Annotated in this window: 97 protein-coding genes and 1 pseudogene (2 of these 98 running past the window's edge); 27 read left to right on the top strand and 71 right to left on the bottom strand. The window is 43.3% G+C overall.

The annotated features are described in order from the left end of the window. A protein-coding gene (locus NST85_RS05790; RefSeq protein ID WP_170220240.1) for an alpha-amylase family glycosyl hydrolase crosses the window boundary here: on the bottom strand, nucleotides 1–5,140 show its 5' portion. 164 nt of this gene lie to the left of the window's left edge; 5,140 of the gene's 5,304 nt are visible here — the first part of the coding sequence; its start codon is at nucleotides 5,138–5,140; its stop codon lies beyond the left edge, outside the window. A gap of 513 nt (nucleotides 5,141–5,653) precedes the next feature. Here NST85_RS05790 and glgP point away from each other — a divergent pair. Further along, nucleotides 5,654–7,270 (top strand): alpha-glucan family phosphorylase, encoded by a 1,617-nt coding sequence (gene glgP, locus NST85_RS05785; protein WP_127193777.1) that lies wholly within the window; start codon nucleotides 5,654–5,656, stop codon nucleotides 7,268–7,270. A 101-nt stretch (nucleotides 7,271–7,371) separates the two neighbouring features. Here the strand turns inward: glgP and NST85_RS05780 are convergent, their stop codons facing one another. The 7 genes from NST85_RS05780 to NST85_RS05750 all read right to left on the bottom strand — a co-directional run bounded on the left by NST85_RS05780 (nucleotide 7,372) and on the right by NST85_RS05750 (nucleotide 14,281). Next, nucleotides 7,372–8,622: a DUF445 domain-containing protein gene (locus NST85_RS05780; RefSeq protein ID WP_170220241.1), complete on the bottom strand. Its 1,251-nt coding sequence runs from the start codon at nucleotides 8,620–8,622 to the stop codon at nucleotides 7,372–7,374. 166 nt (nucleotides 8,623–8,788) lie between these two features. Further along, nucleotides 8,789–9,232: a hypothetical protein gene (locus NST85_RS05775; protein WP_127193779.1), complete on the bottom strand. Its 444-nt coding sequence runs from the start codon at nucleotides 9,230–9,232 to the stop codon at nucleotides 8,789–8,791. 98 nt (nucleotides 9,233–9,330) lie between these two features. Then, on the bottom strand, nucleotides 9,331–10,695 hold the full coding sequence (locus NST85_RS05770) for an ABC transporter substrate-binding protein (RefSeq protein ID WP_127193780.1): 1,365 nt from the start codon (nucleotides 10,693–10,695) through the stop codon (nucleotides 9,331–9,333). Next, nucleotides 10,685–12,196, bottom strand: a complete 1,512-nt coding sequence (locus tag NST85_RS05765; RefSeq protein WP_127193781.1) for a M56 family metallopeptidase — start codon at nucleotides 12,194–12,196, stop codon at nucleotides 10,685–10,687. The genes NST85_RS05770 and NST85_RS05765 overlap by 11 nt, the downstream gene beginning before the upstream one ends. A 1-nt stretch (nucleotide 12,197) precedes the next feature. Further along, entirely contained in the window at nucleotides 12,198–12,575 is a 378-nt protein-coding gene (locus NST85_RS05760; protein ID WP_127193782.1) for a BlaI/MecI/CopY family transcriptional regulator, read from the bottom strand. Between the two features lie 124 nt (nucleotides 12,576–12,699). Then, a complete protein-coding gene (locus NST85_RS05755; protein WP_307402723.1) occupies nucleotides 12,700–13,146 on the bottom strand; it encodes a DinB family protein in 447 nt (148 codons plus the stop codon). Between the two features lie 148 nt (nucleotides 13,147–13,294). Beyond that, complete coding sequence (locus NST85_RS05750; protein ID WP_127193784.1) at nucleotides 13,295–14,281, bottom strand: Gfo/Idh/MocA family protein; 987 nt, start codon at nucleotides 14,279–14,281, stop codon at nucleotides 13,295–13,297. A 119-nt stretch (nucleotides 14,282–14,400) separates the two neighbouring features. Between NST85_RS05750 and NST85_RS05745 the strand changes: the two genes are divergently transcribed. The 4 genes from NST85_RS05745 to NST85_RS05730 all read left to right on the top strand — a co-directional run bounded on the left by NST85_RS05745 (nucleotide 14,401) and on the right by NST85_RS05730 (nucleotide 17,596). Further along, nucleotides 14,401–15,183, top strand: coding sequence for an SGNH/GDSL hydrolase family protein (locus NST85_RS05745; RefSeq protein ID WP_127193785.1), 783 nt, complete (start codon nucleotides 14,401–14,403; stop codon nucleotides 15,181–15,183). 397 nt (nucleotides 15,184–15,580) lie between these two features. Next, the gene (locus NST85_RS05740) at nucleotides 15,581–15,898 is read left to right on the top strand and encodes a transposase (protein ID WP_341188796.1); all 318 of its coding nucleotides are present in this window, start codon (nucleotides 15,581–15,583) and stop codon (nucleotides 15,896–15,898) included. After that, nucleotides 15,895–16,767, top strand: coding sequence for an IS3 family transposase (locus NST85_RS05735; protein ID WP_341191078.1), 873 nt, complete (start codon nucleotides 15,895–15,897; stop codon nucleotides 16,765–16,767). Before NST85_RS05740 ends, NST85_RS05735 begins: the two co-directional genes overlap by 4 nt. Before the next feature lie 265 nt (nucleotides 16,768–17,032). Beyond that, nucleotides 17,033–17,596 carry a shikimate kinase gene (locus NST85_RS05730; RefSeq protein WP_341188795.1) on the top strand — a complete coding sequence of 188 codons (564 nt, stop codon included), beginning with the start codon at nucleotides 17,033–17,035 and terminating at the stop codon, nucleotides 17,594–17,596. Between the two features lie 242 nt (nucleotides 17,597–17,838). On the opposite strand, the gene aroD is transcribed toward NST85_RS05730, so the two are convergent. The 3 genes from aroD to NST85_RS05715 form a co-directional block, all read right to left on the bottom strand. Then, the gene (gene aroD, locus NST85_RS05725) at nucleotides 17,839–18,603 is read right to left on the bottom strand and encodes a type I 3-dehydroquinate dehydratase (RefSeq protein WP_341188794.1); all 765 of its coding nucleotides are present in this window, start codon (nucleotides 18,601–18,603) and stop codon (nucleotides 17,839–17,841) included. Between the two features lie 139 nt (nucleotides 18,604–18,742). Beyond that, nucleotides 18,743–20,485 (bottom strand): ABC transporter ATP-binding protein, encoded by a 1,743-nt coding sequence (locus NST85_RS05720; protein ID WP_341188793.1) that lies wholly within the window; start codon nucleotides 20,483–20,485, stop codon nucleotides 18,743–18,745. Continuing rightward, entirely contained in the window at nucleotides 20,485–22,233 is a 1,749-nt protein-coding gene (locus tag NST85_RS05715) for an ABC transporter ATP-binding protein (RefSeq protein WP_425464371.1), read from the bottom strand. The genes NST85_RS05720 and NST85_RS05715 overlap by 1 nt, the downstream gene beginning before the upstream one ends. Before the next feature lie 137 nt (nucleotides 22,234–22,370). On the opposite strand from NST85_RS05715, the gene NST85_RS05710 reads away from it, so the two are divergent. Further along, nucleotides 22,371–23,240 carry a LysR family transcriptional regulator gene (locus tag NST85_RS05710; RefSeq protein ID WP_127195062.1) on the top strand — a complete coding sequence of 290 codons (870 nt, stop codon included), beginning with the start codon at nucleotides 22,371–22,373 and terminating at the stop codon, nucleotides 23,238–23,240. A gap of 10 nt (nucleotides 23,241–23,250) precedes the next feature. Here the strand turns inward: NST85_RS05710 and NST85_RS05705 are convergent, their stop codons facing one another. The 6 genes from NST85_RS05705 to NST85_RS05680 all read right to left on the bottom strand — a co-directional run bounded on the left by NST85_RS05705 (nucleotide 23,251) and on the right by NST85_RS05680 (nucleotide 29,559). After that, a complete protein-coding gene (locus tag NST85_RS05705) occupies nucleotides 23,251–23,850 on the bottom strand; it encodes a response regulator transcription factor (protein ID WP_127195063.1) in 600 nt (199 codons plus the stop codon). Further along, the gene (locus tag NST85_RS05700) at nucleotides 23,847–25,025 is read right to left on the bottom strand and encodes a sensor histidine kinase (RefSeq protein ID WP_127195064.1); all 1,179 of its coding nucleotides are present in this window, start codon (nucleotides 25,023–25,025) and stop codon (nucleotides 23,847–23,849) included. The genes NST85_RS05705 and NST85_RS05700 overlap by 4 nt, the downstream gene beginning before the upstream one ends. 82 nt (nucleotides 25,026–25,107) lie before the next feature. Further along, nucleotides 25,108–26,172, bottom strand: a complete 1,065-nt coding sequence (locus tag NST85_RS05695) for a fatty acid desaturase (protein ID WP_127195065.1) — start codon at nucleotides 26,170–26,172, stop codon at nucleotides 25,108–25,110. Nucleotides 26,173–26,825: 653 nt separating this feature from the next. After that, nucleotides 26,826–28,439: a hypothetical protein gene (locus NST85_RS05690; protein ID WP_127195066.1), complete on the bottom strand. Its 1,614-nt coding sequence runs from the start codon at nucleotides 28,437–28,439 to the stop codon at nucleotides 26,826–26,828. Continuing rightward, entirely contained in the window at nucleotides 28,436–29,173 is a 738-nt protein-coding gene (locus NST85_RS05685) for an ABC transporter ATP-binding protein (protein ID WP_211350321.1), read from the bottom strand. The genes NST85_RS05690 and NST85_RS05685 overlap by 4 nt, the downstream gene beginning before the upstream one ends. A 2-nt stretch (nucleotides 29,174–29,175) precedes the next feature. Then, entirely contained in the window at nucleotides 29,176–29,559 is a 384-nt protein-coding gene (locus NST85_RS05680) for a GntR family transcriptional regulator (protein WP_127195067.1), read from the bottom strand. 200 nt (nucleotides 29,560–29,759) lie between these two features. Between NST85_RS05680 and NST85_RS05675 the strand changes: the two genes are divergently transcribed. Together NST85_RS05675 and NST85_RS05670 are read left to right on the top strand one after the other, a co-directional pair. After that, nucleotides 29,760–30,206 carry a hypothetical protein gene (locus NST85_RS05675; RefSeq protein ID WP_127195068.1) on the top strand — a complete coding sequence of 149 codons (447 nt, stop codon included), beginning with the start codon at nucleotides 29,760–29,762 and terminating at the stop codon, nucleotides 30,204–30,206. A 36-nt stretch (nucleotides 30,207–30,242) separates the two neighbouring features. Then, nucleotides 30,243–30,827: a DUF6709 family protein gene (locus NST85_RS05670; RefSeq protein ID WP_341188792.1), complete on the top strand. Its 585-nt coding sequence runs from the start codon at nucleotides 30,243–30,245 to the stop codon at nucleotides 30,825–30,827. Between the two features lie 53 nt (nucleotides 30,828–30,880). Here NST85_RS05670 and NST85_RS05665 read toward each other — a convergent pair whose 3' ends face one another. The 9 genes from NST85_RS05665 to arfA form a co-directional block, all read right to left on the bottom strand. After that, a complete protein-coding gene (locus NST85_RS05665; RefSeq protein WP_246054446.1) occupies nucleotides 30,881–31,744 on the bottom strand; it encodes an SEC-C metal-binding domain-containing protein in 864 nt (287 codons plus the stop codon). 177 nt (nucleotides 31,745–31,921) lie between these two features. After that, complete coding sequence (locus tag NST85_RS05660; RefSeq protein WP_127195070.1) at nucleotides 31,922–32,191, bottom strand: NifU N-terminal domain-containing protein; 270 nt, start codon at nucleotides 32,189–32,191, stop codon at nucleotides 31,922–31,924. A 14-nt stretch (nucleotides 32,192–32,205) separates the two neighbouring features. Next, entirely contained in the window at nucleotides 32,206–32,655 is a 450-nt protein-coding gene (locus NST85_RS05655; RefSeq protein ID WP_246054447.1) for a HEAT repeat domain-containing protein, read from the bottom strand. A gap of 16 nt (nucleotides 32,656–32,671) precedes the next feature. Beyond that, nucleotides 32,672–32,845, bottom strand: a complete 174-nt coding sequence (locus tag NST85_RS05650) for a DUF3934 family protein (RefSeq protein WP_127195072.1) — start codon at nucleotides 32,843–32,845, stop codon at nucleotides 32,672–32,674. Between the two features lie 216 nt (nucleotides 32,846–33,061). Beyond that, nucleotides 33,062–34,066, bottom strand: a complete 1,005-nt coding sequence (locus NST85_RS05645; RefSeq protein ID WP_127195073.1) for an anti-sigma factor — start codon at nucleotides 34,064–34,066, stop codon at nucleotides 33,062–33,064. Further along, nucleotides 34,063–34,554, bottom strand: coding sequence for an RNA polymerase sigma factor (locus NST85_RS05640; protein WP_127195074.1), 492 nt, complete (start codon nucleotides 34,552–34,554; stop codon nucleotides 34,063–34,065). Before NST85_RS05640 ends, NST85_RS05645 begins: the two co-directional genes overlap by 4 nt. Before the next feature lie 199 nt (nucleotides 34,555–34,753). Continuing rightward, nucleotides 34,754–36,697: a collagen-like protein gene (locus NST85_RS05635; protein WP_341188791.1), complete on the bottom strand. Its 1,944-nt coding sequence runs from the start codon at nucleotides 36,695–36,697 to the stop codon at nucleotides 34,754–34,756. Nucleotides 36,698–37,023: 326 nt separating this feature from the next. After that, a complete protein-coding gene (locus tag NST85_RS05630) occupies nucleotides 37,024–38,991 on the bottom strand; it encodes a glycoside hydrolase family 127 protein (protein WP_341191077.1) in 1,968 nt (655 codons plus the stop codon). A 21-nt stretch (nucleotides 38,992–39,012) separates the two neighbouring features. Then, nucleotides 39,013–40,569 carry an arabinosylfuranosidase ArfA gene (gene arfA, locus NST85_RS05625; RefSeq protein ID WP_341188790.1) on the bottom strand — a complete coding sequence of 519 codons (1,557 nt, stop codon included), beginning with the start codon at nucleotides 40,567–40,569 and terminating at the stop codon, nucleotides 39,013–39,015. 135 nt (nucleotides 40,570–40,704) lie between these two features. Here arfA and NST85_RS05620 point away from each other — a divergent pair, with 135 nt between their 5' ends. The 4 genes from NST85_RS05620 (at nucleotide 40,705) to NST85_RS05605 (ending at nucleotide 44,193) form a co-directional block, all read left to right on the top strand. Beyond that, nucleotides 40,705–41,595 carry an AraC family transcriptional regulator gene (locus tag NST85_RS05620; RefSeq protein WP_341188789.1) on the top strand — a complete coding sequence of 297 codons (891 nt, stop codon included), beginning with the start codon at nucleotides 40,705–40,707 and terminating at the stop codon, nucleotides 41,593–41,595. 225 nt (nucleotides 41,596–41,820) lie between these two features. Continuing rightward, entirely contained in the window at nucleotides 41,821–42,072 is a 252-nt protein-coding gene (locus tag NST85_RS05615; protein ID WP_127192882.1) for a FeoA family protein, read from the top strand. After that, nucleotides 42,072–42,803, top strand: coding sequence for a FeoB small GTPase domain-containing protein (locus NST85_RS05610; RefSeq protein WP_127193008.1), 732 nt, complete (start codon nucleotides 42,072–42,074; stop codon nucleotides 42,801–42,803). Before NST85_RS05615 ends, NST85_RS05610 begins: the two co-directional genes overlap by 1 nt. After that, complete coding sequence (locus NST85_RS05605; protein WP_307402634.1) at nucleotides 42,781–44,193, top strand: nucleoside recognition domain-containing protein; 1,413 nt, start codon at nucleotides 42,781–42,783, stop codon at nucleotides 44,191–44,193. Before NST85_RS05610 ends, NST85_RS05605 begins: the two co-directional genes overlap by 23 nt. A 125-nt stretch (nucleotides 44,194–44,318) precedes the next feature. On the opposite strand, the gene NST85_RS05600 is transcribed toward NST85_RS05605, so the two are convergent. Next, a complete protein-coding gene (locus NST85_RS05600; RefSeq protein WP_341188788.1) occupies nucleotides 44,319–45,308 on the bottom strand; it encodes a TcaA NTF2-like domain-containing protein in 990 nt (329 codons plus the stop codon). 128 nt (nucleotides 45,309–45,436) lie between these two features. Further along, nucleotides 45,437–46,336 carry a copper amine oxidase N-terminal domain-containing protein gene (locus NST85_RS05595; protein WP_127192885.1) on the bottom strand — a complete coding sequence of 300 codons (900 nt, stop codon included), beginning with the start codon at nucleotides 46,334–46,336 and terminating at the stop codon, nucleotides 45,437–45,439. 277 nt (nucleotides 46,337–46,613) lie between these two features. Between NST85_RS05595 and NST85_RS05590 the strand changes: the two genes are divergently transcribed. Both NST85_RS05590 and udk read left to right on the top strand, forming a co-directional pair. Continuing rightward, nucleotides 46,614–46,787, top strand: a complete 174-nt coding sequence (locus NST85_RS05590; RefSeq protein WP_341188787.1) for a hypothetical protein — start codon at nucleotides 46,614–46,616, stop codon at nucleotides 46,785–46,787. A 195-nt stretch (nucleotides 46,788–46,982) separates the two neighbouring features. Continuing rightward, complete coding sequence (gene udk / locus NST85_RS05585; RefSeq protein WP_127192886.1) at nucleotides 46,983–47,618, top strand: uridine kinase; 636 nt, start codon at nucleotides 46,983–46,985, stop codon at nucleotides 47,616–47,618. A 112-nt stretch (nucleotides 47,619–47,730) separates the two neighbouring features. Here the strand turns inward: udk and NST85_RS05580 are convergent, their stop codons facing one another. Further along, nucleotides 47,731–48,531, bottom strand: coding sequence for a GGDEF domain-containing protein (locus NST85_RS05580; protein WP_341188786.1), 801 nt, complete (start codon nucleotides 48,529–48,531; stop codon nucleotides 47,731–47,733). Between the two features lie 121 nt (nucleotides 48,532–48,652). On the opposite strand from NST85_RS05580, the gene NST85_RS05575 reads away from it, so the two are divergent. After that, nucleotides 48,653–48,790, top strand: coding sequence for a hypothetical protein (locus tag NST85_RS05575; RefSeq protein WP_341188785.1), 138 nt, complete (start codon nucleotides 48,653–48,655; stop codon nucleotides 48,788–48,790). A gap of 235 nt (nucleotides 48,791–49,025) precedes the next feature. Further along, a complete protein-coding gene (locus NST85_RS05570) occupies nucleotides 49,026–49,439 on the top strand; it encodes a GNAT family N-acetyltransferase (protein WP_341188784.1) in 414 nt (137 codons plus the stop codon). A 68-nt stretch (nucleotides 49,440–49,507) separates the two neighbouring features. Here the strand turns inward: NST85_RS05570 and NST85_RS05565 are convergent, their stop codons facing one another. Together NST85_RS05565 and NST85_RS05560 are read right to left on the bottom strand one after the other, a co-directional pair. After that, nucleotides 49,508–49,837, bottom strand: coding sequence for an ArsR/SmtB family transcription factor (locus tag NST85_RS05565; protein WP_341188783.1), 330 nt, complete (start codon nucleotides 49,835–49,837; stop codon nucleotides 49,508–49,510). Further along, nucleotides 49,838–50,272 (bottom strand): SRPBCC family protein, encoded by a 435-nt coding sequence (locus NST85_RS05560; protein ID WP_307402623.1) that lies wholly within the window; start codon nucleotides 50,270–50,272, stop codon nucleotides 49,838–49,840. Nucleotides 50,273–50,495: 223 nt separating this feature from the next. Between NST85_RS05560 and NST85_RS05555 the strand changes: the two genes are divergently transcribed. Then, on the top strand, nucleotides 50,496–51,626 hold the full coding sequence (locus NST85_RS05555; RefSeq protein WP_127192896.1) for a phosphodiester glycosidase family protein: 1,131 nt from the start codon (nucleotides 50,496–50,498) through the stop codon (nucleotides 51,624–51,626). Nucleotides 51,627–51,837: 211 nt separating this feature from the next. Here NST85_RS05555 and NST85_RS05550 read toward each other — a convergent pair whose 3' ends face one another. Next, entirely contained in the window at nucleotides 51,838–52,179 is a 342-nt protein-coding gene (locus NST85_RS05550) for a DUF1492 domain-containing protein (RefSeq protein ID WP_307402606.1), read from the bottom strand. Between the two features lie 181 nt (nucleotides 52,180–52,360). On the opposite strand from NST85_RS05550, the gene NST85_RS05545 reads away from it, so the two are divergent. From NST85_RS05545 to NST85_RS05535, 3 genes are all read left to right on the top strand, one after another. Next, a complete protein-coding gene (locus tag NST85_RS05545) occupies nucleotides 52,361–52,573 on the top strand; it encodes a hypothetical protein (protein WP_127192899.1) in 213 nt (70 codons plus the stop codon). Nucleotides 52,574–52,930: 357 nt separating this feature from the next. Further along, nucleotides 52,931–53,764 carry a methyl-accepting chemotaxis protein gene (locus NST85_RS05540; RefSeq protein ID WP_127192900.1) on the top strand — a complete coding sequence of 278 codons (834 nt, stop codon included), beginning with the start codon at nucleotides 52,931–52,933 and terminating at the stop codon, nucleotides 53,762–53,764. A gap of 153 nt (nucleotides 53,765–53,917) precedes the next feature. Then, nucleotides 53,918–55,513, top strand: coding sequence for an acyl-CoA synthetase (locus NST85_RS05535; RefSeq protein WP_127193010.1), 1,596 nt, complete (start codon nucleotides 53,918–53,920; stop codon nucleotides 55,511–55,513). Between the two features lie 69 nt (nucleotides 55,514–55,582). Here the strand turns inward: NST85_RS05535 and NST85_RS05530 are convergent, their stop codons facing one another. Further along, nucleotides 55,583–56,512: a DMT family transporter gene (locus NST85_RS05530; protein ID WP_341188782.1), complete on the bottom strand. Its 930-nt coding sequence runs from the start codon at nucleotides 56,510–56,512 to the stop codon at nucleotides 55,583–55,585. 186 nt (nucleotides 56,513–56,698) lie between these two features. Further along, the gene (locus tag NST85_RS05525; RefSeq protein ID WP_246054157.1) at nucleotides 56,699–58,150 is read right to left on the bottom strand and encodes an MDR family MFS transporter; all 1,452 of its coding nucleotides are present in this window, start codon (nucleotides 58,148–58,150) and stop codon (nucleotides 56,699–56,701) included. A gap of 152 nt (nucleotides 58,151–58,302) precedes the next feature. Between NST85_RS05525 and NST85_RS05520 the strand changes: the two genes are divergently transcribed. Beyond that, the gene (locus NST85_RS05520; RefSeq protein ID WP_341188781.1) at nucleotides 58,303–58,845 is read left to right on the top strand and encodes a PadR family transcriptional regulator; all 543 of its coding nucleotides are present in this window, start codon (nucleotides 58,303–58,305) and stop codon (nucleotides 58,843–58,845) included. Nucleotides 58,846–59,027: 182 nt separating this feature from the next. On the opposite strand, the gene NST85_RS05515 is transcribed toward NST85_RS05520, so the two are convergent. After that, nucleotides 59,028–60,779 (bottom strand): glycoside hydrolase family 2 protein, encoded by a 1,752-nt coding sequence (locus NST85_RS05515; RefSeq protein WP_341188780.1) that lies wholly within the window; start codon nucleotides 60,777–60,779, stop codon nucleotides 59,028–59,030. Nucleotides 60,780–60,939: 160 nt separating this feature from the next. Here NST85_RS05515 and NST85_RS05510 point away from each other — a divergent pair, with 160 nt between their 5' ends. Then, nucleotides 60,940–61,875 carry an ArsR/SmtB family transcription factor gene (locus NST85_RS05510; protein WP_341188779.1) on the top strand — a complete coding sequence of 312 codons (936 nt, stop codon included), beginning with the start codon at nucleotides 60,940–60,942 and terminating at the stop codon, nucleotides 61,873–61,875. Nucleotides 61,876–62,021: 146 nt separating this feature from the next. On the opposite strand, the gene NST85_RS05505 is transcribed toward NST85_RS05510, so the two are convergent. The 10 genes from NST85_RS05505 to NST85_RS05460 all read right to left on the bottom strand — a co-directional run bounded on the left by NST85_RS05505 (nucleotide 62,022) and on the right by NST85_RS05460 (nucleotide 76,820). After that, nucleotides 62,022–64,667, bottom strand: a complete 2,646-nt coding sequence (locus NST85_RS05505; protein WP_341188778.1) for a cation-translocating P-type ATPase — start codon at nucleotides 64,665–64,667, stop codon at nucleotides 62,022–62,024. A 214-nt stretch (nucleotides 64,668–64,881) separates the two neighbouring features. Continuing rightward, complete coding sequence (locus NST85_RS05500) at nucleotides 64,882–65,901, bottom strand: DUF2804 domain-containing protein (protein ID WP_341188777.1); 1,020 nt, start codon at nucleotides 65,899–65,901, stop codon at nucleotides 64,882–64,884. A 75-nt stretch (nucleotides 65,902–65,976) separates the two neighbouring features. Beyond that, on the bottom strand, nucleotides 65,977–66,453 hold the full coding sequence (locus tag NST85_RS05495) for a GNAT family N-acetyltransferase (protein ID WP_341188776.1): 477 nt from the start codon (nucleotides 66,451–66,453) through the stop codon (nucleotides 65,977–65,979). A gap of 176 nt (nucleotides 66,454–66,629) precedes the next feature. Continuing rightward, entirely contained in the window at nucleotides 66,630–68,393 is a 1,764-nt protein-coding gene (locus NST85_RS05490; RefSeq protein WP_341188775.1) for a glycoside hydrolase family 35 protein, read from the bottom strand. A gap of 44 nt (nucleotides 68,394–68,437) precedes the next feature. Then, a complete protein-coding gene (locus NST85_RS05485; protein WP_341188774.1) occupies nucleotides 68,438–69,685 on the bottom strand; it encodes an alpha-L-fucosidase in 1,248 nt (415 codons plus the stop codon). Between the two features lie 77 nt (nucleotides 69,686–69,762). Continuing rightward, nucleotides 69,763–71,367, bottom strand: coding sequence for a response regulator transcription factor (locus NST85_RS05480; protein ID WP_341188773.1), 1,605 nt, complete (start codon nucleotides 71,365–71,367; stop codon nucleotides 69,763–69,765). A 158-nt stretch (nucleotides 71,368–71,525) separates the two neighbouring features. Continuing rightward, nucleotides 71,526–73,250 (bottom strand): sensor histidine kinase, encoded by a 1,725-nt coding sequence (locus NST85_RS05475; RefSeq protein WP_341188772.1) that lies wholly within the window; start codon nucleotides 73,248–73,250, stop codon nucleotides 71,526–71,528. A gap of 117 nt (nucleotides 73,251–73,367) precedes the next feature. Next, nucleotides 73,368–74,879, bottom strand: coding sequence for an ABC transporter substrate-binding protein (locus NST85_RS05470; protein ID WP_246054164.1), 1,512 nt, complete (start codon nucleotides 74,877–74,879; stop codon nucleotides 73,368–73,370). 53 nt (nucleotides 74,880–74,932) lie between these two features. Beyond that, nucleotides 74,933–75,823, bottom strand: coding sequence for a carbohydrate ABC transporter permease (locus tag NST85_RS05465; RefSeq protein ID WP_341188771.1), 891 nt, complete (start codon nucleotides 75,821–75,823; stop codon nucleotides 74,933–74,935). A 19-nt stretch (nucleotides 75,824–75,842) separates the two neighbouring features. After that, complete coding sequence (locus NST85_RS05460; RefSeq protein ID WP_341188770.1) at nucleotides 75,843–76,820, bottom strand: ABC transporter permease; 978 nt, start codon at nucleotides 76,818–76,820, stop codon at nucleotides 75,843–75,845. Between the two features lie 239 nt (nucleotides 76,821–77,059). On the opposite strand from NST85_RS05460, the gene NST85_RS05455 reads away from it, so the two are divergent. Together NST85_RS05455 and NST85_RS05450 are read left to right on the top strand one after the other, a co-directional pair. Further along, nucleotides 77,060–77,932, top strand: a complete 873-nt coding sequence (locus NST85_RS05455; protein WP_341188769.1) for an alkaline phosphatase family protein — start codon at nucleotides 77,060–77,062, stop codon at nucleotides 77,930–77,932. Beyond that, nucleotides 77,925–78,893: a metallophosphoesterase family protein gene (locus NST85_RS05450; RefSeq protein WP_341188768.1), complete on the top strand. Its 969-nt coding sequence runs from the start codon at nucleotides 77,925–77,927 to the stop codon at nucleotides 78,891–78,893. Before NST85_RS05455 ends, NST85_RS05450 begins: the two co-directional genes overlap by 8 nt. Nucleotides 78,894–79,062: 169 nt before the next feature. On the opposite strand, the gene NST85_RS05445 is transcribed toward NST85_RS05450, so the two are convergent. The 19 genes and pseudogenes from NST85_RS05445 to NST85_RS05355 all read right to left on the bottom strand — a co-directional run bounded on the left by NST85_RS05445 (nucleotide 79,063) and on the right by NST85_RS05355 (nucleotide 105,127). Further along, nucleotides 79,063–82,974 carry a glycosyl hydrolase family 18 protein gene (locus NST85_RS05445; RefSeq protein WP_341188767.1) on the bottom strand — a complete coding sequence of 1,304 codons (3,912 nt, stop codon included), beginning with the start codon at nucleotides 82,972–82,974 and terminating at the stop codon, nucleotides 79,063–79,065. Between the two features lie 937 nt (nucleotides 82,975–83,911). Continuing rightward, complete coding sequence (gene moaA, locus NST85_RS05440; RefSeq protein ID WP_341188766.1) at nucleotides 83,912–84,919, bottom strand: GTP 3',8-cyclase MoaA; 1,008 nt, start codon at nucleotides 84,917–84,919, stop codon at nucleotides 83,912–83,914. Between the two features lie 56 nt (nucleotides 84,920–84,975). Continuing rightward, nucleotides 84,976–85,137: pseudogene (locus tag NST85_RS05435) on the bottom strand (molybdenum cofactor biosynthesis protein MoaE); the annotation flags it as partial. Between the two features lie 19 nt (nucleotides 85,138–85,156). Next, entirely contained in the window at nucleotides 85,157–85,651 is a 495-nt protein-coding gene (gene moaC, locus NST85_RS05430; protein WP_341188765.1) for a cyclic pyranopterin monophosphate synthase MoaC, read from the bottom strand. A gap of 459 nt (nucleotides 85,652–86,110) precedes the next feature. Then, entirely contained in the window at nucleotides 86,111–86,710 is a 600-nt protein-coding gene (mobA, locus tag NST85_RS05425) for a molybdenum cofactor guanylyltransferase (protein WP_341188764.1), read from the bottom strand. Between the two features lie 15 nt (nucleotides 86,711–86,725). Continuing rightward, nucleotides 86,726–87,406, bottom strand: a complete 681-nt coding sequence (narI, locus tag NST85_RS05420; protein ID WP_445671146.1) for a respiratory nitrate reductase subunit gamma — start codon at nucleotides 87,404–87,406, stop codon at nucleotides 86,726–86,728. Continuing rightward, a complete protein-coding gene (gene narJ / locus NST85_RS05415) occupies nucleotides 87,403–88,110 on the bottom strand; it encodes a nitrate reductase molybdenum cofactor assembly chaperone (protein ID WP_341188763.1) in 708 nt (235 codons plus the stop codon). The genes narI and narJ overlap by 4 nt, the downstream gene beginning before the upstream one ends. 44 nt (nucleotides 88,111–88,154) lie before the next feature. After that, on the bottom strand, nucleotides 88,155–89,624 hold the full coding sequence (narH, locus tag NST85_RS05410) for a nitrate reductase subunit beta (RefSeq protein ID WP_127192918.1): 1,470 nt from the start codon (nucleotides 89,622–89,624) through the stop codon (nucleotides 88,155–88,157). Beyond that, entirely contained in the window at nucleotides 89,614–93,294 is a 3,681-nt protein-coding gene (locus tag NST85_RS05405; protein WP_127192919.1) for a nitrate reductase subunit alpha, read from the bottom strand. The genes narH and NST85_RS05405 overlap by 11 nt, the downstream gene beginning before the upstream one ends. Before the next feature lie 121 nt (nucleotides 93,295–93,415). Further along, nucleotides 93,416–93,997, bottom strand: a complete 582-nt coding sequence (mobB, locus tag NST85_RS05400; RefSeq protein ID WP_341188762.1) for a molybdopterin-guanine dinucleotide biosynthesis protein B — start codon at nucleotides 93,995–93,997, stop codon at nucleotides 93,416–93,418. Nucleotides 93,998–94,009: 12 nt separating this feature from the next. Beyond that, on the bottom strand, nucleotides 94,010–95,272 hold the full coding sequence (locus NST85_RS05395) for a molybdopterin molybdotransferase MoeA (protein ID WP_341188761.1): 1,263 nt from the start codon (nucleotides 95,270–95,272) through the stop codon (nucleotides 94,010–94,012). Further along, nucleotides 95,269–96,831 (bottom strand): nitrate/nitrite transporter, encoded by a 1,563-nt coding sequence (locus NST85_RS05390; RefSeq protein ID WP_341188760.1) that lies wholly within the window; start codon nucleotides 96,829–96,831, stop codon nucleotides 95,269–95,271. Before NST85_RS05390 ends, NST85_RS05395 begins: the two co-directional genes overlap by 4 nt. 115 nt (nucleotides 96,832–96,946) lie before the next feature. Continuing rightward, nucleotides 96,947–97,873 carry a hypothetical protein gene (locus NST85_RS05385; RefSeq protein WP_307401497.1) on the bottom strand — a complete coding sequence of 309 codons (927 nt, stop codon included), beginning with the start codon at nucleotides 97,871–97,873 and terminating at the stop codon, nucleotides 96,947–96,949. Next, nucleotides 97,866–98,519 carry a response regulator gene (locus tag NST85_RS05380; RefSeq protein WP_127192924.1) on the bottom strand — a complete coding sequence of 218 codons (654 nt, stop codon included), beginning with the start codon at nucleotides 98,517–98,519 and terminating at the stop codon, nucleotides 97,866–97,868. The genes NST85_RS05385 and NST85_RS05380 overlap by 8 nt, the downstream gene beginning before the upstream one ends. Then, a complete protein-coding gene (locus tag NST85_RS05375) occupies nucleotides 98,519–99,808 on the bottom strand; it encodes a sensor histidine kinase (protein WP_341188759.1) in 1,290 nt (429 codons plus the stop codon). Before NST85_RS05375 ends, NST85_RS05380 begins: the two co-directional genes overlap by 1 nt. Before the next feature lie 299 nt (nucleotides 99,809–100,107). Beyond that, nucleotides 100,108–101,382: an MBL fold metallo-hydrolase gene (locus NST85_RS05370; RefSeq protein WP_341188758.1), complete on the bottom strand. Its 1,275-nt coding sequence runs from the start codon at nucleotides 101,380–101,382 to the stop codon at nucleotides 100,108–100,110. Beyond that, complete coding sequence (locus NST85_RS05365) at nucleotides 101,382–103,058, bottom strand: ABC transporter permease (RefSeq protein ID WP_341188757.1); 1,677 nt, start codon at nucleotides 103,056–103,058, stop codon at nucleotides 101,382–101,384. The genes NST85_RS05370 and NST85_RS05365 overlap by 1 nt, the downstream gene beginning before the upstream one ends. A gap of 2 nt (nucleotides 103,059–103,060) precedes the next feature. Further along, on the bottom strand, nucleotides 103,061–104,134 hold the full coding sequence (locus NST85_RS05360) for an ABC transporter substrate-binding protein (protein ID WP_341191075.1): 1,074 nt from the start codon (nucleotides 104,132–104,134) through the stop codon (nucleotides 103,061–103,063). A gap of 15 nt (nucleotides 104,135–104,149) precedes the next feature. Continuing rightward, complete coding sequence (locus NST85_RS05355) at nucleotides 104,150–105,127, bottom strand: ABC transporter ATP-binding protein (protein WP_127192928.1); 978 nt, start codon at nucleotides 105,125–105,127, stop codon at nucleotides 104,150–104,152. A gap of 182 nt (nucleotides 105,128–105,309) precedes the next feature. Here NST85_RS05355 and NST85_RS05350 point away from each other — a divergent pair, with 182 nt between their 5' ends. After that, entirely contained in the window at nucleotides 105,310–106,194 is an 885-nt protein-coding gene (locus tag NST85_RS05350; protein WP_341188756.1) for a LysR family transcriptional regulator, read from the top strand. Nucleotides 106,195–106,251: 57 nt separating this feature from the next. On the opposite strand, the gene NST85_RS05345 is transcribed toward NST85_RS05350, so the two are convergent. The 3 genes from NST85_RS05345 to NST85_RS05335 all read right to left on the bottom strand — a co-directional run bounded on the left by NST85_RS05345 (nucleotide 106,252) and on the right by NST85_RS05335 (nucleotide 109,981). Next, nucleotides 106,252–107,634, bottom strand: a complete 1,383-nt coding sequence (locus NST85_RS05345; RefSeq protein WP_341191074.1) for an MATE family efflux transporter — start codon at nucleotides 107,632–107,634, stop codon at nucleotides 106,252–106,254. Between the two features lie 203 nt (nucleotides 107,635–107,837). Continuing rightward, nucleotides 107,838–108,185, bottom strand: a complete 348-nt coding sequence (locus NST85_RS05340) for a hypothetical protein (RefSeq protein ID WP_127192930.1) — start codon at nucleotides 108,183–108,185, stop codon at nucleotides 107,838–107,840. A 305-nt stretch (nucleotides 108,186–108,490) separates the two neighbouring features. Further along, nucleotides 108,491–109,981, bottom strand: a complete 1,491-nt coding sequence (locus NST85_RS05335) for an alpha/beta hydrolase (RefSeq protein WP_341188755.1) — start codon at nucleotides 109,979–109,981, stop codon at nucleotides 108,491–108,493. Nucleotides 109,982–110,188: 207 nt separating this feature from the next. Between NST85_RS05335 and NST85_RS05330 the strand changes: the two genes are divergently transcribed. After that, complete coding sequence (locus tag NST85_RS05330; RefSeq protein ID WP_341188754.1) at nucleotides 110,189–111,097, top strand: EamA family transporter; 909 nt, start codon at nucleotides 110,189–110,191, stop codon at nucleotides 111,095–111,097. A gap of 143 nt (nucleotides 111,098–111,240) precedes the next feature. Here the strand turns inward: NST85_RS05330 and NST85_RS05325 are convergent, their stop codons facing one another. Beyond that, entirely contained in the window at nucleotides 111,241–112,104 is an 864-nt protein-coding gene (locus NST85_RS05325) for a hypothetical protein (RefSeq protein ID WP_246054166.1), read from the bottom strand. A 221-nt stretch (nucleotides 112,105–112,325) separates the two neighbouring features. Here NST85_RS05325 and NST85_RS05320 point away from each other — a divergent pair, with 221 nt between their 5' ends. Beyond that, on the top strand, nucleotides 112,326–112,940 hold the full coding sequence (locus NST85_RS05320; protein ID WP_307401472.1) for a TetR/AcrR family transcriptional regulator: 615 nt from the start codon (nucleotides 112,326–112,328) through the stop codon (nucleotides 112,938–112,940). 101 nt (nucleotides 112,941–113,041) lie between these two features. On the opposite strand, the gene NST85_RS05315 is transcribed toward NST85_RS05320, so the two are convergent. From NST85_RS05315 to NST85_RS05305, 3 genes are all read right to left on the bottom strand, one after another. Then, the gene (locus NST85_RS05315; protein WP_341188753.1) at nucleotides 113,042–114,244 is read right to left on the bottom strand and encodes an SDR family NAD(P)-dependent oxidoreductase; all 1,203 of its coding nucleotides are present in this window, start codon (nucleotides 114,242–114,244) and stop codon (nucleotides 113,042–113,044) included. Nucleotides 114,245–114,310: 66 nt separating this feature from the next. Beyond that, nucleotides 114,311–114,877: a hypothetical protein gene (locus tag NST85_RS05310; protein WP_341188752.1), complete on the bottom strand. Its 567-nt coding sequence runs from the start codon at nucleotides 114,875–114,877 to the stop codon at nucleotides 114,311–114,313. Nucleotides 114,878–114,958: 81 nt separating this feature from the next. Next, nucleotides 114,959–115,343 carry the 3' end of an NAD-dependent epimerase/dehydratase family protein gene (locus tag NST85_RS05305; RefSeq protein ID WP_127192937.1) on the bottom strand. Its footprint extends 467 nt past the window's final position, so the window shows 385 of its 852 coding nt (coding positions 468–852); its start codon lies off the right edge, out of view — the gene reads right to left on this strand; it ends in the stop codon at nucleotides 114,959–114,961.

Below are 115,343 nucleotides of genomic sequence, written 5' to 3'. Positions count from 1 at the left end.
CCGAGAAGGATGCTTCATTTATCCCCGAAATATCCTGCAATGAATGAGCAGTTACATAAGTGTAAGCCTTCATCAGCATTGTTGTGATTTGCTCCCTTGTTACCAACTCATCCGGCCGGAAACTACCATCTGGATAACCAGTGATGATCCCAAGCTTATTCAGAGTCGTTACATAATCCCCGTAATAACTACCCGCTTGCACATCTGTTAAGGTGCTAGAACCTTCACCCGTATCCAGTCCAAGTGCACGACCTAGGAAGGTAGCAAATTGTGCTCTCGTTACATTACCTTTTGGATCAAAACGTTCATTATCAATCCCCGTAGCAATATGCTTTGAAGCAAGCAGTTCTATAAACTCCTTCGACCAACCCGCCTTCACATCACTAAATACCTTGTTATACTCCATTACGATGAAACGGCCCATTTGATCACTTTGGAATGTGATCGTGTCATTCTTCAGCTTGCCGCCCAGATATTGCAGCGAACCATCATCCCCGATGAGGTATACTCCCACTTTGTTCTTATTTGAAATACTGTTCAATGTCGCCTGATCCAAAATAAGTTCAATGGTGGCTTTACCTTTGAGATTAAGCTTAGCTGGAGTATTGGCTGAATCCTCGGTCACACTCACAGAAAAATCATAAATTGTGCCAAGCGGACGATACGCTGCATCTTGTGCAACGATATTACGTTTAATCTCTTCCGCTTTATCTTTAGCAATTGGAGCTATTGTAACAATAACTCGTGTATCTTTCTTCAACGAAGCACTGTCAATGGTTCCGGCAGGTAATTTCACCACTACATCAGGGAACTGAAGCTGTATACTCACTTTTTGTTCCTCTGCCTTCTTCAGTACTTCAGCTGGAAGGATGACATCGACTGCCTCACCCGCAGTAACGCCAGTCACATGGATTGATACTGGCTCATTTTTCTTCGCCGCGGCTGCAATGGCTTGCTCTAAGCTAGCAGCAGGCACTTGAACCACTTTGTTTCCATTCGCATCCGTTGTAGCCACAACTTCCAATGTTGAGGAAACCACCGGTGAAGGTGCTGGTGTACTTGAAGTCGTCCCAGACCCTTCACTTCCAGATCCTCCTGATCCATCAGGATTACCAGAACTTAACACTGCCGCAAAGGCAACTGTTCCGCCATCCAAGCTACTAGGTATCGTAATCGTCACTTTACCCTGACTATCACTTTGGAATGTTTGCTTGCTATATTCGTCCACCAATTGACTGTCCTTCGAACCAGCAATCGTTAATGTAACTTGTTGCGCTTCCGTCTTTGTATTTATCCCTACAATAACGCTCTTTCCTTGATACGTCCGGGCAAATACATCGTAACCTTGTGCGTCTGATCCAGCCAATGAAACCCGAGTTCCTTTGGAGAAAATCTGCGAGTACTGATCACGAATATTAAGCATCTTCTTATAATGATCGTAGATATGATTGTAAGTTGGGTCAGATAGACCATCCCAATTAAAATCATAACGATTCTCGCTAAACCTATCTACTGTCCCATTATTATTCCCAAAACTTCCATTCAATCCTGATTGTCCAAGCTCTTCCCCATAATAAATTACCGGTTGTCCTTTGGAAGTAATCTGTAGTGAAGCAGCCACTTTCTGTTTGGCTTGTGCTGCACGTAGAACTTCAGCGTCTAGCGTTCCATTTCTATATTTGTCTCGGTCAGCCGCACTCAACGTAGTAATGAGGAATCCGTCTTCATCATGGCTACTGAGGAACTGCCCTAGCGTCGCCGTGTTGTCGAGTTTGCTATTTCTCGCCTGTAGCATCTTTTCTGTTTCTTGAATATTTCCCCTTACAAAACTTTGAGCAATCTCATTGAACGCAAAATCCAGCTCGGAGTCCATTGTTCCACTCCGCAGATAGCCACCATCATTATCAACACTTGCTCCGAAATTTTCTCCGATCATTTTGAAATCCGGATTGATTGAAGTCATTGTGTTCTTGAAATCCATCAATGTTGCATCTTCCACATGCTTGATCGTATCGACCCGGAAAAAGTCGATGGTGTTCCCTTTAGACGTTTTGGATTTCTCAATCCAATCCGATTGCCAAGCTACAATTTGCTCACGTACAGCCGGATCTTCAGTTATCAAATCCGGTAACCCAGCTACATTATTACGAATAACTGGATCCTCGTTCTCACCCCGTAACATGCCGCTGAACACCCCACGTTCCGCTTCCGTAGGAAGGTTCGTTACTTGCTTGGATATCCATGTCGCGGACAAATTATCCATTCCGTAACCGGTATGGTTCAGTACAACGTCTACCATTACCTTAATTCCGCTGTCATGCGCTGTGTCTAGCAGTTGCTTGAAGTCGTCCAAATCACCCAAGTGTTCGTCAATCGTCGTAAAATCTTTGGCCCAATAGCCGTGATAGGCGTATTGCGTACCACTAAAATCTACCCCTTTATTGAAATCGATATTATCGACAATCGGAGTAATCCAAATTGTGTTGATACCAAGATCCTTGAGGTAATCGATTTTATCGGTTATACCTCGGAAGTCCCCACCATGGTACGACTCCAAATGGCTCTTATCATAACCTTCACCGTTCGGATCATCGTTAGATGTATCACCGTTAAAGAAGCGGTCCGTTAGCATGAAATAAATCCGTGCTTCGTCCCAATCAAAATCGTCCTTCCCTACGGTTTGCCGCGTTTTCACTGTAACCTGAGCATTTTCTGTATGTTTATTTCCGTAAACATCCACTACCGTAACAGGAATTGACTTGATGCCGGCTGAAACAGAATCCTTCACTGCAATCGTTAGCGCCTTAAGCTCTGTATCGATCTTAACCTTAGAGTTACCACCAAGTGAGCTTAAATTTGCATAAGCTGAAGCACTTTCGCTCTCTGAGATCCCAGACCAGGATAAACTTAATACGGCATTCTCGTTGTATGATATGGCCTGAGGATTCACTTCGGATTGAATGTCCACATTCGTAACTTTGTAGATAACAACGGACTTACCATCCTTGGTGTTAGTAGGATCGCTCAATTCTGTTGTTATACCATCTTTGGTTACTAAAAAGGTATATTCATGCGTACCCTCTGTCAGCGGTCTATAGGTATAGACATACATTTCGTCCCTAGCATTATATTGCATAGGATATTCAACACCGTCGATCTTCACTTGCACGGATTCCAACTTATCCATATCACTTGTCGCAAACAATGCTTGATCGCGATAGGTAAATGTTACATTCTTATCCTCCAATAGTGGTGGACCAACTAGCGGCAAGGTTCGAACTTCACCCTTCCCCGCTTGAACTACTACTTTGATCAACTGATCCTTCCCCGTTGTAACAAACCGATCATAATCCTGATCAATAATAGCGGTAAGCCAGTCTTGCCCCTTACGTATTTTAAAACCGAATTGCTGAGTGGAAGTACCTATTGGAATCGTAGCTGTAGCTGTATTTCCGTTGAACTTAGTGAATTTAACTTCACCATCCAATTTCCCAGTATTCCACGTCCAGATATTCCATCCGTCAAAATCCTTATCCTCCCTAACATAACTAAAGAGAACCTTTCGTTCAACAGGTTTATAATCATCCAAATTCGGTTTCGAGTAGAAGACCTTGGATACGCCTTGCACCAACCAAACTTCTACTGCATTACCGCTTTGTATGGACGCTTTTACCTTAGACTCCTCAGCAGCCCATTCCTTATCAGTTGTGTTTAAATGAGGGATGATGTTAAGAGAAGATTCCATATATTTAAATGTACCTTGGGCATATCCATCCGATGTCTCATGAGAAAAATCCCATCTTGTTCCATCTAAACCATCAGGATAAAGCCATAATTTCCAGTCCATTGCAGTGTTATCATATCGATAATAATTAATTGTATACGTATTCATATTTGAAACAGCAGTAATTTCCTGTTCAGCTGTATTGCCTTGATACGTAGCTATAACAGTTATCTTCTGTTTATCTGGTGTTTCAGAGGCAACTTTCAGAATACCATTGGTAATTTCAACACCTTGCACGGGAGACTTTAAGGACCATGTAGGCAGAATAGATGTAACTGTATTATCCGCCTTTTGGAGTGATGCTTTCAATTCTAAATCCGATCCAGCCCCGACAACATTGCCTGATGTAATCATGATTCCAGGTACGATCGCTAAAGAATTGTCACCTTTCTTGACGGGGTTTAAATCATCAATTATACTTCCATCCCATTCATCGTACTTTGTGAGATATTTATATTCATAAGTCCCAGGGGACAGTGGGATTGTAAGACTAAATACGCCACTTTCCTTAGTTAGCTCCTTAGCTGTAGTTTTGTTCCATCCGTTCATTGAGCCAACCAGATAAAGATGATCGCCACTATGCTTAGAATTAAAAGTTACTGTACCATCACCGTTGATGACAGGGCTTGTTAGTTTAACCGAGGATAACTTAATCTCCTTCGTGGTACTCCAGTCCCCATTGGTAGCGGTAAGTTTAATCTTCGTTCCATCTGAAACATTACTATCCACAATCAGATTTTGCTTCTTTCCATCCCCCGCATCCGTAAATGAAATCGCGGAAAAGGCATTACCAGACAAGTCAGTTGCTTCAAGTACTACTTTTTCTGTAACATCTCTCGCACCCGTATAATATACTGCATCAATTACGGTTGACGAACCAATCTGTAATTCTTCATCTACATCGAGGCTGATCCCAGGAACTGATATTCCTGAATTATTACCTATGACAATCGTGTTTAGCGGGTCCTTCTGAAAATTTTCTTTGGTTCCAGGATCCAAGGAAGCATATGTTGACAGACCATAATCATACCAACCAGCTTCGATTTGTCGACTCACGGACCATATATTGTCCGCACCCTTATTTAGATCTATTGCTGCCCAATTATTATAGAATCCTCCCTTTACTATCACTCTTGCATCCGCTTCAGTACCTTGATAATTAAAAGTAACCTCAGCTCCCGATCCCGTGCGAGTCCCGATAACCGGGCTCTGCAGCACTTGGGCGTCAGCACTTCCGCTCAAGCCAGTTGCAATATCCGCTTCCGCCTTAGCTACAGGCTGCAGGTTCGTGAAGAAGCTTAGAATCAAACAAATAACGAGTAACCAGGAAAGCGTTTTTTTCATTCCACGATTCATTCCTTGAATGGCCTCCTTTAAATTTTTGATGTATGGTTTCGCATAGGATGTCATATCTTATACTCTCTTCCGTATTTCCCAAGAATGATGCAAACGTTTGTACGAAAGAGTGAAATCAACAGATATAATTGCTGCCACCCAAAGGTAAGCGCTTTATATCCTGCGATAAGCATACAATATTGGGATCATCCGTCAACTGTGCAGAACAGATCAAAGTGTTGATAAATCTGTATTTATCCAATATTTTCATCCATTTTCTTTGATTATCTTCATTTTGTAATATTTTTTTCAATTATCTGGTTCTAGTGAAACCGTTTGCTCATATTAATTCATTGAAAATGTGCTAAACATGATCTTTTTGTGAATTGTCTCTATTTTTGAAAAATAACTTGTCCATTTTGGATATTTTTGTGCTACTATGTCAATATAAATCGCTTTCACATGGGCAGGTTATTGTCCCGTGGACAAACGTTTGCATTAATCACAAAATATTAATTTTAGGAGGTCATTTAAATGAACGAGAAAAAATTGCCTACTGTAGCTTACTTCAGCATGGAATTCGGACTTCATTCCGATTTTAAAATGTACGCAGGTGGGTTAGGAATCCTTGCTGGCGACTACATCAAGGGTGCCAAAGACATTAATGCACCCATCGTACCCATCGGTTTGAAATGGAAACAAGGTTATACCGACCAAAGAATTGACGCTGAGGGGAAACCTTACGATACGTATCACAATTATGTTTACGATTTTCTTGAGGACACTGGGGTCAAAGTTAGCGTAAAAGTCAGAAACGTCGATGTGATCTGTAAAGTATGGAAGACCGATAAATTCGGTAATAACCCCCTATATTTACTTGATACAGATATTCCTGAGAACAGTGATGCCTGGATTACAGGTCAATTATATGGCTGGTTTGGCGAAGAACGGATTGCTCAGGAAATCGTGCTGGGTATCGGTGGGGTCAAGGCTATGCGGGCGCTACAAATTCCAATTGACGTCTACCATTTCAACGAAGGCCATGCCGCACTTGCAGCAACCGAATTAATTCGCGAGAAAATGTGCGCAGGTCTTACCTTCGAGAAAGCTTGGCTGGCGACTAGAGAAGAAGTCGTATTCACAACACATACTCCAATCAAAGAAGGTAATGAAACTCATCCACTTGACCGTCTTGAATATATGACTGCTTTCAATGGATTGACTCGTGACCAAATGGAACGCATCGGTGGCAATCCGTTTAATATGACAATCGCTGGCTTACGCCTATCTCGCATCTCCAATGGTGTAGCCGATCTCCATGCTGACACTTCCAACAAGATGTGGAAAGAAGTATCCGGCAGATCCGAAATTATCGGCATTACCAATGCCATTCATACTCCAACTTGGGTTGATGAGCGCATGACTCAAGCTTTTGAGAACGGTGGGGATTTGTGGGCCACTCATACAGAGATCAAGGGTGAGTTAATCCAATTCATCGCTGATCGTTCAGGCATCCAGCTTAATCCGGATAACCTACTGATTGGCTTCTCCCGCAGAGCTGCTCCTTACAAGAGAAGTGATCTGATCTTCTCCCAACCGGAAATCATTGAACCTTACTTGGAATCAGGTAAAATTCAAATCGTCTTCTCCGGTAAGGCTCATCCACTCGATGATACCGGTAAGAAGATCGTAAGTAACCTGGTAGCGATGATGAAGAAATATCCGAAGGCTGTCGTGTTCCTAGAAAACTACGATATGACCATTGGAGCACAATTAACTCGTGGTTCCGATATTTGGCTTAACAACCCACGTAGACCACTTGAAGCAAGTGGTACTTCCGGTATGAAAGCCTCAATGAACGGTGTGCTGAACTGCTCGATCCTCGACGGTTGGTGGCCAGAAGCTTGTATCGATGGCGAAAATGGTTGGGCTATCGGTGATGGCTTCGAAACAACTGATTTCGCTGTACTTGATCGCCATGACAGCGATGCATTGTATGACACCCTACTTAACCGCGTGGTCCCAACTTACTATGAGAACCGTGCGAAATGGGTAGAAATGATGCATAAGAGTATCGAAACTACGCGCGTAGAATTCGCAACTAAGCGGATGCTCGAAGATTACTACAACAAAATGTACATCAAAGCTTAAAGATATCATTTAATCTTTCTATACATGCAAAAAGCTGGTGACCGCCCTCGATTATACGAGGAGTCACCAGCTTTTTGCTCATTTCCATTTAAAGAATAGACCTATCCTAACAACAGCTTCGTTCCTGTTAAAATCAAACCTACCACAAACCCACATACGGCGCCATTGACTCGAATCCATTGCAGGTCATGCCCTACCTTATCTTCTATGAAGGCAATCAAGGAATCGTTGTCGAGTTTATTCAAATTCTCTTGTACCAACTCACCGATCTTGGAATAATGCTTCTCCATCAAGTTCACAATCTGCTCTTGAATCCAGTCTTCGGCACGATTAGCTAACTCCGGTCTCCGATCGATCTCAGCCATCATCTTCTCTAAGAAGGGAACTAGAAGTTCGGTACGGAATTCATCACTTCCGATATAGCTCGCCAGATACTCCAAGCCACGTTCCGTCATTGTGTTGATTCTACCGCTCTCGGTCCCCTTCTCGATCACTACATTCTTGAGCCGTGATAATTCACTTAACAAGGATGGCGATTTGGCTAGAGATAATAACTCCTTTTGGAAAAAGAAGAGCAATTTGTATCTGTCTTGATGATCTGAAACTTGCAACTCGGTAATTTTATCAAGGATAAACGTCTGAAGAACCGCCCCTAACTTCTCCTCATTGAAGTAGCCCATGAATGCACCCATTGCAAACTTCATCAAGCCGTTCACTTCTATCTCAGAAACACGCTGCATCGCCATACTGCCAAGGAATTCCCTAGTTGAATCCAGCTCTGCCCATTGTTTCGCTCGCTCCAATCCGAAATCGAGTGCCTTCTCATCGTAGTCATTACTAATAATTCCCTTGATTAGTTTATTAAGCAACTCTTCCTCATCAAGATGATCTAAGAACCTCGCTAACAATCGCTTAGCATATTCCGCTACGGTATCCGCAGGCAAACTTCTTACAGCTGTCTCAAGTACACCCGCAATTCCCTTTTGAAAAGGTTCCGTACTTACGGATTCCCTTAATTTCTGGAGCACAATATCCGTAATCCGAATTTGTTTGATTTTACTACGAATACTTTCTTGATTCAGCAGTTCTGTCTCCACCATGGTGGTGATCGCCTTGGTCATTTTATCCCGATTCTTAGGCAATAACGCTGTATGTGGGATTGGAATGCGTAGGGGATGACGGAATAAGGCTGTTACGGCGAACCAGTCCGCCAAGCCGCCTACTAGACCCGCCTCGAAGCCACCCTGTAGCAGAGCAAGCCCCGTTCCCGAGAAGGGTAGGGTCGCTACAAAGCCAGCCCCCATAACTCCCAATGAAATTTCAGCCATACGATTAGATTTCTTCTTCGTCATAACATTCTCACCCATCCGTGTAATTGTTTCGATAGTTCAATTTAACCATAAAGTGGGTGCAATAGCCAAACTGGTCAATCAAATGACACAAGAAAAGGATAGGCTAGCAGAGATATACTCTGCTGTCCTATCCTTCTCAAATTCCTATGTATGTAACTATTTCTGCTTATTGTGGAGACATAGGTTGCTGTGGTGCTGCGGCCTTATTAGCAAGCTTATTTGGTAACTGCCATGCGGTTACAACAGCAAATGCTACAAAGACAAGATCCATAATTTCGAACAATTCAACGAAGGTTTCTTTAAAAAAGCTAAATACCTCACTAGAAAACATACCATTAAAGCTTTCATAATTATAGAAGTAAGCAACGATGAAGTATTTACCGAGTAGAATACCGAGTACACTCGCGATGACTGCAATAATTTGAATCGTAACGCTAGTTCTTTTACCAGCAAAGTAGGATACAGCATATCCAGCTAATCCTCCAATGGCCCAAGCAATGATCCCTAGCTCATACTCAGTCGTGATGGCAATAAGTGCCCACACGGCGCCCCCAACGATGGCTGCAAGCAGCGCCCCTATCACAGACATTCCAATTTTATTCTGTTCCAAATATAAGTCCTCCCCATTCCAATAGTTAAGACAGTGTTATGTCTTATGTCTATGTTACCAGATTTTTCCCCATATAAGAACAGTTTTTTCCTTCTACGTTAAGGGCTAGTGGCTTGTGCCTGGTCCAATAATGTCTGGCCTTCTGCCTCCACATTGCCCAGCGCCTCATCCACAGTAATCTCCTTATTCTTCACTCGCTCCAACTCTCGCTTCATCAATTCTTCGAACGTAGAATAAAATCCAGTTGGAACTTTTCCTCTACTTCCGTAGTTTACAGGTTTAGGCTTAAGTTTATAGAAGGCTTCGATACCGCTTGCCACATAATCCTTGTAATATCCCATTCGTGAGAGCATATTTCCGTTCAATGTTTTGGATTTGACGCGGGCATAGTCATCCCCGTTAACGTACTTAATGAAATCCCAAGCAGCTTCCGCATTGGGAGAGCCTGCACGAATTGAGAAGATTTCATATAGCTCAACATCGCGAGAAGTACTCGGATCCGAAGGATCCACGGGCCCTGTAACGATCCCAAGCTCGAATGGCTTAAACTCCTTCACACGATCCCGTACCTCTTTGAAATGTTGCAGCAAATCTGCGCTATCTACTACCATCGCTACTCGTCCCATGATAAAGGGTTGGTTCTTATAGAACTCCTCAGTGGACCCACCCCAGAATGGCTCTTCGGGAGTGTAAATTGCCTTGGATTCTGTAGCCTCAAATGCAGTCTTCCAGATGTCTTTCCAAGAATCCGTATTCACTGTCACTTTCATGGTGGAATAATTAACAGTCGACATCCCCTGCGTTCTTGCCATAAGTCCTGCCAAAGTATCCGTCTGAATATCAGAAGTAATATAACTCTGCATCCCCAAACCATACACCCGGTCCTCATCCCCACCATCAACAGGGAATCGCTTCGCCAAATTGAGAATTTCCTTCCAGGTCATTTGATTATGAGGAGGATCGATTCCATATTCAGCAAATAAATCCGCATTATAGAACAACGCATTTCCATAAAAACGCGGACTCAATCCATACAACTTGCCAGCACTCTTTTCTTTTATCAAATCAACAATCGTTGGGTAAATGCCCTCTATATCATAGTGCTCTTTCTGAATCAGGGTCTGAAGCTCCATAAGCAGGCCATCAGCCGCATATTGCTCATATTGTTCTGGATCAAGCCACAGCACATCCGGTTGTTCCTTTTCTATTAATTTAGCTAGCGCCGTAGCTTTATCTATTTCCGGATCATTGTCAATATTCTGCGTACTTACCACCTGAACTTCGATATTGGGATATTTCGTTATGAATAAATCGCCATATTCCTGATAAAAGATGCTTTCATCATAGTACATTACTTTTAAAATGGTAGGTGTAGTCGTTTTCTCTGGTAGAGCAGCCGAACATCCTCCGAGTACTATACAAATAACTAGAATCAACATTCTACATATATGTCTATTTTTCATTGAAACCTCCGAGAGCTGGATTCATTAGCTTGGACACATGCACCACCAGGTATTCCTTAACATTAGGAAACTCCTTTGCTAGAGCATTCTCTACATCACTAGTTAGCACCTCTGGGTTGTTATAGACCTTGGACTTTAATATGTCTAAAATAATCTTGCTAGCTTTCTGTTCCGACGCATAAATTTGATCCTCGCTCAATTCGCCCAATACGGCATTTTTCAGTAACGCCTTCACAAAATAATCGTTATTGTCTGACGCACAACCCGCACTAAATGGGATCGTATCCTTAGGAAAGGGAACTCCAATGTCCTTTGTTACTAGATTCCCAGGTTCACTAGAAATATAACTTTGAGTGAATGTTATTGTATTTCCATCCGTATCCTCTATCACTTCTACTTCTGGATCGTCACTACTACCAGAGATTGTAGAATATCCGCTGATTTGCGTCAGGTCAGTTATCTGAACTTCTTCGTGAGCAAATACGGAACCTGTCGCGAAGGTGCCTAGAAGCACACAACAGAAAACGGCCATACCTGCTCTCTTCCTGCCAGTATCCATGATCGTAACAATTCTGTTCTTCAACCCTTTTTTGTCACTATAAAAATGAGTAACTAGTTGGGTCTGAGTCTGCATTTGTTGTTTGGCTAGACCGATGATGGTCTCACCGTATACTTGCCGATCCTTCAAATCTATTTTCCGAACTACAGCTTCATCACAGGATTCCTCACATGCTGCGGAGACCGCCCTATTCATGAAGTAGACTATCGGATTAAACCAATGCATACTCGTTGCTATCAGCACAAGGACCTTGTACCAGAGATCTTTTCTCAAGTAATGAATACATTCATGTTTCAGGATAAACTTTAATTCATCGGACGAGAAATCAGTCGTCGGTAGCAAAATAACGGGCTTTATAAAACCAATCATCATCGGACTCTTGATACATGAGCATAACTTTATAGTGACTCTCTTGGTTCCCCTTAGCTCATCCTTTATCTCCTGAAAAATGCATAGTATTCGTGGTTCTTCGATCTCCTCGCTCCAGCGATGTACGATGCTCATGAAACGCTTTTGTCTGAATATATGTATCAGTAAAAATACAACCATACCTATGATCCATAGATAACTTACAATCTGTCCCCACTGGATGTTGGGTATAGTTGTTGTATCCGCATTAGGGGCGAATTTAGGAGGAACATCAACTGCTATTGTATTAATTGTCATCCCCGTGCCCGTATCATCATTCTGTATGTAATTCGTGTAAGGTTGCTGTGTAGTTACTACGGAAGAAATCGAATTTAGCAGTTGCACTTGGATAAATCCAGTGTCCATTTGAGGTCTAAATGGGATTATTAAGCCCACTACAACAATGAGCCAAGTATAATAACGCCATTTGGCCTCATATCTTCTGACTAACAGTGGAGTGATTGCCATGAATACAAGTGAAATGACAGACATCGTGATGCTGCATTCTACTAAAGTGGCCAAGAACTTCTCCACACTATTCCCTCCGTTCCTTCATCCACTTCATTAACTCATCCAGATCCTTATCCTTTAACTTTTTACCGTTATACAGCATATTTACTAGACTGACGAAGGAGTTCTCATGAACTTTCTCCATAAAACTTCCTGTTTCAAACTGTAGATACTCATCTCTCATCACGAGCGGAAAATAAGTGCGCTCTTTGCCGTTCTTCTCTGTACGCAGAAAACCACGCTCTACTAATCTTAATAACAGGGAAATAAGGGTTTGTGCCCTCCACTCCTTCTGTCTACCTAATTGCTCCATGATCATATTCGTAGTAATGGGTGGTTCATTCGCCCAGACTACCTTCATAATCTCAAACTCTGCATCTGGCAGCTTCTTCAACGTATCCAATTTACATCACTCTTTTCATTTTCTACATTTGTCTATATTGATATTCTACATCTGTCTAATATGATTGTAAAGCTATATATTGAAAAAAAAGGCTACCCCGTGGTAGCCCTTCAAACTGATATATTTAATTTGCAAATATATGATAATCCGTGACAACGGGTTCAATACCATCTGCACGAAGTCTCGAGTTAATCTGTCCTCGATGATATTGACCATGAAGTGCTACATGAATGAGAATATCACGTATATAAAGCGTAATTTCTTCACCTTTACTATTGGTGTAGGTTATTAAGTTATCTAAGTCGGATGGTGTTAATTCAGCGAAAACTGCTGCGAAGCTTTCTTCATTTTGCTTACTAAGTTGTGCACAGTATGCCATATCACTATCTGACCAGATTGGCAGTTGTGAACTATCCATTCCCCTTAATCTAGTGGCCCATACTTGTTCTGCATTTAGAATATGAGAAAATAAACGAACCTGTTGGTACTGAGTCTCAACATTCTGCAAAGTTTCTAACATGCGTTGATTAGCCCAATGTAAATGTTCAAACATCTTTTGGATTGTTTGCAATGATACCACCCCTTGATTTCCTATTAATGGTATTGTATCATCTCGTTTTGATAAAAAACATTAAAGAAAAAACTTCCCAGACCGTATTGGTCTGAGAAGTTCGTAAGTAAATTGGGGGATCGCCCCAATATATTATATGTTTAGCATCCTATTTCAAATCTGCCGGAAAAACTAGTCCCATCTGTCGTCTAGCTTCGTCCATGATCTCCACAGCTTTAAGCGAGTTACTCAATGAGTTGATACTACTTTCGCGACATCCCGTCTTAATTAATTCGATAAACTCTTCGGCTTCATAATACATCGACTCTTGATATTGCGGTTGAGTTAGGTCTTCAATCGTCCCATCACGGTAATGAATCTTCACGCTATAGGGTTGATTGATCTTATCAATGACCAAAGTACCGTTCTCACCCTGAATTTCTGCAGGTAAATAAGAATCGGCGATTTTGGAATGCATAATAACAGCATCCATATCCTTATATTTGAGCACCATACTTCCTTCCCCATCTACACCTGAAGAGAGTTGCACGCCGACCGCTTGGATGGAATCAGGCTTACCGAACAATGTAACCATTGGATAGATACAGTAAGTACCCAGATCCATCAAGGAACCGTTGGAATATGTCGGATTAAACGCGTTGAGCACCGTGCCTTGCTTAAAGGCATCATATCTGGAGGAATATTGGCAGTAACTTGCAAAATAACGCCGCACGCGGCCGATTTTATAAAGGTTGTCCTTAATTACTCTTAAGTTAGGCATAAGTGTAGATTTCATGGCTTCCATCAACACAACATCATTTTTCCTAGCTGTATCTATCATTTTTTGCATTTCAGACACATTTGAAGCCATCGGCTTCTCGCAAAGTACATGCTTCCCGTGGTTCATGCATATGATTGCTTGCTCCGCATGGAACGAGTTGGGACTCGCAATATACACGGCATCCAACAGATCACTTGCAGCCATTTCTTCTACATCAGTATATACCTTAGGATCATTAAATTTAGCAGCAAATGCCTTACCCTTCTCTTCCGAGCGGGAGTATAATGCAGTCAGAGTAAATTGCTCCGTCTCCAACGCAGATTGGATGAAGCGCTCAGTTATCCAGTTTGTTCCAATAATACCGAATCGTATCATAGTTATCTCATCCCCTTAGATCTTGATACTTTATATAGGCTATAAACATATTCTCTCACTCTAGAATGCTCCTGTCCATACTTGCGTTCGTTGCAGCAACTGATTACAATTGTGATAACATGAGCAGTTGGAAACGAGGTGTTACTGTGAGCGAGGACAACAAGGATTACTCTCCTAATAATTTCAATTATATAATCTCCGGTGATTCCATCTCTAAAGGTGTCATTTATGATGAAGTGAGAAGCAAATATGTTATTCTAGAAGACAATTATGTATCTCTCCTTCAGGATAAACTCAAAGGTGTCGTTCGTAATACCGCAAGGTTTGGGAACACGCTGATCAAAGGAATCGGGAATCTGAAGAAGGATGTTCTGAAGGATAAACCTAACATTGTGCTGATTGAGTATGGCGGCAATGATTGTGATTTCCATTGGAATGAAATTGCGGATAATCCGGATGCACTTCACAGCCCCAAGACCGATTTCACTGTATTCGAGACGATGCTAACTGAAACGATTCATTACCTGAAAAATCAGCAGATTACACCAATCCTGATGAGCCTTCCCCCACTAAATGCGGATAAGTACTTCAAATGGGTAAGCCAGAGCAACCCTGAGGCCGAGATCAACATTATGAAATGGCTGGGAAGTGTCACCAAAATTTATTGGTGGCAGGAAAGATACAATTCTACAATTATCAAAGTGTCAGAAATGACCAAGACTAAATATATCGATGTTAGAGGAGCCTTCCTTGAGCATCCTGATTTCACCAAATTTATATGCGTGGATGGCATCCATCCTAATAAAGCCGGACACCAGATTATCTGTGATAAAGTTCTAGAGTTTATCAGAACTAACTACCAGCACTTACTGCAGGACCATAATGATTTAGCGTATGAATGAATATATTCTCAAGCGAGGAGAGGGACCTGAGAGGGTCTCTCTTTTCTGTATGTTTTCGGCTTTATGGCTCAATGGAATAATGCTACTATCTGTGGAAAATGTACTGGACTGGACTGAAATGGACTGAACTCGAATTGGACTCGGCTGGACTCGATTGGACGGTCTCGACTGGATTGGGCTGGATTGGACTAAAATGAGCGAATAACAGGAATTTCTCCATCTATTATGGAGTGCATACCAACTAGAGAGTAGCTTAACTGGAATTACTCCATCTAATTTAGCGTTTAATACCAATTGGCGTTGAGATCGATTGAATTAACAGGAGACATAGAACTAGAATAAAAAGTGGACACCTCGATAAGAGAATTCGATAATGAATCTATCAGGAGGTGCTCACATGGGTGAACAACGGAAACGGTATAACGAAGAATTTAAGAAAGAAACGGTCAAGTACCTTCAGGAGCAGACGAAGTCGATGGAGGATATGGCTCTTGAATTAGATATTTCAGCGAAGACCTTACACGCCTGGAAGGCTAAGTACCGCGAATTCAAAAATGAACCTATCGCAAACATGGAGCGAGTTCGGGAGCTTGAACAGTTACTGAAAGAAAAGGAACAAGTGTTACAGGAACGAGAACGTCGGATTGCGGATGTAGAAGAAGAGCTAGCGATTGTAAAAAAAGCAGTGCACATCTTCAGCAAACCAAAGAACTGAGATTTCAGTTCATCGAGAATAGTCGCTCCGAGTTTCGATTGGAGAAGATGTGCGATGTACTTAGCGTTTCCCGGAGCGGTTATTACAAATTGAGAAACCATGAGACTAGCCAACAAGAGCTGCGGAAAAACCAAGTGTTAGAGCGGATCCGTTACCACTTCAGTGACTCAGAAGAGCGCTATGGTGCACCAAAGATCACATTTTTACTGAACAAAGAAGGGTGTAACGTGACGGAACGAACGGTAGGCCTATATATGAAAGAACTCGGTTTACGTTCTTGTGTTTCAAGAAAGTACAAAGTACAAACTACCGATTCTAATCATGATATGGCCATTGCACCCAACATCCTGAACCAACAGTTTCAAAGTACGGAGCCTAGCAAGGTATGGGTCACAGATATTACCTACATTCCGTGCAGAGAGGGCCGATTATACCTTGCAAGCGTTCTGGACTTATGCACACGTGAGATTGTGGGGTGGCGACTGGCTGACCATATGACAACTGAATTAGTCCTTGAGGCGTTAAAGGATGCTTACGATGCCAAGAAGCCTAAGGAAGGTCTCATTCACCATTCTGATCGTGGAGCACAGTACGCATCCACAGAATACCGTGAACTGCTTAAGAGCTACAACATGATCTCTAGCATGAGTCGTAAGGGAAATTGCTACGACAATGCTTGTATTGAATCGTTTCATAGCATCTTAAAGAAAGAACTCGTTTATTGCAGAAGGTTTAGGACCAAACAACAAGCCAAAGACGAGTTGTTTCGATATATCGAGTTTTTTTACAATCGCAAGCGAATTCATGGTGCGCTTGGATACTTGTCACCGATTCGTTTTGCTGCACAGTTTCAGAAGAAATCTGCTTAATTCGCTAAAGGTAGTGTCCACTTTTTTGACAGAGGTCCAACATTCCAGTTAAAAGGGGATTTAGATGTCCTCTCAACAATTTAACAGGAGTATTTCCCTTAATTGTGTGTCAGAACCCCGGACTCAAGTACAAGCGATCCATGGTCAAGTAACTATTATGGTATGGGGTGCCATGTTTTCTCACACCCGTTATTGATGTAATTTCTCGTTGACCTTATAATGAGTGTCAAACACAATAAGTACTGAATGGGTAGGAGTGGTCGGAATGATCTCCAATGAGGAATTAGCTCAAAAGGATAAAAATATTGTCTTAATCGGCTTTATGGGCGTAGGAAAAACTACGATTGGTCAACATCTCGCCAAGAAATTAGATCGTGAATTTATCGACATTGATGCTCAAATAGAGCAAAAATACGGAATGCCTGTGACACAAATTTTCAAGTCCGTTGGTGAGAAAGAGTTTCGCCAAATGGAAAAGGACTACATTCTTAATGTTTGCAGTGATTCTAAGTTTAAGATCATTTCTCTTGGCGGTGGTGCGTTCCTACAGGAGGAAATTAAGAACATATGTCTGTCGACATCTAACGTCATCTATCTGAATATTTCCTGGGAAACATGGAGGAGACGACTTCATTTGATCATAGACAGCAGACCTATCCTCCAAAACAAGAGCATGGACGAAATAGAAGCACTATTCTATACCCGTCAGAACTCATACTCTCCGAATCATGCTTCGGTGAATATAGATGGACTCGGATTTGAAGAAGCAGCAGACCATATCATCCACTCGTTAAATCTCATCGCAGATCGTCCGGACGAATTAAACTAGTAGGTGTTAGCGGTAGGACGGTCCGCGAACTTGCTTCCACTGCGGCCAACCGAACTAATCGACACGGACCGTTCCTTCCATCGCCGTGGTCTCCACATTCCTCGACTGAACCGCTTGGCGGTTGAACTCAACACAGACCCGCAAAAGAATCTCACTAATTCCCACGATAGAGTAGACCTCGGAGATCCAGGCGACCTCTATCGTATTTTCAAAATCGATCCGTCCTCTACACTATTTCAATGTTATAGATTACGATGTAATAACGATAACACATTTCGTAGTTCTCCTACTGCTACCTGCCCTGGAGCAGAAGCCTTGTTTGCCGCTCCAAAGGTTAGCGCTGATCCAAACACCTCTCCCGCTATACGGCTTATGACGCCCTCACCCGCCATCGACATCGTAATAATCGGTCGATCTGCATATTGCTCCTTCATCCGATATGTCGCTTCAAGTAAAGTCAGGACATCTAACGGACTTGTTGGCATCACAGCAATTTTAGGGATATCTCCGCCTAAATCCTGTGCTCTTTTCAGCCTAGCCATAATTTCATCTCGTGGTGGAGTTTTGTCGAAATCATGATTAGAAATAATGACAAACACATCATGTTTATGGGCTACTTCAATCAATTCCTTAATCGCTTGCTCCTCATTAAACAACTCCATATCTATAAGTTCAACCTGTCCCGTTGTTGCGATTTCCCTATTTAACTGAAAATAAAAGTCTGTACTAACTTCCTTCTCTCCGCCTTCTTTAGCGCTACGGAATGTGAATAATAGTGGAATGTCCTTGAGAATGGACCGAATCTGCATCAAAACCTCTTTCACCGCTATTATATCCTCCACTTGCTCAAAGAAATCAACCCGCCATTCGACAACATCCAGATCTAGTGTCGTCATTAAAGCTGCTTCATCCTTTAATTGTTGCCGTGTCTTCCCTACCATCGGAACGCAAATTTTCGGTGCGCCAGCTCCAAGGGTCACACCTTTGACGGTTATTGTTCTACTCATAGGTTCATGTTCCTTTCATCGTTTACCATTATGTATCCTAAAGAAAAACGGTTTGCCTAGGATGAAGGGCAAACCATTTTGTGTTCCGAGGGAACCATTTATATGATTATATCACAGAATTCGATATCTATAATGAATCCTACGCCGTGGCGAATTGGCTATTATATAGCTGAGCATAATGCCCGCCTCGCTCTAATAATTCCTCGTGACTGCCACTTTCGACGACATCCCCATTCTTCATGTACAGGATCAGATCCGCCTCGCGGATCGTGGATAACCTGTGAGCAATCACAAAGCTGGTTCGTCCTTCGATCATCTTCAGGAATGCCTTTTGAATGCGGATTTCCGTCATCGTATCAATGCTGCTTGTAGCTTCATCTAAAATCAGCATCGGTGGGTCCACTAGCATGACACGTGCGATCGTGAGCAGTTGCTTCTGTCCTTGGGACAAGCTATCCCCTGTCCCACTAATTACTGTATCGTACCCCTGAGGCAAGCGTTTGATAAAGCTATGGGCATTGGCCGCTTTCGCAGCTGCAATGATCTCTTCCTCGGTTGCCCCCGGCTTACCGTATGCGATATTATCCCGTATGCTACCCGCAAATAACCAGGTATCCTGCAGCACCATCCCGAATTTCCGCCGCAAGCTATCACGAGTCATGTCGTTAATATTGATGCCATCAATTTCAATTGAGCCACCATCCACATCATAGAAACGCATCAACAGATTCACCAGTGTCGTCTTACCAGCACCTGTTTGTCCCACGATTGCGATCCGGGTGCCTGGCTTCACTACTAGACTGAAATCTGTAATCAAGGGGCGCTCCGGCACATAAGCAAACTTCACATGATTAAATGTGATCGTACCTGGAATGTTCTGCTCCACATCAACCGCATTCGCAGCATCCTGTACTTCCGGTGTTAGATCAAGTATGGCGAAAATACGTTGAGCCGAAGCTGTCGCCGATTGAAACTGGGTTAATACACCCGTAATTTCATTAAATGGTTTTGCAAAAAGGTTAGAATAGATAAGGAAACTGGACAAATCCCCCACCGACATTTTGGACAAAATAACCGCCAAGCTACCGATCATTGCTGTGACTGAGAAGGTTATGTTATTTACCAACCGAGTTGTCGGATTGGAAAGGGATCCATAGAACTGCGACTTTACACCCGCTTGATACAATTCCTCGTTCTTAGACTTAAATTGTTCAAAGGAACGATCTTCGTAATGAAATGCTTGCACGACTTTCCCGCCGCCTACCATCTCTTCTACATAGCCATTGAGACCGCCCAATATTTGGGCTTGTTCCCGAAATAGCGCCTGAGATCGCGTTGTTATAAACCTTGCTACAAAATACGTAACCGGTGCTGAGAGCAACACAACAAATGTCATCATTGGATTGATGAACAACATGAATCCTATCGCACCCGCAATGGTGATAATCCCCGTGAGTAGAGTAGAAATACCCTGCAGGAGTGCATCCGAGACAGCATCCATATCATTGACAAAGCGGCTGATGCTATCTCCATGAGGGTGATTATCGTGAAATTTCAGCGGTAGTACGTCCATGTGATGAAACAAATCGCCCCGCATATCATTCACGGTCTGGTAAGCAATACGGTTCGTTAAATAAGCTAACAGCCAACCAAACAAACTTCCTGTGAAATATACAATCCCCAAACCAATTAGTATTTTCGTGATACCGGGGAAATTGACGGTTCCGACTCCAAACATCTCGTCGATCGCACGACCGATCATAAACGGTCCAATTAGACTGGCAGCAACACTAAGAACAGCGCATACTATCGCCCAAAAAGCAGATTTTTTGTGTCGCCCTACATAAGTTAATAGCCTTTGCCAAGTTTCTTTGGTTCCCATTAGCCCACCTCCTGACTAGAGAGCTGAGAGAGACATATTTCCTTATATACGTCACAGCTCTGGAGCAGATCATCATGACGCCCTACACCAACAATATGTCCTTCATCAAAAACAATAATTTTGTCTGCATGCTGAACTGTACTTACACGTTGCGACACCAAAAGTAAGGTCATCCCGCCGCTGTACTCCCGGATTGCCCGTCTTAGAGCCGCATCTGTGGCATAATCAAGCGCACTAGAGGAGTCGTCCAGAATAAGAATCTCAGGTCTTGTAGCGACTGCACGTGCAATCGTTAAACGCTGTTTCTGACCACCTGATAAGTTCAGTCCGCCCCGGGATATCATCGTTTGATAGCCATCCGGCAGCTTAGTAATGAATTCATCTGCTTGCGCAATCTTTGCGGCAAGAATGACCTCTTCATCTGTAGCGTGTTCATTCCCCCAACGAATGTTATCCGCAATCGTCCCCGTAAAAAGCACAGCCTTTTGTGGGACGATACCGATTTTCTGGCGCAATTGGTGTAATGGATAATCTTTCACATTGATGCCGGCTACCCTCACTTTACCCACAGTTGCATCATAGAATCTCGGGATTAGATTAATAAACGTTGATTTGCCCATCCCCGTCCCGCCTATAATCCCTACGGTTTCGCCGTGGTTAATGACAACAGAAATGTCCGACAGGGCCTTCTCCCCTGTTGTACTATAACCAAAGGATACCCCCTCAAACTGGATCGCTGGAGGATTGGAATTGGCATCAGCAACGCCATCAGTAACACTCCCTGGATCTTGAACCGATGCCTGAACCGCCAATACTTCATTAATTCGTGCTGCGGAGGAAGATGCTTTGGTGAAAATTATGATCAAATTCGACACCACGATCAGAGCCAATAAAATTTGCGTAACATAATTTATAAACGCAATAATTTCACCTTGGGACAGTAAACCCTGATTAATATGTATACCTCCGACCCAGAGGATCGCAATTATGGCTCCATTCACTACGAGTGTGGTCATTGGACTCAGAAGTGCGGAGACACGGCCGACACGAATAGCGGTTTGTGTGATATCATCTGAAGCTTCATTGAAGCGTTGGCGCTCTGCTCTACTCTTAGCAAAAGCGCGAATGACTCTGACCCCGGTCAAGTTCTCACTCAAGACGAGCGCTATCTTATCCAACTTCTTCTGGTAGCTACGATAGAGTGGTGCTGACCGAGTAATGATGAGGTACAAAATAATGGCAAACACTGGCGTGGCAGCCAGTAGAACAAGCGATAATTTGAAATCAAGAATCATCGCCATAATAATGGCCCCGATACAAATAAACGGCGCACGGATCACAAGCCGAATTAACATCGCAACTGCGAGTTGAAGTTGGTTAACGTCATTCGTAACTCTGTTCACTAAGGACTGTGTTCCAAGCTGGTCCAGCTCAGCATAAGAAAGCTTCGAAATATGTTTGAACAACGTATTACGAAGCGTAGTACCAAAGCCTTGTGAGGCACGTGCGGCATAGTATTGGCAGACCATGGAACAGCCAAATCCCAGGATGGACATTAGCAGCATTAACCCACCCATCCTTAATACATAAGCTCTATCGCCTGCACCTATACCGTTATTAATAATCAGAGCTACAATCGTCGGCAGTAACAGTTCTAGTATCGCTTCAAACAACTTAAAAATGGGACCGATAATACTTTCTTTCCTGTACGGTTTCAAAAATGTCAAAAGCTTCAGCAAAGTTACCATCACCCAATCTAAATAATTATTGAATCTTTGATTATTCCCCTCGTTCCGTTATGATTATGACATACAATCTGACATATTAAAAATATCTGATTCATATCACTCATATACGAATTTCATATATATTGGAGGGACAGACCATGGACATCAGACAATTAAAATATTTTCTAGCCATAGCCGAGGAAGGCCAAATCACTTCAGCAGCTAAGAAACTGCAAATGGCTCAACCCCCGCTGAGCCAGCAGCTTAAGTTATTGGAAGAAGAGCTTGGGGTCAAGCTGGTAGAACGAGGTCCGAGAAGAATCCAACTTACCGAAGCCGGGGTCATTTTGCAGAATAGAGCCAAACAAATTCTTGAGCTGAGCGATTCTACTACCAGAGAGATTAAAGACCTGGTCAAAGGCCTGAAGGGAACCTTGTCCATAGGGACGGTGTCCTCGTCAGGTGCAACTCTTTTAAAAGACAGACTTTCTGAATTTCACCGAAACTATACGGGCGTTAAATTTGAGATTCATGAGGGTAACACCTTTATGATCATCGATCTTTTGAGTAAAGGAATTGTAGAGGTTGGTATTGTTAGGACTCCGTTTAATTTGTCTAATCTAGGCTGTAAATATGCGGAACCCGAACCCATGATCGCCGCTATGACCCGAGAGCATGATTGGAACCCCAGCAAGTCTACAATTGATGTCTCAGAATTAAAAGATAGACCACTCATTATCTACCGTAGGTTTGAGCCACTTATTCGTGAGACTTGTCTCAACCATGGCTTTGAACCTAATATTTTCTGCAAAAATGATGATGCACGTACAACACTCCTATGGGCCAATGCAGGACTCGGAGTTGGGATTGCGCCTAAGTCTGCCTTCGATCTAGCCAATACCGACAATCTTGTGTATAAAGAAATCCAAAGCGAAAATCTGCGCACGCAAATAGCAGCCATTTGGATGAAAGACAAATATCTCTCCTCCATGGCTGCTAAGTTTATAGAAAGCTTTAACCGGGGGTAACTTTTCTCCCCTATTTGAACCAGCCTTTCTCTTTGAAACGAGTGATGGCTTCAATCCGGTTGCCAACACCCAGTTTCTCGAGGATGACGGAAATATAATTTCGGACCGTACCCGTTGTGATATATAACTCCGTTGCGATCTCCTTCGTATTTTTCCCGTCGGCGATCAGTTCGAGCACTGCCTTCTCCCGCTCTGTTAACGGATTCTCTTCACTGTAGGCCTCATCCACCAAATCCGGTGCATAGATGCGACGACCTGCCATGATGCTGCGAATAGAGGTAGCTAGCTCCTCACTTGGACTATCTTTTAACAAGTAACCGCTAGCTCCAGCCTTGAGTGCACGCTCAAAATATCCTGGACGGGCAAAGGTAGTAAGGATCATGACTTTACATCCTAAACCCTTTAATTCCTCGGCTGCGTCTAATCCATTCTTAAGTGGCATCTCAATATCCATTATGCAAATGTCCGGTTTATGAAGATGTACTAATTTCACGGCATCCTCACCATTACTGGCCTTACCTACAACCGTCATATCCTCTTCCAAATCCAGCAGGGAAGCCAGAGCGCCCAGCAACATTCGCTGGTCCTCAGCAATTACGATCCTAATCATACCCCCGCCTCCTTTTCAGACTGTTCTAACTTTTCTGACTCTGACTTTTCCGATTTATCCGGTTTATTAGTAACGTTCGGTATTTTAATGATAATGCTTGTGCCATGATCCGCAACGAGTTCCAAACTTCCGTTCACAAACTCTAGTCGTTCTTTCATTCCGCGCAACCCACTCCCCCTGGAGAATGCGGACTCTCCCGCAATGCCGGTCCCATCGTCCTTTACCTTAATGACCAAATCCGTACGTGTCGATTCTATAGATATAGCACAGGACTTCGCACCACTATGTCTTACAACATTTGTGACCGCTTCTTTAAGACACATGCTGAGTACGTTCTCGTTTAAGAGGGAGGTATTGTCCAGTTTAGGGTCACCCTCCAAGGTGAAATTTATTTCCGCCGCTTTCAATATCTGACTCACCCGAAACACTTCGTCTTCTAATCTTGTGCCCCGCATTTGGGTAACCATTTCCCTTACTTCCTTCAGAGCCGTTCTAGCTGTCTGACTCACATCAATCAATTCATTGCGAGCCTTACCCGGGTCTATATCAATTAGTTTCCCTGCTAAATCACTCTTCAAACCAATTAATGAGAGCTTCTGACCCAAAGTATCGTGCAGATCACGAGCGATTCTCTGACGTTCTTCCAATTTAACCAACTCGGATATTCGCTTATTTGCATCCTCCAACTGTACTTGCAACCTGTCGCTCTTATTTCGATTGTAAGTAGTCACTGGAATGAGAATTACACCTATCATACTGACAAGAACAAAAGGTAACTGCGATATTACAACCGGATTCTGTGACACCAATCCATAATTGATGGTCACGAATGTGGTCACTAAATGAATAATGTACAGTGTAAGGAATCCAGCTTTATTTTTGATATTACCGATAAAAAAGGCTAAAAAGAATGAGAAATAAACATACCCAAACACCAAGGTCATCGTGATGGAGATCAATATCTGTACACTCGTCCAAAAGTAGACGAGCCATCCCTTAGAAATAAAGGAAAGCACATAGCAGAGGAAAAATCCCACAATCATGGCGCTACCTAAGATGACCGAATACGTAGAGGAAAGACGGAATATGAAATAAAAAGGGAGGATGTAGAAAACCACCCACACATACGGGCTAAGACCAGTACTCCTGTGTAAAATCTGATACCAACTCTGCATGGAGTGCCCTCCCCCCTTGTCTTTCGTTATTTAATTGTATAGTAACACACTGGGTCATCGGCATGGAATGCTTCTATACTTGCTACTTGCCCTCTGATCTAAGGTCGGGACGTGGAGTTAACACTTCTGCGACTACTGCACTTGGCTTCCTAACGAGTTTCCTCACATCTTTAAAACTAACAAAAGTTTTCGTACGTTCATCCCACAACCGGAATCGTAACGATTGTAAGCTAGTGCTGATTGTAATCGTCGTTGCTTTCTGCAGCGGCGGTGTAGCATTATGGGCCTTCTCTAAATTATAGTTAGGGACTTTCGGACTCAAATGATGAACATGATGGAAGCCGATATTTCCAGTAATCCATTGCAATAGTGTAGGCAACTTATAATAAGAGCTGCCCTCTACAGCTGCATTAATGTAACTCCATTCCTCGTCATGTTCGAAATATGATTCTTCAAATTGGTGCTGTACATAGAATAACCAGATGCCAAGCATCCCAGATACGAAGAAGATCGGAGCTTGAATCATGACAAAGGCTTGCCAACCAATAGCCCAGCACAGCAATGCGTATAGAGCAACAATTGCAATATTGGTAACATGCGTATTGATTCGCTCCTTACGTTTCGCCCCTTTATGGTTAAAGCGGTAAGAAAATAAAAATATAGCTATAGGGCCTACTCCAAACATAATAATTGGATTCCGATAAATCCGGTAAGCTAGACGACGCCAAAAGGAAGCTTCGGCGTATTCTTCTACGGTAAGCACCCACATATCCCCTGTGCCCCGTTTATCTAGATTGCTACTTGTCGCATGATGAATCGAATGACTATGTTTCCATTGCTGATACGGGCAAAGTGTAATTACCCCCGTAATCGTACCCAGGATCTCATTAGCCAGCCGGCTCTTGAAGAACGATTGGTGACAGCAATCATGAAATATGATAAAAGTCCGGACTACAAACCCGGAAGCGATAATTGTAATAGGAAGGGTCAACCAATAAGATACAGAAAGACTTAAATAAGCAGCATACCAGAGCAGCACTAAAGGCACCAAGGTATTGATTAGCTGACGCACACTCGACTTCGTATCAATTTTTTCATAGGGAGCCATGTTCTTTTTTAAAGTGGACAGGTTAGGTGATTGAGCCATTGTATGTTTTCCTCCTCTAAGTGACGAGCTTTGAACGTGATCGAACTACAATTTCATTGTTATATCTCCATTGTAGAGAAGTTCCGTCATGCGCAGTAGTCATAAACGTCAAGTGGGAAGTATGACAAATGTCACATAGGGAAATGCATTGGAAGGAGCGAAGGAACCATCGAATTGATTCTTCATACAAAAGGACCTGGTTGATAACCAGGTTCTTGATGATGATAAGGTCTTTGATGATGGCTGGGGCGTTGCTGATGACCAGGTCCTTGCTGATGGCCGGGGCGTTGCTGATGACCAGATTCTTGTTGATAGCGAGGTCGCTGTTGTTGACCTGAGTCTTGTTGATAGCTGGAATTTCTCCCGCTAATGTGATTTGTCCCCCACCCAAAGATGGATTAACTGGAATTTCTCCGTTTAATAGGTGCTTGGAAGCTATAATGACCCAGAATCAGTTGTATTAACAGGACAATTTCCATTTAATTAGCGAAACAGTAGCTTTCCCAAACAAATACATGGAGAAATTCCCGCTAAATTACTATCAGCATCGACATCCTACAGCTATACTATCCACCGGTTATTTAACTGCCTATTTCGACGCCTACCTATTTGGACACTTCTCTATTTCGATGCCTACCTATTTCGACACATTCCTATTTCGACGCTTTCCCAAATAAGGACAGGTTCTTGTTCGAACCGTTATCTAGTATACGATGGAAATTCCGTCCTCCGAGCCAGATGCAAAATATCGAAATTGGGATGGTAATCAGCACTAGAAATCCAAGCCTTCCCCATAATAGAGGTTGATCCATACCCATGACTGGCTCTGAATAGAAATACGATTTCACTCTTAAATTTGGCGTGAGAATTAACCAATACAACGGAATTAACAGTATGGATAATAGTGGTGACCGAATCGAAAAGTACACAAGCTGTAACAATGATAATGAGAGGATGATGAGGACTATATTCAGCGTTAAGGAGTAAACATTCCAAGGTAAGGCTTCCAATAAGAACTCTCCGTTTGTTTTGCCGACCAAGAAAGCAACGAATACACCAACCCAGAAGGAAATCGTTAAAGATAGCATATATCGAACGGTTACCATGAATACTGCTGTGATATGAGATAATAGTAAGCGGCTACGATGCATGGGGAATCCTAACCACCACACAAAGTTTTTACGTTCGATTAAGGCTCGATTCATACTCAACAGTACGGCGAATAGTACTGGGAACATGTATATATTAGTTAAAATCCCGTACGCTATTAATGGTTCTTGAGCCGCAAAAAAGGCAACCACCACACATAATATCATGGATACTCCTACTAGAATGCGAGCCCATAATTTCGATTCATAATATCGAAACCTCGAACGATCCAACTGGTACAATGCCGCAAATCCACGACTCTTGCAGTACACTCCATTATGTTCAGCACTATGTTCAGCACTACGTTCAGTTCTCAGTTCGATTCTCTGCTCTGTCTTCTGTCTGTCCTTTGATGCTACCGCTTGATTTCCTTTGCCCTCATTGGCACTCAATATACGTATATCACCAAAGGATCTAATCCCTCTTCTTGCAATAAGACGTATCAAACCATATGCCAGCGGCCAGCCAATCACGACAATCCATACACAATAAGGCAACACATACGGCGGTGATATCATCCATAAGTCAGATTGCTCCAAAGAAATGATTATGCCGAAAAGCATAAATGGTAGAAGAAAGCCTATACAGTAAGGAATCAATACCCACCTAGCCCAGCCACTGTACATGAGACAGAGCGATATACCATAGACTACCGCAATCGGAGCTGATACAACAATGAATAGTATGTAAACTAAGATCATAGACAGTAGCGTCCTCACTGATAATTCGTCTATCGTCCCCATCCATACTTTCAGGCCATAAATACCCGTGCTTATAAGTAGCACCCCAGCCCCAATCCAATAACTTACCCGAGTCAGCCCCATCACCTTGGATATCGTAAGTAACATACGAGAGTGCGGAAGTGTAAGCCACCATTCCCGATACTTCGAGGTCCATAACTTCCCAACATGAACGATAGAAACAATCATGCTGATAGCCAGTGCGCATACAGTTCCTGCTGCAAAGATGGCCTGCGGATTAGAAATCTCTAGATCTAGAAAAGCTCCTCCTATGACCAAAAATGCTATAACCAATAGTGCTGACAATATGTTTCGTCTACTTATTCTAGGCATCAAAGCACGAAATTCATATTGTGCTAATAGTTTAAAGGTGCTCATGCAAACACTTCCCTGTAACAGGATTCCACAGATTTCCCGTGCTGTCGAAGCTGCTCTACATCTTCGACACTTTTGATTTGTCCGTCCCCGATTAACACTAACCGGTCAAACAGCATCTCCATCTCTCTGATATCATGGGTGGCAATCAAAAAAGTTCGTTCCCCATCTCCCATTTCAGCAACAACAGTCGAGGCGATCTGTTCCCTTGAAATCAAATCGACGCCCGTAAATGGTTCATCGAGTATGATTAAGGGTGCTGTTCGAGATAAGCAGGTCAGAAGCTGTAGTCTGGCTTCCTCCCCACGAGACATTGCTGAAATGCTTGTATCCAAATTGATCTTCAAGCGTTCTATGAGTTGTTTCGCGCTCTGCTCATTCCAATCGGGGTAAATCCCTGCGGCAAAAGATAACCACTGCTCAGCCGTTAACCATCCCGGTAAGCTCCCTCGGTCAGGTAACAGTGACAACTTCCCCAGCATTTTTTCTCCGGCTGGTTGTCCGAATACTTGAACTGTTCCCGAATCCTGTGAAGAAAGTCCAGCAATCATGCGCAACAGAGAGGACTTCCCAGCTCCATTGGGACCTAGCAATCCCGTGATCGATCCCTTAGGAATCTCAAAGCTTACCTGATCCAAAATCATCTTCTTCTTCATCTTAAAACTTACTTCATGGCACCGAACGGCGGCCTCTTCACCAAGTTCTATGAGAGGAGATATCACAGCATGTGTACCCATCTTTATTCCTCCTGTTCTGCTAATTCAATCATTTCTTGCACAGATAATCCGAGGGATATGGCCATTTCCTTGAATTGTTGAACGGCTTCCTTCGCCATGACTTTACGTGCTTCCAGTATCATTGCCTCTTCATTTGTAACGAACGTCCCTTGACCACGATAGGTCACGATAAGCCCCATCCTCTCTAACTCCTGATAGGTTCTGGCTGCCGTTGTCGGATTCACTCTTCTGCCCGCAGCAAAATCTCGAACCGAAGGCAAACGTAACCCAGTTGGAAGAAGGCCACGGACAATCCGTGCCGTAATCTGCTCCACAAACTGTTCGTAGATCGGACGAGAAGGATTAACAACAAAATCCTCCGGCAGCAGCATAGGCTCATCTTTCATTCCTTCAACTCCACTCTGGCAGTTCCTTGCCTATTATTGTAGTGCGTGTATGGATACATACCATACACTTTGTGAATGTAGTGTACCACTAAGAGCCATACACTTTCAAGGGTTATTTTCCCAGAAAAAGATACAGAATTTAACAAATTATACCGATATAGATACTAATAAACTGATTTTCTAGTGGAGGATTATTACACATGAAGCGTATTAGGGTTACGGAGATGATTATCAAGGAGAATATGTTAAAGTTTTTTATGTGGTTTTTAATTCTGTGTATTTTTACGATCGTAGCCATACAACCTATTCGAAATACCCTTGGACTCGGTATCGGATTGTTAGGGTTCAAAGACTCCATACATAGTAGTGAAGATCTGCAACAACAATTTGAGAAGAAGTATAAAGGTCTGATTACATTTACGACGGATACGATATATGATACCGGCTACAGATTGTACGAAGATGGGAGTATGTCTACCGAGGTGGAAGAGTACAGTGATGATCTCAAATCTGCTTATGTCTTAGCTAAAATCGATGATCAGGAGGATCAATACGTAACTATCGAAGTACCTCCCGATTTCATCAACAAATATATCACCACAGAACCCCATACATTCACTGGTTATGTGATGAATCTTGAACCTTAGTCTCCTGCGCTGACCGAAAATATAGATAATCCTCCTATGGACAGAGAGGAAATGTCTGAGCTGATTCTTCCTTATGCCATCCAAGCAAACACTTCATTTATAATCATTCAAGGATTATTTCTACAATTGGCATGGATCATAATTTTCTTTTTTACCCTGCGTAGATTGGTCTATCTTCTCCTCCCTCGGTTAAGTAATGTGGGACGCGCAGTAGCACTATATGGCAAATATGATCGTGTTAAGGCTGAAATTGAGAGCGAGCTCTGTCATGAAGTTCGGTTTACAACGGGGAATATTATTATCACAAAATCATGGCTGGTTAATATCCATAAGCTCTATCCTGTCATCATCTCGTTGGACAAGATTGTCTGGATCTATGCTGATGCCAAGCATATAGATTTAAAAGGTATACCTGTACGTAAATTACACTATCTATCTGTAAAAACCTCACTCAAAAAATCATACCGTGTGATGATGGGGGATAAAGTCGAGCTTGAAGATGTCGCATCCAATCTGGTTGAGCAATACCCCTATATCGTAAGTGGCTTCCATCGTCAGATAAGATCCATGTGGAAAAAGAACCCCGATGCACTTATCGCGAATATTTTCTCACGAAAGTAACATACAGGGCTCTAATATTAGGCTGTTATAGTCTTAGTATAGTTGTCTCATGCTTATTGCACGGTATCGTTACTACCGCAACATTTTTTGTATTTCTTGTTACTTCCACAGGAGCAAGGATCATTACGTCCAACTTTAACACGTGTTACTGGTACAGGGGTTTTCCCATTGGTCGATGTTGTATTGGGCGATATGGAAATTGGCGGTGTAGTAATGTTTGGAATTGTAGCATGAGGCTCATGGACCTGGTCCTCTACAAGAAGACTGAGCATTTCCTGCTTAACAGCACTAGCCTTCTGATGCAACCCTAGTTCTGCATAAAGATCCTCAAGTCGTTCCAAGACGTAATACCGATCTTTGAGTCCCTCAACTTCCAGGGCTTGCTCTAATATCTGTACCGCCTTTTCACTATTCTTCTGTTGTCCCAGGGCCAATACCCCATAATGATCGGACCATCTAATCCAACCCCAGCCGGAATAAGGATACGCCGTAAGCTGCTCACGGAAAGACTTCTCCCCTTGTTCCGGCTGCCCCAAATCAAAATAAGACTCCGAAATCGCCCACTTCAGCAATTCTATATCGGGATTACTCTGATCCCTGAACCTAGTAATATATTCACTACAAAAGTTAATTCTCTTCTGGGCAAAACTGCGCTCATCTCTCGATGCATTGCCTAACTCCATTTCAAAATCAGAACTCCAGGTAGAAATCCGTTTCTCTTGTTCAAAAAAGGCCTCGTCCAACTCTTCGATGCTAAGATTAGTTTCGTTATCGATCAACGTGCGCATTTTATCCCAAAGTTGCCCCCAGATCGTGATTGCCGCCAAAGAAATTCCTTCCAGCGAGTAATCGTAGCCTTCTTTCATCAATCCAGCCCATTCATTCTTAATCTCATTATTTAAAGTAAAGGTTTCCATACGTCATTCACACTCCTATCTGTATTACAAAATTCAAGAAAATAATTCCAATGGAAGCTAACAATGCTAAGGATACTAAAAAAACTGACGCCGCTAGTACCGACGTCAGTTAGTTGCCTATAACTTACTTGTACAACAAAGCCACTAAATGAGAGTCTCTCATCAAGGTTGTATCACTTAGCCGTAAACTTTGTCGAAGATCTCTTCTACTTGGGGTAGAATAGCATCCCAGTTAGCGTCAGCTTTCTTGCTAATCGTAACGAAGTCTTTGATCCCGAAGATATTATCGACACCTTCTACGCTAAGTAGTGCTTTAGCCAACGGATGTTCTGTTTCATCGCCAACTTTCAGAGATGTACTTCTAGGACCTTCAAATATAGTTTCACTCGTGCTGATCTTGATAGCATTAGGGTTCGGTGTATTCTGAACATTAATTTGAATTGCCATGATATCACTCCTTCCTATTTTTTCGATAAGGACGTCCATGTCGCTTCTAACCACTTATCAAACTCATCGCCCTTGTTACCTTCATACGTATCATAAATATCAATTCTCATCTTCTTCAACTTCTCTTTGAACTCTTCATAAGTATGGCCTTCAGGCAAACTTTTCTTAATTCTTACTAAGATTTTAGTTAAACCTTTGATCAATTCTCCTTTATTCTTCGCAGGCAATTGAACAGGTTGACCAAATCTCTTGAGATTATGATAAGCAGCCTCTTGAACTCGATAGACAGAATCGTTAGCCATGATTCGAGTTAACAGATCGATAGTTTGTTGGTTATTCCATTGACTCTGACCTAGCTCTTCAACTGCCTCTAAACGTTCTCTCCAATTCGCATTACGATTGGCGGATTTTTTGAGATCCTCATACGTTACAGGTACTTCAATAATTTCTTCTTCTTGATTCAAAATATTCAATCTCCTTCTAATTTTCATTTAAACTTTCGTTAGCCGCCTTAGCTGCATTTTCCTTTTCCTTCTTTACACCTTTGCTAACATAAGGTTTCGGAGCATTCTTGGCTCTGTTAGCAGCAGCCTGCCAACGATTCCAGCCTTTCTTGCCTGTCCCTCTACCGGTTCCACCTTTAGCTTTACTCAAATAATCACTCCGTTATTGGTTGTTATATGTGAGAGTTATCTACTCTTTGTTAGTTGTATCCACTTTGTCTGGATATTTACCCAAGTATGATGAAATATACAACATCGGCTCCAATATGTACAGGAAAAGGCAATTTTACTGTCATATCAGCAGTGTTAATTCAGTGAATTATCGCATATTTTTCGCCCATTAACAAGAAGTAGTAAGTCACCCGACTTAATATTTATCAGTAACGGCTCCCAGAACAGCTCCCCTAACATAAGGTTGCCCACTCAGGATTTGTAACTCCTTCGCATTTCCCGTAAGAACAACACCGAGAATCCGAATGTCACTCTTGTCTGGTTTCGCTTTATCTCCTTTTAAATAATTATTTATCCGATTGAACTCATACTGATATCTACCCTCTAACCCTTGCCCTAATGCATCAATAAAATTCTGTTCATTCACTTCGGGTCCATCTAGGTTGATACCGAATCCGAATAGATAATTATCACCTTCCGGGACAGCATAGCTCATATTCCCATTTCCATCCTCGAAAGGTTCGTAATATTTTTTATTATCATAGGTATCTACCCAATACCACACTTGTGTTAGTTCTGCAGGGATCATCGCCCTTACCTCGGCAAGTGAATATTCCTTATCAAAGGAAATGGCCATCTCAACTAACTTGTCTTGATCCATCTGCTCGAGAGTAGGTAAATCATTTAATATCTTGTCATTATAGTTCACCCCTGGGATGTAATAAGCCATATTCCGCTGTCCATTATACCCGTTATAATTACGGTAATATTCGAATTTTTCTTGGACCATCTTAGGATCAGGCAACGGTATATTTAACCCCTGGGTATTACCACCGACATTGGTAAAGGATAAGAATGGAACAACATTATAGACAGTCTTCTTTGTTTGCCAAGGAATAGGTACGCCTTCCACGACTTTGTACATGTTAATTTCCACTCTACCAGACAAGAAGCCACTTTCACCTGTAATTCCTGAAATATATTGATTGGGTCCACTGATACGCTTGAGAGTATACTCATCGTTCATTAGTTGTGAAGAGCTCCTACTTATAAGCTGAACATTAACAATTGCCCCAACGAATAAAACCACGATCGCTACAATTAAAGAAATGATGATGTTACGGATAGTCGTTCTTCGTTTTGCTCTTTTGATTACTTTCGAAAGACTTTTATCATCTTGATCTTCCCATGGTGCGCTCATTCCACATCACCTCTATACCTTCTCTGAAATTGTTTGCGTGCTTGAAATAACCCTGATTTAACATTCTCGACCTTTACCCCAAGCAAATCGGATATTTCCTGATAAGATAACTCCAATTCATACTTCATAATTAATAGTTGTTTATGATGAGGTAAGAGGTCGGCGAGAACGGAATCAATATCTTCCCGTTTCTCTTGTTGTAACAGCTTGTCTTCTGGTAGATCCATATCCGCGATCTGAACCGATTCAATAGGGACTTGAATCCATTTGTTACGGCGGCATAGATCATAGTAGCGGTTGATTGCAACCTTGTATAACCACGCACTGAATTTATTTGCTTCAATAGATCCAATGTATAAGAAGGCTTTATAGACGGTATCTTGGACAATATCTTCCGCGTCAGCCGGATTAGCACCCAAACGTATTAGGTATTTTCTTATTTCGGTTAACTTAGGTTGGAGTATTTGATGCAGCTGCCCGGGCTCCATTCTTCACCTCCCTTCACTGGTATAACGAACATGTGTCCCAAATGTTATAAGGCAATAAAAAAAGGCTCATACTATTGAGCCTTCATGAATGAAATGCTTGAAGATATTTAGGTTTTCTTTTCTCAAGAGACTCATTTTACCATGCTATTCCACCTGATAGTTTAATAAAACGAGAAGGCTGCTATAGCGACCGTCTCAACTAACCTAGTTTTTTTATAATAATAGAGGCGTTTACGTTCGCTTGTGTTCCACCGGCCAAAGTCTGAAGGGTAACCGCGGCAGCTGAACTATGGTTTCGTAGCGTAAGAACATCACCGGCCGCCAGAGTGATGATAACCTGACCATTGTTTTGCTGAGTACCTGCACCTGAACCGTATACGCTTCCCGCAACCAGATTGCTGCTATTTAAAAATAGTGCGAATTGGTTTGGTTCTACACCCGACACCGAAAAACTTACCTCATAGTTACCCGAATCGACCACTAGAACCGGAGCTGTTCCAGGGGCATGCGTAAATCCAGGTGTTAGAAATCCATTTGTATCAAATGAAACATCAGCCTCTATCGCGACCACCTGAGCTCCTAAGTTGTAAATATACCCATACTGAGATAACCCTTCTCCCGTTGCTCCTGTCGATCCTGTTGCTCCGGCTGGGCCGGCGATTCCCGCTGGGCCTGCATCTCCCGTCGCTCCTGTCGATCCTGTTGCTCCGGCTGGGCCGGCGATTCCCGCTGGGCCTGCATCTCCCGTCGCTCCTGTCGATCCTGTTGCTCCGGCTGGACCGGCGATTCCCGCTGGGCCTGCATCCCCCGTCGCTCCTGTCGATCCTGTTGCTCCGGCTGGGCCGGCGATTCCCGCTGGGCCTGCATCTCCCGTCGCTCCTGTCGATCCTGTTGCTCCGGCTGGGCCGGCGATTCCCGCTGGGCCTGCATCTCCCGTCGCTCCTGTCGATCCTGTTGCTCCGGCTGGGCCGGCGATTCCAGCTGGGCCTGCATCTCCCGTCGCTCCTGTCGATCCTGTTGCTCCGGCTGGGCCGGCGATTCCCGCTGGGCCTGCATCTCCCGTCGCTCCTGTCGATCCTGTTGCTCCGGCTGGACCGGCGATTCCCGCTGGGCCTGCATCCCCCGTCGCTCCTGTCGATCCTGTTGCTCCGGCTGGGCCGGCGATTCCCGCTGGGCCTGCATCTCCCGTCGCTCCTGTCGATCCTGTTGCTCCGGCTGGACCGGCGATTCCCGCTGGGCCTGCATCCCCCGTCGCTCCTGTCGATCCTGTTGCTCCGGCTGGGCCGGCGATTCCCGCTGGGCCTGCATCTCCCGTCGCTCCTGTCGATCCTGTTGCTCCGGCTGGGCCGGCGATTCCCGCTGGGCCTGCATCTCCCGTCGCTCCTGTCGATCCTGTTGCTCCGGCTGGGCCGGCGATTCCCGCTGGACCTGCATCTCCCGTCGCTCCTGTCGATCCTGTTGCTCCGGCTGGGCCGGCGATTCCCGCTGGGCCTGCATCTCCCGTTGCTCCTGTCGATCCTGTTGCTCCTGTGGATCCTGTAGCTCCAGCTGGGCCGGTAATTCCCGCTGGACCTGTGTTTCCTGTCGGTCCTCCGGGTGGACCTGTGATTCCTGCTGGTCCCGTGAGTCCTGCTGGTCCCGTGAGTCCTGCTGGTCCTGTGATTCCTGCTGGACCTGTGATTCCTGCTGGTCCTGTGATTCCTGCTGGTCCTGCGAGTCCCACTGCACCTGTCGTTCCGGCTGGTCCTGTGATTCCCGCTGGTCCTGCGCTTCCTCTGACTCCTGCTGGACCTGCGGGTCCTGCGAGCCCTACTGGGCCTGCACTTCCTCTCGTTCCTTCCGGACCTGCCGGGCCTGCTGGGCCTGCGGGTCCTGCTGGGCCTGCGGGTCCTGCTGGGCCTGCGGGTCCTGTTACACCTCCTATACCTATATAACCTTCACCTACATAACCCGCTGGACCGGCTGGTCCTGCGGCACCTCCTACACCTACATAACCTTGAGGAATATTTACATGTACAATTTGCTCTCTGACGACAATTTTTCTAGAACATTTCCTATTCAAATGTCTTTTTCTCTTCGTAGGGCAGACAGTAACGATTTTTTTCTTGCAGCCCTTTTTTCGATTTTCTTGTGGACAACTCAATTTAAACACCTCCATTTAGATTTGTTGTATATTACTCCAACTATCTATAGGGGGCATGGACATTTGTCTTGTATATACTAGATAACTATCTATTTTCACTTATAAATAGGTCTTTGCACATGGTAGGTTCATCTAATTTTGATTAAAAATGTTTATATATCCAATCACAACTTTTTCAGAGAGGTCATATATTAAGAATGGACAACCCAATAAAGCACTGCACTAAGACCCTCAAACGATTACTATCGGTGAGGGTCCTTTTTCATCCAAAGTGGAGATTCTAAACTTAGACAAACCAAAGGTAATAAAGTTTATTCTACAATACTCTAGATAGGTAGTGCCTCTTCAACCCAAACTGACATTTCACCCAAACCACGGTTGGCCCAGGTAAAGTAAGGAATGAACTTTAACTGAGTACTTTCCATGATCCAGTTGGAATCACTCCGATATAAATGTTCCTGCCAGTTCTCAGCAGCCATCCACCGCTCACCATTGACATGAATAACGTTCAATCCCTCATGAATACGATCATCACGCTTCACTTCAAAAGTAGAGTTACGAGGTAACTTAAGCTGGTATAACTCCGCGCCGTTATCCGCCTCTTCCAAGCAATATACGAATGGCCCACGTTGCAGCGCGACTTTGCCGAAAGTCTGACGAACAAGGGGATGTGCTTTCATCCGTAATACAGGCATAGAGAATACCACATTTATCTCCTCGCCTGGCTCCCATACTCGATTCAAGCGAATATAACCATCCTGATCTCCCTGCTTGAATTCATGCCATTCACCGCCGACTGTAACTTCGACTCGGTCGCACCAATCCGGCATACGTAGAGCTAAAGTGAATCGTAACGCTTCCTCTGTACGAATACGGAAGTTAACTTCTCCATCTGAAGTATACTTCGAGTGTTGCTCCAATTTGATTAGTTTGCCGTTAACTTCTGTATTGAGTTCACTTCCAATATATAATTGAACGTACACTGTTCCATCCTGCATGGTGTACACATAGTCACCGAGCGACGCGAGCAAACGTGCGATGTTAGGTGGACAACAAGCACAGCCGAACCAACCCTGTCGCTCTGGCTTCACATGATCGTAAATCCGGTTCTTACCGTGAGCTGCAGGATATACCTCCAGTGGATTAACATAGAAAAATTTCTTCCCGTCTTGGGACATTCCACTGACCACGGTATTATATAAAGCCCGTTCCATGACATCGGCAACTTTACTATCTGGGGAAATCTGCAACATCCGTTGTGCAAAGAAAATCAGCCCAATAGACGCGCAAGTCTCAGCATATGCTGTATCTCCAGGTAGATCATAATCCATCGTGAACGATTCACCATGTTCCATTGAACCAATACCACCTGTGATGTACATCCGTTTATTCACGATATTACTCCACAGCTTCCTACAAGCTTCGAGCAGACCCGGATCTCCCGTCTCCGCGGCCAAATCTGCCATGGCTGTACACATATAGACCAACCGTACCGCATGACCTTCCGCTGTGTCTTGTTCACGAACAGGGAGGTGTGCCTGACTATAAGCATGATCAAACGTCATCGTAAGCTGTGGAAAGTGAGTTGTTTTACCGCGTTTCTCCCATTGATCTTCATAGAAGTCTGGCTTAGCTCCGCGTTGCTCCAGAAAATAAGAGCTCAGTCGCAAATATTTATCCTCTCCTGTGGCATGATACAATTTCATCAATGCCAATTCGATCTCCTGATGACCATCATACCCTTGCAGTTGGCCGGGTTCGTTACCGAATACAGTATCAATATAATCAGCAAATCGACAGACAACATCGAGTAGTACTCTTTTACCCGTTGCTTGGTAATAAGCCACACCCGCTTCAATCATATGGCCCGCGCAGTAAAGTTCATGGCATTCGGCAAGATTGGTCCAGCGATTTCCCGGCTCTTTCAATGTGAAATAAGTATTTAAATATCCATCAGGCTGTTGTGCCTTGGCGATGATCTCAATCACTTCGTCTGCAATTTGCTCCAGATCGGGATCACTTTGCGTCTCTAGCAGATAAGCGACTGCCTCCAACCATTTGGCAACATCGCTATCCTGAAACACCATCCCATAAAATTCACCCTGTGCTTCCCCAGCGGCAATCTTGAAATTGGTAATGGCATGACTAGGCTCAGCCTCCGGAACCCGATCATTCAATGCTTCCCATTGATAAGGGACAACAACCTTGCGTACCAACCTAATATATTCAGACCAGAATGGATCATGTATCAGACTCTTAGGAATAGCAAGCACTCTTTGGTTCAATTGTGTCATCATCTAGCTCTCCTCTCTATCTTAAGCAAATGTCTTCTGAAGCCGTATCATATTCCACGATAAGTTGGGTAACGAAGCATGAATCCAACCCTCTACGACCTTAGCGTCTCCTCCGTCATGCGGAATCACTGCATCCTGCTGATACACATTGTTGACTGCCTTCACGTTGCCGTTCTCTAATATGGAATGCTGAATCACACGGTAATCTTCAAAACCTCGAATATCACATTCCAGTAGAAGAGAGTCTTCCAGACTTTTATTCACCGCAAAAATAACGAGCTCTTCCGTCTCTTCGTTGTAGACAACAACAGAGTCCAACATAGGCACATCTGTGTATTCTTTACTGTCATATAGAGGTGAGACAACAATAGGACGAAGTACAGTTCCCCGCCCATATACGGACGCATGCATATAAGGATAGAAGATACTTTGGCGCCAAGCAGGGCCCCCAGTAACCGTCATAATTGGAGCAATAGCATTAACTAGCTGTGCCAGACAAGCGATCTTCACTCGATCGGCGTTCCTGAGCAATGTGATCAACATGCTTCCAACCATTAGCGCATCCTCGAAAGTATAGGTATCCTCGAGTTGAGATGATGCCACCTGCCAAGGCTCAATCTTCATATCCGACTCTATCGTGTGGAACCAGACATTCCATTCATCAAAGGAAAGATTCATCGTCTTCTTACTACGTTTCTTCGCTTTGATATAGTCACATACGGCAATGACTTCTTTGATAAAATAGTCCATATCGAGCGACTTAGCTAAATAATTGGCGATATCGTTATCTGCGTTGCCATAATATGTGTGTAGGGATAAATAATCCACCTGTTCATAGGTATGATCCAATACCGTTGCTTCCCACTCGGCATAAGTAGGCATGGATCGGAAAGAACTTCCGCAGGCAACTAACTCAATTGAAGGATCGATTAATCTCATCGCTTTTGCTGTTTCACTTGCTAATCTTCCATATTCCACGGCCGTCTTTTGGCCGACTTGCCACGGACCATCCATTTCATTGCCCAGGCACCAGGTCTTTATGCCATGAGGCTTCGTGAATCCATGAGAAATCCGTAAATCACTGTAATAAGACCCCGAGGGATGATTGCAATATTCCAGTAGATTCCGCGCCGCATCAACGCCTCTCGTCCCTAGATTTACAGCCATCATCACATCGGCATTCAGCGTTTTGGCCCAGCGCATGAATTCATTTGTGCCTACTTCATTCGGCTCCGTCGCCCGCCAAGCCAAATCCAATCGTTTGGGACGGTCTTTAACTGGTCCGACGCCATCCACCCAATTATATCCGGATACGAAGTTCCCTCCGGGATAACGAATGATCGGAACTCCGATTTCCTGAATCATCGCCGTTACATCTTGTCGAAAACCATATTCATCCGCACTGGGATGACCTGGATCAAAGATTCCACCATATACAGCACGTCCCAAATGTTCAATAAATGAACCAAAAATTCTCGAATCAACTTCAGCGAGCTTATATTCTTTATCTATAATCATCTTTGCTATCTCTGTATTTACATTTGCTGTAGCTATAGTTCTCGCCCCCTCTTTCATCATGGAGTACCTTATGAGCATTAATTATTTCAACATTGTAGTAAGCGCTTTATTTATTATGATACATGCTATATCATAAGATTAACATCACGATATCCAACCACATTTTTAAAAATTTCAACCTTTTGGAGGTACCTGATGAACTCTTCTATCCTGCATTTTATCTCCCCACCCATCCCGTATTTTCTGGACTGTGGGCGTGCAACTTTTGATATAGGTGAACGTCATATTACGCGAAATGGAATTGGTGTGTTTGATCTCATTGTCATCACCAAAGGGGCGTTAACGATTGGAGAAAATGATCGGGAATGGGAGTTGCAACAGGGTGAAGGATTAATCCTTAAGCCGGATGCGATCCATTATGGAGCGGCTCCATGTACTAGTGAGACTGAGATGATCTGGATCCACTTTCAGACTTTTGGAAGCTGGAAGGAATACGGGGATATGAAAGAATGCCTAGATAACCAAGCTGACTTGATTGAATCTCATAAACAAATCGCTTACTTAAATCACTGCGATGTCTGCTCTATCTTCCTCCCCAAGCACATCCGGGTTACTCAGAAGGAAATGGAGGTCTTGAATAATTTCACACACTTGGATCAAGAGCCCCAATCCATGCGAAATTGGAAAAGACAAGCCGCCTTTCAATTATTCATGCAACATCTAGATCGTGATCTAGCATCCATGTCCGATGCATCCGCCTTCCTTTTAGCTGAGAAGATTGAGCTATTTATACGTCAGAACTACGCCCGCAACATAACCAACTCGCTCCTACAGCAGGAGTTAAATTACCATCCTAATTATTTAGCTAAATGTATGCTCAAAATATATGGCATGACCCCTATCGAATATCTAACTTACTACCGAATCGAACAGGCTAAGAAATTACTCATTCAAACCTCATGGTCCGTGGCACGAATCGCCGAAGAAGTTGGCTTTAAGCATGTCTCCTATTTTTCATCCTGCTTCTCTAAGAAAGAAGGCATCTCACCTTCCAATTTTCGCATGAAATTTATTGGACCTCGCTGATCTATTCACCTAAATAAGCATAAAAAGAAGCCCCACTCCAAAGAAGAAACCTGCTTTCTTCCTCTCTGGATGGGGCTTTCCAAAATTTATTTTGCCTTTGTGCAACATTTTTGTTCCAAAGACAAAGTTATTGTCGTATACTAATCTTGTGGCATCACACAACAATGACACCCATAACCCATATGATAACGTAACTCGAACATAGATGAAGGAAGGTGGATCTTGATGAGCAGAACAACTATCTCATTATCCGAAGCTAAACAAGGTGACATTTTGCGAATTGTCAGCATAGATGTACAGGGCGTTCTAAGACGGAGATTGCTTGATCTCGGATTTGTTGTTGGTAATGAAGTAGAAATGCTGCGGCACAGTCCGCTTGGTGACCCAACAGCTTTCCGCGTAAGTAACACAACGATTGCACTACGTAGAGAAGAAAGCTCGCTGATTTATGGAGAATTAATTGGAGGTGAAGAATGATGAAACATTATACTGTCGCCTTTGCAGGCAACCCTAATACAGGTAAAAGCACACTGTTCAACCTGCTGACTGGATTACGACAACATACAGGTAACTGGGCTGGCAAGACCGTCATTTCTGCTGAGGGTGAATTTACTCATAACAACCGCGTTTACAAGGCGATTGATCTCCCAGGAACCTACTCGCTGTATTCTAACTCAGCCGATGAAGAAGCAGCTCGCGATTATATTATTTTCGAACAACCGGATGTAACGCTTGTGGTACTAGATGCAACTTCCTTGGAACGTAATCTCAATCTTGCTTTGCAAGTGCTGGAGATTACCGGTCGGGCCGTCGTCTGCATCAATCTAATTGATGAAGCGCGTAAGTTCGGCATCGATATTAACCTGAAGGCGATCTCGAAACGGCTCGGTGTTCCAGTTGTAGCGATATCGGCCCGGAACAAAATTGGAATTGATGCGTTACTCGATCAGGTGGAGCGTGTGGCTACTGGAGCCTTTACTTCAAAGCCTCTACAAATCACCTACAATGATGAGATTGAACAGGGAATTGCCCAACTCGTCCCCATGATTGAAGGAGTTATTGGGTCCAAGTACCCCGCACGCTGGATTGCACTACGATTGATGGATGGTGACGATAGCCTGTTGACCTCACTAAAAGCCAATATGGATCCAAAATCTACATCGAACGCAAAGGAGGTTGTCGGCCATGGAGTCACCGCTTGTCACTAAGAAAGGAGCCGACACTCTAGATTCTTTGCTCGCAGCAGCGAAGAATTTAGCGGATGGGAGTTCCATCCGCGATGAGATTGTCAGTGGAATTTATGGCGTATCCTCTAGCATTTGCCGGGATACAGTAACCTATCGCGATAAGAAAAAACTGAACAGCACGAATAAGTTGGATGCGATTGTTACTTCTAAAATATGGGGTTTCCCCATTATGCTCGGCATTCTCGGGATTGTGTTCTGGATTACGATTGCCGGAGCTAACTATCCTTCAAGTTGGCTCGCCTCTCTATTCGGTTTCATTGAGGGTTATCTAACTGCCGGATTTCAAGCAGTTCATGCCCCTGATTGGCTGCATGGTGTACTGGTTCTGGGACTCTACCGAGGAACCTCTTGGGTTATCAGTGTCATGCTGCCACCGATGATGATATTCTTCCCTGTGTTTGCACTACTGGAGAATTTCGGCTATCTCCCCCGTGTCGCCTTTAATATGGACCGTCTATTCAAGAAATCGGGCGGACACGGCAAGCAAGCATTGACTATGTCGATGGGATTCGGTTGTAACGCCGCTGCCATCCTCTCCACACGAATTATCGAATCACCTCGTGAACGGATGTTGGCTATTCTGACTAACAATTTCGTGCCTTGTAACGGACGCTGGCCTACACTCATTCTGCTCTCCTCGTTGTTCATGGCTGGAGCCGCTACAACAGGCGCATTACGTACACTAACAACAGCCTCCGTGCTGATGGGAATCGTACTGCTTGGGATCGTTGTCACTTTGACCGTGTCATGGGTCATGTCCAAGACGGCACTACGTGGAGTGCCAACACACTATACCTTGGAACTTCCGCCGTTTCGTCGTCCGCATATTTGGAAGACGATTCTAGTCTCATCCAAAGAAAAATCACTGAACGTCTTGACTCGAGCGATTGTTGTCGCTGCTCCTGCTGGAGTAATCACCTGGATGCTCGGAAATATCTTTGTCGGCGGAGACAGCATCTTGAATCATATGGCCGCTTTCTTCGATCCATTTGGGCAATTACTCGGTATGGACGGTTTTATCATTATGGCCTTTATCCTCGGGCTACCTGCAAATGAAATCGTACTCCCGATTCTACTTATGGGCTATATGTCTTCCGGGGCCATGGTTGAAATGGATAGCTTGGGTAGCATCAAGGATATCTTCCTAGATCACGGTTGGACGTGGCTGACCGCACTCAGTATGATGTTGTTCTCCCTGCTCCACTATCCTTGTGGTACAACGCTTATCAACATTTACAAGGAAACAAAAAGCATGAAATGGGCCGTTCTCTCAGCCGTCATTCCACTTGGGATTGCCATTGGTGTGACATTTACCGTAGCTCAACTAGTTAGGTTGTTTGGGTGGGTGTAATCGGCTGCTAAAGTGATTCGGTGCTGAACGTAGCACAACAATGCAAAAAGGGGTTCTACCAACATTTCAGAATGTCGGAGGAACCCCTTTTTATATTGTTTACATATCGTTTTTCTCACTTACTATTAATTCGCACTTTCCCAAATTTCTTTATTCATTATTCCCAGTTCTGTTTCATTGGAAATGATAGTATAGACCCAATAATCTGTTTTTTCCGTATTTTCGTTTTGATTAGAATCATGAAGACCTATAGTCTCTTTAACATAAAATTTATACTCATCAAAATTAGAAGCACTCTGTTCCCAATTTTCTATATTAAATGAGTTAAGAGAATAAGTTACTCCTTGTGCATGTAGATCAGATATAAATTGCTTCTGTTCTTGATAGATTTCACTATCCTTGATCAAATACTTTTCTACTATGGAGAAATCATCATTATTAATGGCATCAGCAATAGCTTCTTCATAAGCTCGAATCAGCATCTCTGGCTCATAACTATCAGCATGAGTTGCACCCAAGGCCAACTCACTTTCCTCATTAGAATTCATGCCAGAGTTTGGTTCAAATGAGGGGTCTGCCTCTTCCGAATAATCTTCGGTAACAGGACTATTCGTTCCAAGTTTATATTTTGAAATGTTCCAACTAACCATTTTATCATCGACTACAAAAGCTCGGAAATAATGATCATCCATTCGATATTCATAAATCTCAGCCTTCTTATCCTGATTCTCGTCAATAATCCACATATTCATAAGCTCTTCTGGACCGTATAACTTAAATTGATCCCCATATTTATTTAGTAAAAGGTCTAGATCGTCTCCCACCTTGATCCCTTCCGAAGTAGGTTCTCCATTATCAAATTCCAAATCATACAATATGTAATCTTGATCAAAGGTGAAACTAATCCCCTCGGTCCATATTGATTTATTTCCCCAGTCCCACGTATCTGAATCCCCTGTATTTTCGATTTCGTTAATAATTTCAATATTGTTCTCCTCAAGGATTGCTCTTACTTCTTCAATATCCATTCCTAGCTGAAACAATGGAACTCTTTCTAAATCGTTCTTATTCCCTTTATTATCTGTGCTAACGGGTACTGATACACTATTGATCACTTGACTATTAGAACGAGGTTCTTCATTGTTGTCACACCCGACAATTGTAACTAATATACATGCCAGCAAAACCATTGTTAATGAGTACCTAGTGTAAAATAAAGCTATCCTTCTTCTCATTTTTCCACCTACTTATACCAAATCTCTATATTGATCCCTGCCATATATCCAGATGCCACAACAATTCTATAAGTATCATCTTTGAATACCTTTTCTTCCAATTCATCCTCACGATCATTCTTTTGTTTAACATAATTAATAATAGAATCTACCACTTTCCCATCGACTTTTTGACGTAAAACTTCCTCTGCGTCCTTAAACTTTTCATCGAGATTATCTCCACCAACATCACCAAGAGAGATTAATATAATAATTAGAGTTCTTGTATTCCCATCTTCCTTCTTATAACCATCATCACTTACACCTAGTCCAGATTTATACACTGAATAAAAACTAAATCCCTCAGTTGTTATCTTCTCCGTTTTACCTTCAACTGATCTAGATGCCTCCCAAGCATCCCAATCGAAATTCGGACTTCCTGGGATGATACTAGAATTTGATTCACCTGTCGAAGCCGTTACACCATCTCCCGTAGTTATCGAAACGGTAAAGTTTTGAGAATCCCACTTCACATTAGCTCCGAGTGCTTCACTTACGAATCGAAGTGGTACGAAGGTTCTGTTCGATTTTCTTAGTGCTGCGGTATCCATTTGTTTGCTAGCTCCAGTTACGGTATATGTTTTTTTATCTATGACAAGATTAACGCTCGTCTCTTCCAATTGAATGCTTACTGTCTTTGTTTTACTTGTCCATCCTACCTTGGCTCCTAACGCTTCACTTACAAATCTCACGGGAACTTGAACTCTATTATTCTTATCTACATAGGGCTGTGCATCTGGAAATATAATTCTCTCTCCGTTAAGTTCCACTCTAAGCGATAGCTTAGCTGCCGCGGATGAGAATGTTGGTAGCATGGTCATGATTAAGATAAACACCATTAGAATAATTCCTGTCTTCTTTTGTTTCATTATTAGTCATCTCCTTGATTTTTATTTTAATATTCAAAAATATATTCTCTCTCTTAATTTACATTTCAGTAGACCATTCAGGTATATTATTCCATTAAATAATAATCCTGCCGATATTTTACCAGTATGGACCATTTTATACAATGATGTGATAGATTAAGCTTTCTAGTAATCCATCACTAGTGTGATGAGATTATTTAATATCTGTTGCTTCATTTAAAAATCCCATAAAAAACAGGCCAATCAAGGTCGTATTTGACCATAATTGCCCTGTTTGATGAAATGCTATTTATCCGCCCAAGCTGTTATTGCTTATCAATCTACTTTCGCTGCTGTGGGTGAATATACTGAGATGGAAATTACATTCGGATTCTGTGTTTTCTTATCGGTAGGTACGACGATTCATTTCAGAAAGAATTTGTCGTCTACTTGGCGCATTCATATTGGGTAAATTGTGGATAATATGTAGTACATTCGGCTCGGATTACGGACGTATCCTTATTTTATACCCAAGATTGTCGAATTTACGAATAAACTATCGCCATTTTGTCGAACCAAGCTGATAAATTGTCTGCGCTGTGCTACAATATTGAAATTGTAAAGGGAATGTAAAAGGTATTCTTTTAGGGAGGGTTATTGAATCACAATGCTTATCATTGGTATCGCCGGCGGCACTGGATCCGGTAAAACAACAGTGGCCCGTTCCGTTATTGACAATCTTGGATCGGGAAAAGTTACGTTCATCTCGCAGGACAACTACTATAAAGACCATTCACATCTCAGTATGGCTGAACGAGAGTCGATCAATTATGACCATCCGTTCGCTTTTGATAATGAACTGCTGATTGAACACCTTGGCAGTCTGAAAAAAGGTCAAACCGCACATGCTCCAGTATATGATTTCACAGTTCATGCCCGCTGTCCTGAAGATACTGTCGAGCTGAAGCCGAACAATATCGTCATTATTGAAGGGCTCCATGTGCTATCCGACGAGAACCTTCGGAAACTACTCGATATCAAAGTTTTCGTTGATACCGATCCCGATGTACGTATTCTCCGCCGGACACTGCGGGATATTGAAGAGCGCGGCCGGACCATTCAGTCGATCTACCTGCAATACTTAACTACGGTAAAACCGATGCACGAGGCATTTATCGAGCCGTCCAAGAAATATGCCGACCTGATCATTCCAGAAGGTGGACACAATGCGGTTGGTATTCAACTGTTGACTGTCTTGACCGAGAAATACTTGAATGGTGATTATCCAGCTTCTAGCTTGTAAAAAACAACCATGTTTTCCTCAATGGAAACATGGTTGTTACATACCTTCCTATTGGTGGTCCCGGTGATGCGATAATGCATAGTCGGGACCATACTATTTTCATTGTATAGGTTTATTTGTAGACGTAGTATCGACCTGTTCCCAGTTGCTTCGCGCTGTACATAGCTGAGTCCGCTTCCTTCAGCAGACGAGCTCGATCCACTTTACCTATGCTAATTGTGATACCAATGCTCCCCGAAATAAACAATTCATTCTCATCTAATACATAAGTCTTGGTTGTCTTCTCCAGAATCCGTACAGCAAGTTGTTCTGCTTGTTTTTGGTTGCAGTTCTTGCTGATAATTACAAATTCATCTCCACCAATGCGAAAAATGTACCGACGATTCTTACGCGTAAATTGTTTCAACTCCGCTCCTACCTCTTGTAACAACAAGTCACCCACATGATGACCTAAAGTGTCGTTAATGGACTTAAACCGGTTCAGATCAAGAAATAACACCGCAAGTTTCGTATTTCCAGTACACCGCTCCCAAAAATGATTCATACCGTTGTTGTTCAGCAGTCCTGTTAGAGCATCCTTATACGCTAGATCCCTTAAATTGGCGCTCTCAGCGAGCATCGACCTTACTATGTAGAACAAGAGTAACAGCAGCCCAACTGTTGCAATATAAGCTAGCAGCGGAATAATAACACCCGTTTCATTTGACTTGGACGTAGACAGTGATTGACTGTTGAGTACGTGCATACTCCAAATCCCGGCTCCAAGCAACAGACCTGCCGCAACCCCTCGAACAATCTTGACGTTTCTATTCTTACTTGTAACACCTCTAAATAATCGTTCCATTAAGACAACTACCAGTACCGCAACAGCTAACGATAATATGGCATATATATAGTTCTGAAACTCTTCCATGGTTACTTCCTCACTCTGCAACATAATATTTATAGACTAGCTTATCATTATACTGGGCTGATCTGAACAATTTCTGAACAATCATCCTATATGGGAAACTCACATTGCGATTGTAGGTTACATGCACGAAATGTTAGCGCTGCTTGACCATCAATCGAAGATGATTGCGAATCGCTGTAACGGAACTCTGCGACCTTATTTGATGTTTATTTCACTGTTGTGGATTTTAACGGAACTAGTAGACGTTATTTCATTATAATTCATGCATTAGAGCATCATTGGGGAGAAATAAAGTCTTTCAGTTCCGTTAGAATTTTTATTGACCCTCAAAACTCAAAATAAAGGCTACTGGTTCCCTTAGATTGATGTCTAAGCGACCTTAGCCTTATAATAGGCTAACCTCATTAAATATAATCTAAATCCCCAGCGAAGGACAGTTTATCAGTCCCCAGCGAATTTTTGTGTTAAAAACGAAAAGATCATCGGAGGTAACTATGAAGACAAATATAAATGTATCATTTGATGCACCAACTCCAACTGAGTATCTTGCACTAAGAGCGGCAGCCGGATTAAGTCCTAAGGATTTACAAGCCTCCCAGATTGCTCTGAGTAACTCAATCTTCATTACAACCATGCGAGATCTCGATGATCAACTCATTGGCATGGGGAGAATTATTGGTGATGGAGGTTGTTTTTATCAAATTGTTGATATAGCAGTACATCCAACTAGACAAGGCCAAGGGTTAGGTAAACAAATCATGAGCGTACTTATGGACTATTTAGACAACCACGCTCCAAGTGGAGCCTATATAAGTTTAATTGCCGACGTTCCCGCAGATGAACTGTATACAAGGTTTGGATTTGATTATACAAGTCCAAAATCGGTAGGGATGTTCAAGAAGTATTAGATTTTGAAGTAAAGCAGTTATAAATTAAAACAACCGACTCTATAAAACGAAGTCGGTTGTTCTCGATTTCAACTTTCCCCATCATGCTCAATCACATGCTTAAGGATCGACAATTTATTATTCCAAAATTGTTCGTAATAAGTAAGCCACTGTTTCAATTCAGCTAAAGGTTCTGGCTGCAATCGATAAATCTTCTCCCTGCCTACCTTACGCCCGCTAACTAACTTGGCTTCTGAAAGGATATGAAGATGTTTGGCGATGGCTGTACGACTAATAGGAAAATGAGCTGTTAATTGGGAAATAGGCATCTCTTGTTCTGTAAGTAATCGGAGAACCTCCCTACGAGTGGGATCTGCTATAGCCTGAAACACATCATATTTTTCTGCTGATGAAGACATTTAACCCTCGACCACCTTTTTAAACCTTTCATTAACAATCGCTACCCAACCCTGTGCCATTCGATCGCGAATAACAGAGCTTTTCTCATTTGCTTTCGTAATAAGAGTATCCGACCCTTTCCAACCACCATGAACCAAAGTAAACTCCGTCTTATCACCCAACTCTTTGAGAATAAACGATACCACCCAACCATCTGTATCCCATGTAAAAGAAAGCTTATGCGGTGCATCGATCTCGACTACTTTACAAGGAGATGGTCCAAAGGGTGATTGGATATGGAATTCATGTCCTACTTCCAGCTTGAAATCATTTGGCATGAACCATGCTGCGATTCCCTCCGCAGTTGAAACCTTGTCCCATACTTTTTGAATGGATGCTTCAACAATAACCGTTTGCTTGATATCTTCTAGTGTATTCTGATTGTTTGTTTCCATAATAATCTCCTTATTATCGCGAATATAAAACCATTTGGTTTCGTTTCATCAATATATAACACCATTTGGTTTCATGTCAACTTTAGTGTATCCAATTATTGAACATTTTATTTGTTGAAAATTGTCCCTAATCGCATCTCGTAAACACCTAATATATGGAATTTACATTCCGATATAAACGTTATATCAAATAAATAAGATAGGGAAGAGGAGCTTCAGTCATATGAAAAAAGTCGTCTTGCTAGTATTTCTGGCCTTTGTTTGTTTTGTACCATCCACGTTTGGGGCAGTTCCAGCCAAGAATTTTGTCATCGTAGATGCAACGAGTAATGAATCCTTTGTTCCCATTAGGTTTCTGAACGGATATAACGGAATCTCGATGACATGGACTTCTACAGATCAACGAATCGATATAGTCAAAGAACAAGTTCATCTCACTCTATTCGTTGGTAAAACAGCCGCAACACTTAACGATGAATCTGTCCAATTATCTACTGCTCCCTTTAACGATAACGGTATAACGTATGTACCACTTAAATTCGTTAGTGAGGCTATGGACATGCAGTTGATCTGGGATAAAGATTCCGCGTCCGTCAAGATCAATCAAGGGGAAGTTTCGGCCTCCTTACCTTTCATCAACCAAGGAAAGAATACCAACAACAGCAAGCCGATCGTGAGTGAGAAGAAAACATTCAAGGTAGGTAAGAAGTCTTTTAACGTACAAATGGTTACAATCTCATTATTGCATCCCAAGATTGATTTGGATGTCGTACTTGCGAGTGATACCATAGGCAAAGTTGAAGATCTAAGTAGTCTGGCCAAACGTAATAACGCCGCCGTTGCTATTAACGGTACTTTCTTTGATGCGTATACGACAGGAGAATTCAAATCTCCTTATGGCTACATTATTAGCGGGAATGAGCTCCTCCACTACGGTGATCGTCGTACCGTCTTTACCTATGACAAGAATAATCTGGTTCAGTTGATCCCAGGAGATGAGTTCCAAGATCGCTTTAAACAAGGTACGATCGAAGGTGGTCTTCAGGCTGGGCCTCGTCTTATAACCAATGGAAAAGTGTCACTTGACGTGGAGAAGGAAGGCTTTAAAGATCCCAAAATATTAACGGGTGCCGGAGCCCGAAGTGCACTGGGCATTACCCGTGATCACAAATTGATCCTAATTACCACAAGCGGTGCAACGATTCCGCAGTTAGCGGAGATCATGAAACAAGCAGGAGCTTATCAGGCGATGAATCTAGACGGTGGTGCCTCTAGCGGGCTCTACTATAATGGTAAATATATAACGGCTCCCGGACGTAAGATCAGCAACGCTATTATAATTAGGAATCAATAATTATGTTGAAAAGAAGAACCCCCTAATACCAGGGGGTTCTTCTAGTCTTTCCGCTCCTTTATCATTTCCAGAAACTCCAAGATAATATTAGAAACGGCATCTTCCTGAGGCATGTAAATGTACTTGCTGGTTCTCAGGATGTCCCATTTGAAGAGCTCAATCAGCTTTAATGTTGATTCTGGATCATTTTGCTGCGCTTTATGAAGTAAAGTTAGGAACTCATCATCCGGGATAACTCTTGAATCATTTTTCGCTTCCATTTGTTCACCCCTTGCTGACTCATATTTAACTCCCGAGCCACTTCACCTTCTGTCTTGTCTTGGATGTAAATCTTATAGATAATGGTTCTTCCCGTGTTGGAGGGTAGATCATTAATGAGTTGTCTTACTACGATTTTGTTATCAGAAGATGATGTGAAACTGGTTATGGCCGGTTCAAATCCGATAAACGAACACTCACGCTTCCTTACAACTTTAGCCTTATACTGAATCCGCCAAGCAATCCGATACACTTCTTTTCTATACTCCTCAAATACGGTCTGTTGTTCCATCAAAACTACCTCCCCCTTTCATTTTCATCTTCTATATATAGGGAATTTATAACGATAGTTTACAACCCATATATTTCTTATATTTAGCAATTATAACATTTATTTTCAAATTTATGGTTGTAGAATCACGTGATTATTTTCTCTATAGTGTGAAAGGAACTTCAGGGGAAAGGAGGGAGCGGTCATGCAGGTCACTGATATGATATCATTGGTTACCAATGTGGGATTTCCCGTCACGTTATGCTTTATCCTTATCAAATATGTTCTGCAAACTGTAGGTACCAAACTGGATAAGTTGGAATCTTCTATGCACACACTAACGGAAGAGATTAAAATTCTAGAAGACAACAGCGATGAAATCCGAGATGTAGCGCGCGCTAATCCAAAATCGAAATGACCCTATCCCATCCAGAAATGACACGACTTGCAGCTCCCTCCCCCTTTCTGTGACACCTAAGAATCAAAAAAAAGCAACCTACACCACGGATAAAAGCTACCGCTTAGTGGGTTACTTGTCTAAATTAATACTTGGTAGGTATCCCACTCAGAGAGGGTAATACTTGTGACTAATTGGTGAACGGCTGCTTACTTCATTTTATTCGAAATAAATAAATTTAGCATTATATTTTCTATATTTTTCATAATTTTCTAACTTATTCATAGGGTGGGATAACCTAAATTTTCAAAAATGAGCATTGTAAAAACTTGTCGGAACGAAGTATAATTAATTCAAATTTGAGACAGGCGGTTGATCATGAATACTATAGATATCCTCATAGCTTCGGTCCCTTATATCAAACAAATCGTTAGAGAAGACATTATGATTGGCATTACAGATCTGAATCAATTTCTGTACTACGAGCCTTCGGCGAACATTGATTTCGGTATTCGTCCCGGTGATCCAATCCCTCCAGATGACAAGAATCTTCGTACCGCATTAAATGGAGAGTTCTCTTCTACTCACCTACCAGCCAGCATATATGGGTTCCCGATCAGTGCCATTGCTATCCCAATTAAGGATCAGAACGGAGTCATCATTGGAGCGTTTGCCACGGCTCAATCCACTGAAACCCAGCAGCATCTAGAAGAGAATATGGAGAATTTAAACCATATTACTGGACGTTTAGTAGATATGGTGCAAACCGTTGCCGCGCATTCAGAAGAATTGTCTGCAACAAGCGAACAGATTATGACTAATACTAAATACGCAGTAGAAAATTCTTCAGAGATTAATAATACGATTAGATTCATTCAGGAGATTTCCAATCAGACGAATCTACTCGGACTTAATGCGGCTATTGAAGCTGCCAGAGTAGGCGAATTGGGAGCAGGTTTTGGTGTCGTTGCCAAGGAAGTAAGAAAGTTATCCGTCAGTACCAAGGAAGCTACCAACAATATTTCGACAACATTATCTAGCGTTCAGAAATCCATTCAACAATTGGAATCCGATTTCTCACAAATTGCTCTCTCTTCTCAGGAACAGGCCATTCTAGTTACTGAATTTATGAATGTCATTGAGCAGTTAAATGATTCCAATCAACAAATGAAGTCCTTTATTGAGGGTTTGATCCATCACAACAAGAAATAATTCAATATTATTTGATAAGAACACAGGGCTCCCAATCCATCAGGTTTGGTTGGCCCTCTTTTTTTATTGGTATTAGTACCTAGTACTAGGATAACGTGCTATACTGTTTCTAATGACTACGGATATACCATCATATATTAATAGGAGATGTTCATTTTGGACAATCAGCAATGGATCGCACCGGAATACTATAATCTGACTTCGGAAATGGAACATCATCCTTCCGATAAGGTTGCGCTTAAATGGTTAAGTGAGAACGGAGATTTCGAGGAGATTACTTACGGAGAACTCCGCAAGCAGGCTAATCGACTCGCCGGAGGTTTAGCTGGTTTGGGTCTTCGCCAAGGAGACCCCGTGCTCGTTATGGTTCCCCGGAGAATTATCGCTTATGTCATCTATATGGCTTGTCTAAAGCTTGGGCTTGCCATTATTCCTTCTTCTGAAATGCTTCGGGCCAAGGATTTATCCTACCGCCTTCGGCATTCTGAAGCCAGAGCTGTTATTGCATGGTCTGAGGTCACACCTGAAGTTGATAAAATTTCAGAAGATCTGCCTGCTTTAAATTACCGTCTATCCGTTTCTGGGAATAAAGACAACATCGGTTCAGACTGGATTGATCTAGAAGGATTAATGGAGGATCAACCTGATACTTTCGAAGCTGTTCAAAGTCACAAAGATGATATCGCTATTCTGGCCTATACCTCCGGAACAACGGGCAATCCCAAAGCTGTAGTCCATAGTCACGGCTGGGGTTATGCTCACTTACGGATCACTTCGTCGTTATGGTTCGATATAAAAGCTTCCGATACGGTCTGGGCAACAGCGGCACCAGGCTGGCAAAAGTGGATCTGGAGCCCGTTCTTGACCGTACTTGGAAACGGAGCAACAGGTTTCGTATACAATGGATCATTCGGGCCGGAGCGGTACCTACAACTGCTCCAAGATCATAAAATCCAAGTATTATGTTGTACCCCAACAGAATACCGCTTAATGGCCAAGACAGAAGGCTTAGACCAGTACAACCTGTCTCACCTGCGTTGTGCGTTGTCCGCCGGCGAGCCTTTAAATCAGGAAGTCATTAACACGTTCCAGCGCCATTTCGATATCACCATCCGGGACGGTTATGGACAGACAGAAAGCACTTTGATCATTGGAACACTTAAAGATACTCCTATCCGTACAGGTTCTATGGGCAAGTCGATTGCTCCTGGACTTGTAGAAGTAATCGATGAGGATGGTAACCCACTTCCAGCGGGAGTTGTTGGAGACATTGCCGTGCATTTGAGCATGCCTGCGTTGTTCAAAACCTATTACAAGGACCCTGAACGTAAAGGAAACTGTTCACACGGGAATTATTTCGTTACAGGTGATCGGGCCCGCAAAGATGAGGACGGCTACTTCTGGTTCGAAGGTCGGGGTGACGATATCATCATTAGCTCAGGTTACACAATTGGACCCTTTGAAGTTGAGGAAGCACTTATGAAACATGCCTCGGTCAAAGAATGCGCTGTTGTAGCGAGCCCTGATGAAGTACGTGGTCATATCGTTAAAGCGTTTGTCGTGTTAAAGGATGCTAACTCCGCTTCTCCTGAACTTGTTAAGGAGCTTCAGTCACATGTCAAAGAATGGACAGCCCCTTACAAATATCCGCGTAAAATCGAATTTATCCAGGACCTTCCGAAGACCTCCTCCGGTAAGATACGGAGAATAGAGCTACGTGAACAGGAAAACCGAGCGGCACAAGAGTAAGCTTGCTTGAGATATTGAAAAAAACCGAAAGACTGACACTTAGAACGGTGTCCAGCTTTCGGTTTTTTTCTACGCCAGCAATCGAAGTAGCACAATTCCGGCCAAGGCAAGAGATAACCCCATGATCTCTCGACGGGACATGACTTCTTTTAGATAAAAACGGGCATAGAGCAGTACAAACACAACATTCATGGCACTGATTGCCGATACAATACCCGTAACCCCTTCCCGGAAAGCCGGGATGAGGAATACCATGCCCGCAATATTCGAAATCCCAACAAACATCCCCCAACCAAGCGTTTTGCCATTACTCCATTGGACTGGAACTACTACAGTTTCCGGGGCGGTGTCCGCATCTAATACCGAACCTTCCACTTCGGCTGCTGCTATGCGCACAGTATGTCTAGAAGCTTTTAACCGATTGATGGCCCACTGCGTGCCAAATAACGTTGCTCCTGTTCCATACATGACGGCCAGTACTGGTAGTGTTGATGCTCCAAGTAGTGTTGCTTGTTTGGATGATAGATCCGTCAAACCGAAGAACAGCATGGTTAGCAGCCCCCATTGAATTCCTTTTAACTGCCCTAGCTTGAAATCTTGGGAGTACTTAATCAACAGAAGGCCAAGAATGACCACAACAAAAGACAACAACTGCCAGAGGTTTAACGTTTCCCCCCACAGCAAGTAAGCCGCGATAACAACAATAACAGGTGGCAGCCCGGTGAACAAAGCGATTATCGAGGCTTTACCAACAGCATACCCCTTATACATGGATGCATTAGCGATAAACGAAAATCCCCCCATCAGTAAGCCGATTATAACCCCACTCCCCCAAGGTTGCCCTGTAAATACGTTCACTCCTAAAGCAATCAACGTCCCTGACAAATAAACACCGAATAACAGTAGATTTCGTTCAATTGGACGCTGAGACGTCCACTGATACAAAATTCCTCGTATCCCAAAACACGTTGCCGCAGCGGCGGCAAAGACAAACCACATTTCCCTATTCCTCCCAATCTATTAATCTCTCTAAATCTCACATCTTCTAGATACCCAATCCTCTAAACAGAAAGAGCTGACACTTAAGTGTCAACTCCACCTCTTGGACATGCTTATGTATTTAAAGCCATCTTCAAATGGCTTAATGAAATTATATTATACCCTAGTATCGAAAGAAGGGATACATTATACCGCACTTTCTACTGTTGAAATATTCCCTTTGTTGCGGCCCATCAGGAACATTAGCGGAAGTCCACACAACACTATAATTGAACCTAGTACAAACACATCATCCACCCCCATCGTAAATGAGAGCAGGCGGATCGTGTTAGTATCACTAACACTTGTGCTGACGAGTTCCTTAGAGTGGAACAAAGATCTGCTCGACAATAGAGAGGTAAATACGGCAATCGCAAATGAGCTTAATACATTACGAATCCAGTTGTTAATTGACGTCGCGTGACCTGACCATTCTACTGGAATTTCCTCCATTGAGGCCGTACTACTTGGAACATTAGCGAAGCCAAGACCGAAATTACGTATGATCATGGCCCACATAATAAAGTTATTCGAAACGTTCACACCAAGCCAACTCATCATGAATAACCCGAGAAAAATAAATACAATCCCAAAGGAGATCAGCTTAACTGGGCCAAACTTTGGATATAGCTTACCAACGATTGGACTAAGTAGTGCTAGCACAATAGATGATGGCAACAGAATCAGCCCCGTTGCAAGTGGGGTTTCTCCTTGTACGGTTTGTAAGAACAGTGGTGTTAAATAAGTTCCTGTATACATCGCTACTGTAACAATGCTGTAGATACTGAGCATAACCGTAAATCTTCGATTGCGAAATACACGTAGATTGAGCAGCGGTACTTCTGTTGTCAGCTCCCGCCATACAAACAAGATCAGCAATATGATCCCTACAACGATTAATGATATGGTTTTCCATGAGCTCCAACCCCAACTGCTACCTTGGCTAAAAGCGGTTAGCAAGACGAGACTGCCCAGAACTACGGTAATGACACCAGGTACGTCCAAAGATTTCGGAATGTTCATTCGATAGTAAGGAATGAGTGTTTGGGTCAAAATAATAGCAATGATCCCCACAGGAATATTGATCAAGAATAGCCAGTGCCAGCTAGCATACTGCAGTAGCCAACCGCTGAATGTAGGCCCAATAGCGGGAGCAACCATGGCAGACAGTGACCAAAGACTGACAGCAAACGCTCTGCGTTTTATTGGAATAACCTGAAATATGATGGTCATCGTACAAGCCATGATGAGTCCACTGCAGGCGCCTTGGAGCATCCGAAATACGATCAGTGAGGTTGGACCCCAAGCTACAGCACATAATAACGAAAAGATGGTAAATCCAATTAAAGCAAATAAATATAGCCGCTTATAGCTGAATCTTCCTCCAAGGTAACCGGTAAGTGGTGCTGTCACACCCGTAGCTAACATAAATCCAGTAATCATCCATTGCATGGTATTTAGGCTGGTATGAAAATGATCCATTAACATCGGAACGGCAATGTTAATCGTCGTTGTACTTAAGACAGAGACGAAAGTTCCGAAGAATATGGCAATCATGATAGGCCAAAAATGATTCTCTCTTCCTTTTGTTTCTTCCATCAACGTTCCCCTCCAATTGCGCATATGTCTATTTTTACATATAATAAGAATAGAAATAATGCTACACCCCTAGGAATACTATGTCAATTCCGACATAGCATCAAAAAACGTTGATGAAAGCGTATTAATACGATTAGGAGGACGTCTCACGAATGAATACACTCTCTTATGGTCTTCTTTCTTTGTTAAGCTTTGCTCCCCTATCGGGCTACGATTTGGCACAAAAAATCAAACCACTATGGCAAGCTGGGCATAGTCAAATCTACCCCCTTTTAGTGAGCATGGAGCAGCAAGGCTACATATCCTACAAGCTTATCAAACAAGTTGATAAACCAGATAAAAAAGAATATACAATTACTGAAACAGGACTTATGCAATTACAACAGTGGGTAGAAACTCCTGCTGAGCATCCTGTTCTACGAGATGAGATGCATTTCAAGCTGTACAGCCTATGGCTCTCTGAACCTGAGAAGGCTAAGGAAATGCTGCGCAAGCGTGAAGAATTTTGTATGAGTGAGCTTAATCGATATAAGGACATGCTCAAAGGCAATGAAGTTCTTCGCGAGAAGCGAGGCGAATCTCATGAGCCGAAGGCCACGACGTTCGGACGTTATTTGCTCATTCGCAAAAGAATCATGGACATGGAGTCTGCCCTGCAATTTTGTAAGCTTGCACTCGAGGAGCTTGAGTCATGAGTTAGTGGAACTTGGTATTGTGCCGACACCTCCTCCGAATGTCCCCTTCTCACCTTCATAACGGATATGAGTTTTTTCCACCATCAAGCTTCCGACAAGAAAAAGCCCCAGTGGGGCTTTTTTAGTATGGTTTAAAGAACCCTTTCAAACCAGTTCCAGAATACGAAGCTGATCTGATTGCTTTAATCTTCAATTGCTGCCTTACGTGTGTTAATTTGGCGAATCGTATCAGGATTGAATTTCGGCTTTCTGTCATAGGTATACAATCCATTTACTTCCTGCTCCACATCATATAACTGGGTATAACAAAATCCAAACATCATTGGATGATCAAGCAGCACATTCGTTAAACCTTCATAACGCTTAATAAACGCTTCTTCGGATGTCGGTCTGTCTCCATAGCCCCAAGATTGCTCATCCTTCTGCTCTGGATTCCACCAAATACCGCCGTATTCGCTAATGAAATACGGTTGACCTTCATATTTTTGTCTATCAGGGAACGTAACGAAGACCTCACCACCGCTTTTCATCGGTTCATATCTTTCTTTGAACGTCTCCGGATTTTGATCATAGTCATGAATATCAAAAATGTCAGTTACGACATGGAAGTTACCACTAGTGTCGATAACGGGACGGGTAGGGTCCATCCGTTTCGTTACCTCGTAAGTAATGCGCAGCACATCGTTATTTTGTTTGGCGCCGTCCCGATCCCATGTCTCGTTAAAAGGGCACCAGCCAATAAGGGCCGGGTGATTGAAATCTCGTTCCATCCCTTCTATCCATTCAGGCAAAAATTGGGACAGACCTTCTGCTGTACAAATGTCTAATCCCCAGTTGGCATGCTCTCCCCAAACCAGGTAGCCTAGCTTATCCGCCCAGTATAAATAACGGGGTTCAAACATTTTTTCATGTAGTCTAGCACCGTTAAAACCAAGACCCATCGAAATTTCTATATCTTTTCGAAGATCCTCATCGCTTGGAGCGGTATAGATGCCCTCAGGATAAAAACCTTGATCTAGAACGAGGCGCTGGAATACGGATTTCCCATTGATCCGGAAAGCCATTCCATCGAGTCTTACGGTACGCAGCCCAAAGTAAGAGCTGACGGAATCACTTACCTGACCTTGCTTATGCAATGTTAGCTGGAGGTCGTACAGTCTGGCATTCCCAACCTCCCACAAATGAACTTCGGATAGCGGTAGCTTTATTTTCACAGATGAACCGGTTACCACCACACTGACTTCTCCGACAGTTCTCCCTTCATAAGAAGCGGATGCGGAAATTGTAGCCTCTGCTGCGTTGCCTCCTATTTGTAGCTCCATATGCACACATGCATTATCCGGGTCCGCTACTAATTTCATGTTGGATAGATATGCCTCAGGCACTTGTTCTAGCCAAACCGTCTGCCATATCCCTGTCGTTCGTGTATAATCGCAGCCATGTGAATGGAATCTTTCACTTTGTTTGCCGCGCGGCTGACGCCCTGATCTAACATCATCTTCAGCATATACGGTAATGATATTCACACCTGGTAATATAGCAGCAGTAATATCAAAGCTAAAAGAGGAATATCCTCCACGATGTGTTCCCACGGCTACTCCGTTAACCCATACCTCAGTTTCATAATCAACTGCACCAAAATGAAGTATAATCCTTCCACCAGTCCAATTGTCCGGCAAGGAGAATTCTCGTTTGTACCATACTGCTGCCATAAAGTCTTTATTTTCTACACCCGATAGCTTGCTTTCCGGACAGAAGGGAACTGTTATCGTCCCTGACAAATCGTGCCCTGATTCAGGGTAACCCCGTTCCTTCCCGCTTTTGCCATGATCGATTTCAAATCCCCATTGGCCGTTTAAGTTGATCCAGTCAGGCCGCACCCATTGCGGGCGTGGATACTCAGCACGAGGAACATTAAGACTTTCAAAATTCATTACAGAAGTCGTCATTAAGTGAGCACAACCTTTCATAAGGAGAAGTTGAGCCCATTTTAGCATCAGTATATGATAATCGCAATGTTTATTATTGTTTTACAATACACGAACTTCATTGTACAATAATCTCAATCCATCTTTACGAAAAGGAAAACAATTTATGAGCGAAATAATACAAGAAACGATTCGTTACCCGGCATCGCGTATCTTGGACGTAGCTAAAGCGCTATCCGGAGATGTTCGTGTTCGTATACTTGAGGCGCTCGGTGATAGGCCGATGAGTGTTAGTCAGTTGGCTGAGACCCTTGGCGTGGCTCAACCTACAATTTCTATCAACGTACAAACGCTGGAGCAGGTAAATCTGATCGTTTCTACACAGGGTGCGAATCGTGAGAAAATCTGTTCGGTCACATGCCGATCTATTCAACTCGATCTTCCTTCGAAGCCAGGAGAAGGCCTTCATCCAACAGAAGAAATATATATGCCCATCGGAATGTACTCCCACTGTTCTGTACAACCATCCTGCGGTATGGCAGGAAAAGACGGGAGTTTGATCGGCTCCCAGGATGATCCACGTGTATTCTATATGCCTGATAGAATCGATGCATCGCTTTTATGGTTCGCAGAATCGGGTTATGTCGAATACTATTTTGCCAATCCTCTACCACCGGGTGTCATACTGGATGAGATTCGTATTTCGGCAGAAGTATGCTCAGAAGCACCTGCATTCCGTGAGGATTGGGCAACAGATATTACCCTGACCATCAATGACCTGCTCGTCGGCACTTATACTTCCCCTTCCGATTTCGGTGACCGTAAAGGCAAGCTAACACCCGAACGATGGAAGAGCGGAACAGAATACGGTATGCTGACCGAATGGAGTATTTCTGGAAAAGGCAGTCGGATTAACGGCGTTCCCTCTTCTCCAACAACCGTCGACATGCTCAATCTGGCCTTTAACAAACCGATTAGCCTCCGTTTCGAAGTCCGGGAGGATGCCGTTAACCAACGCGGTCTCAATCTTTTCGGCAGCAACTTCGGCGACTATCCTCAGGATATCGTACTATCGTTTATACGTCGTTCCGAACATATATAACCATAAACCCACTTCGAAATATCAGCTGTGGGGACAGGCTCACTCCACCAGGAAAGTGACTGATCTTCAAAAAAAAGTGGTAGGTCAAGGATATCCACCTTGGCCTACCACCCCTATTCCAAATCAATTACTTCAAAACTCCCCATTTATGTGCTTACTCTATCCTCGCCGCTATCCCTACCTCGTAGGAACAACTTTATGAATTCATTTACAATGAGGGGAATCAAGCCTAACCCAATTACCCATCCCCAATCGACGAAGGAGAGAAATTGTACCTTAAACGCTGAAGCTAAGAACGGGATGGAAATGACTCCGAACTGCAAAACCAACCCAATGATTATAGCCCCAACTAGATACTTATTTGTAAAAAATCCAACTTGAAAAATAAACTTCGTTGCGCTTCTCATCGATAACGAATAGAACAGCTGTGAAGAAGCCAATACAACAAAGGACATCGTCCTTGCATTCGTCATCGCTTCCTCAGAGATGTTGCTTGAACGTAGGTTGTACCCGAATTCATGCAATCCCAAATAAAAGGCAACTAATGTTATGGTCCCGATCAAGATACCCCCAATGATAGCTCGCAGCCCCGCCCCTTTGGCAAAGAAGCTTTCCTTCGGATCTCTTGGCTTTCTTCTCATCACATCTTTATCACCAGGATCTAGACCAAGCGCTATTGCGGGTAACGTATCCGTCACTAGGTTGACCCACAAGATCTGGGTTGGCAAGAGTGGTACGGGCCAGAAGAACAAGATCGATAGGAGTATAGCTACAACTTCCCCAAGGTTACACGATAGTAGGAATATAACCGTCTTGCGAATATTTAAGTAAATATTCCTACCTTCTCTAATGGCGTGAACGATGGTCGTAAAATTGTCATCGGTTAAGATCATGTCACTAGCGCCCTTGGATACATCTGTCCCGGTAATCCCCATGGCTACACCAATATCCGCAAATTTTAAAGAAGGAGCGTCGTTCACCCCATCCCCCGTCATCGACACGATGTTACCTTTCGCTTTGAAAGCTTTAATAATCTTTACCTTATGCTCTGGAGAAACACGAGCAAATACCCTATAGTTATTAATCTTCTGTGAGAACTCTTCTTCTGACAACTGATCAATTTCCGTCCCCGTCATACTTTGATCAATTGAATCCGCAATACCAAGTTCCTTCGCAATCGCAACCGCTGTGTTCTTATGATCACCAGTAATCATCACCGGCGTAATTCCGGCCATTTTCGCTTCTCTTATCGAATCTTTTACCTCAAGTCTTGGTGGGTCAATCATACCGACGAATCCAAGTATCGTAAGGTCCTGCTCCATCTCATCTGGATCAATCATACGATCGGTATCCTTATAAGCAGCACCTAGAACTCTTAGTGCCTCATCTGACATCTCTTCGGCAGCCTTAAGATATTGGAGCTTCATCTCTTCGGTTAACGGTACAACCTCACCATCGACGACAGCAGAAGTGGAGATCTGTAATAGTTGATCGATCGCCCCCTTCGTATGTACGCGAAATCCAGATCTAGTCTGATTTAATGTAGACATCAGCTTACGATCGGAATCAAATGGTTTCTCGGACACCCTTTTGTATTCTGAGTCCAAAGACCGTTTAATTAAATTGTTCTCATTACCAAATACAATTAAAGCTACTTCTGTAGGGTCCCCAGTAGCTTTTCCTTGTTCGAAGGTTGCATCTGAACATAAAACAAGTGATTTTATTAGCTCAACAGGAGGTTCATTCTTGTTTTGACTTGATGATATATAATGCTTCACGACAGACATTTTATTTTGGGTTAGTGTACCTGTTTTGTCCGAACAAATGATATTAACCGAGCCTAATGTTTCGACCGCCGGCAGCTTCTTTACAATAGCATTAATCTTCGACATTCTAGTCACGCCAAGTGCTAATACGATGGCTACAATCGCTGGAAGTCCTTCCGGAATAGCGGCAACTGCTAAACTGATCGCAGTGAGGAACATTTCGAATAAATCCCGCTTTTGAAACAATGCAATGACAAACACAAGTACACAGATTCCTATCGCGATATACCCTAGGACCTTCCCGAGTTCCTCTAATTTTTTCTGTAATGGGGTCAATTCCTTATTATCATCATCAAGGATCTTAGCGATCTTTCCCATTTCGGTATTCATAGCCGTAGCTACCGCAACGCCTTCACCTCGGCCATAAGTCACAAGCGTGGACATGAATGCCATGTTTGACTTATCTCCAATAGGAGTTTTGGGATCTGTATGAATGTCATCAGCTACTTTGTCTGTTGGTACAGATTCTCCGGTTAATGCGGATTCCTCAATTTGCAGATTTGCGCTCTCTAATAATCGTAAATCAGCGGAAATAAATCTTCCCGCATCTAATATGACGATATCACCAGGTACGACGTCCTCGGACCCTATTTCTTTCACTTCTCCGTCACGTCTGACAAGTGCCTTTGGAGTCGTCATTTGCTGCAGCGCTTCAATCGACTTCTCCGCTTTATTCTCCTGGATCACACCAATTACCGCATTTAAAATAACGACAGCAAGAATAATGAGCGCATCGATAAATTCCCCTATAATCAGGGTTACGACCGCAGCACCTAGAAGAACATATATGAGCATATCCTTCAACTGCGCAAAGAATAACAAGATCATACTTTTCTTGGGTTTTCCCTCAAGCTTGTTTGGACCATATTGCTCCAGCCTTGATTTGGCTTCCTCCGTAGTCAGCCCTGTTGCTGCATTTACTTTAAGCTCTTGGAGAACTTGTTCTTGTGACTTAGAGAACCACATCCAAAACACCTCTTAGATTTAATTTTGGAATTAAATTTGCTAAACCCCATTTCAGCTATTACCCTTATTCTGCTCACTACTCACGATTTTCTTGCATACTCATCATTTCCATTTCAAAGTCTATATACAAAAAAACCACCTTGGTGCACCAAGTTATGCGGTGTCTAGGTGGTGGAATCTTATATATATTTATATGTATACGATAAAATAGCCATTACCAGTTGTTTACTGCATGCTCGATAAAGGCAACCATATCCTTCACTTCAATGATTCTACCGTCATCTAAAACCGCTTGCCCCGTAAAAGTACCAAACAATTGATGACACTTATTATCGACAAACAATAGCTTCGTTGCCGTAATCTGATCGTAGATCGGCGTGAATTCCATCTGAAATCTCCCATTGTCACTGGTAACTTGTTTTTTCGCCATATACCCTCCAGCAGACAGATCAAAGATCACAGACCCAAGCTTATGAGCGGTTCCATCGTAAAAGAGCATATTCTCCGTGGCTGCCGAGGTATTTCCGAACCCGTGCCCAATATTGAAGCCGAATCTTTTGCCGTCCACGTAACAACTGCCATTGCCCCAATACCAATCATGTCGGAAAGGCCAGACTCCTCTTCCCCAATCGAGTAAACCAAAAGAACAATCCGGTTCGAATCGATACTCCTTATCTCCAATGAGTACTCTTCCAGTAGCCGGCATACAGTTGATTTTATGATTATAGTAGAACATAGAAGGATGCTCATCAAAAGGTGTAGCGATCACTACCGACGTGGGATCTGGTTGAGATAACTTAATATCGATATCCATCCTGGGCGAGTTCTTTCCACTTGCCTTCCCAATCAACCTCCGTCCACCATCTGTGATCTGAAACTGGATGAACATATTCTTCTGGTTAAACGTCAAATCCCCTTGCTCCGCCGAAGACGGCATCTGGAGCCGATTAAACGGCAAGGCAAGCATCTTTGTAATTTCATAATGCTGCCCTGTTGCAAATTCAAATAATTTCACCGAAATACTACCTGCATAGGACACGTGTCCAATGGTCATTTGCAGACAATAGTCATCGTTCGAGACCTGATAGAAATCCCACTCTTTAATCCGCCATGGTGGGGCTTTAATACATTCGCGGTTATAGCTCAGTACTGCCCGTGTCGAATAACCATGCTGTAGTAGAGAGCCATTGTTGCCGAGCAAATTGCCCGGCACGTTAATCTCATTCTGTCCCATATCTGCTACACCTCCAGATTAGTCACTAACCTTCATATATCCAAGATACAAAGTAAGATCCCTCTGGTTGCTTGTTTAGTTATATGACATCCAAACCGTATTTCCCACCGTCTCAAAATCCTGCTTATACCAAAAGTTACGTGATTTTTCTAGCGCATATACATACATTTTTTTGTTAGTGTGCTTTTCTTTTAGCCAGTTCACAAAGAATGCTCCATAACCGTTACCTTCATAATCTTTCAAAACATCTAACGCTTCAATAAAGATAATATCTGTTTTATTCTTTATATCTATATAGAAGTCCTTTTCCAGGTATTTCTCGTCACTATTAAAATAATCCTGTTCCGCCTTCTGAACTAACTGCTTGCCGCTGCTATATTCCCAAATGACACCATAACCGGCCATTTCCTGTTCAACTTCAATGATATGGATCTCTTTAGGTAACTCCGATAGATCCTTCTGGCTTAATTCCCAGGCATGATAACTCGTTGTTATTTCGCTAAAAATGGATTGCATTTCTTGATCAAATGGTTTTGTAATAATCGTAGGCATTTTCTATCTCCTTTTGCTGTTTATAGCTGTGTATAACACTAACTTATTCAATTCCTTCCGTCAATCTAGATGCCCATAGCGGTTCACGATCTGTTGAAATAAGAAAAAGCACCCTACCTAGAACCGATGCTTCGTTCTAGATAAGGTGCGTGAGTCGAGGATATGTTACTTCAATATTATATATCCACCCGATTGTTCAACACATGATAATCCTGCAGCATGACCTCTGGAGCGGAGCAACCGTGTAGCTCAAAAATAATCAGCTCATTCTTTCCCTTTCGCAGGAGAGGCCCAGGAATATACAACGTTTCTTGTGGACCAATTTCCCAATAACGCCCTAGGTTGAAACCATTGATATAGGCTACCCCTTTTGTCCATCCCTTCATATTCAAGAAAGTATCAGCCAGCTCATCCACTATAAATTCGCCTCTGTAGAAGCTCGGTTCATTAGGTAAAGTATGAATGCTCGGTTCGAATGAGAGTTTAGAGAAATCATCTAATGGAAGCGAATGAATCGTCCAATGATATAAGAATTGTTGACCAAACCGAACACCTTCAGTAATCCCTTTCGGGTCCTTTATATGGGGGCCATAATTTACTCGTCCCATATTTTCCACCAAAATGCTCACAGTAACGCCTTCTGGAGGAACAGCAAAAGCAACCTCCTGATCCGGGTTCCAACGTTCGATCGTTCCCTTATACGTCCCATCAACAAAAATCATGGCACGGTCCCGTACCTCTTGAAGATTCAGTCTACTTTCCGGCCTAGGTCCCGTCAATCTCGTCGAATACAGGATAAATCCATCATTTTGTCCAAGCCGCTCCATCGGTTCAGGACATGTGCTTTGAATCGGTGAAGATAAACTGTCAAGAGAAGATAATAGCTTCACTTGTTCCGTCATATGTACGGTACCAAAATTCCGTTTGGCAATCGGCACAGGCAGTTCAAGTGGGCCAAGATCCACATATTTAGCGATTACTTTACGTACAGCATGAAATTTCTCCGTGATATCACCGCATTCACTTACAAGAACATCATAATCATAACTTGTAATCGTCGGCTCATATTTGTCCTGAAGATTAGCTCCATTATAGAAACCGAAGTTCGTTCCTCCATGAAACATATAGAAATTGACCGACGCACCTACAGTCATCATCTCATCCAATACATTCGCCACATCATCTGCAGGTCTGGTGTGATGCTCCTCTCCCCAGTGATCAAACCAGCCATTCCAATATTCCATACACATCAGAGGTTGATCCGGTTGATATTCTGTAAGCTTCCTGAAGGCCTCAGTTGGTTGCGATCCAAAGTTAGCAGATGCCCATACTCCCGGTACCATCCCACCTTGTAGCATGAAGTCATCCGGACCATCCGAGGTAAACAACAATACATCTACGCCTCTCTTGATCAATCCGTCCTTCAAATATTGCAAATATACCTGATCATTGCCGTAGCTACCATACTCATTCTCGACTTGCATACAAATGATGGGTCCACCATTCGTCGACAACAGTGGTATCAGACGTGGAATTAACTCATCATAGTAGGCATCCACCTTTTCTAGATAAGGCAAATGATAGCAACGAAGATGCATTCTTGGGTCGGCAAGCAACCAGGCTGGGAGACCGCCGAACTCCCATTCTGCACAGATAAAGGGACTCGGTCGAACAATAACATAAAGACCAAGCTCACCAGCAATCTGAATAAACTTCTCCAAATCCGCCATCCCTTCGAATACAAATTCCCCTTCGTTTGGCTCATGAAAATTCCACGGTATATAAGTTTCAACTGTATTAAATCCACAAGCCTTCAATTTCATTAGACGATCAGCCCAATACTCCGGTACGACACGGAAATAGTGAATAGCTCCAGAGATAATCTGAATCGGACGGTTCTCTAACATTAATTGCGACCCGTTAATTGTTAATTTGTTCATAAGTAAGTTCCTCCTAGCAAAAGTATCTCGTTGACTACCATTTCCTATTTCGAGTCAAGCTCCGTGCAATATACCGCAAAGAAGCGGATAAGCGGAAGTTCTATGCACTTCGTCAATGTGAGTCGCAATTGCTTTGTACGAATCGCTTTAAAACGATCTATTTTCTTATGTCCAATAGCAGTACCTTGTACAAGCTCAACCCAGACTCCATCCTTCATACTCTCCAACACATACTCTTGAATCCGTTCACCTTCTGAGATTTGCTCCATCAAGATTGCATGATCGATAAGCGACTCTTCCGGCAACGTCAATATCTGCTCCGCTCCCTCACCGGATGATTGCGCGATTGGATGATCGAAACGATGACGGATTTCATCGCCAAACTCTATGACCCGCTCTACATCAATGTCAGGGAATAGTCCGCGATCGTCAGGCGAAATGTTCAGAAGCAACACGGTTCCATGGCCGACCGAACGGTAATAAATGTCCATCAAGTTATCAAGTGGTCGTAAGCTGTCCTCATCATTCGGATGCCAGAACCAATGGTGAGTACGAATCGGCACGTCACATTCAGCCGGTACCCAGTTCGATGTCTCGGGTAACCAGGTCAGCATATCGCTCGTAAACATGCTCGTACGAGCTTCCGAAGAAGTGTTCCAGCACGGATATGGTGCTAATCCGTCTTCATTCCCTACCCAGCGAATCGTTGGCTGCCCCATATTGAACACCATCGCGTCAGGTTGATATCGCTTAATGAGTCCTATAATGTTGGGCCAATCGTATTCACGACCTTCTGAACCTGCGCCGTCAAACCATAACTCAACGAGTGGGCCGTACTGGGTTAGCAATTCAGTAAGTTGCTCCGTATAGAAAGCATCATACGCTTCCTTGTTAGCATAAGATGGCTCATGCCGATCCCATGGCGACAAATACAACCCAAGGGCAATTCCCTCCTCACGGCAAGCGTCGGCAACCTCACGCACTACATCGCCTTGCCCGTTCTTCCAAGGACTCGATTTCACCGAATAATCGGTCGTTTTCGTTGGCCACAAGCAGAAACCATCATGATGTTTGGCCGTTAAGATAAAATATTTAAAACCAGCCCGCTTTGCCGTACGTACCCATTGCCGTGCATCAAGCTGCGTCGGATTAAATTTCTCTGGTGAATCGGTGCCAGTACCCCACTCTTGATCACAAAATGTATTCATTCCAAAATGACAAAACATTCCGAGCTCCATGTCATGCCATCTCAATTGCTGTTCCGTTGGTTTTGCCAAAATTGATTTACTCATTTCACACACTCTCTTTCATTCTCTTGTATTGTAGCGAGCCACGCGATACATTAGCTGAGATAAACACCTTATGAGATCTAGCTGCCGGAGCAGCCTGAAAGCTTCCTAAACTGTTGAGGATTCGCATGATAGACTTTCTTGAACATTTTAGAGAAATAGGAGAAATTACTGTACCCGATCGTTTGCGCGATATCCGAAATCGGGATCGTTGAATGGACTATTAGCTCTTTAGCAATCTGCATCCTCTCATTCAGCAAATAGTCCGTAATACTCATCCCTACCTCCTTCTTAAACAAACGGGAGAGATAAGCTGGATTAAGGTGAACGTACTCGGCAAGCATCTCACGGGTGATGTTCTCACTTAGATGATCGGCAATATAGGCACGAAGCCGCGGAATAACAGACACTTCCTGATAAAGACAGCGATACACAATTTGGATTAACCAAGTTCCCCATACTTCCATCTGTTCCAACGTTCTTGGGGGTACGTTTACTTGTGGGGCGCTAGCATGATGGATCAACTGATGTGCAGAAAGACCTTTCTTCTGCAGTAAATAATGAATCATTTGCAGAAATCCCTGATAGTAGGCATGTAGAACATTTGCTCCAAAACGCCGGTCCAATGCAAGCTCCTTGAGGCTGCTCTTAAACTGCTGGACTAGTTCTTCTTCCTTACCATTCTCCAGCAGCAGTGCCCAAACTATAAAATCAGGCAAGCGAGGATCTGGGGCAGGCTCTGGACTCTGCTTACGCAGCCAGTTAAGCTGATTGGACACGCTGAGATTATTGTATTCCATAGATAGAAGTGCTTTGTACATTCCTGTTAGTTCATGCAGCATAACGGGTTCACCGATATAACAGGATACCGTGCAGTTCAAATATTGAATACAGGCATCAATATATCCGTTGCATTTCCGGCCAATACTATCCAGGAGCAAGGCTTCCTCCTCAGGTGAGAGGTAAAAGATAGCCATAGTGACTCCTTGCTTGGTATGCACGACCTCTCCTCTATAAGTGGAGATCAGTAGTTCCGAGGATGATTGACGAATGGCGTACTCCATCACTTCTTCGTCCCTCGTGCTGAGTTCCCGTTGCCAATTCTCCACACTTACCATAACCGGTAGCAACCGATCCTCCGGCTGTAGGACAATACCATATTCAGCTGGCAGACTACAGACTTCGCTTTGAGAGGCAACGATACGTTCTGATAGCAGGTCGTACCAGAAACGCTCACTAAGTAGCGGCCTTTTTTTGTTCCACAACTCGTAATATGGCTTATATTGTTCACTCTGAGCAAGCTCAGCGTTCTTCTTTTCTACCGTACGGATCGCCTTCCGAATAACTTCTTCTAGGGCTTCAAACTCTACAGGCTTCATCATGTAGTCAAAACTACTGAGCTGAACAGCCCGCTTCATGAACCGAAAGTCATCGTGTGCAGTCAGAAAAATCGTTTCTGTATAAGGCGAAAACTCATTAACCCACTCTAGTAATTCGATTCCCGTCCCTTTTGGCATCTCAATATCACTTATCATGACGTGTATCTCATGCTCCTTAAAGATCTTGATCGCTTCCCTCATGTTAAAAGCATCGTAGACCGCTGAAACACCCAGTTCCACCCAATTAATTGCATCTTTAATCCCCATGACAGAGTACATTTCATCATCAACAATTAAAATCTGCAATCCTTTCACCCTCCTGCACCTGCATAAATTATATGACTTTCGGGCCGCACACTTTATAAATCCTGCCTTATAGTAAGCGTTTACACTTATACTTTTTCATCTCTAGTTCCGGGCAATATTCATTAACACTAGCTACCTTAATATAGCGGTTTCTTGGACTAACTTGAGACCTCAATTGGAACATCCAACTCTATCAATGCCCCTGATTTCAAGCAATTATCGAAATTCAATCGGGCTGTATTCCCATACAAAAGCTGCAAGCGGTGGTAGCTATTCCAGATGCCCAGATGCTGATCATTGGTTTGATGGAAATAACGACCGCTTTGAAGGGACTCTAGCATCTCTGGCGAGAACCCGCAGCCATTATCGACAATGTGGATACGGCAGAATCTTTGGTCAGTATCCAGCGTGGCCTGAATCTCAATATGGAAGGGTTCCTCCATAAAGTCGAACCCGTACTTGATAGCATTCTCTATAAAAGGCTGCACGATCAACGGAGGAATTGGAACCTGCTTAGCATTCTCATCTATCACGATCTCAAAGGTAATCCTACCAGGAAAGCGAAGCTGCTGAATGCACAAGTAGCTGTCCATATGTTCCATTTCTTCGGAGAGCCTCACGAAGGGCTGGCTCGTTTTGGTCGTGAAACGAAAATATTTTACTAGGTTAAGACACATCGCTTGAATAACCGTATAATTTTTGAGCTGGGCAAGATTATAGATAACATTGATGCTGTTTAACAAAAAGTGCGGATTAATTTGCAGCTGAAGATGCTTTAACTCCGCTTTATGCGTGCGGATTTGCTCTTCATACACATTAATTTTCAACTCTTGAATTTGATGCGCCATGTCATTGAACGTTTCAGTAACCGCATGAAACTCCCTGGAGGGGGAGTTATTCAATCTAATGGCCCAGTCGCCTCTCTTAAGCGTACGCATCCCTTTGAGCAAAGCATTCATCGGTCTGAGAATAATACTATTGAGATAGATTAGATATAATAAGAGCAACAAAAAGGCGAATAACGGAATCCATGCGATAACCTCACGAAATCGAGATATATTATCCAACATCCCTTGTTCCGGAATGAAGGCGATTAACGTGACATCCGTTGAATTGATCGGATTACTGACGACAACATAAGTGCCATTCTCTCCTTTCAGCCTCTGGTATCGCGCATCTGAATTAATACGAGGAGGATCTTTAAAGCCTCCAATCTCGAAGCTACCAGCAATCAATCTTCCCTCAGGGTTTGCAAGAGCAGAGAAGCCTTCCCCTCCAAGCTGGATCAGCTCAAGTGGAATCATTAAATGGTTAAGCTGAACCCATGCACCTAAGTAAACACCAAACCCCGAATCTACAATGCGCACTAGACCATAAATATCCCCACAGCTAACCGTCTTCCATCCCCTAAATAAAGGGCTTTCAGGTTGCGCCATATCAAGAATGCCCTGGATACACTGTTTGATGACTATCGCTTCCTCATAAGAATCGGCTTTGATCGATGTATGAATCAGATCCCGATAGACTTTGGAGTAAGCAAATTGAATATCGATACTATTATCAAACCGATTATATCTGCTTAGGCTGTTCAGGATTCGCATCTTGGTCAACGTGTAATCCGAAGAGTTGTAGACCATCTTATTCAAAGACAAAATATCTGCATCATGGGAGGTCATATCGTACAAAAAATTGGCTTCGATTCCAAGGCTAGTTTGGATTTGATTAGAATATAGGGAAATCATATTTTTATTGGATTCCGCCGCCTGCTCGCGTACGGAGTTAGATGCTGTAAAATTACTATAAATCAGTAAACAGACTAGAGGAAATGTGATCGTGATAAAGCCAATGGCTAGCTTGAAACGGAGAGAGCCTTTAGGGTTCATCGTATTCTCCCGCCTATTATTTCATGTTGGTATACTTATACAAGTTATTATATCTTATGTTGTTGGAAAAGGAAGAAGGAGCTGGAAAACACCCTTTCCAGCTCCAACAGCCCCCTATTATTGACTCGCTTTAGCCCATTCATCTAACTGCCGCTGACGTTCCTCTTGAACCTTTTGGAAACCTGCAGCGTCACGTTTAGCTTTGTATTTGGCTATCGTCCCTTCAACATCATCGATGGCACCTGCATTCAGAACCATTTGAAACTCTTTGTCTACATTACTAACCGCCGCCATCTCCGCTTTAACCGGAGTCTCATCAAAGGTAAAGCCCAGAGCAATAGAACGTTCGGCGCTAGCATTAAACTTTTCAAACTGTTCCCATTTATCCGAATCTTCGTTAGCCCAAAGGTAGGAGATGAATTGATTGCCAAACATCCACCCACCTGGACTTGAGTAGCCTTGTGTATCCGCCGTTACACCTTCAGGGTAATCAATCATGTTATCAGATATCTTGACGTAGTGCTTACCCTCGATTCCCCAATCTAGCATATTGAGCAATTTAGCATCCGTGTAAAGCATATTAAGGAACATCATCGCTCTCTCAGGGTCCTTGGAAGTGCGGGAAATTGCAAGCATCGCTCCATTAGCTTCACCTGTCGTTGTGTAAGGTAAAGCCGTCTCAACTTGGACAAGTGGTAATCCCATTGTCACTGTCATTTCCTTGTCTTTACCAGGCTTCAACGATTGTCCGATGGCAAAGGCTTTTCCTGATTTAATCATATTATCTGCTTGGCCACTGGTATCCGAAGTTACAACATCTTTATCAAACCAACCATTAAGGTTCCATTGTCGCATACGCTTGAGGAAATCGATAAATTTAGGATCCTCCAGCGTATCAATAATTTTAAGCTCCTTACTGTCACGAGAAATCATGGAGTTATCGTAGTTAGCAGCTCCCCAAGTATTCGCAAATTTATTGCTAACGACAGGTACGATACCCGGCTCGTTTTCCTTAATTGTCTTGAACATCTCCTCCATTTCCTCTAGAGTTTTAACTCCTTCAGTATTGAACTGATATTTATCGACTAATGCCTTATTTAGCAGGAAACCAAAGCCTTGGGCAAATTCCTTCTTTGTTGGAACGCCATAAGACTTTCCACTGATTTGTGAACCTTTGATAAAGTCATCACCAAGGACAGTCGGGATATCTTTACCTTGGTTCTTTAGGAGATTCGTTAGTTCTAGAAACTGTCCTTTCGATACATCAAGACCATAACCGAACCATCCTGCAGTAAACATTAAATCAAAAGATTCTCCAGAAATTTTCATCAAATTGGTCTTATCAGTCCAAGATCCCCAATCAATAGGCTTCAATTCGATTGTCGCATTGATTTTTTCCGTCAAATACTTACTCATCTCTTCCTGTACAAGTGCAAGATCCTTTTGTGCGTCACCAGGATAGACCAGCGTAAGCTTGTAGGGCTCTAGCTTTGTTACTCCCTCTCCTTCGCTTGATGTAGAGGAGTTTTCGCCTGCTTTCTTAGAGTCGTTGCTTTTCTGACCGCATGCAGGAAGGACTAACATAACCACCATAAGCAGAGCTAATAAGGTGTACATTTTCTTCTTCAACTAAACCATCCCCTTCTTCTCTTAAATTCTATTAAATATCCAACAGCGCAAGTTTAACCTTTAACTGCACCGCTAGTAATACCACTGATGTAATACTTCTGAAAAAACGGATAAGCAATCAGAAGTGGTGCGATACCGATAATAGCCAGCGCCATACGGACCCCTTCGGTTGGCATTTTAGCAAGCAGTTCACCTACCTGACTAGAAGAATCCGCTTTCATAACTAGAAACTGTATATTATTTAGCGTCTTAGTCATTAGATATTGAATATTTATCAGTTCAGGTTTGTCGATAAACAACATGCAATTATACCAATCATTCCAAAAGGCAAGTAGATTAAATAGGGCGATCGTCGCCATAATTGGTGCGGATAATGGCACCACAAGTTTTAGAAAGATGGTCAGTTCGTTTGCCCCATCAATGGTTCCTGATTCAATAATCGATTCTGGAATCGTATTGGCAAAAAAACTTCGCATCAACAGAACATTAAACGCACTCATTAGTAGATTCGGAATGATCATGCCAAACAATGAATTTTTGAGTCCTACCATCGTCACATAAGTGATATACCACGGCACCATTCCCCCACTGAATAACATCGTGAAGAATAGAATGAACGACATCGTACGACGCAGTGGTAAATCCTTACGTGATAGCGGATAAGCGAAGAGTGCTGTAATAAACAAGCTGATTGTTGTTCCTAATAGGGTTACGAGGATCGTTACCCCGTATGACCTTGCGATTTGCCCAAAGTCATTAAACAAGAACTGATAAGAGGCAAAGTTAAGCTTGCTTGGAAAAAAACTGTAGCCATTCTGGACTATAGAGCTCTCATCTGTAATGGATACCATAAACACCAGAACGAATGGCATCAGTGAAACAACGCTAAACAGTAGGAAGAACAGGTGAATTAATGGCTTATGAATACGTGCTGCAAATGGCATCGTGGGATGCCTCCTCTCGTTAGAATAAGGCATTGTCCTTGCTGATTCGTCTCACGGCGAAGTTCGCTCCTAGGATCAGAAAGAAGCACACGACAGATTGGTAAACACCAGCGGCTGTTGACATTCCAATGTCTCCACGTACAATCATTGCCCGATAGACAAACGTATCAATGGTATTCGTCGTAGGCATCAACGGACCGGAGTTCATTGGCACCTGATAGAATAAACCGAAGTCCGAACGCATAATAGTACTGATCGAAAGCAGCGTCATGACGATGATCATAGGTGCAATTAGCGGAATCGTAATACGAGTCATCTGCTTCCACTTGCTAGCACCATCTATGGTTGCCGCCTCATAGTATTCCTTATCGATACCGATGATGGCTGCGAAATAGATGATGGCCAAGTACCCCACGCTTTTCCATGCATTAACTATGACCAACACATAAGGCCAGTAATTCGCCTCGTTGTACCAAGAGATCGAATCGAAGCCGAACCAATTCGCGAGTTGCCTATTGATGAAGCCGCTCTCCGCATTCAGAAAGCTGTACACTAGATAAGCGACAACAACCATTGAGATTATATGAGGAAGCAGAAATGTACTCTGATAAAATCGAGTGACTACTTTGTCCTTAATCTCGTTAACCAATAGTGCGATAAGCAGTGCAATTGAAGTATTTACAATAATGAATGCTCCGTTATACAAAACCGTATTTCGAGTTATTAGATAGGCGTCAGGCGAGTTGAATAGAAACTTGAAGTTATATAGCCCCGCCCAAGGGCTCCCAAATATTCCATCAACATAGTTCAGTTCCTTGAACGCCAAGATAACTCCATACATGGGAATGTAATTATTTAAAATCAAGTACGCTAATCCCGGAATCATCATAAGAAGTAAAGCCCTGTATTTTTTTATTTTCTTGCGAAATATCCGCTGCCGACTGGGGACGACTGTGACCGTAGATGCGGGTACATCGGATGATGCAAGTGTTGGCATAAGACTCATCCTCTCTGTTCTTTCCTTCTAACACTTATTATAGATGGCCCCCAATTTAACGAACTACTAGGATGATGACTTATCCTTATAACGATTGTGACTACTTCGTATTCAGTATGATTTCAGATATTGACGGTTCTAGTAGCTCCTCGTATGCTAAAGGCGTATACAAAAGGTGACTTCTTCTAATTCAGGAAATTGCACCTTCCATTAGAGTAATCTACGAGGAGCGATACAAGATGAAACAAACAAAGACTGTGCAGCGGGTGTTTATTCTTGGTATGGATGGAGCGGGTAATTTCGTGCAACAAGCGAATACACCCAATCTAGATGCTTGGCTAGCGCGTGGTGCCTTTACTAATGAGGCACAGGCGGAATTGCCAACGATCAGCGCGGAATGCTGGGGTTCTATACTTCACGGGGTAACTCCTGACAAACATGGCTTGACCAATGATAAGGTGACTAACGAGTCCTATCCGAGCGATTCACCCTATCCTTCCCTCTTTCGACTAGTTAGGGAGCAACAACCGGAGGCCAAGCTTGCTTCCTTTACCGGTTGGAGCCCCATTAATTCCGGTATTATTGAAGATAACCTCGGAGTACATAAGGTTTCCCTGCCTGATGCAGAGCTTGTTCCCGCTCTCCTGGAGTACATCGAGGAGAATCCCGATATACGGCTGCTGTTCCTGCAGTTGGATGAGCCGGATGGCTCCGGGCACAGGCATGGATATGGCGAAGATTCGCCTGAGTATTTAGCTATGATTAGTACTTGCGACGAACGAATCGGAATGATTTTGAATCGACTTGAGCAATTAGGTCTCGTCGAGGACAGCCTAATCATCCTGCTCACAGATCATGGCGGAGGAGGTGCGGAGAAGCATAATCATGGTAGCGACCATCCAATGGACCGTAACGTCTTCTGGGGTTGTGTTGGCCCTGGTGTCAAAAGCGGTCATCTTTCAGGTCCTGTCTCCATTACGGATACGGCTGAGGTTACCGCACTAGCATTAGGTTTAACAGTACCGGAACAATGGGATGCCCGGTTACCGAAGGGCCTTCTGGACGACTCAAATACGGATTCGGATTCCCTATGGGAGTCTCATCATGGCTAAGACCCTGCGATTCCGGGAAGATGGGGCCTTTAAGATCGTACAGTTCACCGACCCCGAATTTGCTACAAACGATCAGGAAGAACAACAGATGGAAGCTATGATGCTACGTATTCTACAAGATGAGCAGCCGGACCTGGTCGTCTTCACGGGGGATATTATCGCCTCCGCTAGTACTAAGGATCCAGCTGACGCATTCCGGCGGGCCTGCTGCGTGCCGGATCGCATGAATATACCGTGGGCAGCTGTATTTGGTAACCACGATTCAGAAGCTACAATCACGCGTGAGCAGTTGCATGCCATGCAGCTGACTTACCCTAACAATTATGCCAAGCCCGACCCTCAAGGCGTTCACGGCTCTGGCAATTATGTCCTGACTATGAAAGGAAAGGATCAAGAAGCGGCTTGCGCCCTCTATTTCCTGGATTCAGGCAGCTATTCGCCGCTAGAGCATAGCCGAATGGGCTTCTATGACTGGATTCGCCGCGATCAGATTGATTGGTATGCACGTGAATCCTATCGGCTTACCAACAGCAACGGGGGTACGCCACTGCCTTCCCTTGCCTTTTTCCATATTCCTTTGCCGGAATATAACGATGTGTGGGACTTTAACATCTGCTACGGGGAGCGTAACGACGAATTCTGTTGCGCACCTTGGGTGAACTCCGGTCTATTCGCTGCTATGATTGAGATGGGAGATGTGATGGGTACCTTCGTAGGCCATGATCACGGCCACGACTACTGGGGTGATTGGCACGGCATCCGTCTCTGCTATGGACGCACGACACGTAATGCTTATCTGGATCGACCTTTTGCTCCAGGAGCAAGAGTCATAGTTCTGCACGAAGGACAAAGAAGCTTCGATACTTGGCTGCATCTAGCAGATGGAACTCTCCAGTCCGAGCAGAAAAAACATGAGCCCGTAGGAAGAACACCAAAAATCGGTGCCATGGGACTTCGCTAACTCCTAAGATAACACTATGAAATAAATAAAATAGGGCATCCAAAAAGCCATAATGATGGCTGAGGGGTGCCCTTGATATTCCGATTAATTGAATGACCACCGAACTTGCGATGTGTGCAATTAAATGGTAAAAAAAGGCACGGAATACGAATCCCGTGCCTTTCGATGTTTAATTAGATAACCCTAATGTACGTAGAACTCTCATAATCGTAACTGTTCCTTGAGCCTTTGTGATATTCGACAGAGGATCTAATTTAGTCAGTGAGACCCCTTGCATGATCTTCTGCTCAACCATCAGTGCTACTGAAACTCTTGCATACGAAGAAATGCTTGTTTGATCGCCAAACTGATTCAGTATTGCAGGATCTGCTGCATCAAGCTTCGCGCTTGTAAATTTCAGTGCATTATCCAGCATAACTGCCATTTCCTGACGTGTCACCGGATCATTTGGCCCAAATGTGTCTTCTGTCTTGCCTTTGATTAAACCGGCAACCTTTGCCGCTGAGATATCGCTTGCATACTTCGATTGATCATCAACATCTTTAAAGGTACCTTTCGCCCCATCTGGAATGATTCCTAGTGCTCTAACAATCATCGAAACCACTTCAGCACGTGTAAGGCTAGTATTGACCCCGAATTGATCGGTACTCACTCCAGAAACAATCAGTTTCGCGGTTGCTTGTTCTATATCCTTCTGTGCCCATCCCTTCGTGATATCTAGGAATTTGAAATTGCTCTCTACAATGGTATAGATACTATTTCCGGCTCTCTTCAATTCGGCCGTTACACTACCATCCGAGTTCACAGTGAATATGGTTGGCACGGAACGAATCTCGTTTGTGCCCGGGATATAGATAATTCCAGTTGCCCGATTAACATCGATATCCTTTGCGTTTAATTTAAATTCCCGACTCAGAAGTGAGTTACCAAAGTCCGTAATTTCAACAAATTTCTGATCAGCATTTAACTGTTCAATCTTAAATTCAAGAGGATTTACAAGTTGCTTCAATCCCCTAACCTGCAACTGCTTCGTCAATTGATCGATGTTGTTTGGATCAGGAGATACAATTGTTATTTTAATGTCTGCTGATACATTGATAGGACCTATCGGGATAATATACTCAACTTCATTCAAAATGATGGATAACTGTGCTTCCTCCCCTTTTTTCGCCATAGCAGCAATGACATCTTTAGGTATGTTAATTTCTATCTGCTTTGCTGCTTTGTCGCTGACTATGATCTGGAATGTCGTTACAGTAGACTGATCAATAGCTTTTAATGCTGCAGTTGTTGGTACTTTTACATTGACCTTATCACCATCCTTGGTGATCTGCGTATCCAGTTGCCCAGGTGCTTTAATGATTGGTGTTGGAGTCGGTGATGATGCTCCGCCGCCCCCTGAAGAAGATGGTCCTCCTCCTCCTGGGTCTGGCGGCGTTACGACATCTGATTTTGTTGTCACACTGAGCACATTACTATTTATAGATACTTTCTGAATATGATCATTCTCTTTTACGATGGCAATAACATGGATCTTATAGTTAGTTCCGGCTGCCAGAGAACTTAGTGTATATTTCGCTTCCGTTATATTACCAATCCATACTTTATTCAAAAATACTTCGTATCCAGTGGCTTCTTCAACTGCATCCCACTTCACTTGAATTTCATTCTTACTATTGGAAGTGGTTATGAGATTTTGAGGGGCAGCTAGTGCTGACGTATTCGCAGAACCATCGATCGGTAAATTTTGAACCAGCTCTGTGGTTAACGTTTTATTCCGGTCCCCACTAATTTCCCAACTCATCACACCCGCAAGATCCAATGATTTCAGTAATGATGTAAGATACATAATAGATTCTTTATCATTATAGGAAATAAAGATTTTCTTTTCACTATTGTATACGTAAGGCACTTTAGAAGCTTCATTCCAATAACGAACGTAACCGTTAGTGTTCACATAGTTGTTTTCTACATCTGTAAAATCAAATTGTGCACCTTCCCATGTTCCAAACGGAGTCCCTCCAGCACAGATCTGATATTCTCCATTCTCAGGGCAATCGTACCAACCATTACCGTAGAATGGAACCCCTACAACTAATTTATAATTGGGGACTCCTCCATTCAAATGTCCTAACATCGCACCCTGAACATTATTTCTAGGTGCAGATGTTTCAGCTCTGGGATGGTCCTTATCAAAATATAATGGCGCATTGTGATGGGCTAATGTCTCCCAATCTCCGCTGTAATCATAGGCCATAATATTGACGAAATCGAGATAATTTACGGAATTAGCAAGGTCCGCATTCGTAACGAAATTATCTCCCTGTGCAGCAGCAATTGTCTGAAGATAATACTTACCATCCTCCGAACCAGCCGCATCTAAAGCTTCACGTACCGTTTGAACTAGCAGAGTAAAGTTTTCCTTATCCTCTGGTCTTCTAGAATTACTCTCTTCCCCGCCTTCAACTGGATACTCCCAGTCAATATCGAGTCCATCCAATTGATAAGCACGAAGGAATTTCACGACGGAGTTTGCGAAAGCATGGCGAGTCTCTTCCGTCGCCGCCATGTTCGAGAAGTTCTTAGACCAAGACCAACCACCTACAGAAATCATTAACTTCAAATGAGGATTTTGAGCTTTAATAGATGCAAAGGTGTTGAAGTTATTCAAGTCTACTTCAGGATCACCAATGACCATTTCGCCATCAAACACGTAGTTTTGTTGTAAAGGAATATCTTCGTTCTGACACGCTGTAGCTCCAGTTCCGAATCCCTTCCAACATAAGTCGGAGAAGGCATAATTGATATGAGTAACTTGGGATACGTCGACATCCGTTGGCTGATAATTTCTACCCCCTTCGCTAACGGACCATGATGTATAGTAAGTAACGATATTATAATTACTACCTGGTACGACCTTAACTTCATTACTTTCCGATGATTCCCAAAGGTTGTTCTTGCCCACGACTGTAAAAGAGTAGGATTGTGCCTCAGTCAGACCGCTGACTACATAGCGATTGGAATCACTCGAACCGATTAGAGTACCATTCTGATAAACATCATAGCTTGTGGCACCAGGGATAGGCGCCCATCCGAGCGAAGCCGATGTTCTTGTTGCCGTAACAACCTGCAAACTCGTTGGTGCTACTAACTGTCCCCAAGTGATGGTTACTTTATTGCTATTCGCTGAAACAGGGTTTGGGGGATTTTGTGCGCCAACTTCGAAGGTATACGTTTGACCAGATAATAATCCCTCTTCAGGTTTATACTGAATCGTCGTTGCGGAATTGTCCCATGTTCCTCCTTTCCAATCCCCATTTACATAGAGATCGTAACCTGTCGCCCCAGGACTTGAGCCCCAATCCAAGGTTATAGAATCATCCGTCACACCCGCTACTTTCAAATAACTAGGTGGGGCTAATGGTGGATCTGGGTATTCGCTCGTATCTGGAAGTGTTGTAAATGTGACTACGTTGCTCTTTTGTTCCGGAGTGAGATTAGGGGCTTGTATTCCATCCTGACCAACATAGAAAGAATAGGTAGTCTCCGGTTCTAAACCACCTACTACCTTTGCTCCATCATTAGCCCATGTAATATACTTATTATTTTCATCCCAAATCCAATAAGCCGTAATCCCTGGTATAGGTTTCCACTCTAGTGAGACGGTATTATGTGTTACTTCTACAACCTTTAATTCTCTAGGACCAACGTTCGTTGGAGTCTCTGGTTCCGGTTCTCCTGCAAGCGTAGTAAACTCGATGACATTACTTTTATGCTCAAGAGTAGCCGGTCTTACGAGCCAGGTAATATAAAGTTTATATGTTGTTTCTGGCTGCAAACCCTCTAGTGTCCGGCTTCCGGTATTGCCCCAAGTATAATATTCATCATTGTCAGCGAACCAAACATCAATATCATCACTATTAGGATCAATATCCCATTCTATAGTTGCGCTAGTAGCAGTGATGGAGTCCTCTACTACTTTTAAATTTTGCGGAGCAAGCGGATCTACTTCTGCCGCATGTGATGCAGGTGCGGGAAGTAATGTCCCTACGGCTAAGATAAAGGTCATAATCAATGTCATGATTTTAAAATACCTCTTCTGAACATTTATTCGCACTTGTATCCCCCTTAAAAAACTAATTTTGAAACTTAATTAGTGTAAGCGGTTTCAACGTTGCATATAGAACGATCCGTTCAGCATCACGCTCCTATAGGAGTTTATTTCCGTATTTCTTAATCTCCTACCTCCCTTACAAAATACTGTTTGTATTAGTTAAATTTAGATGTAACAAGCATGAATTGTGGACAAGCACAAAATCAAGGGATACTATCTTCTCCTCTATAGGATAAATTTGTATATAGTGAGTCTGGACCACGACTCATATCTGACGTTTAATACTCTCAAATAGAATTAAACACAAATGATCCGTAAGAAAGACACTTTTTTTCAAAGTATCTACCTCACGGATCACAGTTTAATTTATACTTTTTTTATTTATCTGGCTGCTGAATTCCGTTCCGCTAGTGCCCGAACATGCTGCCACATTCATTTAAAGGGAAAAGCTCCTGTTAAGTTACTGAGGATATACATCATTCCTCTATTAACTGGAAAAACTCCAGTTAAATCAATCAACTTTCCATCACTAAGGCTTCATATCGCTTAATTAGATGGAGAAAATCCTGTTGAGTTGCCCAATCGCTGTTCTAAAGTCGCATTAAAAGGAGAAATTCCTGTTATTCCTAGATTAGCGGGGTTTCGTGGGTTTCGTGGGTTTCGTGGGTTTCGTGGGTTTCGCGGGTTTCGCGGATTTCCCAGGTTTCCCCCATACGGATTCTATTGGAGCGGTTAAACTTTCCACATCCCCTTGCTCGATCTGCTGCTGTAGGCACCCGAAGCACCAAAGTTAAAGTTGAGCTTAACCGGGTTTATAGCTGCTGAAATCGTCAAATCAAGCAAAATATAAAAATAGAAGCAACATATTACTTCTAAATGTTTTTGTCGTGATCATATCCCTACTTTATCCACCGATTTGTGACATTCTGCGAAGAGTGGGCATATGCGTGGTCTGCTCTTCCAACAAATGCTTAGCCATTTCGTGACTTTCAGGTTTGGTGCTCAGTGCTTCTAGAAATAATTGACGAACAGCCTCATCATCCCCAATGACTCGCCGAACCTGAAATTGCTCCGACCAGGCGAGACATGGCTTAATATATCCATCAGCCGTTAGACGCAGACGGTTACAAGCTTGGCAAAAATGATTACTGATTGGGTGAATGAGTCCGAAGCTCCCGATTGCCCCCGCAATTTTATAATTATCCGATGGCCCATTGCTACGCAGCGACGAAATAGATTCAAATGACCAATTGTTCTCTGCACACACATCAAACACTTGCTTTAGTGGCAGATATAAATTTTTCCACTGGGAATCATGATGTCCAATCGGCATATATTCGATAAACCTAACATTAATATCACGATCCATTGTTAAGGAAATAAAATCAGCAATTTCATCGTCATTAATCCCTTTCATGAGTACAACGTTTAATTTTATCGGAGATAAGCCCACATTTATGCAAGCATCAATGCTCGCCAGTACTTTATTGATATCCCCCCCGCGCGTGATCATCTTGAAGCGATCCGAATTAAGAGAATCCAAGCTGATGTTAACCCGGGTTAGTCCAGCTTGCTTCAAGCGCTCTGCCCGTGATGCAAGATAAATACCATTTGTGGTTAATGCGATATCCTCAATCCCCGGAATTTGTGAAAGCATGGCGACAAGAACATCTAATTCTTTGCGAACAAGAGGCTCACCACCAGTTAATCGCAGCTTGCGTACTCCCATTCCAGCGAGTACTTTGACCACACTTGTTATTTCATCATAGCTTAACAGATGCTCCGCAGGTTCAAATTCCATCCCTTCTTCCGGCATACAATAGATACAGCGCAGATTGCAGCGGTCTGTAACCGAAATACGCAAGTAATCATGCTTTCGGTCAAAACGATCGGTTAAAGTCTGAATCGTCATACAATTTGCACCTCCTTTTACTCTGCAATTGCTCCTATGATCGGTTTTCCCTCTGGATAGGCCTCATAATCAAGATATAAGGTACGTCTACCCTGGGTAATATCACGAACAGTGCCAATAAACAACGTTACAGCGCCCGCTTCCCGACGTGTGACATTATCCGTTACCACTTCCGGAACGATAGGTTGATCCGTAATTACATAAAGGGAAGAGTTCATCATCATCCACCTCTTTCAATCACATCGAGTGCGTTTCATTATGATAATAATCTCCACTTTTGCCACCGTTCTTCTGCTCTAAATACGTAGGACCCAAAATCATCCCTTTATCAATTGCTTTGCACATATCATAAATGGTTAATCCGACAACCTGGGCAGCGGTGAGTGCTTCCATCTCGCCCCCGGTAACTCCTGTTGTTTTTACAAGTACCTTGATCAGCAACGTTTCATCATCTAGTTCAATGAAAGTGATATCGACCCCTGTCAATGATAGCGTATGACACATTGGAATGATATCCGCTGTTTTTTTGGCAGCCATGATACCAGCTACTTGAGCCACTGCTAGAACATCACCTTTGCCAATACCACCTTCTCTGATTTTACTTAATGTCTCCGAACGCATGCGGATTTGACTAATGGCGACAGCCATTCTTTGGGTCTTAGTTTTTTCGCTGACATCCACCATATGCGCCCTGCCCTGCTCATTAAAATGAGTCAATTTCGCAGCATTCATCACCTGATCCTCCTTGCCTTTCCTTAGATTGCTTTCCCATATCGCCCATCAGCCGCCGCTCACCAGTGCAAAGCCACGATGTCCTCAGAAACAACTCATCACACCATGGCTGCCCGAACAGGCACCGTAAATCCAGGGAATCTTATACTTGAGACGATATCATTTATCAGATATCGGATAAAAAATGATCCGTACCATCCACGATCAAATCTACCTTGGACGATTCTACCATGCGAACCAGATCAGTAGCTATCAGTAGCTGTACAATCCAGTACATGCGCATGAATGTTGATGATGGAATTGATTTGCCGAAGTCGACAAACTGCCGCCACCGCCTTAGGCACCTGCTCCCACAATCAAGACATGCTTATGCTGTAATTCACTTTTCCCTAAAGCTCCGATTTGGGGGAAGCTCTCCTGCCTGATGTATCCTTCACTATCACGGACGTATCCTCCTCATTAGTTCCTAAGCAGCATAGACAAATACTGCTCCGGAGTATCGATATCCAGGGTGAAATCATGTGAAATTCCACTCTCGAGCCAATCGGACTCCTTAAGCCCTAACCAATTGATCATATCCAATAGCCCTGAAAGTCGATACTGCTCCCCTTCGATCAAACTTACAATAGGACTAAGTAGTCTTTCTGGGCGATAGACCCCATGAAGCATTTGATGCTTGCCATTAACGATAGGAATAACTGCGTCATAGTCCATTTGCTTGAGTAGATTAACCATCAATTGTGCAGCTGGAACAGACAAAGTAGGGTAGTCACACCCTACCACCCAAGCAAATTCCGTTCGTAGCTTCAAAAAAGCAGCATGCATACCGGATAGTGGACCATGTCCCGCATAAACATCAGGAAGATAAGTCGCTTTTCGCATCGAGAGGTTGGCATAACAATCAGGGTCAGGCGTTACGACTAGAATATCCCGGCATATCGTTCCCATAACCCGAATTTGCCCTTCAATAATACTTTCACCCTTGAAGGGCAACATCGCCTTGTTATATCCATGCATTCGCGAATTACGTCCACCAGCCAGTATAACGCCCGTAATCACTTGGAACACCGCCTTCTATTTGCGTTTACGATACAGTACATAACTTCTTCGTAAATAGGTGATAGGCATACTCAACATGTGTACGAGTCTAGTGAAAGGAAATACGGCGAATAACGCTAGACCCAATAGAACGTGTATTTTGAAAATATTCGGAACTTCAGCCATTAACATACCATCTGGCGTAAAGGTCAATACACCGCGAATCCACGGTGAGATCGTCTCCCGATAATCGAAATCAGAGCTAGCTGTCGTATTAAATAGGGTTGCCGCCATCCCAATCACAACGATCATCGTTAGGAGGATGATAGACAGCATATCACCAAAGCTACTTGTCTTCCGGATCCGCAGATCGGTTATTCGACGATACAAGAGAATCAAACATCCTACCAAGGTTAGTATTCCAGCAAAACTACCAAGTGAAATCGCTACCGTATGGTAAAGGTGATCACTGATTCCAATTCCCACCAGCCAAGCCTTTGGAATGAGGAGTCCACCCACATGACCGAATAACACAAGCATAATCCCGATATGAAAAAGATTACTCCCCCATCGTAGCTTCTTCTTTTCTAACATTTCGCTCGATTTAGCCGTCCATCCGAATTGATCCGTTTGATAACGATAATACAAACCTATCAGAAAGATAACGAGAATGAGGTAAGGATAGATCACCCACAAAAACTGGATGCCCAATGTCATTCTGACTGCCCCCTCTCTAACTTATTCACCCCTTGATGTGCAAAAGGTGAACCTCCGCCATATCCTGCTGCAGCCCACATCGGACCACAACCTGTAGTTCCCGTTCCTCCACCAGTACCGCTGTAGCCAACGGATGCTTCGAAATGAAAGGAGCCTTCCTTCACGGATGATTGATCGAGAAGCATCAGGATTCCCATAAGCACATGCCTATACGGACTACCTGCTGCAGTGAGTGCATCTCGCACACCTTCAAGTGCTTTACGGAAGGACAACAACAAGGCGACTCCATTGTTCTCCTCCGCGACTGCGACATATTCAAGGACAAGTGGTAAATAATCTGGCAGTTCTTCACTGGCAAGAATCATACCTTCTTCTTCATAGATTTGCTTAAGTTTAAGTAAGGCAGGACCCCGTTCGCGTTCTTCGCCTAATTGCCCATAAGTCAAATACAAATTCGCCTTCTTGTTGAAGTCAAAGGTCTTCACATAATTCGCCGTAATAACTTCGGAGTCCATACCGACAAACTCCGTGATACAATCACTTGCATACTCTTGAAGCTTCACAGCTTGATCGTCGTTCTCATCCTGTAACAGCTCGCACCAGTTGACGAACATGTCATCCGCTCGCTCTTGCCACTGTTCATCAGGATATTGCAACAGAAACGACATCATCATCCAACTGGAACGGAGCGTTATATCTTGCATTCCTCATCACTCCTTTTAAGATTGGGGGCAGGGATCCGTATGGATTAGCCTCCGCACGGTCCTGGTCCACCCATCATATTCGTAAACCCGCATGCCCCTTGCTCGCTATATAGATCCGCGAATTCTTCACGATGTGCTGAAGGGATAACAAATCGATCTTCATATTTAGCAATTGCCAATAAGCGATACATCTCTTCTATTCCCTTCTCTGTTAATCCGAATTGTTCCAGCAGGGCAAGATTAGGCTCCTTGCTCAGATTACGGGATCGCATATGCGTCCGCATAACAGCCATCTTCTTCAACACCGTCTTGATAACCTCGGTATCCCCTGCTGACAGCAGGTTCGCCAAGTACTCTACGGGAATTCGCATATCATCAATAGCAGGGAAGATATCGTCAGCTGAGGCTGCCGTACCTTTGCCCTCCACCATATTAGTAATTGGGCTAAGCGGTGGAACATACCATACCATCGGCATGGTGCGATATTCTGGATGGAGCGGAAGCGCGATTCTCCACTCTACTGCCATCTTATAAATAGGAGAATGCTGAGCAGCATCAACCCAATCTTCCGGAATTCCTGCTTCACGCGCTGCTGCAATCACTTCTGGATCGAAGGGATTAAGGAATATATCAAGCTGTGATTCATAGAGATCTTGTTCATTCTCTACCGAGGCTGCTGCTTCTACGCGATCCGCGTCATACAACATAACCCCTAGATAACGGATGCGTCCCACACAGGTTTCCGAACAAATCGTCGGCAAGCCTTGTTCAATACGCGGGAAGCAAAGTGTACATTTCTCTGCCTTATTCGTTTGCCAGTTAAAATACACCTTTTTGTAAGGACAACTGGATACGCAAAACCTCCATGAACGACATGCGTTCTGATCGACAAGCACAATGCCATCTTCCTCGCGTTTATACATAGCACCTGATGGACAGCTCGATACGCAGGATGGATTGATACAGTGCTCACAGATCCTTGGTAAATACATCATGAACACCTGCTCGAATTCCATGCGTACGGCTTCTTCGATTCCAGCCATATTGGGATCAAGCATTCCCGTTTCGTGCACACCGGCAAGATCATCTTCCCAGTTAGGGCCCCATTTGATTTCCATCTGTTCCCCGGTAATTTGCGATTTCGGGCGAGCAACAGGCTGATGCTTGCGTTCATGACCTTGCTGTAATTTCTCATATTCGTAGTCCCACGGCTCGTAATAATCATCTATCGTAGGTTGATCTGGATTATGGAATATGTGTGCTAAACGCTTCGCACGGCTTCCAGAGCGCAGCTCCAGCTTGCCACCCTTCAGCACCCAACCACCTTTGTATTTCTCTTGATTCTCCCACTGCTTGGGATAACCGATTCCAGGTTTGGACTCCACATTATTGAACCACATATATTCCGCACCTTTGCGGTTGGTCCAAGTGTTCTTACATGTGACGGAGCATGTATGACAGCCGATGCATTTATCCAGATTCATTACCATGCCGATCTGCGCTTTAATCTTCAAGCCAGTTCACCTCCGCTAGTTTACGGATGACAACGTACAAGTCGCGTTGATTCCCCGTCGGACCGTAGTAATTGAAACCGTAGCTAAGTTGAGCATACCCACCAATCATATGCGTAGGTTTTACATGAATCCGTGTCGGACTGTTATGCGTTCCACCACGGGTTGATGTTACGTCTGTTGCCGGAACATTAATTGTTCGATCCTGTGCGTGATACATATAAGTCATTCCACGTGGCATTCGATGCGTGACAACTGCCCTAGCAACAACCGCACCATTCTGGTTAAAGCATTCGATCCAATCGTTATCTTTGATATCTGTGTCCGCCGCATCATCCTTGTTCATCCAAATGGTCGGGCCACCGCGGAACAGCGTAAGCATAGGAAGGGAATCATAGTACATGCTGTGAATGGACCACTTACTATGAGGCGTCATGAAGTTCAACACGATTTCTTTGCCCTTTACTGTCGGTCGATCTTTCGCGGTGTGGAACGGAGCGTGCTTAAGTGTCGGTTTGAATATCGCCATATTCTCACCAAATTCTGTTAACATCTCATGATCCAGATAGAAATGCTGTCGTCCTGTCAACGTTCGAAATGGAATCATCCGTTCTACGTTCGTTGTAAAAGGAGAATAGCGTCTGCCATGCTGCTCGGTCCCGCTGAAAGCCGGTGAAGTAATAACCGTTTTGGGCTGCGCCGTAATCTGGGCAAAAGTAAATCTCTCATCACTGCGATCCTCTGCCATATCCTTTAGCTTGAGATCCGTTTTCTTCTCAAGGGATTCCCAAGCCTTGACCGCCATTTTCCCATTGCTAGTGGAAGATAACGTAAGAATCGCTTCTGCCATATGAAGATCAGTGATTAGCTTTGGACAACCCTCGGCTATGCCGGGTTCATCGACGAGACCGTTGATCTTTCCAACCAGCTCGTATTCATCTGCCGCTGACCAATTCATCCCCTTTATGCCATAAGGCTTACTCTTAACTTGCGGCCCAAGTGAAGTCATTTTGCTATATACTTGAGCATAATCGCGCTCTACAACGACGAATTTAGGCATCGTTTTACCCGGGATCGCTTCAATCTCGCCTTTGCTCCAGTCGTGTATTTTCCCAAATGGCTGTGCCAACTCATCAGGTGTATCATGCAGCAGTGGTACGGCGACGATATCCTTTTGTGGTTCAGTAAATTGATCCTTCGCCATTTCCGAGAATGTTTTTGCGATGGATTTGAAAGTTTCCCAATCCGAACGTGATTCCCACAGAGGTGGCACAGCTGGATTGAATGGATGAATAAAAGGATGCATATCCGTCGATGAGAGATCACTCTTCTCATACCATGTAGCGGCTGGAAGAACGATATCGGAATAGACAGCTGTACCTGACATACGAAAATCAATATTGACCATCAGATCAAGCTTGCCTTCTGCCGCTTCATCTCGCCATACAATCTCTTCAGGACGCATTGTGTCTGTATCATCATTCAATAAACCATTGTGCGCTCCGAGCAAATACTTCAAGAAGTACTCATGACCTTTTCCAGAACTAGAGATGAGATTCGCTCGCCATACAAACATAACTTTCGGATGATTCGCTGCGGCATCCGGATCTTCGATCGCGAACTGCAATTTACGATCCTTAAGCTGCTTCGCCACATATTGCGCTATTTCTTCAGGCGTGTGCGCACCCTCGGCATTAGCTTGATTCACCAGACCAAGCGAGTTCTCATTGAACTGCGGATAGGAAGGTAACCATCCAAGTCTCGCAGCCATTACATTGTAATCTGCATAATGCGCATATCGCGCTTTATCAACAAGTGGTGAAGTATGTCCGTCCACCGGATTTGACTCAAAACGCCATTGATTCGTAGCAAAGTAGAAAAAGGATGTGCCATTCATTTGACGTGCTGGCATCGTCCAGTCTCGTGCGAAGGCTACGGTTGCCCAGCCCTCAGCTGGCCGCAATTTTTCTTGTCCCACATAATGCGCCCAACCGCCTCCATTAACCCCTTGACATCCCGTCATAAGAACGAGGTTTAGAATGCTGCGATAGATCGTATCAGAGTTATACCAATGATTGATTCCTGCGCCTACAATAATCATGGACCGGCCTTTACTCTCGACTGCGTTCAGTGCGAACTCACGGGCGATCTGGATAATTGACTCTCTATCAACACCTGTAATCGCTTCTTGCCATGCCGGTGTGTAAGCCGTCTGCGCGTCATCATAGCTGCCTTCACCACTTGGATTCACTCCATATTGGGCTAGCATCAAGTCAAACACTGATGTTACTTGGAACGTAGATCCATCAGCCCCTACAACAGTCTTGTAAGGGATTGCACGAGACACTATCGTTTTGCCTTCATCGTCGAAGTATGGCAAGCTGATATCCCGTTGCCCACTCGCAGAGCTACCGAGACCAAGTTTTGGGTTTATCTCATCGCCTGTGATCGCATCAATGGGGTTTAGATTCCATTTACCATCCTCGCCCCAGCGAGATCCAATCGTTCCATTCGGAATATGCAACTCCCCGGTATTCTCATCAATGAGCACCGTTTTCCATTCTGCATTATTAGTCTCGACACCTAAGTCCTTAGCGGTTAAGAAGCGATCTGCGGTACAAATCCCATTCTCATCTTGCAGAATAATCAGAAATGGGAAATCCGTGTATTTTTTAGAGTAGTTCTCAAAATAGGTAATGCGCTCTTTCACATAAAACTCATTCAGAATAACATGCCCCATCGCCATAGCGAGTGCTCCGTCGGTACCTTGCTTAGCAGGGAGCCATTTGTCTGCAAATTTGACGAATTCCGCGTAATCAGGACTAATGGACACAACCTTTGTCCCTCGATAACGAGCTTCTGTCATAAAATGTGCATCTGGTGTGCGGGTCATCGGAAGGTTGGAACCCCATACCAATAAATAGCTTGAATTGTACCAGTCACTACTCTCCGGCACGTCAGTCTGATCACCCCATATTTGAGGCGAAGCCGGCGGTAAATCTGCATACCAATCATAGAAACTTAGCAGTGGAGAACCAAGCAACGACAGAAATCGTGATCCTGCGGCATAGCTAACCATCGACATCGCCGGGATTGGAGAGAAGCCAATAATCCGGTCTGGGCCCTCCTTTTTGATCGTATACAACATCGATGCCGAGATGATTTCATTAACCTCTTCCCATGATGCGCGGACCATGCCACCTTTACCACGGGCTGATTTATAAATCAGCTTTTTATTATCGTCTTCTACAATAGACGCCCATGCCAATACAGGATCATGGTTATCTTGACGAGCTTGCCGCCATAATTGTAATAGCTTGCCGCGAATATAAGGATATTTCACCCGCAGTGGGCTATAGAGATACCAGGAGAAGCTTGCTCCACGAGGACATCCGCGAGGCTCGAATTCTGGCATATCAGGTCCAGTTGTTGGATAATCCGTTTGTTGTGTTTCCCAAGTGACGATACCGTTTTTTACGAATATTTTCCAGCTGCATGATCCAGTACAGTTCACTCCATGTGTGGAGCGGACAACCTTATCATGTTGCCACCGATTGCGGTACATATCTTCCCACGAACGATCCGCTGTGGATACTTCGCTCCACCCTTCTGCATTCTTTTCACGCTTGCGGAAAAACGTAAGCTTTTGCAATAGAGGATTGTTCTTCTTCATTCGTTCATCTCCTTGCGCCTTATTCTACTTCTATTGTAGACTTAGCAGCTCGCACAAAAGAGAGGGGAAAACCCTCATTCTTTCAAGGGTTTTCCCTAGTTTTGCTAAAATTCTTATCTTTTCATTTGGATTTATCAGGAGGGAGTAGAGACATTATTAGGGTTTGAATATGATCAAGGAGAATATCCTCTGCATGAATAGAGAGGATTGGGGCGTTATGGGGCTGTTTGTTACTTACACTGTTAGCGGAGAATTTCTTAGGATTCAGCCAACTTACCCAAAGTCGTATATCCGACGTCTCTTTGAGGAGATCTATCATGTGGTTGGACTCGCGAATTAAAGCGATTTTGGGGTAAGGTGCTGCTTTAAACCCTTCTGCGATTAAGATGTCGATCCTTCCGTTTAACAGTGCAGCAATTTCCTGCAATGAGGTTGGTTCTTGACGCATCCAACGGGTAGCAGTGTTTGAAGTAAGGACCGTTTCTACAGCTCCATGTGTCAAATGTTTGCTACTATCTGTACCTGGTTCATCAAGCTGAAACCTATGAGCATCATGTTTAGCTGATCCGACCCTTAAGCCAGCGGCCGTAAGTGTTGCTATAAGCTTACAAGCTAGTGTTGTCTTTCCACTGTTTTTATAGCCTACGATTTGTAACACCGGTAAGTCAGAAATTATACTTACATAGGTTGAATCCACTGACATGACGCTCCCCCTCTACAATGGAATAACTTCGACAAGTTCGCCCGCCTCGTAGCCTTTAGGTGAACCTGGAAGGCAGATCAAACAGTTGGCATCACGTAGCGATACGGTAACGCTGGACATGTCGTATCCGATAGGTGTAGCTACCAAGGTGCCTTCCTTGCTGGAGAAAACCCCACGAACAAAACGCGTAGAACGATCTGATTTCAAATAAGCAGTAGATAATGTGGCTAACATACGTGGCTCTGGTACAAGTTTGGCCCCCATCATGCCACGGAGTGCAGGGCGAAGAAACAATCGACATCCAACATAACAAGCAGCAGGGTTGCCGGATAGTGCAAAGAGTGGTTTGCCATTCCAAAGACCATATGTCGTTGGGCTACCGGGTCGCATTAACACCTTATTAAACTTCAAATCTCCATCCCAATCTTTCGTTAAATCATAGATTATATCGTGATCCCCCACCGAGACACCACCGATCGTTACGACAACATCATATACAGCAAAGGCATCCATCACAATCGCTTTTGCCTTTTCTACATCATCTGAAATTCGGCCTAACATCACCGGAATCCCCCCGAAATCCATAACAGCCGCTGTGACCATATAGGCATTACTATTACGAATCCTTCCGGGCTGTAGCGGTTCATGAACATCAAGCAGTTCAGCACCCGTGGCAAGGATTGCTACACGAGGCTGTTGATATACCTGAACTGTAGCGATACCGAACATAGCAAGCAGTGCGATCTCTGCCGGGCCAATACGAACGCCAGCTTGAAGAACCAACTCTCCCAAACCTATCTCAATGCCGATTGGTGACACATTTTCACCGGGAATAACCATCCCCTTGACGCAGCACGTCTCTTGTTCATCGGTGCCATAGGCGCCCTCTTCTGTCATTTCATACTTAATAACCGCATCTGCGCCATCTGGTACAACTGCACCCGTCATAATTCTTGCACATTCTCCCGGGCGAATCGTCACGCTTGAACTTGTACCCGCAGGAATGTTATCAACAACATTCAAAATAATAGCATTCCGGATCGTTGCAGAAGAAGTATCAGCCGCTATAACCGCATAGCCATCCATACCCGCACGACGAAAATGAGGTACAGGGTGAGAAGCAATAATTTCCACAGCCAGATACCTTCCGATACTTTGCGTAATGCACAGCTCTTCCGTATCCATCAGACGAACTGTATCCAAGATGATATGGGTTGCTTCTTCTACACTGACCGCTGTTCTCATGAAGTTTTCTTGCGCTTTTCTTCCGCTCATAGGACTGCCATTCCGTTGCCATGCATACGATCATTTCCGGAGTAGACTTCCCGGTTAAATCGCTCGGAGGTCGGCTCAATTTCACTAAATACACCAACATAGTAACTGGTTTCACCGACATCATTTTGTACAGCATTGATCGTCAAGAATTGTAAATAAAGTTCGCCATTCTTTTTCTTATTCCATACGTTACCACTCCATGCGTTGTTCTCCTGCAACTGTTTCCACATCAAATCATAAAAATCTTTGTCGTGACGACCCGATTTGAGAAAACCCGACTTTTGACCAATGGCCATATCCGCGGTATAACCTGTGATAGCTGTAAACGCTGGATTTATATTGATGATAATCCCCTTTTTATTCGTAACAAGAATCGCTTGAGAGGTACTCTGAATCATTTGCTCGGCCAATTTCACTCGATCCTGCCAGTACAAATAAAGCACAAGTAGTAAACTGCACATAGCCACCATAGCCAATGCCATAAAACCAATCGCATAGTGTCCGGTTATTGCGAATAATAGTGACAACAAAAGCGGTGGGAAGAATCCCCCTAGACCGCCAAGAGCAGAAATGAGTCCGTTTGCAATACCTGCCTGCTTCGAGAAGTAGAGAGGAACTAATTTAAAGAGCGTCCCATTCCCCGTTCCTGCACAAAAGCCAATCAGTAAACATCCGACAGAATACAGCATGATAGATGGAGAAAAGGCGAGCAGAATGCCTCCTATTGTCAATCCGATGAATACAAACACCAATATTTTAAACGGATTAAACTTATCTCCAAGCCAGCCGCCAATCGGCCGCATAAGTGTAGCTAGTCCCACAAAGCCAGCAGTACGCAATCCTGCATCTATTTTGCTAATATCAAATTGTTGGACGAGATAATTCGGCAAAAACACGGTGAATGCTACGAAAGATCCGAATGTTATAAAGTAAAAAAAGCAAAGCAGCCATAGCTTCTCGTTTCGATAGATTCCTTTGAACTGCTCCATCAGTGGGATTGTTGATTTGTTCTCTTGTCGATCCCCGATAAAAAAATTAGCAATCGCAAAAATGATGAGCAAGATCAAATAGAACTGTACTGTCGTCCGCCATCCAAACTGCGTTGCTAATAAAGGTGCAAAAAATGTACTTATTGCCGAGCCAATGTTACCAAGACCATAAATCCCATTTACAAACCCATGCTTCGATCGAGGGTAATATTTCGGAAGTGAGGTAACGCCCACAGAGAACGTCGCGCCAGCAATCCCAAGAAATAGTCCACCTGTTATAAGATGATTGAAGGTCGTTGCTTTACTGATGTAGAACACAGGTATGAGCAGGATTATAAAGCTAATCATGAACATCAATCGCGCTCCATATTTATTCGTCCAATAACCGAACGGGATCCGTAATACGGAACCTAGCACTACTGGTAAAGCCGTTACTAGAGATAATTGTCCTGGTGTTAAAATAATACCTTCTTTAATAAACACAATTAACGATGATAATACACCCCAAACAGCGAATCCTAGTACAAGACTTAAGGTTTGTAAAGGTAATAGTGCTTTGGATGGTTTCATACCCACGCCTCCCATAATACGAATTGATCTACTATCCATTATCATGGGAGCATACTACAAAACAAACAGGGGAATTCCCTCAATTCACTCAAGGAAATTCCCCATATGATGACTGTTATTTATTCCAATGCATTTCATCTAGTAAAACGCGGGTTGGAATGGTAAACCTAACTGATTTCTTGTCCTTCTCTATTACTATTTCCAAGTCACATTTAAGCGATTTAAGTTGCTCCATTACGGGGAGAAAAAGCTCATTCGATGCAGGATGAAGGAGATAACCCTCAAACTCAATCAAGGTTTGTCCCAACTCATCTTGACCGATGATCAATTGCGCATCCACTGCCTGCGTCCCACACTCTCTCACCAAAAGTGCTAAGATAGCCGTAATTTCCTCCTGTCGTTCATCGTTCAGTCTTGTTATTCGCTGATCCAGCAGTTCACAGGTTATCCCAGCGGCTCGTGCTTCTTGCAATAGCTTGATAATGGATCCATGTGAATTATTCAGTTTAGAATCTGTGTCTCGAGAACTTTCGTTAATCCATGTTGGCGAAACACTCGAATCCTCACTCCCACTTGGCGCCGTTGGAGCCTCGTCATAGAAACCCGCAAGCGTACCTGCACATGCTTGTACTCGCATGATATCTTCCTCCGGAAATTCTCGTCTACTTCGCTGACCAACGAGCAGCACACCGTACGCTTGATTTTGCACATGGATGGTGGAGTTTATGGATACGCCTACGCCAGAGTATAAGGATTCCACGAGGAATATCGGATATTCCAATACTTCCTCCTGCACTTCCTCTGGAAATGCTAAGACGACATGCGGTGACATGCCCTGTAGTACTTTCCCTGCCATTCCTCTACCCATACGAACGGCTATTTTTTTGTATCGATCAGATTGCGCTCCAAGCGCGAATCGCCAATAAATATCACGATATTGACCATCCGACAATGCAATAGCCACAAAATCCAGTCCCATCTCATTCTTAAGCTGCTCTAGCTCCCATTGGATCTTCTGCTGTATTGTCAGTTTGTTAATCAAAATCGAGCAACCCCCTTCTATAAGCCAATTTCATCAAATCGCGGCGGTTGTCTAACTGTAGTTTCTCCATAATATTCGCTTTATGGTTTTCAACCGTCTTAACACTGATCAACAGCAATTCTGCCACTTCTTTATTGGTATAGCCTTTGGCTACAAGACTAAGAATTTCCTTCTCCCGCTCTGTAAGAGATTCGAACACATCCTTCGTTTCTTTGGTCTGCCCCTGCAAATACCCTTGAATTACTTTCTTGGTTGCGGATGGATGCAGGTAAACAAGTCCTTGATAAACCTGTTCAATGGCCTGGACGAGCTCAGTCATTGGTGACGATTTTAAAATATACCCGGAAGCACCTGCTTTAAGTGCCCGAAATAAATATTGTTCATCATCATGCATGGTTAGTACGATAACCTTGATCTCCGGAAGCGATTGCAAGAGCTCCCTTGTCGTATAAAGTCCGTCACGACCATTCGGAAAACTCAAATCCATCAGCACAATATCTGGTTTTAACTCCAGCGCCTGTTTGATGCAGGATGCACTATCAGCAGCCTCACCAATGACAGTGATGTTCGATTGTGCATCAAGAACAGCGCGTAGCCCACTGCGTACGACAGCATGATCGTCTACAATAAAAACCTTCACTTTCATTATACCCCCTCCTCTGACCCCGAAATGCTGCGATCCTCGACAGGAACTTGTACTTGAATGATTGTTCCTTGTCCTAGCGAGGATTGAATGTCAAACGAGCCACCCAAAATTTTAACCCGTTCTTCCATACTGTATAAGCCAACACCCTGCCGAAGCTCAGTGGTAATGATAAATCCTAGACCATAATCTCGTACTTCAAGCTCGGCTAGCGTGGACTGAAGCTTCAACTGTACATCTACTACATCTGTTTGTGCATATTTAGCTGCGTTCGTAAGAGCTTCCTGAACAATCCGGTAAAAAGCGGTCTCTATCGCAGCTGACATCCGGCCACTATCCTCTTCCACTTTAAAATGAACCTGAATACCAAATCTCTGTCCGTATGTGCGAAAGTATTTGCGCAGCGCTGCAATCAATCCGATATCGTCAAGAGCTGATGGCCTAAGCTCAGCAGATAAATCACGAATATCCTCGATGGTGTTCCGGATGGATTCCTGCAACGTGTCTAGTTTCTCTTGCAACACATATTGCCGAGTAGCGTCCAAATCCTCTGAAAGCTCGCTATCCAGATTTTGCTTCAATACCTCAGATTGGATGAGAATGCTATAGAGCGATTGCCCAATCCCATCATGTAGCTCGCGAGAGATAAGCTTGCGCTCATTCTCTTGAGCAAGAAGAATAGAGTGCGTTATCATCTTTGCTATTTGATGCTGCTCCTGCTGACGTTGCTCTTCGATTTCTTGAATACGCAATATACTTAAAGGGCCATGCATCGAGTCCACATAGTGGGATACACTTGCATTGATCGACTTGGCTCCTCCTTGTGGAGTGATTAGCTGCAGTTCTACTGGCTGCTGCAAGGAGTCAGACACAAAACAATCCTGATAGGAGCATAGCTTGTTCAAGCCAGGATAATTCGAACACATGTTGCAGAAACTTACGGATACTTCACCTTCATCAAGCTTCAACATCCGACTTGCTGCAGGATTAATGCGCTTGATGTTCATTGTGCTGTCGAGCACAAGAACGCCATCCGAAATATGCTTGAATACATTGACAAGCTGCTCCTGCTCTGATCGAAGCCTTCGTCCTTGCGAATATATAATGAAGAAAAAGAAGGTTATAATGATAAGAACGAAGAAAAAAGTGGGTATAAAGCGCTTCCAATCCGTGTCCATATTTCCTAACATGACTCGAATCGAGAAGACAATAATGAGGGTAGTGAGGATCGTTAACAATCCATTCTTTACCATAAATCCAGCTATTCCAAGCGATCTCCGAAATGATGACATCGTTGCTTCCCCTTTCATCCTTTCATCAGCGATTGCCTGAGCAAGCGTCCCAAAACGAGCATTGGATTGATGAAAGCCATGCTTCTCTTAGTGGGTTATACGGACCCCTCTTGCTCCCCATGAGCTGTAAATCTCCGTTGCTGTTTCTAGCTGATCATAACACTAACTGATTCATTTCCTTCCGTCAAGATCACACCGACCTCCGAAAATCCAGTGTACACGGGCACTTATCAAGCAGCTGGGACGACAAAAAAAACCCGCATTAATGTGCGGGTTTAGAACTTATTGCTTTGTGTCTATCAAAGATTCAATTCTGCACCTGGTTGCAATGAGTGCAACCCCTTATGTCCTTCACCCAGCAACCTCGCCACAACCAGATCAGTTTCTTCTTTGGGTGCATGAACCAAAACCGCTTGTTTACTTGGCACTTCATTCAACATCATGCTTACATCGAGTAGTCCTTGATGAACTTTATAGCATATGTGCTGTACACTACATTCCGATACATTCGTTTCTTCATCTAATATTTTTCTGGCAAATGAACCACGTGCCGTATGACCTGTCAAAATAACTGCATGTTTCGACGACTGTGATAGTTGATCATAGTACCAGCGTGCTCGTGGGGACTCCATCATCCCATCCCCGGTAAATATAATGCTGGGCATATCTCTCGCCAATAACTGCATACGTTCTTGATCATCTGATGGAACTGTCACGTTACTGCTATTCAACACCTTATCCATTCGGCGCAGCGCATCTACACGGAGCCATTCTGACCAGTTCTTCATTCGCTCAAGTCCACGCCAAATCTCTTTCTCCACGATGATTTCATATTCGGAAAAATGTTCTGATGCCCAGACTAGTAATTCCTGGCCTCGACCAAGTGTAGGAACTGGTAACAACAAGTGTCCACCTACTTCAAGAACACGCTCAGCAGATTGCTTAAGTTGCTCCAACTTTACCTGTTGCGTGTCATTCTCCATACCATATGCATTGTCTACTATAGATAAATCGGCCATTAAATCTTTAGGAGAATCTGCGTCTAGTAATTGAGATTCACTGCTATAATCCCCGGAGAAGAATAGCCTGCGCTCTTCCATCTCTAGCATGAACCATACAGAACCGGCTAAGTGTCCACTTCGGCCCCATTTCAACTTCAAGTCATCACTCAGCTCGAACCATTCACCTGCCGAGGCATAATCCTCAAGAAATCGGTAGGTTATCGCCCCTACATGCTCGTCTTCGTAGGGAAGTTCTCCTCCACGTCTGATCACATGTCTACGCCAACTGTCAAAATAGTTCTTCAGTTGCTCCGCAGTTGCTCGCGTTGTCCAAATATCACCCTTATATCCGTGTTTATATAATAAAGGAAGTCCTATGGAATGATCCTCATGTGCATGCGACAAAAAAACTGCCGTTAATTGTGGAACTTCCTCTGCTACAAGAAGTGGGTAGATTCCTTCTCCCTCTTTCTTCACTCCACAGTCAAACATAATCCGGTTCTGTTCTCCGGAGAAGAAATAACAGGAGCGGCCGTGTTCGCCCGCTCCGCCCCAAATGTTTAATTTTATCATCAAGCATTCCACTTTCTTTTGGAGCCCAGGCTCTCAATAATTACAAGCATAACGGTGGTGAGCCCAACGGATACGACAGCCATCGCCATACCCAACGACACTTGTCCTTGTTCAAACTGAGCAAATATATACGTTGCTGAGGTCTGCACGGATGGTGGCAAAATTAACAACGAGGCCACCAATTCACGTGAGGCGATGGTGAACGTCATCATCCAACCAGCCAGCATACCGGGAACAATTAATGGTAACAGCACACGGCGGAACACATAATGTGGCTTTCCACCAAATACTTGCCCCGCCTGAAATAACGAGGAATCAATTTGGCCAAAGGCACTTTTAACATATTGCACCGTATAAGGAATAAACAAAATAACATACGTCAAAATGACCATACCATACGTGTTATAAAGTGGAATCGGCATCCAAGGCGAATTCCATAGCAATATCAATCCGACGACCATAACAATGCCTGGTACTGTATTCGGTAGTAGACTAAACAAATCAGTAGTTCTTTCCATACGGGTGCGTGATCGCCCAATGACAATAGCAAACCAGGTGCCGAGCACTACGGCAATCGTAGAGGCTGCAAGTGACAATAGCACACTGTTCATCAGCGATCTCATGCTGGCAGAACCCCAGGTCAACAGTTCTCGGTAATAATCCAGCGTAAAGTTATTCCAAGCAAGTCCTACTCCACGTAGCTTCATAGTTGAAGCTGCAATGATCGAGAAATAGGGTACCCCTATGGACAGAAGTAGCAACAAAACTACATAGATAACATAAATCCAAGTTCCCCTGCCTTGTGAATGCAAGGAGGCACGACGACTCCCCTTACCACCCACCAGGCTATATGTGAAACGACGACTCAGAATGGACTGCGCATACCATACAAGCAAACATGCGGTAAGCAATACGGATGCCAACGAAGTCGCCTTACCGAAATCGATCGGCCAACTTGAGATATATTTATGAATCTCCGAGGTCATGACTTCATAACCAATCCGTTTACCAAATGTAACGGGCGTTCCGAATTCAGCAATCGTTTTGACGAAAATGAGCATCGCTCCCATTCCATACGCTGATAGCAGTAACGGTGCTATGATGCACCGAAAACGATAGGTGAAAGGGGCTCCCAGCACAGCCCCAGCTTCCTCAAGACTACCGCCGATCCGCTCAAGTGCTCCGCGTAGCATGAGATATAGAAATGGAAACAAGTGCAGACTCATAATCGCGACCATCCCCCCAAAGGAGAAGAAAGCTGGGGTCACAGAAGAAAGTCCGGGTATAAGTTGCTCCAAGTACCCGTTTTTTTGCATGAACAGAATCCAACCCATAGAACCTATATAAGGTGGTGTCATGAATGGAATCAAAAAAACGATGTCCAACCAGCGCCACCGGGCAAGCCGGGTATTCACCATAATCCATGCAAGTGGTAATGCAAGCACCGTCGTACCGGCTATAACGCAAATTCCTAGCCAGATGGAGCCCATTAGAACTTTGAATAGCTCAGCGTCGGCCAAAGTGCGGAATGGAGCTGCCCACTGCAGCTCACCATCCCGATATACGCTTTGAACAAATATTTCAACCAAAGGGACAACAATCATAATCGTCAGTACAAATAATGCTAGGGCGATGGACCACGCTCGAAAGTGTCGCAGAGATGAAGGGTTCCTCATGATTACTTAAATAATTGTGTGAACTTATCACTCACTTCTGCTCCATGTTCATTCATCCATGACCAATCAACTTTGAGCAGTGGAATTTCATCCAGGTTAGCGCGATTCTCAGCTTTGATGTCGGTACGGCCTGGGAGGAGAGCTGCATCAGATACCAACTTCTGAGCTTCATCAGATAGTAAGTAATCAATAAATGCTTTGGCGTTCTCTTCATGCTGAGTTGATTTCATAATCGCCGCGGGACGTGGGCTAATCACAGTACCTTCCTTCGGATACACGATATCAACCGGCTCTCCCTTAGCTTTTGCCTTATAAGTCATGTAGTCAACCGCAGCCGCTACCATGCCTTTGGCACCTGTGATGACTGGATCCAGTGCTTCTTGATTGGCACCTGCAACAGCTACATCATTATTATTAAATTGCTCGAACAAGGACCAGCCGCTCTCTCCTTTGTCACTGATATAACCTGTTATGAAATCAAGGGCAGAACCCGACAATGTTGGATCAGGAATATTGATTTGCCCCTTATATTCTGGTTTCGTCAAGTCTTCCCAAGATGTTGGAGGGGTTGTAACAAGCTTCGTGTTATAAGCAATACCAAGGGCAGAAGCACTACTGCTAAAATAGTTCCCCTCTTTATCGGACCAGTCCGGGTTAAGCTTATCTGCATTCTTTGCTTCCGGGTAAGGTAGTGTCAACCCATCGTTCTTCAACCCTTGTGCAGAAGGGAGCGATGCCAGAATCACAACGTCAACGACCGGATTGGCTTTCTCCGCCTCCATACGTGCTAGAATTTTGCCTGTTGTTCCTTGGAACATTTCCACTTTCACGCCGGTTTGGGCTTCAAACCCTTCAATGATCTTGTTCGCTAGGCCTTCTGGTCCCGCACTGTAAACAACGAGTTTTTGATCGGTTGCTTGAGTGTTCGTTGCACTGTTATTTGCTGACGCCGAAGCCTCTTTGGCAGTCGAATTAGCATTACTTCCGCAGCCTGCCAACGTTAACCCCAGTGCCAGAGTCAGTGTAAGCGAAGTTCCCTTTTTCCATCCCATCTTAATCGAATTAAAATTAACCATCATTAATCTCTCCCTTTATTTAGATTCATCCAAGTGATGAAGGCGATGATGCGGTAAATAAACTTCTGTCTTCGTACCTACAACCTGTCGAGTATGGTGATACGCGGTCCATTGCTCTCCATGTCCTTCCGCTTTGAGCCTGAGTTCATAACGTTCGCCTACGTAGCTGACATGTGTGATCTCAACTTGATAAGAGTGACATTCTTCTTCAGTAGGCTCCCATAAAAGATGCTCTGGACGGAACATCGTTTGTTCTGGCACAAGCCAGTTTGATTTGCCGATAAATCTTGCTACAAAAGCATCTGTTGGTTTACCATAAACCTCTTCCGGTGTTCCCGATTGCAAGATGCAACCACTATTCATAACCACCACTTCATCCGACATGGACATCGCCTCAATCTGATCATGTGTGACATACAGAGCTGTAAGCCCCAGATCACGAACTAATGACATCATTTCCACGCGCATGTCCTCTCGTAGTACTGCATCCAGTGCGCTTAGCGGTTCATCGAACAACACTAGACGTGGCGTAATTGCTACGGCACGCGCAAAAGCTACACGCTGCTGCTGCCCCCCAGACAGTTGATGCGGAAATCTCTCTGCCATCCCTGTCAGCTTAACCTTGTCCAATGCTTCCATCACGGTTTCACGGATTTTGGAGGTTCGCTTCCCCGCGCGAAGTCCAAAGGCAACATTTTCAAATACCGTCATATGCGGCCATAGGGCAAAATCTTGAAACACCATCCCGAAACCACGTTGATGTGTTGGTACCGCTCTTTTCGCTGAACCGGAAAAGATCACCTCTTCACCCATCGAGATCGTACCCATATCCGGTGTTTCTAGCCCTGCAATCATGCGCAGAATTGTTGTTTTCCCGCAGCCCGAAGGGCCTAGCAGTGTCGTAAAGCTTCCCTGACGTACAGTCAAATCCGTCGGGTGCAAGGCAACAGTTCCACCAAAGGATTTACCGAGCCCGCGTATGTTCAAATCCATATCATTACCTTCCTCGTATGCTTTGGCGTTGTGCAATGTTTATCTTACAAATACAAGTTTACGTGTGAAATACGATGCCCGTGTTAAACGAATGTAAAGGCAGAATTAATTATTTCAATGAATACTGTTAACATTCATAGATTAAATCTATAGATAAGGAACAACGAAAGAGAGCGATGATCATGTTAAATTTGAATCTACTAAAGCTACATATCGTGGAGTTACTCGAAAAGCACAACAAGATTACAACTGTCGCAGACATCCTTGAATTAAAACAACCGACCGTCACCTTTCATATGAAGAACATGGAACGAGACTTCGGAGTCAAGCTGTTCGAATCGCGAATGGGAAAAATCATTCTCACAGATGCGGGCTACGCTCTGCTCCATTACGCAGTCAAAATCAATGCACTCGCCGCCGAGGCGGAGCGGGTTGTATTGGAGTTCGACACACTCCGCAAGGGTAGCATCCGCATCGGAGCAAGTTATGTTCCGGCTACTTATGTACTTCCCGCATTATTGCATAGGTTTGGTAAGGAGCATCCTGGAATCCAACTTTCTCTATTTGTCAAAACAGCTCCCGTGATCAAAAATATGCTAGAACACCATGAAATCGATATTGGCATTATCTCGACCGAACCCTTTTCTGCTCCTGGGTTGCTTACGGAAGCGATCTGTGCAGACGATTTGGTACTCATTTGTTCACCAACTCATCCATTGGTCTCTCTGGAAAATGTAACACCTGAACTAATTTCTTCCTTCCCCTTTGTTCTTCATGGCAAAGAATCCAGCACCCGTAGGATGACGGAGACATGGCTGGAACACCATGAGCGACGTCTATCTTCCTATCTGGAACTGGATTCACTTGAAGCTATTAAACAAACAGTTATGTTTGGGGAGCATGTATCTTTCGTTTCTCGCATGGCCGTTCAGGCGGAAGTCCAGCGCGGACTGCTTCAAATGCGCCCGATTCCCGGGAATCTGATTGAACGTTATGTATTTGCCGTGACCAATAAGGAACGGCATCGTTCCGCATTGATCAATCAATTCAGTAATTATTTGTTCTAACAAAAAAACGATCCACTTAGCATAAGCTTGGTGGATCGTTTGATATACATTGTTACTCTATATCAACTTGTGCCTATACCATTTATCGCCTTTGAACCGCCATGCGAACACAAATCCACGAATGCTCCATTCAGAGACCATGGCTACCCATACTCCCATAATACCTAAATTAAGAGTAATGCCTAAAATGTAGCCTAATATTACACGGAATAACCACATAGAAAGCAAGGAGGACATTGACGTAAACTTAGAATCGCCTGCTGCCCGTAATGCCGAAGGCATAACAAAACTAAGTGACCACAATATAGGTTGAGCAATCGCTATTAGTACCATCAGTGAGAATATGGTAGGAATCATTACCTCTGGTGGAGAGAACAACCTCACAATAAACGGGAATAATGGCATGATGATTGCCGTCACGACAACGAAGAACACCGTAGAAAGTCCGATAAATGATTTGATAAACTTCCTGGCATCCTCAATTTCTCTGCGTCCGATACACTGACCAACAACCGTTACAACGGCAATACTTAGCGCACTCCCGCCGATTTGAAATAATAACGATATGGAGCCACTGATCGCATTTACCGTAATCGCAACCGTCCCAACCTGAACAATAAACGTCTGTGTTAATAATTTACCACCATTGAAAAACATCTGTTCTGCAGCAAACGGAAGCCCGATGAACATTATTTTCTTGAGAATCGAAAAATTAAGTTTCAGGGCATTTTTTATTTTGAAGCGTAACGTTTGATTATACTTCAACAAATATACTAATGAAACAACCATTCCGAGAACTCTAGCTGAAATCATTGAAATAACTAACCCTATAACACCCATATCAAAAACCGTAATAAACAAAACATTTAGACCTAAGTAAGTTAGATTCATAATTAAAGATAAACCGAGACATGCTTTGGTCTCTGCAACACCTCTCAGCACACCACTTACAGCTTGAAAAATCGCAATAAATGGATAAGAGATACAACTACCGATGAGGAAAATCCTCGCATTTTCGAATATCTCTGCTTCAGCATTCCCAAATAGCAGGTTTAGAGTAGGTGTATGAAATACGATCACAAAAGCACTGATCGATAAAGATAATATCGCAACTGCGGATATGGCTTGCGCAGCAGCCTTCGATACCATCTCTTGATTCCCACTGCCTTTATATTGCGCCACAATGACGGTACCACCTGTCGCCACAGCAACAAAAACATTGACCAAGAAGATGTTAAGCGAATCTACCATACTCACCGCACTAACGGCTGCTACCCCTGAGGAACTGATCATCGCCGTATTCAACAAACTCATCAAAATAATAAAAGCTTGATCCACAAAAATCGGAATAATAATAGCGATAATTTGTTTATAATCCATCGTTTTGCCTGTAAAGTATTTATTCAATAAAAAAACCGATTTTCGGTTTATACTCGGCATTATTTTATTCACCGCATCATCACTTCTTTGCTAGGTTATGTCAAGATACATCGATAAATGTCGAATCACTCTTAATTATACCACTCCTAAACAGAACCGTGATGTGAAAAGTGTTGCTAAATTACAAAGTTTGGAAAATAAAAAAGACGAACCCCTTCTTCATAGGCTCGTCTCTCCTTTTCTACACAACCACAACTGTCTTTCTATTTTTTATCCACCTGAAGTAGTGTTATGTTCTTTAGCGAAAATGTATCTCTAATACTATCTTCCGAGATGACATTCAGTTTAATCAAACTAGCTACCTTGGATGAATCCGGCTTAGAGAGCATACGCCATACTTCGGGATCAGGCAGTGCTTGATACAGCTTGTTATCGTCGTATTCCTTCCGCACTTGATGTACAATTTTCACCCTATAACTTCCTACCTCAAGATCAGATACATCCTGCTCTGCACAATGATTCATGATTTCACTACGTAATTCCGCCAATTCTTGCTCTATCTCCTTGTGACTTTGCTTCAGTTGATAGTATCGTTTCACTTTCTTGTCCAATGTGTTCACGCTCCTCTTAGTACATATTTATGCTGAGGAGTATTCGCACATATCCAAAATCTCAAAATTCTATGAAGTTAATTTCGACCACTTATTAAATTGAACTATTCATTGTGATTATAGACTCCAAGAGCGAAAAGTTCTTACGATCGCTGTTGTCCCCAAATTTCTTGATTGAGCTGTTATAATGGTTGAAATTCGGGGACAAAGGCGAACGCTTCGCTTCTTCAGAATCATTTCGCTCTCTCCGCTATATCATCATGATTTATTTCAACATACCTAATTCCACAATAGAATCTCATCAATTAACGAATCTGAGGGAACTCTACCTCTGGGAAATCTGGACTCGGTCCCTCAAGCAGTTGACCTCCGGTTCCCTTTAGATGTTTGTCAAAAAAGTCGAGAACGTATTGGTTAACAATATACGCACCTCTGCTTCCTTCAATCTCACCTGTCATTCCCATCAAGTTTAGCAGACTTGAATAGAGCTGGAAGTCCGTAAAATTATAATGAGCCGTGCCTTTAATATCAATCAGAGTCCCCCCATGCTGAATAACTTGATTTATAATATCGTTTTCCTTATGCATGTTATCAATAAGCTTAATTAATTCCTCCCTGGTTAAGTTCATCTTCGTTAAGTCTTGATCTGAAATCTCCTTGCTGCTATTCTCCTGAATTTTAATGAAGTCCTCAGATTGGATGAACATAAACGGCTTGGTAATTTCATATTTGCTGTCCAAGTTAAATAATGAACCATCTAGATCAACTCCAGCTTTTAGTTCAGAAATTGAATCATATGCATTGAATGCCGTTGCCCCTCCGAAGGAATGTCCCATAACCCCGATGTTGCCCATATCCAATTTTCCATTAAATCGACTTTGGATACCGCCAGAATTTAATTCCTTCATCTGTTTTAAGACAAACTCAACGTCCTGTGTCCATACCTCCAGTAGTAAGTTAGAGCTTGTGTTTCGATCCATATCCATTTCGTCTGTGTTAAAACTGGTAACATGTCCATCTGGGAAAACGGTTGCTGCTGTATTGTAAGTATGGTCTATTGCAACAACGACATAACCATGGCTCGCCAAATTTTCAGCCTGTGAGGCATGTAATAATCTTCCTGTCCCCATACCATGATTCAGTATGATAACCGGATATGGTGTTTCAGAGGCTTTTACTTCAGCGTCTTCATAAGAGTTACTCTTCATATATTTCCAATAATCAAGCACAAATGGCGGTAAATTCAATGGTTCTGCGTATGCAGCTATAAACTTCTTAAATACCTTTTTATCTTCGGGAAAAAGCGGGCTTTCCTTGCTTCCCTTCGTTTGCCCAGCAGGATACCAAATTTGGACCATCAGTTCCCTTTTATCCGCTGGATCATCCGTAAAAGTCTCATCTCTGCGCTCATCCTTAAAGTAAAAACTTTGTGTTCCCACTTTGTCAGCACCAGTTGGAGTAGGAAGGTTGAATACTGGCAAATAAACAGACAAACCGATCGAAATAACAATTAGCCCTCCCATTAATAAGTAGCAAATATACGCCAGGGGACTCTTGGTTTTGTCCCGAGTTGGTGTATTCCGCCGTCTTAGCATAACAACGTTGATACTAATCACAGTGACGCAGTACACAAACAACATCTGCCATCTGTAACCTTCAATTATCAATTGCATAAACAAGGCAACACCACTAGCAGCAGACACAACAGCCCCCGTTAATTTGGTTAGCTTATAGCTAAATAAATGCACCAGCAGGAGCATACAGATTATAGTTAGCATCAATTCTAGCGATCTCATTTCGTACTCCACCCTTTTCATCGTTGATTCTTTAATACTAGTTGAGCAAGTTTAAGATCGAATACCGATTATGTTTAAATTTGGTTTAAAATAACTGGTTTCGCAGAGATGCAAATGACATTTTTTATCGCAACCTGCGATGAATTAAGGTACTATTCAATTTGGACATAGCGGTTTTGTCCAATCTAGAACAAGGGGAAATTTATCATGTGGTTTGTATTTGCTTTAATAACAGCTCTCGCTTGGGGAGGTGCTGACCTATTTTATAAAAAAGGTTCGGATCCTGATGATAGGTTCAGTCATATTAAGATCGTCATTATGGTCGGCTTGGTCATGGGGATTCATGCCACGGCTTATATGCTCATCAAGGGAATCACCTTTGATCCAACAGATTTGCTGCGATACTTGCCTGTATCTGCACTGTACATCTTATCGATGACGATCGGTTATATTGGCTTGAGATACATAGAGCTCTCAATTGCATCTCCTGTGCAAAATTCTTCCGGAGCCGTAACGGCCATATTATTGTTCATATTTTTCACTCACGAGCTCGGTGTAGTTGAAATTTTGGGTATATCCATTATCACCCTGGGCGTTATCGGAATTGCTATTTCGGAGAAAATCGCCGAACAACAGGCACTCCGACTTAGCTCCACCCTAATCGATAAAAAATATCAAATCGGCTTTATGGCCATTATCTTTCCGCTTCTATACTGTCTAATCGATGGACTGGGAACCTTTGCTGATGCAATTTATTTGGATGAATTAAGCCTGATCACTGAAGACTCCGCCTTACTAGCTTATGAATTCACCTTTTTCATTTGTGCCGTGGTGTCATTTACATATCTAAAGTTTGTTAAGAAACAAACGTTCAACGTTTTTAAAGAACGAAACAAAGGATTCGCCGCCATCCTAGAAACTACCGGCCAGTTCTTCTATGTCTTTGCTATGGCTAGTAATGCCATCATCGCAGCACCACTCATTGCCTCATACAGCATATTCTCAGTGCTACTATCCCGAATATTCCTCAAAGAGAAACTAAGTAAGGTTCAGTACACGATTGTTGTGGTTGTTATTCTCGGTATCGCATTGTTGGGTATTGCTGATGAACTCTGAATTATAGAAGTAGTTACATAAGATTCAAACTCTATAGTTAAACGAGAAAAGGCCTCTCCGAGACAACGGATCAATTCCGTCATCCAGGGAGGCCTTATTTAATTAAATCATTATGTCATTAGCTAACATAAATACAAATGCTCTTACGCAGCTTCTATTGCTGTGTTATCTACCTTCCCCCTACGGAAGCTGATATTGGCCTTCCCCGTATGGAGCTGATACATATGCCAAAATACATAAGGTACAATCAGGACGAAGTTTATTATACCCCAATACTTAAGCACCCCTGCGTTGTACCAGGAAGATGAATCCATAAGGGCTGGGAATAAATTAGGGAAGCATGCTCTAATAATTAAGTGAGTTGCTAAAGTATAAACTCGGGCAATAACGTATAGTTCAGGTCTTCCCTTAAGTACAGGATATAGCTCTGCGGCTAATAGAATACATACTGAACTTGCAAAATATACGGGGGATTCGCCATATACGAAACACGCATTCCAAGTCGTGTATAGAAAGTTCCATGCAATGGTTGTATATACTAATAGCTCGCCATTTTTACCCGCAAGTTTCCAAAAGTTACGCTTTAGTGGAAAAGGAATGGTTACACAAAGCAGAAATCCACAAGCAGCATTAAAAATATTTCCCAATGTGAAATCTTTGATCGTCGCTTCTGCAATATTAAGGAAAAGCACTCCATATAAGATCCACAGCACCCACTCCTTGCGGAGCGAATCCCAGAACTTACCCTTAAATTTACCCGCTAAACTATCGGCATTTGCTAGGCGTGAAAAACCCACAAAGATAGTTGGAAAAATGACACTGAGTATTTTGGACCATCTAAACCACCCAACAACTCCACCCATAATCCACATTGGAAAAGTGACAAGTGAACCAATCCAGAATACGTTGGCGAATTTCACATGCTCGCGCATATAACCAACAATCAACATAAGCAAACCAATATAAACAACCATGGATACCATGTATTGCCATAACGGAATTTGCATTTTACGCCCTCCTAGAGATATAAGTAGATGTAAATTTTTAGGTACATAACGAACGTTCGGTTTGGTTACATTGTATCCAGATTATACCACAATGTCAATCCAATAAATCCCTTTTAGACCCTTCATTCTATTGGTTGTGTCTGTATTAATATGGTACTATTATTGAAAGTTCTAACGAAGACAATACAAACAGGAAAAATTGCAGGATGGTGGTAGTTTTGATGAATAGTGATGGCAAAGAAAAGATATTGCAGGCCGCCCAAAGGGTAATCATTGCACATGGAATTACAGGTGCTACTATGCGAGGTATTGCACAAGAGGCAGGACTCAGTACGGGAGCCATATATCATCATTATAAAAATAAAGAAGAAGTACTTTATGATGTAATGGATAATAGTTTAAGTGAATCTACTCGGATCGCTGAGAAATCCAAAAATTCACAAGAGAATCATGAAGCTGTGATAGCAGAGATAAGGGATAATATCTTAAAAAGGTTTGAAAAACCTTCAGATAATAGATTACAGTTCTATCTTGCACAAGAAGCCATTATTGGAAATGAAGAGCTTAGATTAAAGTTTAAAGAGAAATATGAGGAATGGATCACTAGAACCGAGGACCTTATTAAACTCTTATACCAAAAGGAAGAAAATCGTTACAGTCGTGCCTTTGCTTCATTATTAATAGGTGCGATAGATGGTGTAGCACTTCAAATGGTATTGGGTTCAAACGTTTCATCTCCTGAGGATATATCTGAGGTCTATCACTACTTATTAAAAGACGGAATACCAAAATTTTTGGATTACCTAAATAGTCAGGACTTGAAACCACTTACCTAATAGCATGGAAACAGCGCAAAAAAGACAACCCCCTACTATAGGAGGTTCGTCTTTTTTTGCGGTTCATTTTTAATTGGTGAACCTCGAACAAGTGATTTTATTTATAAAGACAACGACAATATTTTATCCAAATCTTCGATCCAAGAAATAATGAAACCAGAGTTCTCCTGTAGTTTATGTGGATCCTTTTCATATCCCTGCAACAATTTATGCTGTCGTTCATAATAAATCTTCAGTTTATAAAGCTGACCTTTGTAGTCATCTATAGTAGAATAATCTTCTTTTTCTATTGCCATGGATAGTTGCAGCAACACACTTTGCATTTCATCCACGGACATCCCCGTTGTTTTTTTGAAATCTCTCAGAACCCATTGACGCTCGAAAATATTGCGTTTAAACCATCCTTTGTATTGCTCGGTATAGGTTTTAACTATTTTTCCTAATCTGAGCTTGTATTCTTGCCTTTGCTCTTCATTTAGCATTAATGTTGAACGATCTATTGTATTTTGAGTATAGACTCCACCATCCATCAGCGCCTGTATAGAGCCAATCTCCTGACCGTTATATTGTTTAGCCAGTGCAACAGAAATTGCAAATCCCGTGCCGGCTGCCTCTGCATCAAGAATCTGCCCTTCATTGTCTCTATAAAACTCTTCAGTTGACATATTCATAAGCCGAGCAATCGTTTCAATGCCCTTTTGAGCCGTTTTCGTTTTTACAAGGCCTGGTCCAATTGCGTATGTAATAATATTAGTGTCTTCCATTTCCCCGGCTAAAGTATTGCATAATTCAACTTGTGCTGTCTTGAACACTTCATACGCTCCCATATACGGCGCAGCACCTGAAGAGGGTACAAAAACAATCACACCTGCGTTGCGTTTGAGCATATCCGGTAAAAACTTCTGGATTAATAACACTGGAGCTCTAACATTTACGAAATAGCTCTGATCCCAGTCTTGAATACTCACAGACTCAATGGCTCCAAATGGTGTAACTGTTGCATTATTAAAAATCACGTCAACAGCACCAAATCGATTATTGATTGATAGCTTCATTATATCGAGTTCTTGTACATTGCAGATATCAATAGGATAGAACCACACCTTGTCAGTGTTCAGTTCTTTGTTAATCGCTGTCTGTGCTTGCATCCCTGTCGTTGTATCGATCTCAGCAATAACGACATTTGCCCCCAGCCAAGTAAGTGCTCTTGCCGCTTCGTAACCAATACCACCGCCTCCACCAGTTAAAAGGACAGTGACATTCTTCAAATGATCTCTTTTAAAATTGCTCTTTTCTATAAGCATACTTACCTCCTATGATGCCCTAGTGTCACACACATAGATAGATAACGTTCGCAGGGATGTCTTAAGCTACATAGCATCACTTCTAATGATAAATGCATATTCACTTTCATTTTCTCCCCAGGTACAGTTCAATTGAAAACCTCTGATTGAAGCACCTGGCTCATAATCTGCACTGTTAGAACTTAATCCTGTGGCTAAATTTGTATCCAGAACAAAAGATCCTTTTTTATTTTCCAATTCAAATGGAACTACTTTTATTTCTTTTTCCGTATATTTAATGTCACCACTTGCATCCAACACATAATCTAGCATTTCAATTGAATCTGGAGCAGCACCTTTAAACTCAATATGGAATTCTGCATTTTTTTTGATATAAGGAAGTTCTGAGGCCGATTTCTCCCTCATGATAGTCTGAAAGGTACCCTCCCTGTCATATTTAGCGCCATTCCATTGGTTAAGTCCAACCACATATTCTATTTCCGTATCGCCGGTAGTAATCACTATTTCCGGTGGTTCTTCTAATTTATTATTGCACCCAGACAAAAGAGTAATGAATACAACGAGTAAAGATGATAGTACAAGATTCTTCATTTGTTTTCTCCCCTTCACCTTTGTAACTACCATTTTTGCCATTTCGAAGTGTTTCAGCTTCTTTTAATAAGTATAACTGATCCATATCTATGTGCCAATTTTTAGGTGATTATATTCAATTTGTTACATCAGACCAACTTTGAATCCATCGCGCCAAGAAGTAAACTGAGGCTGCCAACCATATTTTAATGCTTTACTATTGGATGCCCCCCGTTCACCCCTGCCGCTTTCACTCTGAAACACAGGTGCTGGTGCGCTTATCGCATCCGCATAGACCGGCAGCCACTCCGTTCCGGGTGCAGGTTCATTATCCACGATATTGAATGTACCAGAGGGCCAATCTAATGCAAGATGTGCTGCACGGGCCGCATCGTTCACATGCACGAAGGAACTAATTCCTTCACTCGCAGCTAGTTCACCTTGCCGTACCTGCTCAGCAACAAAACCGTTTGTTGCATACCAAGTATCAGGCCCATAAAATAGTCCATAACGTAAAATGACATGCTCC

Source organism: Paenibacillus sp. FSL K6-2524 (genome assembly GCF_038005525.1).
Taxonomy (GTDB): Bacteria; Bacillota; Bacilli; order Paenibacillales; family Paenibacillaceae; genus Fontibacillus; species Fontibacillus anaericanus.
Note: the sequence above shows the minus strand (reverse complement) of the source record. Positions and strands in the feature narration are given on the sequence as shown.

What these genes read in the sequence shown, in the direction of transcription:
- NST85_RS05640 (WP_127195074.1), bottom strand. Translation starts at nt 34,554, where the DNA reads ATGGAGCCCGGGCAGCTGCATCAAATACTCCAACCTAAGTTAACCGAA.
- NST85_RS05335 (WP_341188755.1), bottom strand. Translation starts at nt 109,981, where the DNA reads ATGAGATCGCTAGAATTGATGCTAACTATAATCTGTATGCTCCTGCTG.
- NST85_RS05320 (WP_307401472.1), top strand. Translation starts at nt 112,326, where the DNA reads ATGAATAGTGATGGCAAAGAAAAGATATTGCAGGCCGCCCAAAGGGTA.
- NST85_RS05390 (WP_341188760.1), bottom strand. Translation starts at nt 96,831, where the DNA reads ATGAAACCATCCAAAGCACTATTACCTTTACAAACCTTAAGTCTTGTA.
- NST85_RS05690 (WP_127195066.1), bottom strand. Translation starts at nt 28,439, where the DNA reads ATGAGCACCTTTAAACTATTAGCACAATATGAATTTCGTGCTTTGATG.
- NST85_RS05365 (WP_341188757.1), bottom strand. Translation starts at nt 103,058, where the DNA reads ATGAGGAACCCTTCATCTCTGCGACACTTTCGAGCGTGGTCCATCGCC.
- NST85_RS05645 (WP_127195073.1), bottom strand. Translation starts at nt 34,066, where the DNA reads ATGAGCGCACCATGGGAAGATCAAGATGATAAAAGTCTTTCGAAAGTA.
- NST85_RS05580 (WP_341188786.1), bottom strand. Translation starts at nt 48,531, where the DNA reads ATGGAAGAGTTTCAGAACTATATATATGCCATATTATCGTTAGCTGTT.
- NST85_RS05310 (WP_341188752.1), bottom strand. Translation starts at nt 114,877, where the DNA reads ATGGCAAAAATGGTAGTTACAAAGGTGAAGGGGAGAAAACAAATGAAG.
- NST85_RS05740 (WP_341188796.1), top strand. Translation starts at nt 15,581, where the DNA reads ATGGGTGAACAACGGAAACGGTATAACGAAGAATTTAAGAAAGAAACG.
- NST85_RS05560 (WP_307402623.1), bottom strand. Translation starts at nt 50,272, where the DNA reads ATGGAAACAAACAATCAGAATACACTAGAAGATATCAAGCAAACGGTT.
- narI (WP_445671146.1), bottom strand. Translation starts at nt 87,406, where the DNA reads ATGACATTGGGCATCCAGTTTTTGTGGGTGATCTATCCTTACCTCATT.
- NST85_RS05675 (WP_127195068.1), top strand. Translation starts at nt 29,760, where the DNA reads ATGAAGCGTATTAGGGTTACGGAGATGATTATCAAGGAGAATATGTTA.
- NST85_RS05475 (WP_341188772.1), bottom strand. Translation starts at nt 73,250, where the DNA reads ATGAACCCTAAAGGCTCTCTCCGTTTCAAGCTAGCCATTGGCTTTATC.
- udk (WP_127192886.1), top strand. Translation starts at nt 46,983, where the DNA reads ATGCTTATCATTGGTATCGCCGGCGGCACTGGATCCGGTAAAACAACA.
- NST85_RS05770 (WP_127193780.1), bottom strand. Translation starts at nt 10,695, where the DNA reads ATGAAAAATAGACATATATGTAGAATGTTGATTCTAGTTATTTGTATA.
- NST85_RS05520 (WP_341188781.1), top strand. Translation starts at nt 58,303, where the DNA reads ATGAATACACTCTCTTATGGTCTTCTTTCTTTGTTAAGCTTTGCTCCC.
- NST85_RS05515 (WP_341188780.1), bottom strand. Translation starts at nt 60,779, where the DNA reads ATGAATTTTGAAAGTCTTAATGTTCCTCGTGCTGAGTATCCACGCCCG.
- NST85_RS05745 (WP_127193785.1), top strand. Translation starts at nt 14,401, where the DNA reads ATGAGCAGTTGGAAACGAGGTGTTACTGTGAGCGAGGACAACAAGGAT.
- NST85_RS05620 (WP_341188789.1), top strand. Translation starts at nt 40,705, where the DNA reads ATGAACTCTTCTATCCTGCATTTTATCTCCCCACCCATCCCGTATTTT.
- NST85_RS05545 (WP_127192899.1), top strand. Translation starts at nt 52,361, where the DNA reads ATGCAGGTCACTGATATGATATCATTGGTTACCAATGTGGGATTTCCC.
- NST85_RS05780 (WP_170220241.1), bottom strand. Translation starts at nt 8,622, where the DNA reads ATGACGAAGAAGAAATCTAATCGTATGGCTGAAATTTCATTGGGAGTT.
- NST85_RS05685 (WP_211350321.1), bottom strand. Translation starts at nt 29,173, where the DNA reads ATGGGTACACATGCTGTGATATCTCCTCTCATAGAACTTGGTGAAGAG.
- NST85_RS05360 (WP_341191075.1), bottom strand. Translation starts at nt 104,134, where the DNA reads ATGGTTAATTTTAATTCGATTAAGATGGGATGGAAAAAGGGAACTTCG.
- aroD (WP_341188794.1), bottom strand. Translation starts at nt 18,603, where the DNA reads ATGAGTAGAACAATAACCGTCAAAGGTGTGACCCTTGGAGCTGGCGCA.
- NST85_RS05710 (WP_127195062.1), top strand. Translation starts at nt 22,371, where the DNA reads ATGGACATCAGACAATTAAAATATTTTCTAGCCATAGCCGAGGAAGGC.
- NST85_RS05605 (WP_307402634.1), top strand. Translation starts at nt 42,781, where the DNA reads ATGGAGTCACCGCTTGTCACTAAGAAAGGAGCCGACACTCTAGATTCT.
- NST85_RS05700 (WP_127195064.1), bottom strand. Translation starts at nt 25,025, where the DNA reads ATGCAGAGTTGGTATCAGATTTTACACAGGAGTACTGGTCTTAGCCCG.
- NST85_RS05350 (WP_341188756.1), top strand. Translation starts at nt 105,310, where the DNA reads ATGTTAAATTTGAATCTACTAAAGCTACATATCGTGGAGTTACTCGAA.
- NST85_RS05695 (WP_127195065.1), bottom strand. Translation starts at nt 26,172, where the DNA reads ATGGCTCAATCACCTAACCTGTCCACTTTAAAAAAGAACATGGCTCCC.
- NST85_RS05405 (WP_127192919.1), bottom strand. Translation starts at nt 93,294, where the DNA reads ATGAAGAAGAACAATCCTCTATTGCAAAAGCTTACGTTTTTCCGCAAG.
- NST85_RS05730 (WP_341188795.1), top strand. Translation starts at nt 17,033, where the DNA reads ATGATCTCCAATGAGGAATTAGCTCAAAAGGATAAAAATATTGTCTTA.
- narJ (WP_341188763.1), bottom strand. Translation starts at nt 88,110, where the DNA reads ATGCAAGATATAACGCTCCGTTCCAGTTGGATGATGATGTCGTTTCTG.
- mobB (WP_341188762.1), bottom strand. Translation starts at nt 93,997, where the DNA reads ATGTCAGTGGATTCAACCTATGTAAGTATAATTTCTGACTTACCGGTG.
- moaA (WP_341188766.1), bottom strand. Translation starts at nt 84,919, where the DNA reads ATGACGATTCAGACTTTAACCGATCGTTTTGACCGAAAGCATGATTAC.
- NST85_RS05630 (WP_341191077.1), bottom strand. Translation starts at nt 38,991, where the DNA reads ATGACACAATTGAACCAAAGAGTGCTTGCTATTCCTAAGAGTCTGATA.
- NST85_RS05355 (WP_127192928.1), bottom strand. Translation starts at nt 105,127, where the DNA reads ATGGATTTGAACATACGCGGGCTCGGTAAATCCTTTGGTGGAACTGTT.
- NST85_RS05670 (WP_341188792.1), top strand. Translation starts at nt 30,243, where the DNA reads ATGGACAGAGAGGAAATGTCTGAGCTGATTCTTCCTTATGCCATCCAA.
- NST85_RS05370 (WP_341188758.1), bottom strand. Translation starts at nt 101,382, where the DNA reads ATGATAAAATTAAACATTTGGGGCGGAGCGGGCGAACACGGCCGCTCC.
- NST85_RS05595 (WP_127192885.1), bottom strand. Translation starts at nt 46,336, where the DNA reads ATGAAACAAAAGAAGACAGGAATTATTCTAATGGTGTTTATCTTAATC.
- arfA (WP_341188790.1), bottom strand. Translation starts at nt 40,569, where the DNA reads ATGATGAAAGAGGGGGCGAGAACTATAGCTACAGCAAATGTAAATACA.
- NST85_RS05615 (WP_127192882.1), top strand. Translation starts at nt 41,821, where the DNA reads ATGAGCAGAACAACTATCTCATTATCCGAAGCTAAACAAGGTGACATT.
- NST85_RS05660 (WP_127195070.1), bottom strand. Translation starts at nt 32,191, where the DNA reads ATGGCAATTCAAATTAATGTTCAGAATACACCGAACCCTAATGCTATC.
- NST85_RS05525 (WP_246054157.1), bottom strand. Translation starts at nt 58,150, where the DNA reads ATGGAAGAAACAAAAGGAAGAGAGAATCATTTTTGGCCTATCATGATT.
- NST85_RS05485 (WP_341188774.1), bottom strand. Translation starts at nt 69,685, where the DNA reads ATGAGTAAATCAATTTTGGCAAAACCAACGGAACAGCAATTGAGATGG.
- NST85_RS05375 (WP_341188759.1), bottom strand. Translation starts at nt 99,808, where the DNA reads ATGTCATCATTTCGGAGATCGCTTGGAATAGCTGGATTTATGGTAAAG.
- NST85_RS05510 (WP_341188779.1), top strand. Translation starts at nt 60,940, where the DNA reads ATGAGCGAAATAATACAAGAAACGATTCGTTACCCGGCATCGCGTATC.
- NST85_RS05530 (WP_341188782.1), bottom strand. Translation starts at nt 56,512, where the DNA reads ATGTGGTTTGTCTTTGCCGCCGCTGCGGCAACGTGTTTTGGGATACGA.
- NST85_RS05380 (WP_127192924.1), bottom strand. Translation starts at nt 98,519, where the DNA reads ATGAAAGTGAAGGTTTTTATTGTAGACGATCATGCTGTCGTACGCAGT.
- NST85_RS05720 (WP_341188793.1), bottom strand. Translation starts at nt 20,485, where the DNA reads ATGGGAACCAAAGAAACTTGGCAAAGGCTATTAACTTATGTAGGGCGA.
- NST85_RS05565 (WP_341188783.1), bottom strand. Translation starts at nt 49,837, where the DNA reads ATGTCTTCATCAGCAGAAAAATATGATGTGTTTCAGGCTATAGCAGAT.
- NST85_RS05330 (WP_341188754.1), top strand. Translation starts at nt 110,189, where the DNA reads ATGTGGTTTGTATTTGCTTTAATAACAGCTCTCGCTTGGGGAGGTGCT.
- NST85_RS05555 (WP_127192896.1), top strand. Translation starts at nt 50,496, where the DNA reads ATGAAAAAAGTCGTCTTGCTAGTATTTCTGGCCTTTGTTTGTTTTGTA.
- NST85_RS05395 (WP_341188761.1), bottom strand. Translation starts at nt 95,272, where the DNA reads ATGAGCGGAAGAAAAGCGCAAGAAAACTTCATGAGAACAGCGGTCAGT.
- NST85_RS05325 (WP_246054166.1), bottom strand. Translation starts at nt 112,104, where the DNA reads ATGCAAATTCCGTTATGGCAATACATGGTATCCATGGTTGTTTATATT.
- NST85_RS05315 (WP_341188753.1), bottom strand. Translation starts at nt 114,244, where the DNA reads ATGCTTATAGAAAAGAGCAATTTTAAAAGAGATCATTTGAAGAATGTC.
- NST85_RS05680 (WP_127195067.1), bottom strand. Translation starts at nt 29,559, where the DNA reads ATGAAAGATGAGCCTATGCTGCTGCCGGAGGATTTTGTTGTTAATCCT.
- NST85_RS05505 (WP_341188778.1), bottom strand. Translation starts at nt 64,667, where the DNA reads ATGTGGTTCTCTAAGTCACAAGAACAAGTTCTCCAAGAGCTTAAAGTA.
- NST85_RS05705 (WP_127195063.1), bottom strand. Translation starts at nt 23,850, where the DNA reads ATGATTAGGATCGTAATTGCTGAGGACCAGCGAATGTTGCTGGGCGCT.
- NST85_RS05665 (WP_246054446.1), bottom strand. Translation starts at nt 31,744, where the DNA reads ATGGAAACCTTTACTTTAAATAATGAGATTAAGAATGAATGGGCTGGA.
- glgP (WP_127193777.1), top strand. Translation starts at nt 5,654, where the DNA reads ATGAACGAGAAAAAATTGCCTACTGTAGCTTACTTCAGCATGGAATTC.
- NST85_RS05455 (WP_341188769.1), top strand. Translation starts at nt 77,060, where the DNA reads ATGAAACAAACAAAGACTGTGCAGCGGGTGTTTATTCTTGGTATGGAT.
- NST85_RS05500 (WP_341188777.1), bottom strand. Translation starts at nt 65,901, where the DNA reads ATGGGACAGAATGAGATTAACGTGCCGGGCAATTTGCTCGGCAACAAT.
- NST85_RS05590 (WP_341188787.1), top strand. Translation starts at nt 46,614, where the DNA reads ATGAAATGCTATTTATCCGCCCAAGCTGTTATTGCTTATCAATCTACT.
- NST85_RS05445 (WP_341188767.1), bottom strand. Translation starts at nt 82,974, where the DNA reads ATGACATTGATTATGACCTTTATCTTAGCCGTAGGGACATTACTTCCC.
- NST85_RS05345 (WP_341191074.1), bottom strand. Translation starts at nt 107,634, where the DNA reads ATGCCGAGTATAAACCGAAAATCGGTTTTTTTATTGAATAAATACTTT.
- NST85_RS05610 (WP_127193008.1), top strand. Translation starts at nt 42,072, where the DNA reads ATGAAACATTATACTGTCGCCTTTGCAGGCAACCCTAATACAGGTAAA.
- NST85_RS05570 (WP_341188784.1), top strand. Translation starts at nt 49,026, where the DNA reads ATGAAGACAAATATAAATGTATCATTTGATGCACCAACTCCAACTGAG.
- NST85_RS05495 (WP_341188776.1), bottom strand. Translation starts at nt 66,453, where the DNA reads ATGCCTACGATTATTACAAAACCATTTGATCAAGAAATGCAATCCATT.
- NST85_RS05460 (WP_341188770.1), bottom strand. Translation starts at nt 76,820, where the DNA reads ATGCCAACACTTGCATCATCCGATGTACCCGCATCTACGGTCACAGTC.
- NST85_RS05450 (WP_341188768.1), top strand. Translation starts at nt 77,925, where the DNA reads ATGGCTAAGACCCTGCGATTCCGGGAAGATGGGGCCTTTAAGATCGTA.
- NST85_RS05715 (WP_425464371.1), bottom strand. Translation starts at nt 22,233, where the DNA reads ATGGTAACTTTGCTGAAGCTTTTGACATTTTTGAAACCGTACAGGAAA.
- NST85_RS05490 (WP_341188775.1), bottom strand. Translation starts at nt 68,393, where the DNA reads ATGAACAAATTAACAATTAACGGGTCGCAATTAATGTTAGAGAACCGT.
- NST85_RS05540 (WP_127192900.1), top strand. Translation starts at nt 52,931, where the DNA reads ATGAATACTATAGATATCCTCATAGCTTCGGTCCCTTATATCAAACAA.
- NST85_RS05575 (WP_341188785.1), top strand. Translation starts at nt 48,653, where the DNA reads ATGCACGAAATGTTAGCGCTGCTTGACCATCAATCGAAGATGATTGCG.
- moaC (WP_341188765.1), bottom strand. Translation starts at nt 85,651, where the DNA reads ATGAATGCTGCGAAATTGACTCATTTTAATGAGCAGGGCAGGGCGCAT.
- NST85_RS05465 (WP_341188771.1), bottom strand. Translation starts at nt 75,823, where the DNA reads ATGCCATTTGCAGCACGTATTCATAAGCCATTAATTCACCTGTTCTTC.
- NST85_RS05750 (WP_127193784.1), bottom strand. Translation starts at nt 14,281, where the DNA reads ATGATACGATTCGGTATTATTGGAACAAACTGGATAACTGAGCGCTTC.